The 115343-nt window shown below is 47.8% G+C and carries 106 protein-coding genes (2 of these 106 cut by a window edge); 82 read left to right on the top strand and 24 right to left on the bottom strand.

Annotated features, from left to right (window positions below; genetic code table 11):
• Both ACE04G_RS04415 and ACE04G_RS04420 read left to right on the top strand, forming a co-directional pair.
• A protein-coding gene (locus ACE04G_RS04415) for an LCP family protein (RefSeq protein WP_306299259.1) crosses the window boundary here: on the top strand, positions 1 to 620 show its 3' portion. Its footprint begins 424 nt before the window's first position; the window shows 620 of its 1044 coding nt (coding positions 425-1044); its start codon lies off the left edge, out of view; it ends in the stop codon at positions 618 to 620.
• A gap of 188 nt (positions 621 to 808) precedes the next feature.
• Positions 809 to 3397: a DUF2339 domain-containing protein gene (locus ACE04G_RS04420; protein ID WP_221819985.1), complete on the top strand. Its 2589-nt coding sequence runs from the start codon at positions 809 to 811 to the stop codon at positions 3395 to 3397.
• Between the two features lie 371 nt (positions 3398 to 3768).
• Here the strand turns inward: ACE04G_RS04420 and ACE04G_RS04425 are convergent, their stop codons facing one another.
• Positions 3769 to 3924: a hypothetical protein gene (locus ACE04G_RS04425; RefSeq protein ID WP_192135259.1), complete on the bottom strand. Its 156-nt coding sequence runs from the start codon at positions 3922 to 3924 to the stop codon at positions 3769 to 3771.
• 234 nt (positions 3925 to 4158) lie between these two features.
• Between ACE04G_RS04425 and ACE04G_RS04430 the strand changes: the two genes are divergently transcribed.
• Both ACE04G_RS04430 and ACE04G_RS04435 read left to right on the top strand, forming a co-directional pair.
• Complete coding sequence (locus ACE04G_RS04430; protein WP_221819982.1) at positions 4159 to 4830, top strand: FHA domain-containing protein; 672 nt, start codon at positions 4159 to 4161, stop codon at positions 4828 to 4830.
• 26 nt (positions 4831 to 4856) lie between these two features.
• Positions 4857 to 5435 carry a class I SAM-dependent methyltransferase gene (locus ACE04G_RS04435; RefSeq protein ID WP_221819973.1) on the top strand — a complete coding sequence of 193 codons (579 nt, stop codon included), beginning with the start codon at positions 4857 to 4859 and terminating at the stop codon, positions 5433 to 5435.
• Between the two features lie 229 nt (positions 5436 to 5664).
• On the opposite strand, the gene ACE04G_RS04440 is transcribed toward ACE04G_RS04435, so the two are convergent.
• Genes ACE04G_RS04440 through ACE04G_RS04450 form a run of 3 tightly spaced genes read right to left on the bottom strand, consistent with a single transcriptional unit; the run spans position 5665 to position 9490 of the window.
• Positions 5665 to 7971, bottom strand: coding sequence for a carbohydrate-binding domain-containing protein (locus ACE04G_RS04440; protein WP_449003662.1), 2307 nt, complete (start codon positions 7969 to 7971; stop codon positions 5665 to 5667).
• A gap of 27 nt (positions 7972 to 7998) precedes the next feature.
• A complete protein-coding gene (locus ACE04G_RS04445; RefSeq protein WP_221819971.1) occupies positions 7999 to 8679 on the bottom strand; it encodes a DUF4956 domain-containing protein in 681 nt (226 codons plus the stop codon).
• Positions 8672 to 9490, bottom strand: coding sequence for a polyphosphate polymerase domain-containing protein (locus ACE04G_RS04450; protein ID WP_221819970.1), 819 nt, complete (start codon positions 9488 to 9490; stop codon positions 8672 to 8674). Before ACE04G_RS04450 ends, ACE04G_RS04445 begins: the two co-directional genes overlap by 8 nt.
• Positions 9491 to 9744: 254 nt before the next feature.
• Between ACE04G_RS04450 and ACE04G_RS04455 the strand changes: the two genes are divergently transcribed.
• The 3 genes from ACE04G_RS04455 (at position 9745) to ACE04G_RS04465 (ending at position 12190) form a co-directional block, all read left to right on the top strand.
• On the top strand, positions 9745 to 10422 hold the full coding sequence (locus ACE04G_RS04455) for a response regulator transcription factor (protein ID WP_047841085.1): 678 nt from the start codon (positions 9745 to 9747) through the stop codon (positions 10420 to 10422).
• Positions 10422 to 11735, top strand: a complete 1314-nt coding sequence (locus ACE04G_RS04460) for a sensor histidine kinase (RefSeq protein WP_449003663.1) — start codon at positions 10422 to 10424, stop codon at positions 11733 to 11735. Before ACE04G_RS04455 ends, ACE04G_RS04460 begins: the two co-directional genes overlap by 1 nt.
• A 200-nt stretch (positions 11736 to 11935) precedes the next feature.
• Complete coding sequence (locus tag ACE04G_RS04465; protein ID WP_124116914.1) at positions 11936 to 12190, top strand: hypothetical protein; 255 nt, start codon at positions 11936 to 11938, stop codon at positions 12188 to 12190.
• Between the two features lie 459 nt (positions 12191 to 12649).
• On the opposite strand, the gene ACE04G_RS04470 is transcribed toward ACE04G_RS04465, so the two are convergent.
• On the bottom strand, positions 12650 to 13417 hold the full coding sequence (locus ACE04G_RS04470) for an SDR family NAD(P)-dependent oxidoreductase (protein WP_145324813.1): 768 nt from the start codon (positions 13415 to 13417) through the stop codon (positions 12650 to 12652).
• Between the two features lie 194 nt (positions 13418 to 13611).
• On the opposite strand from ACE04G_RS04470, the gene ACE04G_RS04475 reads away from it, so the two are divergent.
• On the top strand, positions 13612 to 14250 hold the full coding sequence (locus ACE04G_RS04475; protein WP_336763007.1) for a TetR/AcrR family transcriptional regulator: 639 nt from the start codon (positions 13612 to 13614) through the stop codon (positions 14248 to 14250).
• A 6-nt stretch (positions 14251 to 14256) separates the two neighbouring features.
• Here ACE04G_RS04475 and cobA read toward each other — a convergent pair whose 3' ends face one another.
• Genes cobA through nirB form a run of 4 tightly spaced genes read right to left on the bottom strand, consistent with a single transcriptional unit; the run spans position 14257 to position 18718 of the window.
• The gene (gene cobA, locus ACE04G_RS04480) at positions 14257 to 15027 is read right to left on the bottom strand and encodes a uroporphyrinogen-III C-methyltransferase (protein ID WP_449003664.1); all 771 of its coding nucleotides are present in this window, start codon (positions 15025 to 15027) and stop codon (positions 14257 to 14259) included.
• Positions 15024 to 15905, bottom strand: a complete 882-nt coding sequence (locus tag ACE04G_RS04485) for a formate/nitrite transporter family protein (RefSeq protein WP_449003665.1) — start codon at positions 15903 to 15905, stop codon at positions 15024 to 15026. The genes cobA and ACE04G_RS04485 overlap by 4 nt, the downstream gene beginning before the upstream one ends.
• 37 nt (positions 15906 to 15942) lie before the next feature.
• Positions 15943 to 16260: a nitrite reductase small subunit NirD gene (nirD, locus tag ACE04G_RS04490; RefSeq protein WP_074092734.1), complete on the bottom strand. Its 318-nt coding sequence runs from the start codon at positions 16258 to 16260 to the stop codon at positions 15943 to 15945.
• A gap of 16 nt (positions 16261 to 16276) precedes the next feature.
• Entirely contained in the window at positions 16277 to 18718 is a 2442-nt protein-coding gene (nirB, locus tag ACE04G_RS04495; protein WP_449003666.1) for a nitrite reductase large subunit NirB, read from the bottom strand.
• A 590-nt stretch (positions 18719 to 19308) separates the two neighbouring features.
• On the opposite strand from nirB, the gene ACE04G_RS04500 reads away from it, so the two are divergent.
• Together ACE04G_RS04500 and ACE04G_RS04505 are read left to right on the top strand one after the other, a co-directional pair.
• Entirely contained in the window at positions 19309 to 19902 is a 594-nt protein-coding gene (locus tag ACE04G_RS04500; RefSeq protein WP_339180530.1) for an ANTAR domain-containing response regulator, read from the top strand.
• A gap of 18 nt (positions 19903 to 19920) precedes the next feature.
• Positions 19921 to 20997 carry an anthranilate phosphoribosyltransferase gene (locus ACE04G_RS04505; RefSeq protein ID WP_449003667.1) on the top strand — a complete coding sequence of 359 codons (1077 nt, stop codon included), beginning with the start codon at positions 19921 to 19923 and terminating at the stop codon, positions 20995 to 20997.
• A gap of 41 nt (positions 20998 to 21038) precedes the next feature.
• Here the strand turns inward: ACE04G_RS04505 and ACE04G_RS04510 are convergent, their stop codons facing one another.
• A complete protein-coding gene (locus ACE04G_RS04510; protein ID WP_449003711.1) occupies positions 21039 to 21551 on the bottom strand; it encodes an acyl-CoA thioesterase in 513 nt (170 codons plus the stop codon).
• Positions 21552 to 21763: 212 nt separating this feature from the next.
• Complete coding sequence (locus ACE04G_RS04515) at positions 21764 to 22387, bottom strand: acetate uptake transporter (RefSeq protein WP_221819949.1); 624 nt, start codon at positions 22385 to 22387, stop codon at positions 21764 to 21766.
• 436 nt (positions 22388 to 22823) lie between these two features.
• Between ACE04G_RS04515 and ACE04G_RS04520 the strand changes: the two genes are divergently transcribed.
• Positions 22824 to 23000: an aspartyl-phosphate phosphatase Spo0E family protein gene (locus tag ACE04G_RS04520; protein WP_017691636.1), complete on the top strand. Its 177-nt coding sequence runs from the start codon at positions 22824 to 22826 to the stop codon at positions 22998 to 23000.
• 173 nt (positions 23001 to 23173) lie between these two features.
• Here the strand turns inward: ACE04G_RS04520 and ACE04G_RS04525 are convergent, their stop codons facing one another.
• A complete protein-coding gene (locus ACE04G_RS04525) occupies positions 23174 to 24103 on the bottom strand; it encodes a response regulator (protein WP_449003668.1) in 930 nt (309 codons plus the stop codon).
• Between the two features lie 327 nt (positions 24104 to 24430).
• On the opposite strand from ACE04G_RS04525, the gene ACE04G_RS04530 reads away from it, so the two are divergent.
• On the top strand, positions 24431 to 25867 hold the full coding sequence (locus tag ACE04G_RS04530; RefSeq protein WP_221819944.1) for an alanine/glycine:cation symporter family protein: 1437 nt from the start codon (positions 24431 to 24433) through the stop codon (positions 25865 to 25867).
• Between the two features lie 96 nt (positions 25868 to 25963).
• Here the strand turns inward: ACE04G_RS04530 and ACE04G_RS04535 are convergent, their stop codons facing one another.
• Positions 25964 to 26803: a methyl-accepting chemotaxis protein gene (locus ACE04G_RS04535; RefSeq protein ID WP_449003669.1), complete on the bottom strand. Its 840-nt coding sequence runs from the start codon at positions 26801 to 26803 to the stop codon at positions 25964 to 25966.
• 285 nt (positions 26804 to 27088) lie between these two features.
• Here ACE04G_RS04535 and ACE04G_RS04540 point away from each other — a divergent pair, with 285 nt between their 5' ends.
• On the top strand, positions 27089 to 27781 hold the full coding sequence (locus ACE04G_RS04540; RefSeq protein ID WP_339306172.1) for a Crp/Fnr family transcriptional regulator: 693 nt from the start codon (positions 27089 to 27091) through the stop codon (positions 27779 to 27781).
• Positions 27782 to 27917: 136 nt separating this feature from the next.
• On the opposite strand, the gene pepT is transcribed toward ACE04G_RS04540, so the two are convergent.
• Entirely contained in the window at positions 27918 to 29156 is a 1239-nt protein-coding gene (gene pepT, locus ACE04G_RS04545) for a peptidase T (RefSeq protein ID WP_221819932.1), read from the bottom strand.
• Positions 29157 to 29644: 488 nt separating this feature from the next.
• On the opposite strand from pepT, the gene ACE04G_RS04550 reads away from it, so the two are divergent.
• Entirely contained in the window at positions 29645 to 29836 is a 192-nt protein-coding gene (locus tag ACE04G_RS04550) for a tautomerase family protein (RefSeq protein ID WP_017691642.1), read from the top strand.
• A gap of 48 nt (positions 29837 to 29884) precedes the next feature.
• Positions 29885 to 30919: an NADH:flavin oxidoreductase/NADH oxidase gene (locus tag ACE04G_RS04555; RefSeq protein ID WP_339306168.1), complete on the top strand. Its 1035-nt coding sequence runs from the start codon at positions 29885 to 29887 to the stop codon at positions 30917 to 30919.
• Between the two features lie 265 nt (positions 30920 to 31184).
• Here the strand turns inward: ACE04G_RS04555 and ACE04G_RS04560 are convergent, their stop codons facing one another.
• On the bottom strand, positions 31185 to 31952 hold the full coding sequence (locus tag ACE04G_RS04560; protein WP_449003670.1) for a class I SAM-dependent methyltransferase: 768 nt from the start codon (positions 31950 to 31952) through the stop codon (positions 31185 to 31187).
• A gap of 233 nt (positions 31953 to 32185) precedes the next feature.
• Between ACE04G_RS04560 and ACE04G_RS04565 the strand changes: the two genes are divergently transcribed.
• The 9 genes from ACE04G_RS04565 to ACE04G_RS04605 all read left to right on the top strand — a co-directional run bounded on the left by ACE04G_RS04565 (position 32186) and on the right by ACE04G_RS04605 (position 44138).
• On the top strand, positions 32186 to 32614 hold the full coding sequence (locus tag ACE04G_RS04565; RefSeq protein ID WP_221819922.1) for an SRPBCC family protein: 429 nt from the start codon (positions 32186 to 32188) through the stop codon (positions 32612 to 32614).
• Positions 32615 to 32854: 240 nt separating this feature from the next.
• Positions 32855 to 35950 carry an ATP-binding protein gene (locus ACE04G_RS04570; protein ID WP_449003671.1) on the top strand — a complete coding sequence of 1032 codons (3096 nt, stop codon included), beginning with the start codon at positions 32855 to 32857 and terminating at the stop codon, positions 35948 to 35950.
• 99 nt (positions 35951 to 36049) lie between these two features.
• The gene (locus tag ACE04G_RS04575) at positions 36050 to 37213 is read left to right on the top strand and encodes a response regulator (RefSeq protein ID WP_339306164.1); all 1164 of its coding nucleotides are present in this window, start codon (positions 36050 to 36052) and stop codon (positions 37211 to 37213) included.
• 27 nt (positions 37214 to 37240) lie between these two features.
• A complete protein-coding gene (locus ACE04G_RS04580) occupies positions 37241 to 38587 on the top strand; it encodes a cryptochrome/photolyase family protein (RefSeq protein ID WP_339306161.1) in 1347 nt (448 codons plus the stop codon).
• 282 nt (positions 38588 to 38869) lie between these two features.
• Complete coding sequence (locus ACE04G_RS04585) at positions 38870 to 40045, top strand: acyltransferase (RefSeq protein ID WP_449003672.1); 1176 nt, start codon at positions 38870 to 38872, stop codon at positions 40043 to 40045.
• 186 nt (positions 40046 to 40231) lie between these two features.
• The gene (locus tag ACE04G_RS04590; RefSeq protein WP_179087885.1) at positions 40232 to 40381 is read left to right on the top strand and encodes a hypothetical protein; all 150 of its coding nucleotides are present in this window, start codon (positions 40232 to 40234) and stop codon (positions 40379 to 40381) included.
• Between the two features lie 1286 nt (positions 40382 to 41667).
• On the top strand, positions 41668 to 42069 hold the full coding sequence (locus ACE04G_RS04595; protein WP_047841083.1) for an HNH endonuclease: 402 nt from the start codon (positions 41668 to 41670) through the stop codon (positions 42067 to 42069).
• Between the two features lie 268 nt (positions 42070 to 42337).
• Complete coding sequence (locus ACE04G_RS04600; protein WP_074092721.1) at positions 42338 to 42997, top strand: TVP38/TMEM64 family protein; 660 nt, start codon at positions 42338 to 42340, stop codon at positions 42995 to 42997.
• Between the two features lie 61 nt (positions 42998 to 43058).
• Positions 43059 to 44138: a DUF1835 domain-containing protein gene (locus ACE04G_RS04605; protein ID WP_449003673.1), complete on the top strand. Its 1080-nt coding sequence runs from the start codon at positions 43059 to 43061 to the stop codon at positions 44136 to 44138.
• A 277-nt stretch (positions 44139 to 44415) separates the two neighbouring features.
• Here the strand turns inward: ACE04G_RS04605 and ACE04G_RS04610 are convergent, their stop codons facing one another.
• Positions 44416 to 44934, bottom strand: coding sequence for a cupin domain-containing protein (locus tag ACE04G_RS04610; protein ID WP_449003674.1), 519 nt, complete (start codon positions 44932 to 44934; stop codon positions 44416 to 44418).
• Between the two features lie 152 nt (positions 44935 to 45086).
• Here ACE04G_RS04610 and ACE04G_RS04615 point away from each other — a divergent pair, with 152 nt between their 5' ends.
• Positions 45087 to 46088 carry an NAD-dependent epimerase/dehydratase family protein gene (locus ACE04G_RS04615; protein WP_449003675.1) on the top strand — a complete coding sequence of 334 codons (1002 nt, stop codon included), beginning with the start codon at positions 45087 to 45089 and terminating at the stop codon, positions 46086 to 46088.
• Positions 46089 to 46254: 166 nt separating this feature from the next.
• Here the strand turns inward: ACE04G_RS04615 and ACE04G_RS04620 are convergent, their stop codons facing one another.
• Entirely contained in the window at positions 46255 to 46428 is a 174-nt protein-coding gene (locus ACE04G_RS04620) for a CsbD family protein (RefSeq protein ID WP_017691655.1), read from the bottom strand.
• A 685-nt stretch (positions 46429 to 47113) separates the two neighbouring features.
• Between ACE04G_RS04620 and ACE04G_RS04625 the strand changes: the two genes are divergently transcribed.
• The 10 genes from ACE04G_RS04625 to ACE04G_RS04670 all read left to right on the top strand — a co-directional run bounded on the left by ACE04G_RS04625 (position 47114) and on the right by ACE04G_RS04670 (position 58216).
• A complete protein-coding gene (locus ACE04G_RS04625) occupies positions 47114 to 47560 on the top strand; it encodes a DUF1641 domain-containing protein (RefSeq protein ID WP_017691658.1) in 447 nt (148 codons plus the stop codon).
• 24 nt (positions 47561 to 47584) lie between these two features.
• On the top strand, positions 47585 to 48766 hold the full coding sequence (locus ACE04G_RS04630; RefSeq protein ID WP_036606574.1) for an NAD(P)/FAD-dependent oxidoreductase: 1182 nt from the start codon (positions 47585 to 47587) through the stop codon (positions 48764 to 48766).
• 319 nt (positions 48767 to 49085) lie between these two features.
• Positions 49086 to 49730, top strand: a complete 645-nt coding sequence (locus ACE04G_RS04635; protein WP_449003676.1) for an SDR family oxidoreductase — start codon at positions 49086 to 49088, stop codon at positions 49728 to 49730.
• Positions 49731 to 49784: 54 nt separating this feature from the next.
• On the top strand, positions 49785 to 50540 hold the full coding sequence (locus tag ACE04G_RS04640; RefSeq protein ID WP_449003677.1) for a response regulator transcription factor: 756 nt from the start codon (positions 49785 to 49787) through the stop codon (positions 50538 to 50540).
• Positions 50537 to 51913 carry a sensor histidine kinase gene (locus ACE04G_RS04645; protein ID WP_221819894.1) on the top strand — a complete coding sequence of 459 codons (1377 nt, stop codon included), beginning with the start codon at positions 50537 to 50539 and terminating at the stop codon, positions 51911 to 51913. The genes ACE04G_RS04640 and ACE04G_RS04645 overlap by 4 nt, the downstream gene beginning before the upstream one ends.
• Positions 51914 to 51991: 78 nt before the next feature.
• Positions 51992 to 52792 carry a PepSY domain-containing protein gene (locus ACE04G_RS04650; RefSeq protein WP_449003678.1) on the top strand — a complete coding sequence of 267 codons (801 nt, stop codon included), beginning with the start codon at positions 51992 to 51994 and terminating at the stop codon, positions 52790 to 52792.
• Between the two features lie 241 nt (positions 52793 to 53033).
• Positions 53034 to 53657 (top strand): PepSY domain-containing protein, encoded by a 624-nt coding sequence (locus tag ACE04G_RS04655; RefSeq protein WP_449003679.1) that lies wholly within the window; start codon positions 53034 to 53036, stop codon positions 53655 to 53657.
• 361 nt (positions 53658 to 54018) lie between these two features.
• Positions 54019 to 55527, top strand: coding sequence for an RICIN domain-containing protein (locus ACE04G_RS04660; RefSeq protein WP_449003680.1), 1509 nt, complete (start codon positions 54019 to 54021; stop codon positions 55525 to 55527).
• 234 nt (positions 55528 to 55761) lie between these two features.
• Positions 55762 to 56547: an ABC transporter ATP-binding protein gene (locus ACE04G_RS04665; protein ID WP_047840868.1), complete on the top strand. Its 786-nt coding sequence runs from the start codon at positions 55762 to 55764 to the stop codon at positions 56545 to 56547.
• 1 nt (position 56548) lies between these two features.
• On the top strand, positions 56549 to 58216 hold the full coding sequence (locus ACE04G_RS04670; RefSeq protein WP_339180479.1) for a hypothetical protein: 1668 nt from the start codon (positions 56549 to 56551) through the stop codon (positions 58214 to 58216).
• 330 nt (positions 58217 to 58546) lie between these two features.
• On the opposite strand, the gene ACE04G_RS04675 is transcribed toward ACE04G_RS04670, so the two are convergent.
• Positions 58547 to 59761, bottom strand: a complete 1215-nt coding sequence (locus tag ACE04G_RS04675) for a Leu/Phe/Val dehydrogenase (protein WP_339180476.1) — start codon at positions 59759 to 59761, stop codon at positions 58547 to 58549.
• A gap of 346 nt (positions 59762 to 60107) precedes the next feature.
• Here ACE04G_RS04675 and ACE04G_RS04680 point away from each other — a divergent pair, with 346 nt between their 5' ends.
• The 3 genes from ACE04G_RS04680 to ACE04G_RS04690 all read left to right on the top strand — a co-directional run bounded on the left by ACE04G_RS04680 (position 60108) and on the right by ACE04G_RS04690 (position 63343).
• The gene (locus tag ACE04G_RS04680; RefSeq protein WP_036606590.1) at positions 60108 to 60623 is read left to right on the top strand and encodes a DUF2179 domain-containing protein; all 516 of its coding nucleotides are present in this window, start codon (positions 60108 to 60110) and stop codon (positions 60621 to 60623) included.
• Positions 60624 to 60903: 280 nt separating this feature from the next.
• On the top strand, positions 60904 to 62340 hold the full coding sequence (locus ACE04G_RS04685) for a pectate lyase family protein (protein WP_445253526.1): 1437 nt from the start codon (positions 60904 to 60906) through the stop codon (positions 62338 to 62340).
• Positions 62341 to 62974: 634 nt separating this feature from the next.
• On the top strand, positions 62975 to 63343 hold the full coding sequence (locus ACE04G_RS04690; RefSeq protein WP_449003681.1) for a hypothetical protein: 369 nt from the start codon (positions 62975 to 62977) through the stop codon (positions 63341 to 63343).
• Between the two features lie 75 nt (positions 63344 to 63418).
• Here the strand turns inward: ACE04G_RS04690 and ACE04G_RS04695 are convergent, their stop codons facing one another.
• The 3 genes from ACE04G_RS04695 to ACE04G_RS04705 all read right to left on the bottom strand — a co-directional run bounded on the left by ACE04G_RS04695 (position 63419) and on the right by ACE04G_RS04705 (position 67007).
• The gene (locus tag ACE04G_RS04695; RefSeq protein WP_449003682.1) at positions 63419 to 64495 is read right to left on the bottom strand and encodes a substrate-binding domain-containing protein; all 1077 of its coding nucleotides are present in this window, start codon (positions 64493 to 64495) and stop codon (positions 63419 to 63421) included.
• Between the two features lie 140 nt (positions 64496 to 64635).
• On the bottom strand, positions 64636 to 65820 hold the full coding sequence (locus ACE04G_RS04700; protein WP_449003683.1) for a glycoside hydrolase family 130 protein: 1185 nt from the start codon (positions 65818 to 65820) through the stop codon (positions 64636 to 64638).
• Complete coding sequence (locus ACE04G_RS04705) at positions 65817 to 67007, bottom strand: AGE family epimerase/isomerase (protein WP_449003684.1); 1191 nt, start codon at positions 67005 to 67007, stop codon at positions 65817 to 65819. Before ACE04G_RS04705 ends, ACE04G_RS04700 begins: the two co-directional genes overlap by 4 nt.
• A 452-nt stretch (positions 67008 to 67459) precedes the next feature.
• Here ACE04G_RS04705 and ACE04G_RS04710 point away from each other — a divergent pair, with 452 nt between their 5' ends.
• The 10 genes from ACE04G_RS04710 (at position 67460) to nikE (ending at position 78481) form a co-directional block, all read left to right on the top strand.
• A complete protein-coding gene (locus ACE04G_RS04710; protein WP_339306136.1) occupies positions 67460 to 68773 on the top strand; it encodes an ABC transporter substrate-binding protein in 1314 nt (437 codons plus the stop codon).
• A 196-nt stretch (positions 68774 to 68969) separates the two neighbouring features.
• Positions 68970 to 69857, top strand: a complete 888-nt coding sequence (locus tag ACE04G_RS04715; RefSeq protein ID WP_221819858.1) for a carbohydrate ABC transporter permease — start codon at positions 68970 to 68972, stop codon at positions 69855 to 69857.
• Positions 69854 to 70693, top strand: a complete 840-nt coding sequence (locus ACE04G_RS04720; protein WP_405131019.1) for a carbohydrate ABC transporter permease — start codon at positions 69854 to 69856, stop codon at positions 70691 to 70693. Before ACE04G_RS04715 ends, ACE04G_RS04720 begins: the two co-directional genes overlap by 4 nt.
• A 21-nt stretch (positions 70694 to 70714) precedes the next feature.
• On the top strand, positions 70715 to 71752 hold the full coding sequence (locus ACE04G_RS04725) for a glycoside hydrolase family 130 protein (RefSeq protein ID WP_237177916.1): 1038 nt from the start codon (positions 70715 to 70717) through the stop codon (positions 71750 to 71752).
• A gap of 200 nt (positions 71753 to 71952) precedes the next feature.
• On the top strand, positions 71953 to 72894 hold the full coding sequence (locus ACE04G_RS04730) for a glycoside hydrolase family 113 (RefSeq protein WP_449003685.1): 942 nt from the start codon (positions 71953 to 71955) through the stop codon (positions 72892 to 72894).
• A 296-nt stretch (positions 72895 to 73190) separates the two neighbouring features.
• On the top strand, positions 73191 to 74825 hold the full coding sequence (gene nikA / locus ACE04G_RS04735; protein WP_449003686.1) for a nickel ABC transporter substrate-binding protein: 1635 nt from the start codon (positions 73191 to 73193) through the stop codon (positions 74823 to 74825).
• Positions 74826 to 74901: 76 nt separating this feature from the next.
• Complete coding sequence (gene nikB, locus ACE04G_RS04740; protein WP_449003687.1) at positions 74902 to 75846, top strand: nickel ABC transporter permease subunit NikB; 945 nt, start codon at positions 74902 to 74904, stop codon at positions 75844 to 75846.
• Positions 75843 to 76673 carry a nickel ABC transporter permease subunit NikC gene (gene nikC / locus ACE04G_RS04745; protein WP_449003688.1) on the top strand — a complete coding sequence of 277 codons (831 nt, stop codon included), beginning with the start codon at positions 75843 to 75845 and terminating at the stop codon, positions 76671 to 76673. The genes nikB and nikC overlap by 4 nt, the downstream gene beginning before the upstream one ends.
• A gap of 38 nt (positions 76674 to 76711) precedes the next feature.
• Positions 76712 to 77518, top strand: coding sequence for an ABC transporter ATP-binding protein (locus ACE04G_RS04750; protein ID WP_449003712.1), 807 nt, complete (start codon positions 76712 to 76714; stop codon positions 77516 to 77518).
• Between the two features lie 162 nt (positions 77519 to 77680).
• Complete coding sequence (nikE, locus tag ACE04G_RS04755; RefSeq protein WP_449003689.1) at positions 77681 to 78481, top strand: nickel import ATP-binding protein NikE; 801 nt, start codon at positions 77681 to 77683, stop codon at positions 78479 to 78481.
• A 117-nt stretch (positions 78482 to 78598) separates the two neighbouring features.
• Here the strand turns inward: nikE and ACE04G_RS04760 are convergent, their stop codons facing one another.
• Positions 78599 to 79177 carry an NAD(P)H-dependent oxidoreductase gene (locus tag ACE04G_RS04760; RefSeq protein ID WP_449003690.1) on the bottom strand — a complete coding sequence of 193 codons (579 nt, stop codon included), beginning with the start codon at positions 79175 to 79177 and terminating at the stop codon, positions 78599 to 78601.
• A gap of 191 nt (positions 79178 to 79368) precedes the next feature.
• Positions 79369 to 79959, bottom strand: coding sequence for a TetR/AcrR family transcriptional regulator (locus ACE04G_RS04765; RefSeq protein WP_339180436.1), 591 nt, complete (start codon positions 79957 to 79959; stop codon positions 79369 to 79371).
• Positions 79960 to 80119: 160 nt separating this feature from the next.
• On the opposite strand from ACE04G_RS04765, the gene ACE04G_RS04770 reads away from it, so the two are divergent.
• From ACE04G_RS04770 to ACE04G_RS04825, 12 genes are all read left to right on the top strand, one after another.
• Positions 80120 to 81103 (top strand): phosphotransferase family protein, encoded by a 984-nt coding sequence (locus ACE04G_RS04770; RefSeq protein WP_449003691.1) that lies wholly within the window; start codon positions 80120 to 80122, stop codon positions 81101 to 81103.
• Between the two features lie 18 nt (positions 81104 to 81121).
• Entirely contained in the window at positions 81122 to 82120 is a 999-nt protein-coding gene (locus tag ACE04G_RS04775) for a glycosyltransferase (RefSeq protein WP_221819830.1), read from the top strand.
• A 53-nt stretch (positions 82121 to 82173) separates the two neighbouring features.
• The gene (locus tag ACE04G_RS04780; protein ID WP_237177906.1) at positions 82174 to 82458 is read left to right on the top strand and encodes a hypothetical protein; all 285 of its coding nucleotides are present in this window, start codon (positions 82174 to 82176) and stop codon (positions 82456 to 82458) included.
• A 114-nt stretch (positions 82459 to 82572) separates the two neighbouring features.
• Positions 82573 to 82734 (top strand): hypothetical protein, encoded by a 162-nt coding sequence (locus ACE04G_RS04785; protein ID WP_449003692.1) that lies wholly within the window; start codon positions 82573 to 82575, stop codon positions 82732 to 82734.
• A gap of 98 nt (positions 82735 to 82832) precedes the next feature.
• Complete coding sequence (gene abc-f, locus ACE04G_RS04790) at positions 82833 to 84914, top strand: ribosomal protection-like ABC-F family protein (RefSeq protein WP_449003693.1); 2082 nt, start codon at positions 82833 to 82835, stop codon at positions 84912 to 84914.
• 442 nt (positions 84915 to 85356) lie between these two features.
• Entirely contained in the window at positions 85357 to 85779 is a 423-nt protein-coding gene (locus ACE04G_RS04795) for a hypothetical protein (RefSeq protein ID WP_486094194.1), read from the top strand.
• Positions 85779 to 86063 carry a hypothetical protein gene (locus tag ACE04G_RS04800; RefSeq protein ID WP_036671603.1) on the top strand — a complete coding sequence of 95 codons (285 nt, stop codon included), beginning with the start codon at positions 85779 to 85781 and terminating at the stop codon, positions 86061 to 86063. Before ACE04G_RS04795 ends, ACE04G_RS04800 begins: the two co-directional genes overlap by 1 nt.
• Positions 86064 to 86067: 4 nt before the next feature.
• Entirely contained in the window at positions 86068 to 87468 is a 1401-nt protein-coding gene (locus tag ACE04G_RS04805; protein WP_449003695.1) for a glutathionylspermidine synthase family protein, read from the top strand.
• Positions 87450 to 87854: a DUF350 domain-containing protein gene (locus ACE04G_RS04810; protein WP_449003696.1), complete on the top strand. Its 405-nt coding sequence runs from the start codon at positions 87450 to 87452 to the stop codon at positions 87852 to 87854. The genes ACE04G_RS04805 and ACE04G_RS04810 overlap by 19 nt, the downstream gene beginning before the upstream one ends.
• Before the next feature lie 57 nt (positions 87855 to 87911).
• Positions 87912 to 88859 (top strand): nucleoside hydrolase, encoded by a 948-nt coding sequence (locus tag ACE04G_RS04815; RefSeq protein WP_449003697.1) that lies wholly within the window; start codon positions 87912 to 87914, stop codon positions 88857 to 88859.
• Positions 88860 to 89019: 160 nt separating this feature from the next.
• Entirely contained in the window at positions 89020 to 89349 is a 330-nt protein-coding gene (locus ACE04G_RS04820; RefSeq protein WP_017691704.1) for a PadR family transcriptional regulator, read from the top strand.
• 6 nt (positions 89350 to 89355) lie between these two features.
• Positions 89356 to 90333 carry a permease prefix domain 1-containing protein gene (locus ACE04G_RS04825; protein WP_449003698.1) on the top strand — a complete coding sequence of 326 codons (978 nt, stop codon included), beginning with the start codon at positions 89356 to 89358 and terminating at the stop codon, positions 90331 to 90333.
• Positions 90334 to 90402: 69 nt separating this feature from the next.
• On the opposite strand, the gene ACE04G_RS04830 is transcribed toward ACE04G_RS04825, so the two are convergent.
• The gene (locus tag ACE04G_RS04830; protein ID WP_486094196.1) at positions 90403 to 90882 is read right to left on the bottom strand and encodes a heme-degrading domain-containing protein; all 480 of its coding nucleotides are present in this window, start codon (positions 90880 to 90882) and stop codon (positions 90403 to 90405) included.
• 226 nt (positions 90883 to 91108) lie between these two features.
• Here ACE04G_RS04830 and lspA point away from each other — a divergent pair, with 226 nt between their 5' ends.
• From lspA to ACE04G_RS04940, 22 genes are all read left to right on the top strand, one after another.
• Positions 91109 to 91600 (top strand): signal peptidase II, encoded by a 492-nt coding sequence (lspA, locus tag ACE04G_RS04835; RefSeq protein WP_221819808.1) that lies wholly within the window; start codon positions 91109 to 91111, stop codon positions 91598 to 91600.
• Between the two features lie 309 nt (positions 91601 to 91909).
• Complete coding sequence (locus ACE04G_RS04840) at positions 91910 to 93100, top strand: ABC transporter substrate-binding protein (RefSeq protein WP_449003713.1); 1191 nt, start codon at positions 91910 to 91912, stop codon at positions 93098 to 93100.
• Between the two features lie 24 nt (positions 93101 to 93124).
• Positions 93125 to 93991 (top strand): carbohydrate ABC transporter permease, encoded by an 867-nt coding sequence (locus ACE04G_RS04845; RefSeq protein WP_036606633.1) that lies wholly within the window; start codon positions 93125 to 93127, stop codon positions 93989 to 93991.
• The gene (locus tag ACE04G_RS04850) at positions 93991 to 94818 is read left to right on the top strand and encodes a carbohydrate ABC transporter permease (RefSeq protein ID WP_339180415.1); all 828 of its coding nucleotides are present in this window, start codon (positions 93991 to 93993) and stop codon (positions 94816 to 94818) included. The genes ACE04G_RS04845 and ACE04G_RS04850 overlap by 1 nt, the downstream gene beginning before the upstream one ends.
• Before the next feature lie 559 nt (positions 94819 to 95377).
• Entirely contained in the window at positions 95378 to 97150 is a 1773-nt protein-coding gene (locus tag ACE04G_RS04855; RefSeq protein ID WP_449003700.1) for a cache domain-containing sensor histidine kinase, read from the top strand.
• A complete protein-coding gene (locus ACE04G_RS04860) occupies positions 97140 to 97934 on the top strand; it encodes a response regulator transcription factor (RefSeq protein ID WP_449003701.1) in 795 nt (264 codons plus the stop codon). Before ACE04G_RS04855 ends, ACE04G_RS04860 begins: the two co-directional genes overlap by 11 nt.
• A gap of 114 nt (positions 97935 to 98048) precedes the next feature.
• On the top strand, positions 98049 to 99368 hold the full coding sequence (locus ACE04G_RS04865) for an extracellular solute-binding protein (RefSeq protein ID WP_036671596.1): 1320 nt from the start codon (positions 98049 to 98051) through the stop codon (positions 99366 to 99368).
• 38 nt (positions 99369 to 99406) lie between these two features.
• A complete protein-coding gene (locus tag ACE04G_RS04870) occupies positions 99407 to 100288 on the top strand; it encodes a carbohydrate ABC transporter permease (RefSeq protein WP_036606643.1) in 882 nt (293 codons plus the stop codon).
• 216 nt (positions 100289 to 100504) lie between these two features.
• Entirely contained in the window at positions 100505 to 101368 is an 864-nt protein-coding gene (locus tag ACE04G_RS04875) for a carbohydrate ABC transporter permease (protein ID WP_211084711.1), read from the top strand.
• 236 nt (positions 101369 to 101604) lie between these two features.
• On the top strand, positions 101605 to 103014 hold the full coding sequence (locus tag ACE04G_RS04880; protein ID WP_221819799.1) for an MATE family efflux transporter: 1410 nt from the start codon (positions 101605 to 101607) through the stop codon (positions 103012 to 103014).
• 253 nt (positions 103015 to 103267) lie between these two features.
• Positions 103268 to 104146, top strand: a complete 879-nt coding sequence (locus tag ACE04G_RS04885; protein ID WP_449003714.1) for a helix-turn-helix transcriptional regulator — start codon at positions 103268 to 103270, stop codon at positions 104144 to 104146.
• A gap of 252 nt (positions 104147 to 104398) precedes the next feature.
• The gene (locus ACE04G_RS04890) at positions 104399 to 105109 is read left to right on the top strand and encodes a response regulator transcription factor (RefSeq protein WP_449003702.1); all 711 of its coding nucleotides are present in this window, start codon (positions 104399 to 104401) and stop codon (positions 105107 to 105109) included.
• The gene (locus ACE04G_RS04895; RefSeq protein WP_449003703.1) at positions 105106 to 106611 is read left to right on the top strand and encodes a sensor histidine kinase; all 1506 of its coding nucleotides are present in this window, start codon (positions 105106 to 105108) and stop codon (positions 106609 to 106611) included. Before ACE04G_RS04890 ends, ACE04G_RS04895 begins: the two co-directional genes overlap by 4 nt.
• A gap of 60 nt (positions 106612 to 106671) precedes the next feature.
• Positions 106672 to 107778, top strand: a complete 1107-nt coding sequence (locus tag ACE04G_RS04900) for a TolB family protein (RefSeq protein WP_449003704.1) — start codon at positions 106672 to 106674, stop codon at positions 107776 to 107778.
• Between the two features lie 239 nt (positions 107779 to 108017).
• Entirely contained in the window at positions 108018 to 108905 is an 888-nt protein-coding gene (gene trhO / locus ACE04G_RS04905; RefSeq protein WP_076216798.1) for an oxygen-dependent tRNA uridine(34) hydroxylase TrhO, read from the top strand.
• Positions 108906 to 108917: 12 nt separating this feature from the next.
• Positions 108918 to 109565, top strand: coding sequence for a helix-turn-helix transcriptional regulator (locus ACE04G_RS04910; RefSeq protein WP_221819786.1), 648 nt, complete (start codon positions 108918 to 108920; stop codon positions 109563 to 109565).
• A gap of 195 nt (positions 109566 to 109760) precedes the next feature.
• The gene (locus ACE04G_RS04915; protein WP_449003705.1) at positions 109761 to 110678 is read left to right on the top strand and encodes an Rpn family recombination-promoting nuclease/putative transposase; all 918 of its coding nucleotides are present in this window, start codon (positions 109761 to 109763) and stop codon (positions 110676 to 110678) included.
• 275 nt (positions 110679 to 110953) lie between these two features.
• Complete coding sequence (locus ACE04G_RS04920; RefSeq protein WP_486094202.1) at positions 110954 to 111097, top strand: hypothetical protein; 144 nt, start codon at positions 110954 to 110956, stop codon at positions 111095 to 111097.
• A gap of 338 nt (positions 111098 to 111435) precedes the next feature.
• On the top strand, positions 111436 to 112485 hold the full coding sequence (locus tag ACE04G_RS04925) for an ABC transporter substrate-binding protein (RefSeq protein ID WP_221819778.1): 1050 nt from the start codon (positions 111436 to 111438) through the stop codon (positions 112483 to 112485).
• Positions 112486 to 112756: 271 nt separating this feature from the next.
• Positions 112757 to 113617, top strand: a complete 861-nt coding sequence (locus ACE04G_RS04930) for an ABC transporter permease (RefSeq protein WP_397376247.1) — start codon at positions 112757 to 112759, stop codon at positions 113615 to 113617.
• Between the two features lie 2 nt (positions 113618 to 113619).
• Complete coding sequence (locus ACE04G_RS04935; protein ID WP_036606660.1) at positions 113620 to 114414, top strand: ABC transporter ATP-binding protein; 795 nt, start codon at positions 113620 to 113622, stop codon at positions 114412 to 114414.
• Between the two features lie 193 nt (positions 114415 to 114607).
• A protein-coding gene (locus ACE04G_RS04940) for a winged helix-turn-helix domain-containing protein (protein ID WP_221819770.1) crosses the window boundary here: on the top strand, positions 114608 to 115343 show its 5' portion. Its footprint extends 443 nt past the window's final position; only the first 736 of its 1179 coding nucleotides appear in the window; it begins with the start codon at positions 114608 to 114610; its stop codon lies off the right edge, out of view.

Here is a 115343-nt window from a genome sequence, read left to right on the forward strand (position 1 = left end):
ATGCCCATGGTGAAGCCAAGATGGCGATGGATACGGTGGAGAATTTGCTGGGGAACAAAGTGGATTTCTATGCCGCGATTAATTTTAACGGGCTCAAGGATATTGTTGATGCGGTTGGTGGTGTGGAACTGCCGATCAAAAAGAACATTGAGAACAAGCTCAAAATTCATGAGAAGCTGTTTGTTGAAGCGAATAAACCGATCTATAACGGCGAAGAAGCGCTTGGATATGTGCGTTACCGGGAAGATTCCGATTTCAATCGGACGATGCGTCACCGGATTTTCTTAAGCGCCTTCATGAATCGTGCGCTGGAAGTCAAAAATCTGACCAAGATCCCGGACGTAATCCAGATTGCCGGATCGAATTTTACAACTAACATGACCTCGGACTTTATCGTGAAATTTGCCGAGTCCTTATATATGAAAGATAGCATACCAACGATCAGCAATTATATGCTGAAGGGTGAGGGTGCAACGCGCAGTGGCACATGGTACTACGATCTGTCGGAGGACGATCTGCAATATGTGCGTGGCATGATCGCCAGTTGGCTGGACCCGGATGCGACTGAGATTATTGAACCCGAGTCAGCGGACCAATCAGAGACGAGTGATGCGGCATAAGCATCCATTCTTGTGCAAAGCTCATATGAATATAAGTCGGGAGAAGCAGTTGCTTCCCGGCTTTTTTGCGTTTGAGATCCTACGGATGAAATATTGAACAGATATATCTAATGTTTAAACCTCTTTTTATGGCATACATATAGTAAAATATAGGGAAAAGATTAAACATCAACCAACGGAGGAAGCTCATGAAGGAGTTTAAGGATCGGCTTCAACAGGTTCAGGAGCAGCAGAAACAGCTGGCGAAGGAGTATCATGCCTTGCTCCAGGAATACCAGTCCGATGACCTGATCGTTCAGAATGAACAGTTACAGGAACAGTATGAAGCCCATAAGCTCAAGCTGCACCAGCTTGAACTTCGCTCGCGCAAGATGGAAGAAGAGAATGCACGTCTTCGCATGGCGTTATCTGAACAGATGCTGGATGAGAAGCTGAATCTGATCCGGGTATCCCGGGAGAAGATGGAGACCTATTTTCAAGGGAAAACAGCAGTACATAATGATCGAATTGCATTCCATGAACATCGAACCAAATCCAATCTAAACGCGCTGTACAACCAGGCGGCACAGGAGTTGCAAGAGGATTCCGATGAGGTAAAGGAGAGGATTGCTTACCTTGCGGCAGAGGTGAATGAGCGTATTGAATCGCACAGACGAGCCGTACGGGATAGAGAAGAGGCTCTGCGTGGGCACATGGAACGTGGATATGAGCATATGGCGGAGGAAGGGTTGAGCGAAGAGACTATTCAACGCCGGATCAAGCAGAATCGCATGGAGATGAAGATTGGACTCAGCTGGATCAACAAAGTAGCCATCTTGCTCCTCATTCTGGGGGTTGGAGCAGCGTTCCAATATTCGTACTCGACCTGGTTTAATGACGAGATGAAGAGCGGAGCCTTTTTCCTGCTCGGTGCACTGATGCTCGCTGGAGGAGAGTGGCTGTTCCGCCGCAAAAGACAGACGTTTGCGATGGGGCTGCTCGGCGGTGGGATATCCGTGTTGTTCGGCTCTGTCTTCTATAGTTACTTTTTACTGCATATTATCGGGTTATATACGGGACTTGCCCTGTCTGTATTGGTATCGGCAATCTCCGTATTATTGTCCTTGAGATACCAGTCGAAGACCATCTGTTCACTAGGTTTGGTGGGTGGATATCTTCCGCTATTCTCCTACATGTTCTCGTTCGGACTCGAAGGTCCGGCTGTCTATGTAGCCATGATCTATCTGCTGCTCTTAAACGGCATTATTGTGTTCATTTCGTTTGGCAAACGGTGGCCAGTGGTGCACTATATCAGTTTCCTGTTCAACACACCATCCATGCTCATCCTATTATGGCTGTCGCCAAGTGAGAAGATTGGCATGTTGTATTCCATTGTGACGTTTGCATTATATCTAGGCATTACGCTGGCATATCCGTTCAAACACCGGATGAAGTTAACCTGGTGGGATTTCGCTCTACTCGCCATGAATACGAGCATTAGTTGTCTGATGTTATACGTATTATTTGATGTGGCGGGTTGGAATGATGCTCAGGGTTTACTGGCGTTGATCTTCTGCGTGGTGTATCTGGGCCTCGCACGATTCGTCCAGCGCCATATGGTTCAGGAGAAACAGACGATTCTGCTCTTTTATGTCACTTCCCTGACCTTTGCCATTCTAATTATTCCGTTCCAATTCGGGGCCAAGTGGTTATCGATGGGTTGGTTAATTGAAGGCGTTCTGCTGGTCACGCTAGGACATCTAAAACGGCTCAAATCGGTGGAACGTGCTGGATGGGGCATTGTGCTTCTATGTCTAATCACTTTTGTGTACTATGATCTGCTGGCGCTATTCTTCATCGGGGAACGTTCTTACTTTATGTTAAAATACTCCAGCATCACGCTGGGAACCTTACTTATTACACTTTATTATGCCTGGGCAGTCCACGGCAACTCATCTTCCAGGGAGAGATTCAATTACAGCGCGCTGGAGCTGGGTTTCCTGAACGGGTTCAAGTATGTAACACTTGCGAATCTGTGGTTATACGTGCTGTATGAGTCGAATGAATTGTATACCAGAGCTGTCGATGGGACGTTCCTGTTATACATGTTCTACAAGTTGCTCATGTTCGCAGCGCTCACCATTGCATTGGCCTATGGACTGAACAAGGTGAAGCTGCTGCGTGATCGATACGTGCAGGTGTATACCACCTTCTTGCATGCTATTGGCTGCTGTATTGCACTGGCCGTAACCTTAACCATGCCAGCGCTTCAGCCGGAAGTTCAGCAGCATACGGCGGCGGAGATTATTGGTTTGCTGGTGCTAATTATCTTTAACGTAGGGGTATTCTTTGCAGGAAGGGATCTGCTGATTGCAGGCATCCGCGGGCAGTTCAAGAGCATTGAATGGTACCCGGTTATCGCAGGGGTGTATCTGCTGGGTGTCATCACCGTCTTCCTGACGATTCAGTTCCAATGGGGCGATGTGGGGCTGATGTTCAGCCTGATCTATCTGCTGCTGGCGATTCTCTATATTGCCTATGGATTCCGTAGAAAATATGTCATGATTCGGCGTCTGGGCCTAGGACTAACGTTGTTCGCTACGGGGAAGATGGTGTTCTATGATGTGGGGATGCTCACCTCGGGCAGCAAAATCTTTGCCTATTTTAGCTTTGGCGTACTACTGCTTGGGATCTCTTACCTGTATCAGAAGGTGTCCAGCCGGATGGAGGAAGTACAGTCCAGAGTGGTAGCGAAGCCTGACGACGAGCCGAATGTGCCTGAGGAAGACCAAGACTAACTTGGATACGAACGATAGAAGTAGCATTTGCGATTATATGGGGAGGGATTCGAAGTGGGATTTGACCTGAAAATCATGCTTTGGCAACTGTTATGGCTTGGTGGCCCTGTAGCTCTTATCGTGTATGCGTGGAGGAAATTCGGCGTGAGAAAGAAGCGGCAATGACGTGAGTGCGGATGGTGGGAATGTCCGCTGTCCACTTCACTTCGCTCTGTGAAATAAGTCGTGTAATATAGATTTTCTGGATTAAAATGAGGCTCCGGGTTGCTGTTACCAGCAATCTGGGGCCTTATTGATATGAGTCTATGGCTTAGCCTAATATGACATTCGTGAAACGTTTTGCGCAGAGATCACGTTATAATAGAGTAGACTTAGGGTTGGATCTTCATTTGTAACCATGAGGTTTCGGCAGCTGAGGTGCCTTTCAGTGGTTCTCCGCCATCATCATTCATACGGGAGAGCACAGTTAATGTCATGGATAGGGCAAAGGCGAGTAACACGTATATGAAAATATTTTTTTTGTTCATAGGAAGGTACCTCTCTTGTTGAATGAGCTAAAAGTAGACATCCGGCCGTCATGAGAAAAAAAGCACAACGTCTGGTATAGTAGAGTGAGTAGAACCGAACATAAATCGTTCCTGTATACCACTATATTGAACTATAGCGGTGCAAACAATGGAACAAATCTGATGATTTTATCATTATTGTTATGAAATGTTTATAGAGATCGAGTGAGTGATCATTGAAGGTGGGAGAATAACATGCGGGAGACGGCAAAAATCGTCATTCGTACGCCAGGACAGGAAAGTGACGGCTCATTTGCTTATGTAAGCCAAGGTCGCTCCATTACGGTGGGACGTTACACAGGCGGAAGTGAATTGGACTTGTCTATCTATAATCAGATGATATCGAAGCGGCATTGCCGCATTCATTATGATGTACAGCAACAGCTATGGATTGAGGATCTGGATAGCAAAAATGGTACCGAACTGAATGGGCAGCGCCTCGTTCCCTATGAGAAATATCCGTTTAGCGAGGGCGATAGCCTGACGTTGGTCAACGGACTGATCCAGCTTCGCGCTGAAGGGGATCTTGGAGAGACGAGGGAATATCGGGTGTCGGATCTGCTGGGTGAGGGTGTACGCTTGCAGGATCACCTGCAAACCGTGCAGATCGGTGAAGTGGAGATTCCGCTGTCCAAGAAGGAGTATCAACTGTTCAAGCTGCTGTATAGTGAACTGGACCATTTTGTGACCCGAGAGCAGATTGTGGCTCAGGTGTGGCCGGAGCGGAGCATGCTGGAGAGTGAAGCGGTGGGGATCGACGAGATTAACTCGCTAATCTATCGGACGAATCGCAAGCTGGGTGTACATTTTACCATCAAGTCTGTATATAAAAAAGGTGTATATATGAAGTCTCATGTGCCGGAATGAATGAGTGATAACAAAGGGATGAGTTCATGTTCATCATTTACCTGATTCCATGGCTGATTGCCGTGGTGACATTGATCGGTGTCATATCGATCGTACTCGTGAGTTGGAAAAACGGGATTTCCCCGATGCCCACATCCAGTCGTGTCAGACAGGTGGTCATTCAAGAGGTAAACCGTATTCCCGGGTACGGGGATGTGCTTGAAGCAGGCTCCGGATGGGGCACATTGGGATTGGATGTTGTAAGACACTGCCCTGGTAAAAGGCTTACCGGGATTGAGAATTCGAGAATTCCCTTATGGTCTTCCCAACTGATTGCCTATTTCAGTGTTCGCTTACGTCGAGCCAAGGGAAAAAAGTACTCTCTCAAGGGCAGGCTGCGCTTCATGCGCGGGGATATCTACACCAGTTCCTATGAACATGCGGATTGTGTGATCTGTTATCTGTTTCCGGGTGCCATGACTAAGCTTCTGGACAAGTTCAGTCGAGAGCTTCCGCCGGGTGCCAAGGTGATTAGCGTCTGTTTTGCCCTGCCAGGAAAAGAACCACTACGTACTATTACATGCCGGGATGCCCTGCGTACCAAGGTATACGTGTATTCCTTTTAAAGAAAAGAACAGGAAAGTGATCACCAGGTTTACTCAGCTGGAGTGCTGTAAACCTTCTGCCATAACGTTAATGGATGAAAGAGTGCGCTTCATATCATAGTAATGCAGATACCACGTAAGAATGAGGATACGAAAAAGGCCCCGAACTCACTATGAAGTGATTCGGGGCCTTTTTGTCTCGCCTTTGAGTTGGGGCAAGAGATTGCTTGATTATTGTTTACCGCACGTATTATTTTGCAGAATCGGTAGTGCCTGTGCTGTCGGATGTTGTACCGGATTGGGATCTGTTTCTGCCGCCTCCGAAGCCACCTTGACCACGGCCTCCTCCTGGACCACCCATACCTGAATTGGCTGTAGTTACACCAGATTCATTGACCCAAGTTACATTGCTTGTCGATTGGAAGGCAACCACTTGAGTTCCACCGCTATACGTACCGTCTGTGTAGAGTCCATCTACCGCTTTACCTGTTGATGTACCACCGGAGTAGACCACGTAGGAACCATCTTTTGCAAGATCCGGTGAGCTGACAACCACGGTTTGATAATCTTTTGCCGGAGCGAATGTCAGAATGTTGTTGCCTTCGTTGTCTTGTACATGTACAAGTGTTCCAGCTTTTTGCGTTGCAGGGAATGTCATCACAATGGTGTTTTGCGTAGACGCATCGGATGTTCCTTGTGCCATACCAGAGCTTCCGGCAGCCACGAGGTATCCACCACTGATTTCAAAGGTGCCGTCATAATCCAGTGCTCCGTTGCCGCTATCCGTCGGTCCGTTCACAATAACCGTTCCACCAGTCATGTTAATGGAACCATTGGAATCCAGTCCGTCACCACCTGCGTTCACCGTGAGTGTACCGCCGTTAATGTGGAACTCGTTATTGCTCGCTGCCGCACCGCCCATACCGCCCGGTCCACGTCCTTGCTGAGTAGTAGCTGTACCTTGGGATGCCTGATCGGTAGTTGATGTTGTGCCCGTCGTTTCGGTTACAGAGATGTTGGAAGTCGTTGCGGCATCGGTTGCTGTAGTAGCGCTATCTGTACTTGCCGCTGTATTCGCAGCTGTTTCCGTCTCGCCACCTGCAGCATTTACGCCATCATCGGATGCTGTTACATCCACATCCCCATCGTTCAGGGTGATGACTGCCCCCTCAAGTCCTTCGTAGCTCTTCGCAATGGTGATGGTTCCACCGTTAATCGTAAGGGCCTGATCGGCATGGATGCCGTCATCACCGGATTCAATGCTGAATGTTCCATCGTTGATGGTTACGTTATTGTTGCTGTGCAGGGAATCATCCATGGAATCAATGGTATACGCACCGCCATTAATTGTAAGGTCTGTTCCTGCTTTGAGTGCTTTGGCACTTGTGGACTCCGTTGCTGTTGTAGCAGTGTCCGCATCAGCATTGTTATCCGTTGTTGCTGTTGCATTGGCAGAGTTGGATGCTGCTGCGTCATTCGTATTAGCACCTGCATTTGTACCGCTGTTATTAGGCATCTCTGGCATATCCGCAGGTGGTTCGCCATCTGGTGGTGTGCCCATATCTGTTGGTGGTGTGCCGCCGCCCCATCCACCGCCACCGCCGCCAAATGGACCTTCTTCAACTTTGGCTGGTGCATTGGCACTACCGCCGCCCGTTACAATGGTGTATGTGCCTCCATCCGCAACAAGTGCGGTTTCGGCTTGAATACCATCGTTGCCACTTTGAATATCGAAGGTACCTCCTGCGATAGCAACGTAACCTTTGGTGGTATCCGTGTCATTGGTCGATTTGATACCGTCGCCTTCGGCTTGAATGGTAATCGTACCCGCTTGAATAGCGACCATATCCTTACCTTTGATGCCGTCATCGGCTGCTTTGACACTGATGTTACCGCTAATGACTTTCAGATCATCCTTGCTCGTAATACCTTCATTATAGTTACCTGTGACGGTCAATTGACCTGCACCGTTGAACGTAAGATCCGCTTTGCTGAAGATCGCAGCATCCGGCTCATCTATCGTAGCATCGGCGTACACATACGTTTTACCATCGGAAATGGTATTCTTGGTTCCTTTTTCGAGCGTAATCACCGCTTTACCAGCCTTCTGAATGTAGATCGCTGCACTGTCGTTATCATGAATGGTTGCTCCGTTTAATACGAGATGTACAGTGCCCTTATCGGCAACGTTAACCATGATCTGGCCATCCGTTAGCTCACCGCTAAGTACATAAGTACCTGCTTCGGAGATGGTTACCGAACCATTCGCTGCTTTGGCACCCGAACCAGTCACCGTTGCAGTTGTGCCATTCAGTTTAATCGCTGTGGAATCCGCCTCACTCCAGATAATATTGGTATCGTCAGCATCCAGAGAGACCAGATCTGCATATTTTACTGAAGTTTGCTCGCTGACAGATACCGTTTTGGTTGTTCCTGTCGTTGACGTTGCGGCATTGGCCGTTGTGCTTGTCGTTGCTGGTGAACTGCATGCTGCGAGTAGACTGGTAATCATGGCGATGGACCAAAGTTTGCTGCCTGTTATCATGTTTTTCTTCATATTAGATCGTTCCCTTCGAATTAAAAATTAATATTCTGTTGTTGGACTCATGGTTAACGAGATATCCAGGTTGCCGTTCCGTGTGCGGATCGCATCGAGGAATTCCTTTTGGCTAACACTTTCGTGAATGGTTACACTGTAGACCAGCTCATACAGACTGCCGAGTTCAGTGGTTCTGATTTTCTTCAGATCAAAAGGTACATTGAATGTATGGAACACTTCATTAAGTGCTTCTTCATAACTCAAGTTTTCGGGGATGGTGACTTTCAGCGTTTTCAGCTGACTTTTCTTGCCGCCGAAGTTGAAGCGACTCAGGACAAACATCAGTACACACAGGATAATGGTGAACAGAACCGCGTATCCAAAAGCGCCTACACCGCAAGCAAGACCGGAAGCCATCGTGAACAATACGTAAGCAATGTCCTTTGGATCACCAGGGGCACTTCGGAATCGGATGATCGAGAAGGCACCTGCCAGGCTGAAAGCTCGTGCGATGTTGCTGCCGATGAGTAGGATGATAATAGCGACAATGACGGGCAGGACAACCATCGTTAAGGTGAAGCTCTGGGAGTATGTGTTTTGGTTAGTCTTCATGTAGGTGAGGCTGATGACCAATCCCAGAATGATGGCAAGACCAATAGTAATGACTGCGTTGTTAAACGTCAGGTTGGTATCGGTTAGGGCTGAACTGAACAGTGAATCAAGCATATAGGACACGCTCTCTTTCTATAATCGTTTTATCTTGTTCTATGGATGGGTTGAAATCGGTACCTGGTACAAGAATGCGCTCTGTCTGGTAATTCAGGTTGGTTGTTCTCACCAGGTGTCTGTACTCGTTACCGTATTTGGAGAATCCGGTGCGGTATAGACCATGCTCACAGAGCAGTTGCGACAGCCACAGCGGAACGGTTTTCTCGGCTTTTACTTCCATCAGCCATCGACCGTCCTTCACCAGCGGTTCGCCGTAATCTCCCTGTTCCAGCTTCAGATCGTATCTACGACTGCGGATGTTGGTATCAAAGGTAATGCGGAGATCCCGGCTGTTCTTGTCAAAGAGTGCTTTGCGCTCATACGCCAGATACACTTTCGGTTCCAGATCGTATACCCGGAGGAAATATTTGATCTCTTCGACAACCTGTTTGTTCATGTAATCCGCGAGCTCCGGTGCCTGTCCCGAACGAACGAATTCGTAAGCTTCATCCAACTTCAAGGCTGTTCTGCGTTTGTTCACCAGGCCAAATACTTTCTTTTTGATCTCCAGATACACTTTGGCATTCTCTTCAGGTATTCCATAAGCCCGCAGTCTCAGCTTCTCCTTGTATTTTGGTTTGGAGAGACTGGCGCGGATCAGCGAATCCTGCGGAGTGTCGAAGTACAGGTTACTGATGGAGTAGTACTCATGTTTCTTGTTGTAGGCATCCAGCTCCATGTATTTCAGCAGGTCATTGTAGAAATGTGCGTACTGCTCATCCGTCAGAAGGTACTTGCTCTCATATCGGTTGAATACTTCAATAGCCATGTGGGACTCATTCCTTTCGTTGGTGGGTTGTATGTTTTGTTGCATCGTGTATTGCTTCCATGTCTGTATCTTAGAGCCCCAACCTTGAATGAATCTTAAATGGTTTTACATTGCGTTAACATTTTTTTACCTTCCTATAATAGTGCGCATGCACAAAATGAATTAAGATTGATTCAAGGTTTGATTGATAGAATAGGCGATATCATACAAGGGTTCATGAAGACGAATAATTCAAGCAGAGGAATGAATAGATGATGAGAATATTAATTGCGGAAGATGAGGTTCATTTGGCAGAGGCTGTGTCGCAGATTTTGAAAAAAAACAACTACTCCGTGGACATGGTCCACGACGGCAGGTCAGGACTCGATTATGCGCAGAGCGGCATCTACGACCTGTTACTACTCGACATCATGATGCCGGAGATGGACGGGATCACCGTCCTGAAGAAACTTCGCAGTGAAGGCATTCATACGCCTGTCATTCTGCTTACTGCCAAGGGTGAACTATCGGACAAAGTCACAGGGCTCGATTATGGTGCCGATGATTATATCGCCAAGCCTTTTGCCACAGAGGAATTGTTAGCCCGGATTCGTGCAGCTTTACGGCGGAAGGGTGAAGTGGTTCCCGAGGATGGGCTGAAGTTTGGCGACATTGAGCTGAATACAACCCAGTTGAAGCTGAGCGTACAGGGTAAAGAGATCAAGTTGAATCTGAAGGAGAATGAACTGCTGGAGCTGTTGATTGCCCGCAAACAGGCGATTACCTCCAAAGAGCAGATTATTGAGAAGTTATGGGGATTTGATTCGGAAGTGGAGTATAACAATGTGGAGGTTTATATATCGTTTTTGCGCAAAAAATTAACCTTCCTGAACTCTGCTGTTCGCATTAACACGATTCGGGGTGTGGGGTATGTGCTTGAGGTGACGTCCTGATGTTCAAGAAACTCCGAAATCGATTCCTGATCGTGAATCTGTTGTCCATATCTATTATGATGCTGGTGGCATTTGCGACGATCTATACAATTACGTATCAGAATGTGCAACGTGAGACAAATATGGAGTTGTACAAGGTGTCCGATTTCTATCACAGTCCTTATAATTCATCCAAGATGCCGCGCGGGGAAGGACAGGGTTCCGGTACAGATTCGTTTCCCTCCGATGCCATGGGTGGTGATAATGGAGGCCCGGGAGGTGATCCCAACTCACCTCCGGCACGTTCCGTTTCGTTCATGATCAAGACGGATGACCAGTGGAAGATTACGGATACGCATTCCCGCTTTGATATGGAAGATACGTTCTACACCGCGGCGTTGCAAAAGGTTGACCAAGATAAAGTTGGTGATTCGGGACGGCAGACTGGACAATTTGCGCTGGACGGAACGGATTGGGCCTATGTGGTTGATCCGAGCGGTGATGGGCATATGATTGTCTTTATTGATGTGACCGCACAACAAGGCATTCTGACGAACCTGATCTATACATTTGCTGTTGTCGGACTGGTCATGCTGATTGTGATCTACTTCCTGAGTCGTTATTTTGCGAATCGCTCCATTGCACCAGTCAGAGAAGCGTTTGAGAAGCAAAAACAATTCATCGGTGATGCTTCACATGAGCTGAAGACACCGCTGGCGATCATCAATACCAATGCCGACGTGTTGCTCGCGAATCAGGAGGATACCATAACAAACCAGGCGAAGTGGCTGCACTATATCAAGTCGGAAACCGAGCGCATGACCGGACTTACGAATGATCTGCTCTATCTGACACAGATGGACGACTCGCGTTCCACGATGATTCATGCGAAGTTTAATATGAGCGATGCGGTGGAAAGTATTATTTTGCCGATGGAGGCCGTTATTTTTGAGAAAAACATCTCCCTCGATTACAATATTGAGCCGAATCTTACGGTTCATGGGAACAGTGAGCAGATCAAACAGGTCATTCTGATCTTGCTCGATAATGCTGTGAAGTATTCCGGTCCAAAAGGCGCCGTAAACGTCACCCTCCAGAAACAGAATAATGATGTCCTGCTGACCGTGTCCAACACTGGGGAAGGCATTGCGCCGGAACATCTGGATCGGATCTTCGATCGATTCTATCGCACCGATTCGTCAAGAGCACGCAAACATGGTGGGCATGGTCTGGGCCTGGCGATTGCTCGTTCCATTGTGGATCAGCACAAAGGAGAGCTGTACGCTCGAAGTGTAGTCGGAGAGGGTGCTACATTTTACGTGCGGTTGTCGTAAGGGAGGTGTGATGAGCCAGCGTATGAAAAAATGCTACCTACGTTTCGGCTCCACACTAATCCTTCGTTCCCTCTCTATAATTGTTCTTCAGGCATAAGTTCTGCCTGTAATGGGTTAACCTATGCTACAATGGCAACAGTATGTATGAATCAAGGAGATGACTGAACGTGGCAGAAGCAAACGCAATTAATGAACAAGAAATGATGCAATATATTGCAGATAAAACGAAGGCAAGCCAGGCGAATATCGCCCTTGTGCTGAAGCATGAGCAAGCGTACATCAACAAGGCGCATGAGAATGCCAAAGGTAACGATGTGGATATTGACGGCGATGATCTGGCTGACTATATCCTTAGTCGTAAAGATGTGAAGCTGGATGAGTTGACCGTGGAAAGCATCCTGGATGCTGAGATGGACTACTTGATGGACAAGGGTCACGCGGGATACGTCGATTAAGTTAAGTGTGGGCAAAATCTAACGAATCTCACACGCGCTATTCGGGCATTTCTCGCTCGATTGGGAATGTAACGAATCTAAGACACGTTATTCTATGGATTTTAGGACTTTCCCATGCAGTTAAAGCATTTCTGCGGAATTAGCGTGTCTGAGATTCGTTAGTTCGGGAAATAAGCGCTTTTAGCTGATATATGGTGCCCTAGGTTCGTTAGAGTGATCACAAGGTGCAACGAGGCGTTAAATGGCGTTTCAAAAGACATTTTCACAGATGCAGCCTTCTGCATGGCAAGTGTTGTACTGTAAAAAAGACCTCAACTCCACAAAACTGTGGTGTTGAGGTCTTTTTTAGATTGTAGCGACCAGGCGTTCCTTCGGGAATACCTGTCGGTATAACTTTTCTAAGGATGGACTTGAAGTTCTATCGACCCAATCTCTATCAATCCTACCGTTTGCAGCTTCTTATTGACCCATCATGCCGCCATCTACAGTGTAGAGGGAAGCTGTTACATAGGATGCTTCTTCGGACAACAGGAAGTTCATTACTGCAGCGACTTCTTCCGGTTCACCGTAACGACCCATTGGAATGCTGGACACCGTTGCTGATTGATAGTCTTCCACGTTACCGGAATTTGCTTCGATCTGGCGCATCATACGTGTGTTGATTGTGCCTGGCAATACAGCGTTAACCCGGATATTATAAGGTGCCAATTCATTTGCAGCGGTACGCGTGAGACCAACTACGGCATGTTTGGACATAATATATGGAGACACAGCAGGTGCACCCATCAGACCCGCGAGGGAAGAGGTATTTAGAATCGCACCCGATTTTTGTTTTTTCATCACTGGAATGACATTTTGCAGACCCAGGAATACCCCACGAATGTTGACGTTATATACCATATCCAGTGCTTCAACACTCAGGTCTTCGATCAGTCCTGTTGGACCTTCAATACCGGCATTGTTGGCAAAATAATCGATTCGGCCAAATGCATCCAATGCTTTTTGCACATAGTTTTTCACGTCTGCTTCTTGGGATACGTTCGCTTTTACGGCGATGACGTGCTCTTTGTCGAGGTTCAGATCAGTAATCGTCTGTTGGATGGCTTCTTCATTCAGGTCCACCAGAACCAAGTTGATTTTGCGCTCAGCAAGGCGGCGTGCCAATTCTTTACCAATGCCCCCGGCTGCTCCTGTAATAACGGCTGTATGTGTATAAGATGTACTCATGATTATCCGCTCCTTATTCATTATTGGCAGGTATTTCTCAAAAAAAGTTTCAACCTGTCGTCTATCTTTCCTGTCTCAATGTTAAGATATACATAGCAATGTGACAATAATCATTGACAGCGCATATGTCAGCTATCGGACATAGATGTAAGCGGTGTTCATTTATATTACAATAATGAACAAAGGAGGCGAGAATGTTGATCATTGAACATCCTCAGGACCGGAGAGCACGAAGAACGCAGGATGCGATCATCGCTGCGGCGGTTTCTTTGATATTGGAGAAGGGAGCAGACGCTTTAACCATTCGGGACATTACAGAGCGGGCGGATTACAACCGAGGAACCTTCTATTTACATTTTCCCGGCAAACCGGAGTTGTTGCAGTTCATACTGGATGATTTCATGCAGGGAGTGGGGCGAGCTTATGCAGAACCATACGCACAGCTCAAAGAAGTGGACATGACTGCATTGCTGCCATCCACGATGCCTGTATTCGAATATATTGAAGCCCATCAGGATATCTTTCGTGCATTAATAACGATGCATTCAGATATGGGTTCCCGGCTGTGCAATATGTTTAGAACGTATCTAACCGAAGATTTTGTATTGGTGACCGAGGATAGTGAGTGGACGATTAATTACGACATCATGTTAAGTTATCTGGTATCTGCAACGGTAGGTGTGATCATGCATTGGGCAGAGATTGGATTCAAGTATTCTGCGCATTATATGGGGGAGCAGCTTACGGCACTGATTAACATCAAACCGACCCGTCTGCTGATTGAACCAGGGCAGAAGGGTCGGACTATTCATGAGCGTATGCTGTTGGATTGAGTCAGATTATCCGGTCATGGAGGCGTTCGCGGCCTGTTGCATCTGAAGCAGCTGTTCGCGGATCAGGACAGACTCTCCGACCATAATTAATGCGGGATTATTCACTTTATGCGACTTGGCGAGGGAGTGGAGTTCGGCAAGTGTGCCGGTAATAATGCGTTCCTCCGAAGTGGTTCCCCGTTCGATTAAAGCTGCGGGGGTGGTTCCACTTTTGCCATGGTGAAGCAATTCATGTTGGATTTGGGGCAGTTGGCTAATACCCATGTAGATGACCAATGTATCTACACTATGGGCGAGCAGGTCCCAGCGGACCGAAGATACACTTCCATCACTGCCGGTTCCCGTGACACATGCGAAGGATGAAGCAACCCCGCGATGAGTTAACGGAATAAGGGATGAAGAGGATGTACCTACAGCTGAAGTGATGCCGGGAATGATCTCAAATGCAATCCCTGCTTCCGCCAGCACAAGCGCTTCTTCACCACCACGGCCAAAGATAAACGGATCGCCACCCTTGAGTCGTACGACTTGTTTGCCTTCCGCTGCATGGGCAGCCAGCATCCGTCCAATCATCTCCTGACTCATGGAATGAAGGCCTGGGGCCTTGCCGCAGTAGATGCGGAGTGCTCCTTCATGAGCCTCAGCGAGCAATTGATCATTCACAAGCCGATCATACATAATGACATCTGCGGACTGAATACGTTTCAGGGCTTTTACCGTAATCAGATCCGGATCTCCAGGACCAGCGCCAACAATACTAACCAGGCCCCGGCTCATGATCGTGTCCCCAATTTCGGTGTAGCATCAGAACTTGCCAATCCTGAACGACCACCCTGAATGGTTGCCAGTTTCGTCGATATCTTCACCGGATTTCCCCAGTGGTGGGCGGCATACAGACCGAGTCCAGTAAATACGGCTCCGCCTATGAGATTGCCAACCAATACCGGGATCTGATTCCATAGCCACCAGTCAGCAATACTGACCTGTGCGCCGAGCATCATGCCTGCCGGAATGACGAACATATTTACCACAGCGTGCTCAAATCCCTGAGCGAAAAATATGGTAATGGGCAGCCACATCGCTACGATTTTGCCCAGTGTGGAAGTGGAAGTCATCGCCATCACTGCCCCGAGTGTGACCATCCAGTTACATAGAATGGCTTTGATGGTGACCAGAACAATGCCAGCCCCACCCAAGTGCTGATACCCCAGTGTCTTGCCTTCACTGGTCTGGATCAGCGTTTGAATTAGAGGGTTGCTCATATCCGTACCCATCTTGGTAATGGTCAGGCCGTATAAGAGAGCATAGAAAGCACATCCGATCAGATGACCGGTAATCACCCAAAAATAATTTCGGAGCATCTCCATCCATGTTACTCTACGTTTCATCACTGCGAGTGGAAGCAACGCAAAGTTTCCTGTCACCAATTCAAGACCCAGTAGAATAATAATGGCGAATCCAGCCGGGAATATCAGTGCACCTGCCAAACCAACGGAAGTTTGAGATACAGCGGTATATGCCAGTGTCGTTGCAAAGGCAAGGATAGCCCCCGCCAGAAAACCGCGGATCAGCATCTGTACCCGGTTCATTCTGGCCTTGCTCTCACCAGCTTCGACCATCGATTGCAGCACTTCTGCAGGTTTAACAAAATCCATAGCGCACGCCTCCTTGATGTCAGGGTATCTCTAGCATTTAGCCCGCAATCGTGATGTAAATTTCTCCGCTGTTGCCATCCACTTCTGTTTTGTAGGTATTCAAGCAGCCTTCATCCGGCTCATGTACCTTACCGTTACGCAGATCAATCTTCCAATCATGCAAAGGACAATGAACAGCTGTCCCGCACACCATGCCTTCCGACAGCTTGCCGCCCTTGTGAGGGCAGCGATTCTCGACGGCGTGCAGACTTCCGTCGCTCAGTTTGAAGACGGCAATTTCGGTGTCCTGTATCAGGAATGTCCGTGCTCCCTTTTCATCAATATCCGCAAGGTGTCCAATCCGGAATTTGTTCATCGCTGTTCCTCCTCTTCTAGTGGGTTACCGGCTCGGCACCGGACAGTGGGGTGAAGTTTTTACGCAATTTCTCATCTTCAATGATTTCCTTCCAAGGATCAACCGTGTGACCCAGTGTAACTTCCAGACGTTCAACCAGAGCGAGACGTACATCCCGATCCGCCAATGCTTCCTTCACATGATCCAGACCAACCCGTTCAATCCATGCCGCTGTTCTCTCATTCCATTTTGCGTTCTCTCTATAGTACTGCAGGTAAGAGTAAGTCCACTCTTCCACTTCCGCATCGGTCTTCACCGTACAGAGCAACTCGGCTGCACGAACCTTGACTCCCGCGTTACCGCCAACATGAATCTCCCAAGCGCCATCAATGGCGACAACACCCAGATCTTTGATGGTCGCTTCAGCACAGTTCCGCGGACATCCCGAGACAGCGAGTTTCACTTTGGCTGGAGCTACCATCTTGTCGAGTTTTTTCTCCAGACGAATACCCATCTCAATGGAATCCTGTGTGCCGAATCGGCAGAACGTATTACCTACACAAGTCTTCACCGTACGAAGCGCTTTGCCATAACCAAAGCCGGAAGGCATATCGAGTTCCTCCCAGATCTTCGGCAGGTTCTCCTTCTGTACACCGAGCAGATCGAGTCGTTGTCCACCCGTGAATTTCACCAAAGGCACATCGTATTTCTCTGCAACAGTTGCAATTTTGATCAATTCCGCTGGAGAAGTAACACCACCATAGATCCGTGGAATAACGGAGTAGGTACCGTCCTTCTGGATGTTGGCATGATAGCGTTCATTGGTGAATTTGGATACACGCTCGTCTGTGTATTCAGCCGGCCAGATCATACCGAGATAATAGTTGAGGGAAGGACGGCACTTGGAGCAACCTTCCGGTTCATTCCACCCGAGAACATTCATGACTTCCTTCACGCTTTTGAGTCCCATCTCCTTGATCTGAGCAACAATCTCATCCCGATCATAGGACGTACAGCCACAGATGCCTTCTTTGGTCTGTTCGCCTACATTATCACCTGCGTAATACGTGAGCAGATTTTCGATAATCGGTTTGCATCCACCGCAAGAAGCGGAAGCTTTGGTACAGGACTTGATTGCACCCAGTGTATTACAGCCTTTATTCAGAACCGCGTCCCCGATGGAAGCTTTGGTAACACCGTTACAACCACAGACGATCTCGTCATCCGGCATACTCGCCATGCGTTCTGCGACAGATGGGCCCGAGGCCGAACCACCGGAAGGTACACCGAGCAAAATTTCTTTCTCCCGACCACTGATGTTCTCACCACTCTTAATGAGGGAAAATAGAGAAGCGCCATCTGTGGTATCCCCGAACAATACAGCTCCGATCAGCTGTCCGTCTTTGATCACCATCTTTTTGTACACACCATCGACGTCATCTTGAATACGAATGCTGCGAGTGTCTGCAGCGTCTTTGAATTGTCCGGCAGAGAATACGTCAACACCTGATACTTTCAGCTTGGTAGAAGTGACTGAACCTTCGTATCCTTCGGTTGCCGCGCCAGCCAGGCGTTTTGCGAGCACCATACCTTGTTCATATAATGGAGCTACCAGTCCGTAGGCAATACCGCGATGTTCTGCACATTCGCCAACGGCAGAGATGCCAGGGATGCTGGTATGCATATAATCATCTACAATGACTCCGCGATTCACATCGAGGCCGGTATTGCGAGCCAGTTCAATCTGCGGACGAATCCCGACAGCCATGACAACCAGATCCGCTTCAAGCACCGTTTGATCGGTGAAACGAATGGCTTTTACTCGATGTTTCCCTGTGATTTCTTCGGTATGTTTGTTCAAAAGGAACTTCATGCCCTGATCTTCAAGCTCACGCTGGAGCATCAGGCCTGCCGGCAAATCCAGGTTCCGGTCCATCAGATGGCCGTTAATATGGATAACCGTGACGTCCATGCCCAGATTAAGCAGTCCCCGCGCTGCTTCCAGTCCAAGCAATCCGCCTCCAATGACGGCAGCTTTACGATACTTTTGTGATGCTGCCATCATGGTCTCGCAGTCTTTAATATCGCGGAATCCGATCACGCCTTCCTTATTAGCGCCGGGAAGTGGCAGGATGAATGCCTGTGAACCTGTTGCCATAATCAGCTCATCATAGGTTGCACGTACACCATTTTGAGATACAACTTCTTTGCGCTCGGCATTGATCTGAACGACTGGGTCACCGGGGTATACCCGAATGCCGTTATCTTCGTACCAGCTCCACTCGTTGATTACGATATCTTCGATCGTTGTTCCGCCTGCCAGTACAGAAGATAGCATGATACGGTTGTAGTTGGGATGCGGCTCTGCGCCGAAGACTGTAATTTCATAAGCATGCGGAGCAAGCTTAAGGATATGTTCAATTGTGCGGATTCCCGCCATGCCATTACCGACCAGCACCAGTTTTTTCGTTGTACTCATTATGATTAGCCCCCTTAGGTCCATTCTGCAAACTGCCTCAAAACCTTGTCTCTAAAATCGAAAAAGCCTGTTATGCCTCGGAGGACTGCGCATATACATACGCATCCCTTGCTCCGAGATTGCAAAACAGGCTTCATTGCCATTTCAACCAGCTACGCCGTTGTAACTGTGATCGATTCAAATATGGAGTTGTTATGGCTTAACTATAAAAGATCGATCTAACCATGTCAAGATAGTTAACATAAAAAAGTATTTGAAATTTAAAGTTAATTATGTTTACATGAGTTTATTGGAATATCAATGGGACGACGACGTTTTACAGATATACCTTCATAAGAATGAAGGATTTAGATAAAATTAGTATACCGGTTATGAATAAAACTGTAGAAAAGGTGCCATGGTCACTGTTTCACCCTTTTTTAGTGCAGGATGGCGAGGCATGAAGTGCTTATTAACATGTTGAATTCAGAACGTATAATCGTGACTATTTGGTTTTTGTCAGGTAACATGACACATTTATTGCTTTCATGTATTAACGCCTTAAATGTTATGGACTCTGACTATACGTAATAGGGAGGGATTGATCCATCATGCGATCTTTATTGGTCATCCGTGTACAACCAACGATAGCTGCCTCATCCGATGCAATCCCTCTGACACCGGAGAGGCTGCTGGGAGCAAACGGGTACCATGTACAAGTGGCAGGCAGTGAAACGGAGGTGCTGAAGCTAGCTCGTGAGGCGGAAGCATCCATTTTACACCTATCCCTGACTGATGTGGAATACTGGGGGAACTGCCTGGGAAAGGGGAAGTCGGATTCACCACTGCTTTGGTGGTGCGCGCCAGACACAGCCTCTTCCTCCGCAGAGTCCTGCGAGGTCGAAACCTCATTTGATGGAATACTTACGCCATCCATGACCGGGCCCGAGATTCACTGGACTCTTCACTTTGCAGCCCGACGTTACATGGAACGCAAACAGTGGGAGCAGGAACGGAAGCAATTGCAATCCAGGCTGGAAGATCGGAAGTGGATTGATATGGCGAAGGCTATCCTCAGTGATCTGAAGCAGATCTCGGAGGCCGAAGCCTATGACCTGTTACGCAAAAAAGCGATGGATGAACGCAAACGGATGGTCGATGTAGCTACAGCAATTGTGAAGGCCCATCAACTGCTCCAGTCTTAATTGGAAGGAGGATTCTCCATGGATATGTCTCAGATACTCCGAGAGGTCGGACGTGGGAAACGAGGCTCGCGTGATCTGAATTATACAGAAGCACTGACCGTTGCAGAGAAAATCCTGAAACAGGAGGTTTCCCCTGCCCAGACGGCTGCGTTTCTTATGGCTGAACGTATGAAAATGGAAAACGTCGAGGAGCTGGAAGCTTTTGTTCATGCTTGTCGTAACAGTGCGGAACGTTTCACCACATTTCAGGATGGATTGGACTGTGCAGGTCCTTATGATGGACGGACAAAGTCGTTCATGGCCACGTTTCCGGTTGCGTTTGTACTCGCGGCGGCCGGGTTGCCGGTGACTTTGCACGGAAGTGATCCTTTACCACCCAAGTGGGGCGTCACGTTGTCGGTACTGTTGAAGGAAGTGGGTATTGATACACACAAGATGGATCGGGAAGATGCCCGGAGCGCTGCATTGCGTTCGGGTGTCATGTACGTGTCCTCCGAGGATTGGTGCGCACCTCTTCGCAAGCTTCGTCCGTTACGGGAAGAGCTGGGTTTTCGAACGGTGTTTAACACAGCAGAGAAACTGATTGATTATAACCATTCACCGTATTTGGTGTTTGGTGTGTTTCATAATACCTTTCTGGATCGGATTGCGAAGTTGCTCACCCGGTTTAACTATCGTCGTGCTTATGTTGTACAGGGGATGGAAGGTTCTGAGGATCTGTATATTGATCGCCCAACCCGCGTATACGCCGTGGAAGACGGTGATATGAAGCTGGAATTGGTTGATCCAGCAGCCTATGAACTGGATATGCCCGTGCCGGAGCTCGTCTGGACGGCTGCAAAGCAACTTGAAGTGGCGGAAAGTGTGTTAAGCGGTGAGGGTCATATTGCTTTTGTGAATCAGGTCTTGTTAAATGGAGGTTTTCGCTTGTACGTGGCGGGGCGTGTCAATTCCATCGAAGAGGGCATATACACTTGTCAGGGATTGCTGGAGAGTGGTGCAGCGTATCGCATCTATCAGCAGTGGTGTGTCTCCATGGGTGGCGAACTGCCGGATAACAGAGCGGTGTCCATCTATCCGGCATCGTCCAGATAATGTAATGCTGGTATTCAATCTTGTTATTGTTTAGCTTGTTTTTATTCCCAAGGATAAGTAACGGTCAGGAAGTCAGCGAATTTCTTGCTCTCTTGCCGCCGTTGTTTCCGCATGGCCGCACGATCCGGAGCGGTCTCGTATAATTTCTTTTCTTCTTCCGTCTCCGGAATAATGCGAGGCACGATCAGTTTGCGATTATTTTCGTCCAAGGCCACAAAGGTCAGAAATGCAGTTGCTGCAATTTTCTTCTCTCCGGTTTTCAGATCCTCTCGAATCACTTTCACAAAAATCTCCATGGAACTGCGTCCTGTCCAGGACGCGAACGATTCAAGCGTAACCGAATCCGTTGGGTTAATCGGGTACAGGAAATCCACCGAGTCAGTTGAGGCCGTTACGGTATTGACCCGGCATAGCTTGGAAGCGGCGATAGATGCAATATCATCGATGTAGGACATCAGCTTGCCACCGAATAGCGTATTATGATTGTTGACATCGGTTGGGAACACCCGTGCCGTCTTGAAACAACGTGTTTCGCGTACAGATTTTTTCTCCACCTGATCCATCTCCGTGGGTTTCGGTATCTCTCTCATGCTTTTTCCTCCTGACAGTATTGCTACTGTGACATTTCTTTTCAGGTGCTGCAGGGTCTTTTTATAATCTATTATTCCCTAGTATAGGTGTCGGTTAGATACATATTCAGATGAAGTCAGACTGCAAAAAAAACCGCCAGGCGCGGACCGGCGCGCTGGCGGTTAACTGCTGTATATTAAGCCTTAGGCTTGAAAATGCCGGACGGTTTGCCGATCGGCAAGAACGCATAACCGAAGTGAGCGTTCAGTACCGAAGCACCTGTACCATACAGGGACACAATTCCGATCGCCAGTTCAGCGTATGCTGCAATGGTGTGGAAAATGTGAGGAGCTACGCCGAAAGCGTCAAAGGTCAAGCCAAGGAACAGGAAGTCGATCAGAATGAAGATGATAAGCAACACTTTATTCGCTTCAATAGCACCAATCGTCATGAACAGGGTGAATACGAGGTATCCGGCAAAAGCAAATCCGAGCTGCTTGCCATCGGCCTGTTCAGCAAGCGTGGAGCCAAATACGCCCATTTTGATCATCCAGTTGGCCGCCATGGCAAACCAGAAGAATGCGTACGCGCCAAAAGCCGTTGTGCCAAAGGTATTGTTACGTTTGGAATCTTGAATACATGCGAATAGCTGGGCAAAGGCACCCAGGAAGATCGCCCAAGGAATAGCGTAGCTAAGTCCATCCGTAATGCCAAGCTTTTGGGAAGAAGCGACCAGGGTTACGATAGCCAACCCAAATAATCCCATTGCGCTGGGATCGGCGTTAACAATTTTGACTTTAGTCTGTGAATCGGTCTGCATGGTGATGATTAAGCCTCCAATAATATCAAATCAGGATCAATGGCCGTCGTTGGCCGTCCTCTAAATTACATCATTTGTATCCGCCGGGTCCGGACACACACATCGCCCTATTGTACCTGAATGACCCCATTATGGAAAGGGATTTTATTACCTTTTGAACCAATGTACTTTCTGTTTTTTCAATATACACATTTACGACACAATCCGTTCTGGCGGTGAACGATGAGGCCAGACGCTAGAATCTAACCCACGATAATACCACTAAAATTGCGTCATATCAGCCATTTTCGGATCAGCTCTTGTGTGATAAAATAATCTTTATCAAAATTTGGAGAAGAATACAAAACATCCTTGTCTCCTATGCCATATGTTAATCCAACTATAGATTGACAGGAAAAACTAAAATGGTTCACAGAATAAGGAGGTATCAGGGGTCATGGTTATGAGTTTGGATTTGAAAAATAAAATAGAGAAGGCCAGACATAACCTTCATATGCTGGTAGAGCATAACAAGGGTGGTCTTGGGCATCCCGATGTGATTCGGCAGTCTATGGCATTGGACGAATTGATTAATGAGTATAACCGAATTAGTCGAAACCATTCACGGGCCTGAACCCAAAGCGATTTTGATTTTATACACGGAACAAATCATATAGATTGTAACGCTTGATCGTACAGACGGGCATGAATATAGCCGGTATGGACAGCCTCAGTTGATGAGGCGGTATCCTACCGGCGTAATATTCATGCCCGTTTGTTTTGGCATTGTATCCATCATGCATCTGTTTAATGCAGCAATCGTTTGGCTTCCAAATATAGGACCTGCACGAACTTTTTTGTATTAATGCGTGTCTGGGACAAGGAAGGCTCCACATTGTTTTGCAGCTCCAGCATTTTCTTACGAATTTCGGTGAAATCGAAAAATTTGGATGCATAGTTCTCGAATTTGGGATGTGTATAATCGGTTAATCCCAGAGAAACCACATGGCTCAGAGTCTGGAAGATGGCTCTGCGAACACGTTGTTCCGATGCCTTGATCTCCTTGTTCACCTCTGCGAGAGAGGCGTCTTCTCCCAGTTTACGTATCGCTACATTCTGGAAGATGTCTTTGAGGGATGGGAACGTATAGGGGGACAGCTTATGCTCATCTGTCTCAACCTGCTCCAGATATTCCAGCATGTCCAGCAGATCCCTGCTGCCTGCTTCGCCGATCATGCCCATCTCGGACAGCAGGAAATGTCCTGCAGTCGTAATTGTTTTGTCCGGAACAGGAGCCGCAGCACGTTCGATAGAATTCAAACCGGACAATCCCTGCAATGTCCGCTGAATATCAGCGATGGATTGCTGCATCCGAAGCCTTTCGTTCACCAGCCGCAGAACAGATAGAATCTCTAACCGGTTAATCGGCTTCGTAATATAATATTCAATGCCTAGTGAATAGGCTTCTCCGATCATATTTTTCGACTCGATCTGGGAGATCATGACGATCTTGCCCTCGAACCTTCCTTCAAGCGCCCGCACAGTCTGGACCCCGTCTCGTTGTGGCATCAGCAGATCAATCAGCAGGATATCCACCTTATGCAGTTCCAACACTTCCGCGTGAATATGTGCTCCGTCCTCAGCTTCCCCGGCAATATCGCCAAGGCCTTCATCCTCAATAATATCCATCAACATGGAACGAACGCCAGGATCATCATCCACGATAAAATAACGCATGTCAGTCATTCCCTTTCTCTGCGAATGGTGTGATTGATAAATCTATGGTAAAGGGGGTTAACTCCGCCATGAACTCTCGTTCCAGTGTAATCGTTCCTTTCCTTCTTGCATAGAACCTGATATGTCAGGTTAAATGACAATGATTGGGCGATAAAGCCCATTTTTAAAATAAATGTAGGAATTGCATGTAGGTATTTGTCGATTTCCGTAGATGCCCTTGTAGTATAAGTAACATCCTGAAGTCTGGGGCTAGTGTTGTGCAGAATGGTACAAACTTTTCACGTGACCATCTCTGTGTTTGAAATACACCATAAAAGGGGCATACCGATGGAGCAAACAATACAAGATATTGTCGTCATTTTCAATGATTTTCTATGGTCCAAAGTGTTAATTATACTATTGGTAGTATGTGGTATATACTTCACCACCAAGACTCGATTCATGCAATTCCGCATGATTGGAGACATGGTGAAGGTGCTTCTAGAGCCGAAAAGCAAGGTACCAGGCAAAATTTCACCTTTTCAGGCGTTCTGTATTAGTATGGCGGCCCGTGTAGGTACGGGGAATATTACCGGTATTGCACTGGCGATCGCACTGGGTGGACCTGGGGCTATATTCTGGATGTGGATCATTGCAATTATCGGGTCAGCCTCCAGTTTTGTGGAGAGTACGTTGGCTCAGATCTATAAAGTGAAGGATAAGGGCGGATTCCGCGGGGGTCCGGCATATTATATGGAACGTGGGTTGGGCAAACGCTGGATGGGGATTTTATTTGCCATTCTCATCACACTTTCATTCGGTTTGGTTTTCAATGCGGTGCAGTCTAACACGATTACCGTTGCATTTGAGAACTCATTTGGCACGGATCGGTTAACGGTGGGTATCATTATGGCTGTGATATTTGCAGGAATTATCATGGGCGGTGTCAAGCGGATTGCAAAAGCATCGGAATACATCGTTGTTGTACTGGCCGTATTGTACATTGGGGTAGCGACTTTTGTGGTGCTGGCGAACATTACCCAGCTTCCGGCCATGATTGCCTTGATCGTCAAAAATGCCTTCGGCATCGAACAAGTGGCTGGAGGAACGTTAGGTGCTGCACTGATGAACGGTGTGAAACGCGGATTGTTCTCCAATGAGGCGGGCATGGGTAGCGCCCCGAATGCTGCTGCAACGGCGGATGCAACACATCCGGTGAAACAGGGACTTATTCAGGCGTTTGGCGTGCTGACAGATACGTTAGTGATATGTACAAGCACAGCCATGATTATTTTGCTATCCGGGGTATACAAAGGTTCCAATCTGGGTGGCATTGAGTTAACTCAGGCTGCATTAAGTGTACATATTGGTCCATGGGCATCAGGATTCCTGGCGGTTATGGTGTTCCTGTTTGCTTTCAGTACACTAATCGGAAATTATTACTATGGAGAAACCAACATTGAGTTTATCAAATCCAACAAAGTTTGGCTGTGGGTATACCGCATTTGCGTTATCGCGATGGTGGTGTTTGGTGCGGTAGCGAAAGTGCAGCTGGTATGGGATTTGGCTGATCTGTTCATGGGGCTCATGGTGGTGGTGAACCTGATTGCAATTCTGATGCTGTCCAAGGTGACTTTTGAAGCGTTGAAGGACTACAAGAAACAAAAGGCTGAAGGACGTGATCCCGTCTTTACGCGGGACCGCATTCATATTCCGGGTGAAGTGGAATGCTGGCAGTCGGAAGAAGAAGTTATAGGAGATAAATCAAAACATGTAGCCAATTAAGATTTTATCTGAACGTAGTTGGTTATATAAAATGGGCACAACAAACAACAGGACTTGGATTATCCATCATGGGCAACCCGAGTCCTGTTTGTTGCATTACTTTTTAACCGAATAGCTGATCAGTTGTTCGGACAGAACTTTCATTCGCTCCCCTGTTTCATTAAGCTGCTCAATCACATCCGTAAAGGAGGATACAAGCGTTGCTTGTTCCTGTGAAGAGGCTGCAATCTGGGAGACTTCAACTTCCATCTGTTTGATGACCTGTTGTACATCTCTCAGACTGGTATCGATATCACTTGTAGCTTGTTTGGCATCCACAGAGAGTTTGCGTACTTCGGAAGCAACCACACCGAAACCAGCACCAGCTTCGCCAACGCGAGCGGCTTCGATAGCGGCATTCAGGCCAAGCAAGTTGGTTTGCTCAGAGATTTCACGAATGAACCCGGCTACTTTGTTGATTTGGGAAGAGTTCTGAACAGCAAGTCTTGTGTTCTGCAAGATCTGCTCACTGGTTGCTTGCAATTCTTCGGCATGAGCAGCAACATGCTGCACCATATCAACGAGGTTACCATTGATGGTTTGATTTTCTTGTATAATATTCTCAAGTTGGTTCTGGTTAGATTGGTCGTAAGATACACAGAAAACAGCAACAACTTTCTGGTGATCATCAAAGATCGGAATGTTCAAAATATCCAGTTCGATACCATAAACGTCCTTGGAGAGAGTAGCGAGCGTAGCTTCTCTTCCGTTTTTTAAGATGGAAAAGTTTTGATACGATTCCAAGAGTGGCATTCCTTTTTCAAAACCAAGGTCAAACTTGTCAGTGGTAATAACCTCTAACACCTTTTCGTGATCATATACAGTTAAACTAGCTGGTTCTCTAAGGATCAGACTGATATAAGGCATTACTTTAAGCAGGGCATCTACAACGTTCATGGAAGAGGACCATCCTTTCAATATTTGAATGTATTATTTTTAACGATCTCTATGGAATGCTCTATCTTTCATCGGACGGTAATGGCCTTTCGTGAACGGCATTTTGCATGAAAGAATGAACATTTTATGATTAAATTTTAAAATATTTCCCAGTTGAAATGATTTACTGGATATAAGTGTTAGCTGTAACTATTTTTATATCAAGATATTTGTACGAATGTATATCAGTTATGGGACATATGTCCTTTTGCATGCGTTATATACGACAACGGAGGGGAAGTCGGAATGAAAGAAATTATGGACTTTGGACTTGTGCGGCAACTCGCCCGTGAGAACGGGTTGGATCAGGTGCTGGACAAGCCTGCACTTGCTGAGTTGCGACTACTTGAAGCTGCGAAGGGCGAGATGATATGTGCCAAAGGTGAGCGACCGGAGCGATTGTATTTTCTCGTGCAGGGCAAGCTCAAGATCTATACCACCCTGCCTAACGGGAAGTCTCTGTTGCTTCGTTTCAGTACACCCCTTGCGCTCGTGGGAGATTTGGAACTGATAAATGGCAAGGAGGCTATGAATACGGTAGAGTCTGTGAGCAGAAGCCTGCTGCTGGGTATCAGCTATCGCGCGCTCCAGAATACGTATGCAGAGAACCCTAGGTTTCTCCACTTTATGCTGAGTCAAGTTACGCATAAATTGTACACCTTTTCCAACCTGTCAAGTCTGAATATGTTATATCCGGTCGAAAGCCGATTTGCCAGCTATCTGTTGTCCACCATGGGCCAGGAGGAGTCCTCTTCAGAAGAGATCCAGACCTCCAAGCTCACCGAACTGGCAGATATGCTGGGCACCAGCTATAGACATCTTAATAGAGTCGTTCAAGATCTGTGTAATCGAGATATTATTCTCAAAGTGCAGCGAAAGCTAGTGATCTGTGATCTGGAACAGTTGCGTGTCATCGCGGGAGGCAATATATATGAGTGATGGCATTTTAAAATAAAGACCAAGCCTGTATATCTATGCGACATGACGCGACACATTAAATTACAATACGGTATAACAAAGAGCACCCTCCCGAATATACCGAGGGGTGCTCTTTTTGCTATACACTTCAAGTGGATTAGATATCTCCGCGTTGTTCGAACAATTGAGCGATCTCTACAATGACACGGGTGGCCTTCACCATATTGTCTACCGATACATACTCGAATTTGCCGTGGTAGTTCTCACCACCAGTGAAAATATTTGGTGTTGGCATGCCCATATAGGATAGCTGGGAACCATCTGTTCCTCCCCGGATGGGGCGAATAACAGGTTCGATGTCCAGTCGGGTCATGGCTTCATGGGCAATATCGACGATCTGGCGTACGGGTTCAATTTTCTCACGCATGTTATAGTACTGGTCATTCAATTCAACCGTGATGCTTTTCTCTCCATACTTGGTCTTCAGTTCGTTTGCGATATTCAATAGATTTGTTTTGCGCTCTTCAAACTTCTCTCGGTCGAAATCACGGATGATGTAGCTCATCTTTGTCAGCTCAACATCACCCTCCAGAGACAACAGATGGTAGAACCCATCATAACCGTCCGTGAATTCAGGAGCTTCCTCCACAGGCAGGCGTCGATTCAATTCCATCGCAATTTTCAGGGAGTTCACCATCTTATCCTTCGCAGTTCCAGGATGTACATTGGTGCCTCGTACGGTAATTTTGGCGGCAGCTGCGTTAAAGCTCTCGTATTCCAGCTCGCCAAGTGGTCCACCGTCGACCGTGTACGCATATTTGGCTCCAAAAGCAGCTACATCGAACTTGTGCGGTCCACGGCCAATCTCTTCATCGGGGGTAAAAGCAACCCGAATCTTACCGTGTTTCACTTCCGGGTGTTCAATCAGATAGGCCATCGCCGTCATGATCTCGGCAATGCCTGCTTTATTATCTGCACCAAGCAATGTTGTACCATCGGTTGTGATCAGGGTGTGGCCTTTATACTCGTGCAGTTCCGGAAAATCCTTGTTGGACAGTACTACATCCAGTTCCGAGTTCAGCACAATGTCAGCACCGTCATAGTTATCGATAACCTGTGGTTTGACATTTTTGCCAGTAAAGTCGGTCGCTGTATCGAGGTGAGCCAGGAAACCAATTACGGGAACATCCTTGTCGGTATTGGATGGCAGTGTAGCCATGACATAACCGTTCTCATCCATCGTCACATCTTGCAGACCAATGGAGTTACATTCTTCAACGAGCAGTTTGCCCAAGGCCAGTTGGCCGGGTGTGGAAGGGCATGTCTCGCTATTTTCATCGGATTGGGTATCCATCTGAACATAAGTACTCAGTCTTTGAATTAATATATCTTTCATCTATTATCGCTCCCTAGCTTGAGTAGTATATAAGTTGAGCTACTTATTTTACACTGATCCACTACGAGGCCAGAATAACCTTCTGATCGCTGTTATCCCCAGATTTTTTTGATCCACTTTTACAAAAGTAAAAATATGGGATAGCGTATGCTTTCGATGCAGCTTTCTTTCAGAAAACTTTTAGGCGAAGTGTATGCTTTCGAAGTAACTTTCTTGCAGAAAGCTTTTAGCTCCGCTTCTACAGGTTATTTCTGCCCTCTCCGTTATCGTGTAACCGTTAGTCACAACTTATGTAAATTGGGTATAGTAATTATTGTGGTTCTCTACGGTTATCATATCATGTTTTGTAGTCATTTCCAGAATGGGGCAGAACCGAAATATGAGGATTTCTAGGTATCAAAAAGGGTACTAGGTCACAAAAATGTACGTACTTGTATTTCTGTAACTGAGGTTCATAATAAATGATGAAGAAAGGATGAGTTCTAGACATGCCATTTATCACGGTTAAAGTACTGGAAGGCAAGTCGGTTGAGCAGAAACGTCAGTTGATTGAACGTATGACTCAGGTGGCTTGTGAGACACTGGATGTTGATCCGAGCAAAGTCTTTATCTTCATTGAGGATTTGGAGAAGGACAATTACGGCAAGAACGGAAAACTGTTTTCGGACTTAGACAAATAAGTAAGGCTTCATATATATCATGATCATGGAACAGGAGATGTAATATTAATGACTGAACAATTATTTTCCCCTTATCAATTCAAGAGTCTGCAATTAAATAACCGTGTCGTCATGGCACCCATGTGCCAATATTCCGTGACGGCGAAGGACGGCATTCCGAACGATTGGCATCAGGTTCACTATGTGAGCCGTGCGGTTGGAGGAACAGGACTGATTGTAATCGAGATGACCGATGTAGATCCGGATGGACGTATTACCGATAATGACTTGGGTATATGGTCAGATGAGCATGTGCCTGCCTTCACCAAACTTGTAGACGGAATCCATGCCTACGGCTCCAAAGTAGCTATTCAGATCGCACATGCAGGACGAAAAGCAGAGGATGCTCCGCAGCCGGTTGCCCCATCGGTAGTTACATTCCCGGGAGAAAAGTACAAGGAACCACGCGCGTTAAGTACCGAAGAGGTAGAAGCCATGGTGCAGAAGTTTGCAGACGGTGTTCGCCGCGCAGTACAGGCTGGCGTAGATACCATTGAACTGCACGGTGCACATGGATATCTGATCCACCAGTTCCATTCCCCGCTGATGAACCAACGTGAGGATGTATATGGGCAGGATCTGTCCCGTTTTGGCGTAGAAGTCATTCGTGCAGTGAAAAAAGAAATGCCAGCAGATATGCCGCTGATTTTGCGGATTTCAGCTGTAGAATACGCGGATGGTGGATACGACATCGACCACACCATCAATATCGCTCGTGCCTACCAAGATGCAGGCGTGGACATGTTCCATATCAGTTCAGGCGGCGAAGGACCTTCCGGTCAGCGGAAACCAGGGAACTATCCAGGGTATCAGGTACCATTTGCCCGTCGCTTCCGTGAAGAGCTGAACGTTCCTGTAATCGCAGTGGGTATGCTGGAGGATGCAGCATTGGCTCAGGCGGTGATTGGCAACGGCGATGCGGATCTGGTTGCTGTTGGCAGAGGTATGCTGCGTGACCCTTACTGGGCAAACCATGCTGCTCTGGAACTGGGCGTCAGCAAGGATCAAGCTGCGATTGCAGAGCAATATTCTCGTGGATACTAATTTGCTCTAAATTGTATTTACACTTGCCACTCCGATGACAGAATAACTTTCCGATCTGAGGATAAAGGCGAAGTGTATGCTTTCGATGTAGCTTTCTTGCAGAAAGCTTGTAGCTTAGCTTCTTCAAGTTATTTCTGTCCTCTTCGTTTTCGTGTAAATGTTATTGCAAATTTTATATAGTAAAAAAAGGCCACAGCATGGGTTAAACCTCATGCTGTGGCCTGATTTTGGATATTGAGAAGCATATCCATCCAATTACGGATGGCTACGCTCTTCGAGTCGCTTCATAGACGAATTTTTGATTCGACTGCGTGGGTGGTTGATCCGGGTTAAAGTCGGCGTACACTTTAATGTCAGAGAAACCAATGTGTTCGAGAATTAGGCGTAACTCTTCTATGCCGTACCAACGTAGGGTGAGTTGTTGCAGCTCCGTAGCAACAAGAGCACCCTGATGCCATTGTTCGTAGCGAATCAGACTTACCTTATATTGGTGTAGAAGGTTCACTTCAATGGTTTTCACTTCTACAGTGATCGTATCACCATCGGGTAATGAAACGGTTGATGTTTCTACAGAAGAGGGTTGTGTCACATCGGGCAGAAACAGATCAAACACGAGCTTGCCGCCAGGTTCCAAATGCTGAAATAGATTACGTAATACGTTAATCGACGCCTGTCTGTCTGGGATGAGGAGCAGAGAACCTCCGGGAATGATAATTGCCTCGTATCGATATGGAAGGTCAAGCTTCTCCAGATCGGCAACGAACAGCTCAGGCATGGGTAATGCCTGCTCCATACAACGAGAACGGCAGGAGTCAATCATATCCATTGAATAATCAATTCCATCCACCTTCAAGCCTGCTTCAAGCAAAGGAATGAGCACTCGGCCTGATCCCGACATGGCTTCAAGGATACGTCCTTTGCAGCGCTGAAGATAATGGCGATAGAATTCAATGTCTCCTCCCAAGGAGTGTCCCACAGGTTTTGTTAGATCATAAACGGTGGTGCATAATGGACCGTAATAACTGAATGACATAGTATAGGTGTCCCCCACATTTTGATATAATGAATTGCAAACGTGAAAGGGAACTCGTTAAGATTATCCCTTCCGGCAACGGTTGGAAATGGATTTTTCAGAGCAGACTATCATAGGATTCACGCACCTTTTATGGAATATGTTCCAATTATAGGGTGGGGATAAAGTGGAGGTCAACTTCTATTCGGGTAGTTATACGAAATGGAAATGAAATGTATAAGGAGGTGATTCGAATGGATTCATCATCAAGTTCATCAAGTGCACTGCCAGATATCCGGCAGGAACTGGTACTCCATGCACCTGTAGATAAGGTGTGGGAAAAGGTCTCGACCGAGCAGGGACTGAAAACCTGGTTCATGCCAGGCAATCTGGAACCCGTGGAAGGTCACGAGTTTATATTGGAAGCAGGCCCCTTCGGCCAATCACCATGTCAGGTGACGGAAGTTCATCCGCTGCACAAGCTGTCCTTCCGCTGGGGTAAGGACTGGACGTTGACGTTCCAACTGAATGAACAGCCCGAAGGTACGGATTTCACGCTGATTCACAGCGGTTGGGATGCGGATAAACTGACCGAGTTTGGACAGGCCCACGCTATCGTACGCGAACGTATGGAACAGGGATGGGCCGGAATCGTTCAGAAGCTTGCCCAAGTTGTTAAATAAATCTTCATTCAATCACCCCCAGGTCATTTCGCCCGTTCATTCCGGTGAAATTCGGCCTGGGGTTTCTTGGTGTACCAAGAGCTGGCGAAAACAGATAGAGATCCTTAAAATTATAAGGAAGTTGGCCGATTTTGATACGGAAACTATTTCCGTGAGCAGCAGAAACGTGTAACATGAATTATAGTGATAAATCGACAAAATTAGACGTCTCTCGCCATTGTGAATGGAAGGAATACATAGATGAGAAAACACTGGATTATGCTGACCATAAGTTTCATATGCATTGTCATTGTTCCGCTGGGTTGGATCGCTCAGACGTTAATTAGTGAGCGGAGTAACCCCCAGGCTGCAGATGGAAGAATTGACCTGACCCATTGGGACTTTGATCGCAAGGGTGCAGCGTCTCTAAAGGGTGTCTGGGATTTCTACCCTGGGCAGTTGCTGAGTCCGGCAGATATTGAAGCAAATGTATCCGGTCGCAAGCCTTTGCCGGCTTCGTCTGGCACTCAAGTTCCTGCCCGATGGAACAAATCTTTGGGGCAGGCGCATGGGTATGGAACCTATCATTTGCAAGTTCAGCTTACACCCCGGACGATGAAAAACGATTATGGTATACGCACGCAGAATATACGCATGGCCCACCGGGTATTTATCGATGGTAAAGAGATTGGTGGCAAAGGCCTGCCAGGAAAGACCAAGGCAACAGATATACAATTAAATCTGCCCTTTACAGGATTCACGTCCATTGAGGGCAGTACGGCTGACATTATCATTCAGGTATCAAATTATAGTTACTCGTCTGGGGGCATTGTAGCGCCTATTTTGTTTGGAGACGAGCATAGTATTCTGAAAAGTCAGCAACAAGGTTGGCTCAAGGATCTGATGGCCTTATTCGGTTTTATCTTGCCAGCCGCCTTTTTTCTACTTCTGTTCAGATTACGACGTACGGAGAAGGAGCTTCGTTTTCTCGGATTATTCAGCCTTTCTGGTGCGCTATACGCCCTGACACATGGGGAGAAGTTACTGGGTACGTTTGTACCGTTCCTGACCAATAATGAGATACTTCGGATTCAGCTCCTTAGTTCAGCCGCTGCCTATTACTTTTTGCTTCGGTATATGGATGCCCGTGTGCCAGGAGCAGTTCATCAGTGGTTTGTTCGTCTGGCTGTAGTGCTAATCGTTACCCAGACTATTGTGGGTCTTACGCTTCCTCCGACACTGTTCTCGTCTCTTGAGCTTCCCATGTTGCTGATCTCGCTTGTTGTCATGTTGTATACGCTGCGAGCCATGTTCTATTGGTTGAAAGGCCGGCCGAATGACAGCCACTTTGCACTGGTGAGTATGATGAGCATACTCATGGTTGTTGTGTTGTATACGCTTGGTGCGTTCACTACCCTAGACACAGCGTTCTTTGCGCTGATTGAACTTTTATTATTTGTATTTGCCCAGATGATAGTGACCGCAATCCGCTTTGCACAATCATTCCGAGACGTGGAAGCCCTGTCAGAGCGTTTGCTTGCCATCGACAGCCTGAAGGACGAGTTCATGGCGAACACGTCTCATGAGCTGCGAACGCCCCTCCATGGCATCATTAATATTGCGCAATCCATGCTGGAAGGGGCGGCCGGAGCAGTCACGCCCAAGCAAGCCAAAAATCTCTCCATGATTACTTCAACCGGCAAGCGCCTTTCACTGCTGGTTAACGATATTTTGGATTTTTCCAAATTAAAAAATAGTGAGATCGAGTTAAAACGGGTAGCTGTCGATCTGGAATCCGTTGCTCGTACTGTGGTTGAAGTCTCGGGTTTCACGTTTGAGGACAAGCCGGTTATATTGATTCAACAATGGCCCCAGTCGTTGCCGCTTGTTGAGGCAGATGAAGATCGCCTAAGGCAAGTTCTGTATAACTTGCTGGGTAACGCCTATAAGTACACTGAGCAGGGTGAGATTCGATTGTACGCCAGTGTGGAGGGGGATTGGGTGAAGGTATCGGTCGCGGATACAGGGGTAGGCATTACCTTGGACAAACAGGAGGATATCTTCCAGGCGTATGAGCAGAGTAACGGCACGATCGAGCGATTGAGCAATGGAACCGGACTGGGTCTGAGTATTACGCGAAAACTCGTTGAGCTTGGCGGTGGTGAGATCTGGGTTGAATCGGCGCCGGGGCAAGGTTCGACCTTTCATTTCACCCTGCCTGTTATGAAGTTGCCTATGTTGCAATCTCATTCGAAACCAGTTGCCGCCCGATATGTTGCTGCACAGGGGGCAGGGGCGAAGGAGCTTGTGACAAGAGAGTCAGATGAGCCGGATGATCTTCCGGAAGCGGAGCATACGATTCTGATTGTAGACGATGACCCCGTGAATCGACAGGTATTGCTTAACCTATTGTCGACAGAACGATATCGCGTGATTGCAGCGGACAGCGGGTCCACTGCATTGAAACTCCGTGAGGAGTTCCCGTCCATTGATCTTGTTATTACGGACTGGATGATGCCTAAGATGTCCGGGCTTGAGTTATGTCGCAAATTGCGCGAGCAGAGTTCCTTGTCGGAGTTACCGATTCTGATGCTGACCGCCCGCGGGTTGCCTGAGGATATCAAACACGGATTCCAGGCGGGAGCCAATGACTTCCTGAGCAAACCGGTGGATGCTGGTGAATTGCGTGCCCGGGTTCGGACGTTAATTGAGATGCGGAGTTCTGTGCAGGAGGCTATTCGGACCGAAATGGCCTTTTTGCAGGCCCAGATCAAGCCGCACTTTCTATATAATGCACTCAATGTTATTATCGCGACCTGTGCAGTGAATCCGGACAAAGCAACCGATCTGCTGATTGAATTGAGTCATTACCTGCGCGGAAGTTTTGACTTCCAGAACAGGGAGCAGCTTGTTCCTTTGACCAAAGAGTTGGAATTGGTGGAGTCTTACGTGCATCTGGAACAGGCCAGATTTGAGGAAAGACTCGTGGTCGAGTATGAGGTGGAACCAGACATACAGCTCTATCTGCCACCTCTCAGTATTCAGCCACTTGTGGAGAATGCCATTCGCCACGGCGTGATGGAGCGGGCAGCTGGTGGGACAGTTCATCTTAGGATTTTCCAAGAGAGTGAGCATGTAGTTGTACAGGTCCAGGATGATGGTGTTGGTATCCCTCCTGAGCGTATGGCTCAGGTCAAGTCTGGGCGCACCGAAGGTCCGGGAGGTGTCGGGCTGCAAAATATAAACCGTCGCCTGATGTCTCTATATGGTCAGGGACTGGAGATTCATAGCCATGTGGGTAAAGGCACGCAGATCCGATTCCGTATCCCTGTGCAAAAGGTGGATTATTCCAATTAATGTGCAGAGTGAAGCAATTATGGTTAACAGATTAATAAGCGGGTGCTGATAAAATCGGTATTCCTATTGAATCTTTCATGGCAGGAGGCTGAAAGAACGATGAGAGCCATTGTGATCGATGATGAGAAGCCAGCGCAGCTTCATCTGGAGCGACTACTACGAACGGACGGACGAATTACACCCGTGCAATGTTTTTCAACAGCTCGTGATGGTCTGCATTTTCTGGCAAAGGAACGTGTAGATGTTGTATTTTTGGACATTGGAATGCCGGAGATGAATGGCCTGGAAGCGGCTGAATATATACAGCAATTGGATCAGAGTATTCGTATCATCTTTGTTACGGCTTATGCGGACCATGCAGTGGAAGCATTTGAGCTGCATGCTCTGGATTATGTACTGAAACCGGTAAGCTCCGCCCGATTGGCCAAAACCATTGATCGAATTGCGGGCATAATGTTGCATACTTCCCAAGTTGCAGCCACCACCGAGGTACAGCAATCGGAACCTGTATCTGTGGAGTTGGATACTGAAGTTCCGGGGCTGCTTACGTTCAAACATCTGGATATCTACAGAAGCTTGGATCAGGGTGCCAAGAAACATAAGTGGCGCACAACCAAATCACAGGAATTGTTTGCTTTTTTGTTTCATCACAGGGAAGAATGGGTAAGCAAGGAGATTCTGCTGGATAAGCTATGGGGTGATGTTTCCCAGGAAAAGGGATTAACCCATCTACATACTTCCGTGTACCAGATTCGAAAGCTGCTTAAGGAATGGAACATGACAGGTAAGCTGGAGTACAATATGAACCGTTATCGTCTGTTATCTGGCAATCTGGTAAGTGATGTGGATCAATTTGAAAAAGCCATGGTCTACAACGTCATCACATCAGACAGTGTTGAAGACTTGAGGCATATGATTCCGCTTTATCGTGGCGATTATCTGGAAGAGCATGATTATCATTGGGCACAGGCCAAAGCAAGGGAACTCAGACGCAAGTATACAGCGCTGGTTATGGATATCGCGAGATGGGACATGGAGCATGGTCGTGGCAAGGTAGCGATTGAGCAATTAACGATATTGCAGGAACGGGAGCCTTATTCGGAAGAGATCTGTCGACTCATGATGGAAGTGTATGCGTCCATGGATGATCAGCAAGGCATACTTCGTTTATATCATTCATTTACATTGACATTAAATGAGGATCTGGGGTATCAGCCCGAGCCCGAAACAAGCAGGTTGTATCAGGACCTGACGGAGCAATAAACGTAAGTTCAGACAGGAGGGTGAGACATGAAGCTATTCATACACCGCAAAGACTTGCGTACGGATGATCTGGCCGCATTCGATTATTTGCGGGAACACCAAGAAGAGAGTGTGCATGTTCTCATCTATGATCCTTTCCTCCTGCGGCGAGGCCGAGAGAAGGAACACAGCGGTGTGAATTTCAGGCGGCATGCGGCGGAATTAGGCAGACAGTATCTTGAAGCCAAACGAAAACTGCATGTTGCTTACGGCAAACCGGCTGAAGTGGTAGATTTCATTCTGAACGAATTCAAAGGTGAGATTGACGAGATTGTGGTCCATCGGGACATGACGCCATATGCAATCGAGCGGGATAGGGCCATACGCATAGTCAGTGAGGCGCACGAGGTTTCGTTCACACAACTGACGGATCATCTGCTGATGGATCTGAATGGATTTGCCAACTTTACAGGCAAGTCGGAGCCATATAAGGTATTTGCGGCTTTCCATCGGCGGTGGGTGGAATTCATGAATGAACATCCCAACCCTCCTTCGGCAACAACGGTTGCAGCGTTGAAGGTGAGTGATCGTCAGATTGAATGGCCGGATGTAATGCAGGTACCTCCAGAGTTGCTGGAGGGCAGTGGTTCGAATGACGAGGACCCTCATCTGCTGTTGGATCAATTTTTATCGGATCGAATTGCTGAATACGGTGATCATCGGGATGAATATGAGGCTTACGAGCCGAGTCATCTCAGTTCTTACGTGGCTGTGGGGGCCGTATCCATTCGCAAGATGTATGATGCGGCGAGTCGCACCGCAGAAGCGGGGGAATGGATCAGGCAGTTGTGCTTCCGCGACTTCTATCTGTATCGAGCGGTCTATGAGAGTCACTATTTTACATATGAAAAGGTGTACGATCTCTCGACTCTCCATGATAATCACTTTGAACGGTGGTGCAAGGCGGAGACAGGCATTCCGATTATTGATGCAGCGATGACGGAACTGAATGAAACCGGACATATGCCCAACCGGCTGCGAATTCTCACGGCGATGTTTCTCACCAAAAACCTGCAATGCCCGTTCACCTTGGGTGAAGCCTATTTCAGGCGCAAGCTGAGTGATTATGATAACATTCAAAACCGTGGTAACTGGTTATGGTGTGCTTCGCTTGGTGAGAATGCGGCTCCGTATTTTCGGGTGAACAATCCAGTAACACAATCCGAGAAATATGATCCGCAAGGTGATTATATTCGCAAGTGGTTGCCTGAATTGAAGGATCTGCATAGCAAGGACATCCATCAGCCGCGCAAGGATGCCATCGTTGATCTGAAGGTATCGAGACAGGTAGCTATTGACGTGTATAAACAGATTCTGGCGAGTCGTTCGAAGTAGACTGAGTCAGGGGCGGGATGCATGCCCAAACCCAAATTTACCATTCTCATCCGTTTGATCCAATATTCATTTGGTTGAGAGCAGGATGTTCCACAGACCGCGTACTCGCGGTCTTTTTTACATATATAGACATGAAAATAGTGTGAAATGTGTTGAAAATTTAGGAATTGTTAAGAAAATGGACTATCCATCTTAAGCATTATGGCTTTTAATAGATAGAGAGCTTTATTGTATTAAGTCATATCTGACATATTGACGAACACATTAAGGAGAAACGTAAACATGAGTGAAACACTGAAAAGAGAGCGAATTCCAGAACTGAATCTGGTGCGTGCCATGGCAATTATCGGCGTACTGTGCGTGCATTCCACGTCCTATGCGACGGTGGACATGACGGGTTCAGGCTACTACTGGCTGTACAACTTTATTAATATCTTTATGAAATATGGTACGCCAACCTTTATTTTTATGAGCAGTTTTGTACTGTTCTATAACTATTATTCTCGTCCGTTGGATAAGAAACTCGTGAGTAACTTCTACAAGAAAAGATTTGTGTATATTTTGCTTCCGTATTTCCTGTTCTCATTAATGTATTTTGTGTTGCTGCATTTCACGCATTATCAGGGCCGACCTTTCGGCGAATCGGCAGTAAGTTTTATCACGAAATTGTTTACGGGCAAGGCCTATACACATCTGTACTTTGTGTTTATTAACATGCAATTTTATCTATTATTCCCATTGGTGTTATGGTTGCTTAAGAAATATCCTTCTGTGGTGAAATGGTCTGTTCCGATTGGACTATTGATTCAATGGGCATTCATCGTAAGTAATAAATATGGATTCCAGGTACCCAACAAGGGAAGCTGGGCGTTCTCGTACTTCTCCTATTTCATGCTGGGTGCTTTTATCGGGGTGTATTTCCCTAAAATCAAGCAATGGTTTGTCATCAGTCGGGCCAATGCCACCAAAGGACGCGTAGCTTCATGGATTCTGCTCTGGGCGGTATGGATCATTGCCGGACTTGGCCATGTGTATATCTATTATCTGCTGCGTCTGAAGATCGCAACGTACAACACACTGTGGTATGAATTCTTCTGGAATGTGCATACCTTTGCTTGTGCGCTGGTACTTATCCAGGTCGCTTATCTGCTCTATCGCAAAGGACCGTCACTGATCGTGAAGCCGCTAAACCGGCTTGGAGCCCTGTCGTTCGGGATCTACCTGATCCATCCCTTCTTCCTGCTGGTGTATCGTGAATTTCCACCGCAAACAGGTGTTTCCTGGTTAGTGCATCTGTGGTATGCCGGAGGATTCGGTGTAGCTCTGATCGCTTCGTGGGTTGTCGTTGGATTGACGGCAAGGTTTGTTCCATATGCATGGGTGATCTTTGGCAATCTGCCAAAACCGAAACCACGTCTCGCGCCACAACAGAACTCGGGACAATTGGACGTACGTTAAGATACATTTCCAATTAGAGGAATAGTAAACCGTTTCTTGGTCGACCTTAGGGGAGAGCGGGGAGCGGTTTTTTCGTCTATATAGATATGCTGGATGTGGGGAACGAGTGTTTCTTTTTCATGTATGAGGGGTAATCATAAGGCGGAACGATAATACATTATGGATAACAGGATTAAGGTGAATATAATGACAACATGCGAAAAATGCGGGAGACCGATGCAGGATATATTGGAATATGTGGAACACATTCTTCACGAATGCAGTGAACAGACACAGGAGTACAACTCAAAAGATTATCAGGCCTATGGCCATGAGGGTGTTCACGAGCAGATGTGATACAATAGAAAGAAACCGGATTCATACGGAACCGAGGTGACAACATGGAGACGGGTCCAGCCCCTTTCCGGCAAGGAAAGACGGAACAAGAAGCGCGACTGAGCAAAACGTGTATGTATTGCGGACAAAAGCGGCCAATGTCCGAATTCCGGCGCAGAACCGGAAAGCGGGCAGGTCCCGGAGCCAGGCGGGGAGCCTGCCGTAGCTGTCGCCAGCTTGGTGGACAGGCTGACCACGAGGCAGGTTCAAGTGTGAGCGGGCGAACGAATGAACGGATGGAGCGTCAACGGGATGGCTTGGAGACCCGTGAGGTTACTGACAGTCCGTCTGCCTCAGTGAGAAATGAGGCAGGTCGTACCTCCCATGGTATGGAGCAGGGATCTGCTACGTTGGCTGAGTCTGACAGAATTCTGGTGTCTCAACCATCAGTAGAATCGTCATCTTCGAATGACAATGAACATGCTGACTTGGTGACTTCCTCACCCTCTTCTTCGGGTATTCCGAAGAAGAGGAGAAGACGGAGGAAGAGCAAGCGATCAGAGAGCATAACGGGGAATGAGCTGAGAGAGACGAGTCTGGAGCAGGATGGTTTGGCAGGTGAGGTCTTGGTTGAGCCACAGCCAGGCGAGCACTGGCGTGGGGAAGAAGGGCATTCGCAGGGGCGTGCTTCTGCGAATGAGAAAGGCACTGCACAGCGGGCAAGCGCGCGAGCTGCCGCTGCAGTGCAGGCCGCCGAGCAAGCGGCGGCGGCCCACCAAGCTCTGCTGCCAGCTGAGCCGCAAGGCCCGGCAGCAGAGCCCATGGCTGCGGATCAACCGACCGCAGCCAAACGCAAGCGCAAGCGGCGCCGCAAGCGTGCTGCCGCGCTCGCGCCCGGCGCAGGGCAGGCCCGCAGCGTAGCTGCTGAGGCCCATGCGCCGGCACTGAGCGACCGTGGCGATGCCACCACGGTCGCTGCGCCTACGGCGGCGGAGGCAAAGCCTGCCGCCACCGGGCGCGAGCCCGGGCAAGCGCCGGGGGCTGCTGCGGAGGCAGGGCCTCCTGCGCCCGTGCGCCAGCCTGGCTCGCCAGGGTCCAAGCCGCGCCAGGCGCGCAAGGAGCGTGCGCCCAAGGCGAACGGCGAAGACGCTGCCCGCGGTGTATCTGGGCAGCGCCCCGCGCATGCCAGCCGAAGCCACGGGGCTGGCACGGATGGCCGTCCCCGCCGCCAGACCCCGTCGGCCCCGGTAGCCATCGACCCGGAAGATCCGGCTTCGCTCCGGACCAACCGGCAAGGAATGGTACGGATGCGAGGCAAGACCGACAAGGGCAGACGTTGGCATCAGGAAGTGGACATGGAGCTTGCGGTCACGCTGGTCAAGGAAAAAGCCGCTGTGGTGGTCAATCGGTACACGATTCGCCGATTGTTCAGCAACAAGGATTTCAAGCGGTATATTTTAACCCGGGATCACTACACCTGTTACTTCTGTGGATCGTATGGAGATACGATTGACCATCTGCTGCCGCGTGCCAAAGGTGGACATACCACCCCGCTCAACTGTGTCTGCGCCTGTAATCTGTGCAACCAGTCCAAAGCAGCGATGGATGCCGAAGAGTTCATGCGTTCCGGTATTCCCGAATGGAATGCTGCCCATCAGGCAGAGTTGATTGAACTGGCCATGCAGGAAGCGCAGCTGGAAGAAGGATAAATACCCCCGAAGAAGGATCGGGGTTTCGATATGAAAAGCACACCAAGACCACAGAGGTCGAGGTGTGCTTTTTTTGATTTAATTTTGATTGGGGTGGGAAGTGAGTTTGCCGTGCAATAATTTCTTCAAATTGACATCGGTGTTCATTGAAGATGTACGTTATACTGGGAGGGAGTTGCTAACGAAGCTTCATCATCCATAAGAATGATGAAATGTATAGTGAACATCAAGCCTGAGAACTTAGACTGTATAGATTGGATGGATGCAGATGACCCCGGCAGCATTGGACATTATGTCATATATTACGGAAGAAAATATTCGTTTCTGGCTGGAGAAGTTTCGCTCCCTGGGCCCGTTACCGGGAATTTTGCTTACGTTTATGAAATCATTTGTACCGCCGCTTCCAACGCTGTTGATTGTGGGCGTAAACGGTGCGGTATATGGTCTGTGGGCAGGATTTATATATTCATGGATCGGCATGGTGCTCGGTTGTACCGTTACATTCCTGATCGTACGGGAGATTGGGAAATCCGCTTTTGTAGAGCGATGGGCACGCAAACCTCGTGTACAACGCAGCATGGTATGGATTCGAAGGAATGCATTCAGTTATGTTTTTCTGCTGAGTATCTTCCCGGTAGGTCCGTTTGTCATTATTAACGTGGCGGCAGGTATCGCGCGAATGCGATTGTTATCCTTCCTGCTTGCGGTGGGCTGTGGTAAAGCGATCATGATCTTCTCTGTTACGTATATCGGTTCCAATGTGGAACAATTTCTGGAGCACCCTATACGCTGGGTAGGCGTATTGCTGTTTATTGCGGTATCCCTGTGGGCAAGCCGCAAACTGGAGCGACACTTTACCCGGTCATCGTCAGATGGTGAAGATCTACATGATCTGAATCAACCAACTGGCAAATCGATTTCTTCATAAAAAATGATCAGTACGCAGTATAGGATGTCAGTAATCCTGTTAGATCGAAGGAGGACCTAACATGAATGATAATATCTATGCATTCAGCCGAACGATAAATCGTATGAGTGAAGATGAACTTCGTTCAGTACTGCGTGTGCTCTATATGAAATCAGCTCACGTGGTCAAGCGGCAGGAAGAGCAAGGTGAAAAGGTGGATTTTGCGGAAGCGGTACAGTCACTGTTTCGAAATATGGATACCCCATTTGATCTGGGTCGTCTGGAACAACAAGCTCTCGCCGAGGTTGACAAGCCAAATGAAATTCATATTACGTTTGGAGAATCACCTCTGAGTAGTCTGAAAATGGGAATGAGTACATTACCTGATCAGGAAAAACGGAGTTATTTCTCTATAGATGATAATTATGCGGTAGGGCCATTAGGTGATCTCACCCGGCGTGCAGACTTGCAACGCAGGCATCTCTGGCTGACCGAACGAATGTGTCTCAATGACCGTGAGGCATATGGCATGCATGAACTGGAATCATTATTTGATCTCGAAGCCACAATACAGTCCTTTGATTCCAAGACGTCGATCATTATCTGGTATGCGAATAATGCACGGGAGAAGACGGGACTGCTTTACGCCATGTATCTATTGCGGAACAGCGAGAGCCCCATATATCTTATCGAAACGAGTGGCTTATATAAGCAATTATTTGATAGACCTGACGTTCAATACGATGTGCTCCACACAGGCGAGATTCTTCCGGAAAAGCTTTTGGCGATGTGGCACGTCTGCTCTGAGCAAGAGCCATTGTCCAAGCCAGAGCGCCGCCAACTGGAGCAGGATTGGCTGGAACTTTCGGTACAGCCTGGGCTATTACGTATGATGGAGAATGGCGTGATTCGGAGCTTAACTGAAGATGCGTTGGACGAGTACATTATGCAGAAGGTGAGGGAACTGACACCGAACTGGGAGCCAGGCAAGTATATCCGAGCAGCTCGTATTGTGGGTGAAGTGATTGGTACAAGTAGCCAGCATATAAGTGATGCGTTCGTGGAGTACCGTCTACGGCAACTGGTGCTGCAAGGCCAACTTGAAATGGATGGAAAGCCACTTGCAATGAGGTATTACAGTATTCGGCTTCCCGAGCGCTGAAAGGGACTAAGGCTGAAACGCACGGATAGAAAAACAAGCGACGAGATCACAAAGTTTGAAATAAGACGGAAGATTTGAGCAGTTCCTTGCGCTTACAGGAAGATGATCACGAAGTGTCTCCGTTACCAGCTGTTCAGATTTAACACTTAAATAGACTGTTCCACCGGTGAGTAACTCCTACATGTCCGGGGAACAGTCTGTTTTTTTCTCATTAGGTACTAAACCAGCTTCGCTTGTGCAATATCCAATAACATTCTTCTTTATGATCATCATTGTATTAAGATTTCTTCCCATCCCAGATTTCTAGTAACGGCCCCTGCTGCCCATAGACCGGATCGGTATCCGGGATCGGAACCTCTCGGATTTCCTGAAGAGCCTTGGCACGATCGTCTTCTTCACCTGTGCGTGTGTTGTAACTCATGCCGCCCGGATAAGCACCGGCAATACGAAAATCACTGCTGGACTCCAGACGTTTATGCCCTGTCCCAGCGGGAAGCACAACAACGTCGCCTGTTTGAAGGTAAACTTTCTGACCATGTTCTCCGCCTAAAATCAGTTGCACGAATCCACTCACCACAGCAAGTGCCTCATGAGCATTACTATGATAATGATGATAATTGAACACACCATTCAACCAGCTATTTCCCCATCCATTACGGTTCAGCAACGATTCTGCATGAAGAGCCTCTTCAGCCCATACGTTTTTATACAAAAGCACAGGCAGGGTCGGATGATTGGGAATTACACCGTCATCCTGAAGGAATAACGTCTCTATGTCCTTATTCCGTTCATTCATCTCACATCACCTCACTATAAATTACCCGATAACCTCAAGGACGAACAAAAAACAATTGTAAAATGATACAAAATGTATCATTTTAAGGTTATACTCAGTACATAAACTCTCTTCAATGCACTCGTTGTATAAATCGCAAGGGGGAATCGTGTGTGAACATTGTGATTACAGGGGCTTCTGGATTTGTGGGATTTAATCTTTCACAGTATTTGGCGCAAAAGGGGCATCGAATTACCCTTCTGGATCGGGATGATTATTGTCAGAGGCTTGTTCATATCTCACCTCTGCATGAGATGCCGCTCATCTGTTGTGACCTTACAGTGGACCGGATTCATCTACCTCCAGGAACAGATTACATCATCCATCTGGCAGCCATGCCACACGTGGATTATTCGTATCATCAGCCAGGGGAAGTTTTCCGCAATAATACACTTAGCACACAGGCTATCCTGCAATATGCTACGGAACATCACATTCCAGTCTTGCTGGCTTCATCCGTTGAAGTGTATGGCGGCGATTGGGGCAGAGTCTATCACGAATCAGATCCGTATGCACCCGTCTCTCCTTATTCTGCATCCAAGGTCGCCTGTGAGATGCTTGCTCACTCCTACGCTCAATGTTACCAGCTTCCAGTCAAACTCTTTCGTTTGACCAACCTCTATGGTCCATGGCAATTACCAGACCGTATTATTCCCCGAAATTTTGGTCGGATGTTGGACGGACTGCCTCTGGATATTCAGGGATCGGCAGTGCGTGATTTCTTGTATGTAGATGATGCCCTCCGGGCCATTGAACAGATTATGCTGAAAGGCAAAGACGGACAGGTCTACAACATATCAACAGGGCTTGGAACAACCATGCAGGAGATCGGGGAGATATTGAAACCAATGGATCGATCCGTAGCTGCTGTAGAGATTCGGGAGCAAGAACCAACCCAGTCCAGAGGGTCGAGTCTAGTCGTACATTCAGGCAGATTGCGAGCTGAATTGGGATGGCTACCGCAAACCACGTTGGAAAAGGGATTGGAAAAAACCTTCCGTTGGTATCGGGAACATCCCGAATGGGTCAGACAGTTCAGCCGTGAATACCATACAACAAGGGAAACGCGCAGTTTCATTATCGATATGGCAAGATACGCAGTTCCAGCAGTATAAAAAACACAAAAAAAGCCAGGGAAGGGTGTATTGAGTAACACCTTCCTTGGCTTTTTTGCGCCTCCGTCTCACATTCGGATAACTTCCGAACACGGACGGTCAGGCTATTTTAAAACGATCTATTGCACGAAATCTTCGTGCTTTCTGAGGTCTGCATCAAAAGGATCTAGTGATCTCTTTTAACGTCGGCAATTTTATCCTGTACGGCACCTTTGGCTTTGTCTTTTTTACCCTCAGCCTGAAGGGATCTGTTATTGGTTGCATTACCGATCTGATCCTTCACTTCGCCTTTGGCCTTGTTTACGCCTGCTTTGATTTTATCGCTAGTTGAATTACTCATATCGAACATCTCCTTCGTTTCTGGTGTAGTCCTTATTAACCGGGATGTCCGTATTCTAAACGCAATGGGTTTGTGCCAAGTTTTGCATTCGTGACGCAAGAGGTTCATACTTGAAATTGAAAAGATGTCTCAATAATGGAATAAGGCAGAGCCCAACGCTGCATAATAACGACAGTGACCAATTTCGTTGCATGATTATCTTGATATTGGAAAACAATTCCTGAGCATTTGGATAAACGAATCCTTCCTTGTGTACATATCGCACATCTGGTCATATGTGATCTTGTCTTAATACCACATGTGGTAGGAATACGGATCTTGGACAGGAGGATCGGCGGCGTTAGCTTGCCTTCATGGGTTGACAAAAAAATCGATTTTGTTACAATGTTCACAATATCTTCACAAGTGTAAAAAATTTCTTTTTCATGTTCATGTGTAAGAGGTGTAATATAAGGGTATAGAGTTCGGTTTCGGCCTGCTTGTCGTTTTGTGCGTCAACACATGTTGTCCGCAATAGATCCAAGATACAATGCATGATATGGGAGTGGCCCTGAGCTACGCTCATCCTATTGTGTGAAATTTGGTACATTTAAATGTATTCGATGTATTTTGTGGTTCGGCTCTGCTTGACAGGCATCATGAAAGTCGCGGACTTCTATCCCAAAGTAAAGGAGGACTTTCTCTTATGTCACAATCGCCTACTCAACAAGAGGTGCCAGTTACAGAAGGTGCCAACGTTTCCGAGCGCCAGTCCTTGGACGTTCTGGATCAACTGATGAAGCCTGAGGTACAGGAGTCTTTAACCGTTCTGGTGGAGAACCTGCCTAAATTGGCTGAAATGGTTACTGCTATGACAAAAGCTTATGACTTTGCACAAAGTGTAGCAACAGACAAAGTTCTGATCAGCGACACAATGAGCGCAATGGGCGAGTTCGCTAAGCCTGTTGTAGACAAAGCTAAAGGTGTAGCTTCTGCTGCCATCGAAGCCAATGACCGTGCGCAAACAGAGCAAACTTCAGTTGGCTTGTTCGCTATGCTGAAAATGCTTAAAGATCCAAACGTACAACAATCGCTTCGTTTTGCTCAATCTTTCTTGAGCATCTTGAACGAGCGTCAACAACCGAAACGTTAAGACTTAGAAGAACGGAGGATGGATATGTCGAAGCAAATTTTGATCTTGGGTGGAGGATACGGCGGTCTGTTGACTGCATTGACTGCGCGTCAATACTTGTCTCCGGAAGAAGCGACAATTACTGTCGTGAACCGTTACCCTACACACCAAATTATCACGGAACTGCACCGTCTTGCAGCGGGAAGCATTGCTGAACAAGCAGTTGCTCTTCCACTCGAAAAATTGCTGCGTGGCAAAAACGTGAACTTGAAAATCGATACGGTGGATACAATCAAGCCGGACGAGAAGAAAGTTCTGATGACCAGCGGCTCCACATACTCTTACGATGCACTTGTCGTTGCCTTGGGCAGCGAAACGGCATTCTTCGGAATTCCGGGATTGCAAGAGTACAGCTTCACGCTCAAATCGGTTAGCGATGCAAACCGTATTCGTGCACACGTTGAAGCACGTCTTGATGCTTACAAACAGTCCGGCAACAAAGCAGACGCTACGTTTGTTATTGGTGGCGGCGGCTTGACAGGTATTGAGCTTGTTGGCGAATTCGCTGACCTGCTTCCTGCAGTATGTCAAGAAAAAGGCATCGACTTCAAAGAAGTATCCCTGTACACAGTTGAAGCAGGTCCTTCCATCCTGGCAGGATTCCCGCCGGAGCTGGTTGAGCGTGCTAAATCAAGTCTTGAGAAACGTGGCGTTAACTTCATCGTTGGCGTAGCGATTACCGAGATGAAAGAAAACGAAGTTCTGCTGAAAGACGGCAGCTCCATCCCTACGAACACACTCGTATGGACAGGTGGCGTACAAGGCAACGCTGTTGTTGCTAACAGCGGAATTGAAGTGGATCGTGGCCGTGCGAAAGTTACGGAAGTTCTGCAATCTACTTCTCACAAAGACGTGTTTGTTGCTGGTGACAGCGCAGTGGTCTTCCCTAGCGAAGGCGCTCGCCCTTACCCTCCAACAGCACAATTGGCTTGGCAAATGGGTGAGACTATTGGTCACAACTTGGGCGTTATGTTCAAAGGTGGCGCAATGGAATCCTTCACACCAGTATTCTCCGGTACGCTGGGAAGTCTGGGTCGTAAAGATGCTGTCGGCATGATCGGTGGCAACCAGACTCGTCTGAAAGGTCTGCCTGCAACCATGATGAAAGAAGCAAGTAACATCCGTTACCTAGCTCATATTCACGGTTTGTTCGCACTGGCTTACTAATCTTAATGACATTCAAGGGCGCCCTTTTGGGCGTCCTTTTTGGTTGTCACGATTACAAAGAATAACAGATATTCAGATAGGAAAAGGTGCGGCTGAAGTGGTCGATGTGAGGTCGCGTATAAAGTACCTAGGGGATATGGCATATTAATGGGACAACGGAAGACTTCACATTTCATAGATGTACTGAACGGGCATGAACCTGGGAGGGGGCGCTTAGAAGCGCCGGCTTTCGTTTAAATTATAGGATGAGCATCTTTAAATAAAAGGAACGGGGAGCGCAACAACAAGCAGCCCGTTCAACTGAGAGGAGAAATGACGTATGAACGTTTTAGTTATAGGAGCAAATGGACAAATCGGTAAGTTTGTGGTGGAACAGCTGGTACAGGAAGGCAAACATACAGTAACGGCCATGATCCGCAAACCGGAGCAGGCGGATGCACTGAAGAAACTCGGTGCCGATGTGGTGATCGGTGATCTGGAGGGCAGTGTGGAGGACTTGGCTGAGGCAATGAAGGATCATAATGCCATTGTGTTTACGGCAGGTTCTGGCGGATCTACCGGTCAGGACAAAACGCTGCTTATTGATCTCGACGGTGCGGTGAAAACGATGGAAGCTGCAGAGCAGCAAGGAATCTCCAGATATGTTCTGGTCAGTGCGTATGGCGCAGATCAACGGGAGAAATGGTCAGAGTCCATTAAGCCTTATTACGTGGCGAAACATTATGCGGATCGTGCGTTGTTTGCAAGTGATCTGAATTACACGATTATTCGCCCAGGTGGTCTCAAGAATGAACCGGGCACAGGCAACATTGCGGTTGGAACGGATCTGGAGCCGGGAAGCATTTCGCGTGAAGATGTGGCCCGGGTAATCGTGGCTTCTTTGCAGGAAGAGAAAACGTACCGAATGGCCTTTGATCTGGTTGCCGGGGAGCATCCGGTTGAAGATGCCTTGGGCAAATTGTAGATGTTATTGTAAGATAACGGGAGAATGAAATGATGGGATGAGGGGGAGCGCTGCATGAACGAAGCCGTGCTGGTCATAGAGGATGAGCCCAAAATAGCACGTCTGCTGGAACTGGAACTACAGTATGAGGGATATCAGGTAGGCAAGGCTGGTAGTGGAACAGAAGGACTGGAGAAGTATGCAGAAGGACAGTGGGATCTGATTCTGCTGGATGTGATGTTGCCTGGTCTGAGTGGAATTGAAGTGCTGCGGCGAGTACGGGCCAAAGATGCAACGGTTCCGATCATTATGCTCACTGCCAAAGATTCTGTAGAAGACAAAGTATCCGGCCTGGATCTCGGAGCCAATGACTACATCACCAAGCCGTTCCAGATTGAAGAGCTGCTTGCCCGAGTTCGGGCTGCATTGCGGCTTAGTGCAGTGGCGTCTGTTGTTTCTTCCGCTCTTTCGTCTACACCTGCTGATCCGGGGAATGACTCTTCTGGGCATCAGGCTGAAGCTGAGGCAGGCTGGTTGACGGCTGCCGGGTTGAAACTGAATGAAGGAACGCGAGAGGTATCCCGGGATGGTGTGGCCATTGAGCTTACTCCACGTGAGTTCGACCTGCTCGTATATCTGCTGCAGAATCAACGTCAGGTGCTCAGTCGTGATCAGATTGTACAGGCCGTGTGGGGATACGATTATTATGGAGATACCAATGTGGTGGATGTGTACATCCGTTATGTGCGCAAAAAGGTGGATAACGGATTCACACCGCCCTTAATACATACCGTACGGGGCGTTGGATATGTCCTGAAGGAACAGTTATGAGCCTGCGCAGTAAAATCTACGGATATTCGTCTGTATTATTTGCTGTGCTGTTAATCGCGGTGAACCTGTCGGTCTACATCGTGTTTGAACGGATGTCGATTGATAACGAAGTTAATCGGGTGGAAGCGGAAGCGGAGTCTATTGTCAAAGGAGTGCGTCAGTCTGCCGGCTCCATTCCGCCGGATGACTTGTTACGGGCGTACGCGCCTGTGAACGGCATGCTTCGGATTGTTAATGAAGACGGCACCAGTTCCCCGGTGACAACAACAGCAGCTTCCGAGCAGCTGAGCAAGCTGCCCTATAAGTATGAAAGTGAGAAGAAATCGGAGTATACCCAAGTTGAACAGATTGGTTATGTGTGGGTATCAGTCCCGGTCATCTGGCCTGATGGCGAGGTGGTGAATGTGCAGGTCACCGAGAGTGTAGCAGAGACAGAGAATCGCCTATCTGTACTGCGAACCGTGCTTGTGGCGGTCACGATTATTGCTCTCATTCCGGCCATTATCTCCAGCCGGATTCTGGCGAATCGGATGACCAGACCGATTCAGCAGATGACACGTACAATGAGTGACATTCAGTCCAGCGGACAATTCAAGCGTCTTCCACTGGAGGAAGGGTCGAAGGATGAACTGAAAACAATGGGACAGACGTTTAACCGGATGATGGATCTGCTCGAATCCAACTTTGAACGACAGGAACGATTTGTATCCGATGCATCTCATGAGCTCAAAACTCCACTGACCATTATTGAGAGCTATGCCAGCCTGCTACAGCGGCGAGGAAAAGAGCGGCCCGAGGTATTTGATGAAGCGGTGGAAGCAATTCTGTCCGAATCGGTTCGTATGCGGGAGATGACCGAGCAACTGTTACTGCTCGCGAAGCAGCCAGAGCAGTGGAATGTACAGTTGGAGCGTGTGGATATCACAAGACTGGCTACAGACTCCACACGTGCGTTCCGCGAAGCCTATCACCGTGAAGTCCGGTGTGAAGATCCAGGTCCAATCTGGGCGATCAGCGATGAGAGCAAGCTGAAGCAGCTTTTGTTTATTTTGCTGGATAATGCCCGGAAGTATAGTGAAGATGCAATTGAAGTCAGGCTGGAAGCCAAGGGGCAAGAGTGCCGTATTCGGATTGTGGATACCGGGATTGGTATGCGGGAGGATGAGCTGGAGAAGGTATTTGACCGATTCTACCGGATTGATCCGGCCAGAACACGCAGCTTAGGCGCAAGCGGTTCAGGTCTGGGATTGTCACTTGCCAAAGAGCTTGCAGGAGCAGTTGGAGCACGGATCGAACTGACCAGCACCGAGGGTGAAGGCACCGAGGCTTCGATTATTTTGCCATTATCGGTTCAGAACGGGCCGCTCTCATGAAATTCTCATTCTTCTCTTATATACTGATAAGCATCAGATCAACTGGGGATGATAAGAGAGTGCATAGGGGGAAACGGGATGACAGAGCATGAGCAGCGACCACCGGAGATGAAACGGCATGAACAAGGGAACAGTGGATGGGCAAAATCGCGAAGGTCACTCTGGTGGGGTGCAGGGATTCTCGTTGTGCTGATTGTGGCAGTAGTTGCTTGGTGGAAGCCGTGGCAATCGACGGGTGCGGTACTTACGGCAGATGCGGCAGCACAATCGGTGCTTGATCAATATCCAGGTGAGATTGTGAATTCCACGTTGAAGGACGGGACGTATATCATGCAGCTCCGTTCGGAGACTGGCCTATATGATGTGCAAGTGGATGCCGTTACAGCTGCTGTGAATTCCATTAAACGGCTGGAGTCGAACCCGCAAGCGGAAGAGAAGACATTATGGAGCCGCGAGCAGATCAAGACGGCGTTGTTAAAACAACAAACAGATAACCAATTGGTCTCGCTTGAACTTGTGGAGCAGCAAGGCAGTCCGGTATACACCGCGGTAGTGAAGGCAAAGGATAACAGCCGTGAAGAACTCACGATTGATCCATACACGGGAGAGACGATATCTTCCAAAACAACAGCAGCCCCGACAACTGAACCAACCAAGGATGATCCCAAACCTCAGTTTCTGAGCGAAAAGCAAGCCAAGCAGAAGGCACTTGCGGAGGTTTCGGGGGAAGTGGACGACATCGAACTGCGTGGAACCAACAGTGGGAATCCGTATTATCTGGTTGAAATTGATCTGGCGGATGGCAGGGAAGCCATTGTGCAAGTGAATGCCATCTCGGGAGCGATTCGTTCGGTGACTTGGGATGAGGACGAGGATTAACATGTTGCAAGGAACACATTAAATATAGTTATAGTGTTAAACTGCTTAGAGAGATGATTCCTAGTTTAGGGGTCATCTTTTTCATTTAGTGTAGATTACATACGTATTGAATACCTGTTAAATGAGCATTCTCTTCATTTTCTCATCAAATTCTAATCTAACTCTCGCTGATCTCTCATTCCTGCAGGTTATTCTATAAATGTAGACGAGAACGAAAACAACAACGAGGAGATGAATGATGATGATGAACAAACATAAACTTTGGATTGGTAGCTTGTCAGCAGCAGTATTACTTGGTGGATCAGCCGTGGCGGCTAGCGGGAATGTGAACGGACAATCGGTGCAAACTACACCAACGTCAACGACACAATCCGTTACACAGAATCAGAACAGCACAGGCAAAATGCTGAATGCATCACAAGCGAAAGCGCTAGCGTTGAAAGCAGCCGATGGTAAAGTGGGTGACGTGGATCTGGAGCGCAGAAACGGCCAAACGTTCTATGAAATTGAGATCGACAGAAAAGGAAACAATGATGTTGTCGTTCGTCTGGATGCTTATACAGGCAAAATCCTTGCGGTCGTGAATGATGAAGACTACGATGATGATTATCAAGGTACTGTAACAGGCAACACATCGAACACCTCTGCTTCCAAGCAGGTCAAATTGACGGCATCCCAAGCTTCAAACATTGCATTGAAACAGGTGACAGGTGGTAAAGTAACCAAAGTCGAACTGGATCATGATGATGGTCGTTATGTGTATGAGATCGAGCTGAGAACCGCTCAAGGTGAAGCGGATGTAGATATCGATGCCAACACAGGCAAAGTGTTGTCGTTCGACCAGGATTTTGACGACGAAGATTAAGTAATAAGGGCGAGTACACGCCGATAAAACATCATATCATGTACCTGCCCACGAACAGCCACACACAGCCAGAGACAGTTACATCATGGAGGGCAGGGCAGGTATAGCAGAGGACGCTTCGGGGGAAGCGTCTTTTTGCTGTCTATGGAGAGAGCGGAGTATGAAATTGTACATGTTCAGCCGGATTGTTCACTATGCGAGCAGGGACGTGGCGCATACAATCAGAGTCAGGGAGGTGAATGCCTAGCCAGTCTTGCCAGGAATTCTAATGCTGAAATGCATCATCGATCGGAGGCAGATGAGACATATCGATTTTATTTAATGTAAGCGCTTCATAAAAAACATGGAGGTGCATTACGATATGGCTATGAACGATGGATGGTTGAAAAAGAATACACATTCACGTCGCTTTACCCGCCGCTTGAGTTATCTGCTTGCTTTACTGTTGGCGCTTCAATCCATAGGCATGCTGGTCGCACCCGGACCGAATGCGTCAGCTGCTCCGCTCAGTGTAACGAACGGGGTACAGTTCAAGGATACCAACGGCAATGTTGTTCATGCCCATGGGGGCGGGATGATCCAGGCAAACGGGTATTATTACTGGTTTGGGGAGAACCGCAATACGAATGGAACGTTCAAGGCGGTGTCTGTGTATCGTTCATCGGATCTGAGGAACTGGGAGTATCGCAATGATGTGCTCACCAGCAGCTCGGCAGCTGAGCTAAATATCTCCAACATCGAACGCCCGAAGGTCATCTACAACAGTGCTACCGGCAAATACGTGCTTTGGATGCACAAGGAGAATGGTCTGGATTATGGCGAGGCAAGAGTAGCTGTAGCTACTTCGAATACGGTTGATGGCAACTACACGTATGTGGGCAGTTATCGTCCGCTTGGCTATGACTCCAGAGATATGACGGTATACAACGATAACGGAACCGCTTATCTGATCTCTGCAACCCGAGTGAATGCTGATCTGAATATATATAAACTGACCCCGGATTTCCTGGGTGTGGAATCCCTGGTCACAACACTATGGCCCGGACAATATCGTGAAGCACCTGCCCTATTCAAAAAAGACGGTGTCTACTTCCTGATCACCTCGGGTGCAACTGGCTGGAATCCAAATCAGGCCAAATATGCGACAGCCTCCAGCATTACAGGCACATGGAGCGGCCTAAGCAATTTTGGAGACAGCACAACATATGGTTCTCAATCCACCTATGTTGTTCCTGTAGAAGGTTCACAGACCACATCTTATCTCTACATGGGTGATCGCTGGGCCGGTGCCTGGAGCGGACCCGTGCAGGATTCCAAGTATGTCTGGCTGCCACTCTCGTTCCCGAGCGCAACCAGTCTGGTGATGAACTGGGCCAGCAGTATTACGATAGATACAGCAACAGGGACCGTGACCGGAATTAGTACATCGGATGTATGGGACCCGAATGCTTCATATCAGCTGATTAGCCGTAAAAGCAATAAATTACTGAATGTCATTGGGGGTTCTTCCGCCAACGGTGCGGATCTGGAGCAGCGAGCAGATGGGGGGACGACAAGTCAACAGTGGCAGATTACCGATGCGGGTGGCGGTTATGTCAAAATCATCAACCGTTCCAGTGGCAAGCTAATTGGTGTGGAGAATGGTGCCACGACGGATGGGGCTGTCATTGAACAGTGGAATGATGGTGGCTGGGCCAGCCAGCAATGGCAGCTCGTCCATGTAGGTGGTGGTTATTATAAACTGAAAAACCGCAGTACAGGCAAGGTATTGGATATCTCCAGTCAATCTCTGGCAGATGGGGCTGCGGCCATCCAGTGGACGGATAATGGCGGCACGAATCAACATTTTCAGATTGTTAAGGTGCAGTAAGACGTTTTAAATATTATAAAATAAGGTTCAACATAAAGTGGAAGCCCTTGTCTCTTACCATAAGGTGAGACAGGGGCTTTGTGATGTATTCACGTATGTTACGTGATGCTTTTACTCGAAAGGAATATCCAGATGATGGCTGATATCGTGACCTATTTCCGATCATTACCATCCCAATCTGTGGTAAACTAGTAGAATTGTAGAAAAAGATAGAGACAGGAGCTGGATAACGAAGTGAGTGAACAACAAGTGCTATCAATTGAAAGCTTGCGTATGAGATACAACGGACGTTATGTGCTGAACGGCATCGATCTGGAAGTAAATCGCGGTGAGATGATTGGATATATTGGTCCAAACGGGGCTGGCAAAAGTACAACGGTTAAGATTTTACTCGGGCTGGTTGAAGGATATGTAGGCACGGTGCGAATCTTTGGTAAAGATATTGCGGATGGCGATGTAGAGTATAAACGCAGAATCGGCTATGTTCCGGAGGTGGCGGAATTGTACGAACAATTAACACCTGCGGAGTATCTGACTTTTACGGGAGAGTTATACGGTATGTCCTATGAAGATGCGGATTACAAGGCCAAGCTATTGATGGATTGTTTTGGACTGGAAAAATCATATCATTCCCGCATTGCCTCCTTTTCCAAAGGTATGCGTCAGAAAGTGCTGTTAATCTCTGCACTGCTGCACGACCCGGATCTGTTGTTCCTGGATGAACCGCTTAGCGGATTGGATGCCAATAGTGTGATGGTGGTCAAAGAGATTTTGTCACAATTGTCAGCCAAAGGCACAACCATCTTCTATTCGTCACACATCATGGATGTGGTGGAGAAGATCAGCAGTCGAATTGTACTGATCGCTGAAGGACGCGTAGTGGCAGACGGTACGTTCAAGCAGCTTCAACAGCAATCCATGGAAGGTACGCTGGAGGAAGTATTCAATCAATTGACAGGCTTCAATGAGCATAAAGCCATTGCGGAGCGTTTTGTATCAATTGTGCAGGAGGTGTACTGATATGGAGGAATCCTCTGACTTCCGCACGCTCAAGATTCTGGATCGCTTTCGTCCGCTCATCGCCAAAACAGGGGCGGATTATGATGTGCTGCGCCTGATTTTGCGAGTGAAGTTCCAGATGGATCAACGTAGAGTGCCTACCATTTTATCCAACAATTCAGGGAAAAAGGAGCGCAAGGAAGGTAATCAGTTTCTTCGATCCCTGTGGTTGTATGGATTAATGGGACTGATGATGGTTCCCTTCGTCGTCTGGGATACGGGGCATTTTATGCTTCAGATGGGTCTTGTATTTGGCATTTTAATGTTTATGATCATGACGTCCATGATCTCGGATTTTTCCTCCGTACTGCTGGACATTCGGGATCGCAATATCATCATGACGAAGCCCGTTAATGGGCGAACGGTAGGTATGGCCCGAGCCATCCACGCAGGCGTTTATCTACTATTGCTGACGGGTTCATTAACCGGTATACCGCTAATTGCCGCGTTGGTGACGCATGGGATCGGATTCTTTCTGATTTTCCTTGTAGAACTGATTCTGATCAATATGCTGATTCTGGTGACAACGTCTCTGATCTATCTGTTCATGATGAAGTTTCTGGATGGTGAGAAGCTGAAGGATATGATCAATATGGTGCAGATTCTGCTGTCCGTGGGGATTGCAATCGGTTATCAGCTGGTCATCCGTTCGTTCAGTATTATTGACTTTGGTATGGTATTTACCCCGGCATGGTGGCAGTTGCTGTTGCCTCCGTTATGGTATGCGGCCGCATATGAATGGTTATTTGCAGGGGGCGGGAATGTGTGGATCTATACGTTCACAGCACTGGCAGTCTTGGTTCCTGTGGTGAGTATGATCGTATATGTGAAGCTTATGCCTTCCTTTGAATTGTATTTGGAAAAAATGGCACATTCGGGTGAGTCCTCCGGACGCAGACGTGGACGATGGGATCGGTTGATCTCCAAGGTGGTCAGTCGTTCCAGAGAAGAGCAGGCTTGCTTCCGTCTGTCAGCCAGCATGATGCGTAATGAACGGGAATTCAAGCTTAAGGTGTATCCATCGCTTGGTTTATCATTTGTTTTACCTTATGTATTTTGGTTTACCGAATTGCAATCTTCTACCTGGGCGGAGTTTAGACAAAGCTCGTTTGTATACACCTTTTACATCGTGCTGATGCTGGTTGTAACGGTGGTGGTCATGCTGAAATTTTCAGGACAATACAAGGCATTCTGGACCTTTCGCGCTGCACCGATGGCAAATGATAGCGCGTTATATAAAGGCGCTCTGAAGGCGTTCTTGTGCAACATGTTCCTGCCTATATTTCTGGCAAATGCCATTCTGTTCACCTGGACATTTGGATTACGGATACTGCCGGATATTGCAATTATTATGCTTACAGCTACGGCGCTTGTCCCACTGGCAGGCAAATTGTTGCTGCGTAAGCCACCGTTCTCCCAATCCTTCAGTATGGCGCAGCAAAGTGATGGTTGGTATGTATTCGCCGCCCTTCCTGTACTTGCCATGTTATGGGGAGTCCATGTCTTTTTCCGCTCGGTATCGGGGGGCATCTGGATCTATGGCGCAATACTGATCGTAGCGAATGTATTGCTGTGGACGCTGCTGTTTCGAGAGAAGAAGACAGTGAAGAAGAGGTCGGTTGCAGTTTAAGGAGTAGTAGAGTAAGAGAGAGTAAGAGCGCTAAACGATAAGAGAGGGTAAAAGAGCTAACCTGGACACGGATGTCGGGGTTAGCTCTTTTTGATAGGTGATACTTCCCCATAGATACTATCCCAAAGAAACCTTCGCCGCAGCGCTAACGAACCTCAGGAACACTATTCTTCGGAAAAGTAGTTATTTAGCTTGAAAAAGGACCAAACTATGCACAATAACATGTCTGAGATTCGTTAGATATTAGGTTCGCGCTAAAAGGGGCAAATAGGGTGTAACAGATTCGTTAGAATGAAGTAAAGCAGTGGAGGTTCCCCAGGAGGGGGCACCCTATCTTGTGTGGCCTGCTCGGAGAATGGATTCCGCTAGCCGATCGGCTGCATCGGCTGTGGAGATCGCAGATTGCGTAGCTTCTGCGTATACCTTGCTCAGCGTGCCTGCAATCCCCGCCACCTTTTGGCGGATCAGGTCAGGCCCGGCGCCTTCCAGCTCGTAGGCGGTGGAGATGATTCCGCCTGCGTTGAGCACATAATCAGGCGCGTACAGGATACCGCGCGCCTGCATGCGGCCTGCAACCAGCTGTCGTTCACTCAGCTGGTTGTTGGCCGCCCCGGCAACGATGGAGCAGCGCAGCTCCTCCACCGTTGCCGGGGTCAGTACGCCCCCTAGGGCACAGGGGGCGAAGATCTTGCAGTCAGCGGCGTGGATATGGGCCGGATCGGCCGAGATGGCGCCGCTGAACTGCACAAGGGCACGTTGTACACGCTCCGGTACAACGTCTGCCACAATGAGCCGTGCCCCGGCTGCATGCAGGTAACGGCACAGGGCATACCCCACCTTGCCCAGTCCCTGGACGGCAACGGGAATGCCCTGCAAAGATGCAATGCCTTGTTGGCGCAGCGAGGTCACAATGCCGATGTGCACGCCGTAGGCGGTCATCTCGGCAGTGAAGTCATCCTGCGCCCCCAGCGAACCGGTGGTGTCCGTCACATGTGCGGTCTCCAGTCGGATCTGGTCCATGTCTGTCGCCGTGGTACCCAGATCAAGACCAGTCACGTATCGCCCGTTCAGCCGCTCCAGACAACGACCCAGTGCACGAAAGCGCTGCGCCCGCTTGGATGCGTCTGTATCCAGACTTTTATCTTGTGGATGTGTCATCTCATCAGCGACGACTTTCCGTTCAGCGGCAGCGCCCTTTTGCTGCTCTACTCCTAGATCTCCAGCGACCTGCTCAGCACTGTGAGATCCGCAACCATCCTCATCCGGTTTTGTATTCTTCGCTAAAGGCACATCCCATATGACCACTTTTCCACCACCATACGGCAATCCGGAGATTGCATTTTTGTACGTCATGCCTTTGGCAAGCTTCACAGCATCCCGAACAGCTTCTTCCTCGGACGCATACGTCCAGTAGCGGCATCCGCCCAGCGCAGGTCCAAGGACCGTGTTATGAATGGCAATGACCGCCCTCAATCCACTATCTGCATCATGGCAAAAAATGAGTTCCTCCATGCCTTCCCGCTCCATCTCCTGCCATAGCTGCATGACGGTACCCCCTTTTTGTTTTGACCCATCCATCCTGGTTCTGACCTGATATCCTGTGCCAGCGTGCTTGGCTTTATGATGATACAGCATATTCAAAGACCCCCGTTTTCGACCCCGGGACCTCCGCCGGGTTGATAATCGGTACAAACGGTTCTATAATGGCAGTTCCGGCATGCCAGAGAGCAGAAAATGCCTACGGATTTACATCCAACCGTTTAGAATGAGGGCATAACGTCCAATGATGGAGATAGAGCGAACATACAGGAAGCATAGATGATACGAAATCTTCGAGGATATGCAGCAAAGGGCCAATTCCATTGTGAAGGCCAGGAAAGAGGGATTGTGATTGTTTAAAATATTGGTATTTATCTTTTTGATCCAGATTGTGTACGTATCCGCTTATACACTCCGGATGATTCTGACACTCAAAGGACAGAAATATATCGCCGCACTGATCAGCATGGGTGAGATTGTGATCTATGTACTCGGTCTGAATCTGGTGCTCCAATACCTGACTCAGCCTTCGGCCCTGATTGTGTACGCGGTGGGTTATGGACTTGGGGTGTTGCTCGGTGCGTGGATTGAAGAGAAGATCGCGCTCGGTTACGTTACCGTTAAAGTCATCTGTAACCAGATGGGCAACAACGTCGCGAATGCCCTGCGAGATAAAGGATATGGTGTTACTGCATGGGTGGGCAGTGGACGTGATGGAGATCGGCTTGTGATGGAGATTCTGGCAAAACGTAAAAACCAGAAATTGCTCTACCAGACGATTCTCGATCTGGACCCCAAAGCATTTGTTATTACCGTGGAGCCCAAACAGTTCCATGGCGGCTTCTGGACACGTTCCATCAAAAAGTAAAATCGAGCAGGTCTGCAGCAGATGCAGTCCTGCTTTTTTAATTTCATCCCATCTGGAATGTTCTTGTACCACGATATATCCATGAAACCTTACTCCCCAAGTTAACTCTGTACGATTCAAGGTTGCTTACAGTACAAACCCTTACCATACCAGCCTTTTCCAACCATATGTGAGATAGGGATTATTGTTGTAATCGTTTACAAAATGTACATTGAGAACATGTCCTTCGTAACATGGCATGGCAGCGATGGGCGAATGTAATCATTATATTTCGGGAGGAATGGAATCGATGAAAATCAAATTTCGAAGCTTATGCAGCACAGCCTTGGCTCTAACGTTGGGGTTAACTTTATTGTCCGGCCCGGCAAGTGTGCAGGCAGCAGGCAACGCAGACTACAATCTCACAGGCTTCTCCCAAGGGAATACGGGCGGCGGCATTATTAACGAATCCAACACAGCCACGTATAAGAAAGTGTATAATGCGACCGATCTGGCATTGGCGCTGAAAAAGAACTCCGGTGTCAAAGTTGTTGAGATCATGAACGATCTGAATCTGGGATGGAATGAAATTCCGAGTGCAGCGCAGATTTCTCCTTTTGCCAAGCATAATGATGCGCTGACACATCCTGTATTAAAACAGACAGGTGTCAGCAAGCTCACGATTGACGGTTTCAATGGACTCACGATTTTCTCCGCTAACGGCTCCAAAATCAAACACGCTGCAATCAGCGTGAAACGAAGCTCAAATGTCATCATCCGTAACCTGGAATTCGATGAGTTATGGGAATGGGATGAATCCACCAAAGGTGATTACGACAAGAACGATTGGGATTACATCACCCTGGAGGAGAACAGCAACGTATGGATTGATCACTGCACATTTAATAAAGCCTATGACGGACTTGTCGATTCGAAAAAAGGAACCAGCGGCGTGACCATCTCCTGGTCCCTCTTCAAAGGGGATGACGGCAGCTCGAACAGCTGGGTTACCCAGCAGATTAACGAATTGGAAGCGAATAAGGCTTCCTATCCCATGTACAACTACCTTCGCAGCAGTGCTGTAGGTCTCAGCAAAGCCGATATTATTGCCATCTCGGGACCACAGAAGAAAGGACATCTGGTCGGTTCGACCAGCCTGGAATCAGCTAACGCCAACCTGTCCATGACACTGCACCATAATCTCTACAAAGATATTCAGGACCGGATGCCACGCCTGCGTGGAGGCAACGCACATGCATACAACATCGTGATGGATTCGACAGGGGCACGTGCCGCTAAAGCCAAAATTACAACGGCGATGGCAACAGCGATTGCGTCCAAAGGTTATAAGTTCGATATCATTGGCAATGGGGCAATCTCCACAGAGAGCGGAGCCGTATTAGTTGAGAAATCAGTCATCAAGGACGTGCTGTATCCTGTGCGCAACAATCAGACCGATCCGGCAGATCCAACCTATACCGGCAAAATCAGAGTGACCGATACTATGTATTCTTTGGATGGCAGCTCATTCCGTGGCAGCAGTGATACGTCTGGCAGTCCACTGGCGCCAATCCCGGCGGTGATAAAATCCTTCTCCTGGAATGGCTTCTCGTCACTGCCGTACAGCTATACTACGGATGATCCGTCCACTTTGAATGCACGCCTCACGGCTTCCAATGGCGCGGGTTCGGGTAAACTGACCTGGTCCAAGGATAATTGGTTGAAGACAAGTTATTGATATCAGAGTAACCTGTTGCTTTTACGTTCTTCAAATAAGGAAAAGAGTGCTCCTGCAGCTAAGATTGCCGGGAGTGCTCTTTTTATATAATTTAGCTCTATAAACAGTTTGGTGGCCTATAGAAGAATGATTTCTTGTAAAAGTGGACCATCTCCAGCTACAGCATGTGTTGGTCTCTCCGGTGATCGTTGTATATCAATATTCATCTTCATTACCCCAGTGAGTAATTTATGACAAATTAACCATTTATTCAAATTCATCTTGTAATTTTACTTACCGGTAAATATAATTTATTAGAATTGACCAATAAGGATGGTGAAGCAGTTTGGATGTATGGATATACTTCGCACTTACTCTTGTTTATTTGATACTTGTTATTCGGATGACCGTCGCGTTGACCCAGAGGAAGCAATGGCTTACGTATGCCAGTTTTCAGTTATTCGTAGCGTTCAGCTTAGCATATGATAATGGAATTATTGCTCTAGGTAATATAATCGGGGAAGGGGAACCGCTAATGGTTCTCAGTAGCCTTCGATTTTGGCTACATGCCTTTGCTACCCCTACCCTTATTCTTGCTAGCTACCATATATTGCGCAGCTCAGGTGCCAGGTTTGCAAATAGAAGAATAACGAGTGTGGTAGCATGGCTGATAACGCTGGGTCTGGTTATCTACCAGATTGTAGGCTTTACTTTATCCGAGGTTCAAAATCTCAAAGTTACAGAAGAGTATGGAGTACTGAGATATATGGCAGAAGGTCATGGAGGTCCGCCGATGATGGTGATCATCGTGGGGCTTGTACTCTTATTTGTTAGCCTGATCGTTCTTTTCAAACATAAATGGGTATGGCTGTTTGTTGGGACTGCATTATTGTTTGCAGGGCAGTTAATCTCCCTGCCAGTGGAAACCGGTACTTTAACCAATGTGTATGAGCTGATCCTCATCCTCTCGATTTGGAGAACGACTACATTTTTGAAGAATTCAACAGATCATCGCCGGCGTTAAGCTCCGCTGTATCAGAAAAGACTGGCCAGTAAGATAAAGGCCAGTCATCTGTGTTCGTTTATTTCATTTTTTAATTCAAATATCCATAATATCTGATGAGGCAGACGCAGCACTTACCGAGTCGCGATAGATGATGTTGCCTTTCACGTGTACACGACCGAAACTGCGGTTCGGGTTGTCGATCTTCTTGAGCATGGACTGAACTGCCGTGCGCGCCATTTGTTCCACATCCACTTCAACGGTCGTCAGCTTGGGATCGGAGAGCATCGCATAGATATCATTATCAAAACCAACAACAGAGCATTGGCCAGGCACCTGAATATCCATGGAAGTCAGTTTTTGAACGAGCAGATGAGCGACCTGATCACAGTTGCATACAAAAGCGGTTGGCAGCTGTTCCGGCAGATCAATCTCAATAAACGTACCCCGTTCATCCCGATCATTCAGAACCAGATCCGGATTCATTGGCAACCGATGTTCCAGCAAGGATTTGTAGTACCCAAGGAATCGGTCCTGGATGCTGCTCGTGGAATACAGGTTCCCTACATAAGCAATGTTACGGTGGCCTTGCTGAACCAGATAGTTCGTCAGCTCATAGGCAGCGTAAAAGTTATCGGTAACGACAGAATCGATGTCCGAATGTTCATCGTAGAAGTCGAGAAACATTTTGGGAACCTCCATCGATCGCACCAGTTCAATATACTCTTTGCTGATCTGTCCGAGCACGATGAAACCATCGACCTTGTTGTCGCTGTACAGCTTGGGCAGTGTTAATTCCTCCTCATCCTCCACATTCAGAATGTGCAGAATGCCGTAGTAGCCCTGTTCCTCCAGATGTTTGGTGATGCGCTGGAACACGCGTACATAGAACGACTGCGTAGGCCCGGTAAAACGCTCCGGGATAATTACGCCAATATTATGGGTTAAGCCTTCCTTCATCGAACGGGCAGCGGCATTATACCGATAGCCCATTTCAACAGCAAGCACTTTAATTTTTTCCTTTAATTCGCCACTCACGCCATCTTTATCATTCAATGCTTTCGAGACGGTCACACTGCTGACCCCGAGCCTGTCGGCGATATCCCGCATGGTGATATTATTCTTCAGTATGGTCGCCTCCTTCAAGCCGGTATAGGCACAATGTGCTGTCATTATGATGAGTGCTTTCTCCACACATAATAACAATCCATATCAGTATACATCGTTACCAACTTGGAATAAAGCAATTCCGGCTGTTGTTTCGCTAATTTTCAGCACATTGCAGGTTTCCCTGAGAGGACGCTCTACCGATGTTATGTCAATTGTTTCTGTAAAAGCTTCTCATTCTGTTCTATCAGCTGAACCCGCTGGCTGGCACAATCCAGTGAACGATATGGATCAGCCGGTGTATTGAACGTATAATCGACTAGTTTTTCCAGCGTGGTTGTTGCCACATGACAGCGGGTATCACTGGATGCGTAATAGATAAAGACCTCGTCATTTTCGTTGACTACAGCACCATTGCAGAAAATAACATTGGATACATCGCCTACACGCTCGTCGTCATAAGGGGCAATGAAGTGGCCGCCCGGCTTGGCAATAATACGTGCCGGATCATTCAGATCCGTAGCGAAGGTGTATAACACATAACGCAGGCCGGCTGCGGTGTTCCGAACCCCGTGAGCAATGTGAATCCAGCCACGATCCGTCTTGAGCGGAGCAGGGCCCTGTCCGTTTTTGACCTCATATACCGTATGATATTGCCGTTCGTCGATAATTGTCTCTTCATGAATGACAGGGTTCAAGATATCCTCACACAGACCAAAGGCGATTCCGCCGCCGCTGCCTGTGGAGATGAATCCGTCCTGTGGGCGGGTGTAGAAGGCATACTTTCCATCCACGAATTCCGGGTGCAATACGACATTACGCTGTTGAGGGGAATTCGTTGTGATGTTGGGCAACCGTTCCCAGCTTGTAAGATCCCGTGTACGAACCAGTCCTGCCTGTGCCACTGCGCTGGATGTATCAAATGCAGGAGCCTCCGGGTCTTTGCGTTCCGAGCAATAGATGCCATAGATCCAACCATCCTCATGCTGAACAAGGCGCATATCATATTGATTGGTTTCATCCGCATCAATATCTTCCCAGACCAATGGTTTACCCGTGAAACGGAACCCGTCGATTCCATTGTCACTCTCGGCGAGCGCAAAGATTGATTTGCGATCCAATCCTTCGGTACGAATAACCATGACGTATTTGCCATTGAAATAGATGGCTCCTGGATTAAGCGTTGCGTTAATGCCCAGGCGTTCCATGAAATGCGGGTTCGTTGTCTCATCCAGATCGAATCTCCAATGCAGCGGTACATGATGGCGAGTGATTACCGGATATTGGTACCGATCATATATGCCGTTGTAGAAGGAAGAATTGATCTCATTGGGGCGAGTAAGCAGCTGCTCCTGTTTCTCCAGTAACTCCTTGTATTTCGGGTGTATCATTCTGATCCCATCCTCTCGATTAGTTCAATACAGAATCTGCTATTGTGATACGGGCATTTCCACGGTCCGGCAATTTCGCTCTGATCCGGTGTTCCGTTCCCATCAACTGACCAGTACCATTCCCCACCAGCGCGCTGATCAATGATGTTTTCTTTTGTATAGGTCCACAAGCGCTCCACTCTCTCCAGAAACAGCGGATCACCTGTACGCTGATATGCATTATAGAAACCGACCATCGCCTCGGCTTGAACCCACCAAATTCGCTTCTCATCGATATGTTCACCTTCTTGTTCATTTAACAGGGAACCATCCACATTCACGGCTACATTGGAGATGTTATAGGCAATATCTGTTACCATCGCCGCATACTCCGGATGTTGTTCCAGCCTCAGCACTTTTAACGTTTCGTCGATCAGCCAGCTGGCTTCAATGTCATGTCCAAACGAGCGCAGGTCAATGAGGGATTCCCACTGTTTATTGAAAAATACCCCGAGAAACTTGGTGTCTTGGTCATACACCCGTTCATATAGAATCCCGAGCAGGCGTTCCAGCGCCGCCTTCACTTGTTGATCCGGCCACACGCGATAGAGTGTGGTGTAGGCCTCCAGCACATGGATATGCGTATTCATTGTGTAATCCGCAATAACCCCATTTTCGCTCAGCATTTCATTGGGCTGTTCCTTCCATGTGCGATCAAATTGTTCCTTGTACGCAGGTAGTTCGGCATCCAGACCTTTGTCCTCGATTAGAGCGAAAAGCGTTTTCGCAAGTTCCAATGCAGAAGCATCCCCGGTAGCACGATAGTATTCACTGAGTGAATACACACCGAATGATTGCGTATACACATGTTTGCTCGTATCCAATGCTTCCCCTGTGTAATCTACCATCCAGTACATACCGCCATATTCGGTATCCATCACATGGTCAGCGAGAAAACGGTATGCATGTTCAGCGTACTCGCGCCATCTTTCGTTTCCGGTAACCCGATACGCTGCTGCAAAAGACCAGAGTTGTCGTGCCGTTGCGATTCCGCCTTTGGGTGCCTGTTGATTCACCTGAAGATCATTGCCAACCCAGCCGTAGAATCCACCGTGGGTTGTATCTTTAAGGGTGGACCAGAAGGGTAAAATTTGCTTTTCCCAATGTTCCTTCATCTCAGATTGGAGTTGGGTTTTTTTGGTATTCATAAGTGAGCGCTCCTTCAACGTGTTACATAAATCTTAATATATAAATTGACTAAAGAATATTTACACTGGCCACTCCGATGACAGAATAACCTTCCGATCGCTGTTATCCCCAGATTTTTTTTGATTCCCTTTTTCAAAGGTGAAATTCCGGTGATAGCGTATGCTTCCGATGTAGCTTTCTTTCAGAAAGCTTTTAGGCGAACGCTCCGCTTTTTCAGGTTCTTTCTGTCCTCTACGTTTCGTGTAAATGTTTAATTAATATATATAGTTAAGTTAACGGTAACTTTATTAAACAATATTAGTGCCCTGAAAAACAGATGTCAACGAATTACTTCGCAATTTCTCTTGTTAAGTTATAAATAATTTAATTGACAGGTAAGCGTTACCATAATAGAATTCATTTTGTAACCTTAACGATAACCTAAATTTACTTAAGAGAGGGGTCGAAACAATTGAGAAAAAACAAAGGTTGGATGATGTTGCTGACGATGCTGCTCATCACTTCGCTACTTGCTGCATGTTCATCCGGAGGTGGATCTTCGCAGGCAGGGGAGGAGATCAGTACAGATCCGGCAGATATCAAAGGTGAAATAACCGTTCTGACGCAACGGACAGATATTGTGGATACCGTGTTCAAAGACTACGCAGCAGAATTCAACAAGGAATATCCCGATGTCAAAGTTAACTTTCAGGCTCTGGCCGACTACGAAGGACAAGTGAAGATCCGTATGAGCACCAAGGATTATGGTGATGTACTGATGATCCCGACCAGTGTTCCGATCGCAGATATCCCGGACTTTTTCGAGCCGCTCGGCACATACGATGAATTGAAAGACAAATACACCGCTATTGAAGAACGCATGGTGGATGGTCAGGTGTACGGTATCCCTACCGTGATCACGTTCTCCGGAATCATTTATAACAAACAGGTCTTCAAAGACGCTGGCATTATGGAAATTCCCAAAACACCGGAGCAATTCCAGGCTGCGCTTCAACTGGTCAAAGACAATACAGATGCGGTTCCACTCTACACCAACTATGCATCCGGCTGGGCTCTCACCCAATGGGAATCGGATCTGCCAACCGTGGCAGGCAGTGTGGATTACGTTAACGTGGACCAACCGAATACAGATGAGAACTTTGTGCCTGGTCAGCCGCACTATGAACTATATAAAGTGCTCTATGATGCAGCCAAGAACGGTCTAATCGAGAAAGACCCAACAACAACCGACTGGGAAAGCTCCAAGGCTGATCTTGCCAAAGGCAAAATTGCTACGATGGCACTGGGCTCTTGGGCGATTACACAGATCCAAGGGATGACGGATACACCGGACAATATTGGATTCTTACCTTTCCCAACTAATGCAAGTGAGGTTGTGGTTCCGCTCTCCGCTGACTATAACATCGGCATGAACGTGAACAGTGAGAACAAACCTGCTGCCAAAGCCTGGATTGACTGGTTCCTGGCGAAATCGAACTACGCAGTTGAACAGGGCGGCGGTATGGATGCAGACAAGAATGCTGAATTGCCACCGATTTTGGATCAATATAAAGATGTGAAATTCTCCACGCTTACACCTGCCAAAGGTGGTCAAGAAGGGCTGGTTGACAAGATTGATAACGAAGGCGAAATCGGTCTCTGGCAGCCTGACTTCAAGAAACGCATTATCGAAGCAGGTATTGGGAACCGCAAGGAATCGTATGACGACATCATGAAAGATCTGAACGACAAGTGGGTAAAAGCAAGAGCAGAACTCACGAAATAATTGGATTAACGTAAGTGGATCTGGTGATGAATGGACTGCGGGGATATAGGAATCCATATATGAATGGAGCATGGAGCATCTGGTACTCGGAAGCATGATGCCAGATGCTCTTCCTCGGCAGTTGTTCCTCCAGAATTCCATTGGACGGGAGTCTTTCGATATATAGGCGGGAGAACCGCTTGGAGGTGTGGAGAGCATGAAGTACTTAAAACTTTCGAATTGGGGCTACTCAGCGCAACGCATATTTATCATTTGTGCCTTCTCAATTATTCCGCTGGCGTTGCTGTTCACGTTTGCATACTTACCGGTCATCAACATGTTCAAATACAGTTTCACCGATTGGAACGGATACAGTAAAAGGTTTGATTATGTTGGGTTTGAGAACTATACGCGCATATTCAGTGATCCCGAATACTTCAAAGTATTTATTGTCAGCTTGTATTACTTCGTGGCTACGTTCTTACAGATGGGCTTGGCGCTTTACTTTGCCACGATTTTGAGTTTCAAAGTTCGAGGCAAAAACTTCTTCAAAGGCATACTGTTTTTCCCTTATTTGCTGAATGGGGTAGCCATCGGTTTTATCTTTCTCTTTTTCTTCAAACCGGACGGTACACTCGATATGCTCATGCAGGCTGTCGGGCTGGGACAATACACGCAGCTCTGGCTCGGTAATCCCAATATTATTAACGTGTCACTCGCAGGTGCCTCGGTATGGAGATACATGGGCTTCAACTTTATCATTTTCCTGGGTGCAATCTCCTCCATTCCGAAGGATGTGTATGAAGCATCCGATATTGATGGTGCCAATCGCTGGCAGCAATTCCGCCACATCATCCTGCCAAGCATTACACGCATCCTGCAGCTCAACCTGATCTTGGCGATTAGCGGCGCAATTAGTGCGTTCGATATTCCATATATCATGACTGATGGTTCCAACGGCAGTATGACATTTGTAATCCAGACGGTTCATTTGGCGTTTAAATATGGCAAGCTGGGACTGGCATCCGCCATGGCTGTGGTGCTGCTCTTGATCGTTATTCTCGTTACGCTCGTTCAGCGCGTCACCATGAAAGGGGAGGAATGAATGTGAACCAATTCAAATACACCCTTGCGAGCGTGGTTAAATATGCTTCCCTGGTGCTTGCGGCGTTTATCGCGCTGTTACCCATCGTGGTCATCCTGTTTGCATCTCTCAAAACCAATGCGGAATACGCTACCAGCAGTCCGCTTGCCCCGCCAGCCAACTGGCTGAACTTTGCGAATTATACGAAGGCTTTTGTGGATGGCAACATGCTGGTCGGTTTCAAAAATACAATTATTATCCTGATCATCTCCATTATAGGTGCAACGTTAACGGGTTCCATGATCGCGTATGTACTGGATCGTTTCAAATTCAAAGGTAAGAAAATCATGGTCGCGGCATTCCTGCTAGCTACGCTGATTCCAAGTGTTACGACGCAGGTCGCCACATTCCAGATCATTAACGCCCTCGACCTGTTCAACACGCGCTGGGCAGCCATCGTGATGTACCTGGGTACAGATATCATCGCGGTTTATATTTTCCTGCAATTCCTGGGTTCCATCTCAAGTGCACTGGATGAATCCGCCATGCTGGACGGCGCTTCGTACTTTACGATCTACTGGAAAATCATTCTGCCACTGCTGAAACCGGCCATTGTAACGGTCATTATCGTGAAGGGTGTGAACATCTATAACGACTTCTACACACCGTTCCTCTACATGCCAAAGGCCGATCTACAGGTCATATCCACCGCCTTGTTCAAATTCAAGGGGCCGTTCGGATCGCAGTGGGAAGTCATCAGTGCCGGCATCATGATCGCCATTATTCCAACCATGATCATTTTCCTGCTGCTACAGAAGTACATCTACAACGGCTTCGCGCAAGGCTCAGTTAAATAAAAACCGAAGGGAGAAATGAAAATGTCAGTTGCTGAAACGAAAAACGTACACATTGTTGGGGATGCTTTGCCGAATATGCCGTGGGAAGCCAAACCGGAGGGAACGGAAGGCCCGGTATGGAGACACTCGGCGAACCCGGTGGTTCCGCGTAACCCGGTCAAAGGCATTGCCCGCATTTTCAACAGTGCTGTTGTACCGTATGAAGGGAAATTCATTGGGGTATTCCGCGCCGAAACCGTTAATGGCCGTCCGCACCTGCACATGGGGGCAAGTGAGGACGGTTTGGAGTGGACGATTGAAGAAGAGCGTATTGCATTTGTAGATGAAAATGGTGATCCATTTATGCCGAACTATGCGTACGATCCACGTTTGGTCAAAGTCGAAGATACGTATTACATCATCTGGTGTACAGACTTCTACGGCGCAGCACTGGGCCTGGCCAAAACAGATGACTTCAAAACATTTGTCCGCCTCGAAAATCCAATGCTGCCGTTCAACCGTAATGGCGTGTTGTTTCCACGCAAAATCAACGACAACTATGTAATGTTGTCCAGACCAAGTGACAGTGGACATACGCCATTCGGAGACATTTTCCTGAGCGAAAGCCCGGATCTTGTGTATTGGGGCAAGCACCGTCATGTGATGAGCAAAGGCGGCCAAGGCTGGTGGCAATCGGTTAAAATTGGCGGCGGTCCTGCTCCGATTGAAACGTCCGAAGGCTGGCTGATGTTCTACCACGGCGTCACGGGAACCTGTAACGGATTGGTATATAGCATGGGTGCGGTCATTCTGGATCTGGATGAGCCTTCCAAAGTGAAATATCGTTCCTCCAACTTTGTGCTGACACCGGAAAAATGGTATGAAGAACAAGGTTTCGTTGATAACGTCATCTTCCCATGTGCAACGTTGCATGATGCTGATACCGGACGTATCGCCATCTATTACGGCGCTGCCGACACGTATGTGGGTGTGGCGTATACGACCATCGAAGAGATCGTGAACTATGTGATCGAGACGGATGAAGTCATCGCCGGTGACCACGAGGAAGGCAAGCTGTAATCGAAGTGAAACAAATTTTGGGAAAGCTGAAATTTACACAATAACGGAGAGTGCAGAACCAATCTGAAGAAGCGAAGTGGTCGCATTTATCCCCGAATTTCTCCCTTGTATAAAAGGGATTGACAGAAATCTGGGGATAACGGCGATCGGAAGATGGTACTGCAATCGTAGTGAAAGTGTATACATTGGGAGCAATGCATATGGAGTATATCAAGGGATTTACATTTGGCTGGATGAGTGGCAGGGGCGACTTCCGCAAGCCGGAGGCCAAAGAATCCTTGCGCCTGATGGCAGAACGTACAGGCAGTTCACATGTTATTTTTGCACTGGCGGCACATCAGGATCATCCGCAGGCGGTAGAGGTCAAGTATCGGGGTGAACATCTGGTCGAGGATGATGAACTGATCGACATGATTCGTTATGCCCGTACACTCGGGCTGCGTGTCATTCTGAAACCAACCGTTAACTGCACCGATGGCACATGGCGTGCACATATTAACTTTTTTGATATCGATGTGCCGTGTGAGCCAAAGTGGAAGGATTGGTTCCGCAGCTACACGGCATTTCAGAAGCATTATGCAGCGATTGCAGAGCAGGAAAAGTGTGAGATGTTCATTGTAGGCTGTGAGATGGTGCAATCCGAGCGTCGGGATCAGGAGTGGCGCGAGGTGATCGCCGGTGTGCGCGAAGTGTACACGGGACTGGTGTCATACAACACGGACAAATATCAGGAAGGCCATGTGAAGTGGTGGGATGCGGTGGACGTGATCTCCTCCAGTGGTTACTATCCCATCGGAGATTGGGAGGCACAGCTGGATCGAATCGAGCAGGCGATTGCTCCTTATGGCAAACCCTTTTTCTTCGCGGAAGCTGGTTGTCCCAGCCGCAGCGGATCAGCCTACGTACCAAACGATAGGGGACTGGAAGGCGAAGTGAATACGGAGGAACAAGAGCGTTTCTATGAGGCGATGTTCCGGCATGTCAGTCAGCGTGATTGGGTACGCGGATTCGGTCTGTGGGATTGGAGCGCACATCTGCACGCGGAGAAGGATGCGCTGGCCGATGACGGATATGGAGTTTACGGCAAGCCAGCGGAACAGGTGATTCGTCGGTTCTATGAGGGCATCGCTGTAGAAGTTTAAAACGGGAACAAGAAGGCGCATATGAAGATGGTTTTCAGTGATATATCTCCATATGTACTTTCGTGACTTCCGTGCTGTGAGCAAGGAATAACAGATTATGGTGAAGCTTATTTTTGCAGTTGTGATTCATATTCAGGTCAAGAAGCCTTTCCTCCCACAGGAAAGGCTTTTTTTGCTATTTTAGTAACAACACATACCATGTCGAATTTTGTTGACAAAAGGAGGGCTCCTGCCTATTCTTAATGGATGAATATGATAATCATTATCATAAAATAGAGAAAAGGGGTTCAACATCCATGTCTGTACAACATCGCAAATCTTCGGCCCTCACGCTGGCAACTATGCTCTTGTTGTTATTCGTTATTGTGGGTTGCAGCAATACAGGAAGTGGAGATGAATCCTCATCTGCTGCTTCGGATCAAACATCTACGAAGTCGATTACGATGTCATGGCCACGTGATATCGGTACAATGAATCCGCACACGTACAATCCTTCGCAATTATTTGCCCAATCCATGCTCTATGAGCCGCTGATCAGTTACCAGAAGGACGGAAAACTGGAACCTGCCCTGGCAGAATCATGGACCATCTCCGATGACGGCAAAGTATATACATTCAAGCTTCGCCAAGGTGTGAAATTCTCAGATGGTACGCCATTTAATGCTGAGATTGTGAAAAAGAATTTTGACGCTGTAATGAAAAATAAAGACACACATAGCTGGCTGGGCATTGTAGGTGTGCTCGACAAGACGGAGGTTGTGGACGATCAGACTTTCCGCATGACACTCACAGAGCCGTATTATCCTGTTCTTCAGGACTTGTCGGTGGTTCGTCCTTTCCGCTTCCTGGGTGAAGCCGGATTCCCGGATGACGGAGATACTTCCCAAGGCATCAAAGAGCCGGTGGGTACTGGCCCGTGGATGCTGGCTGATTACAAGCAGGACGAATATGCTGTTTTCAAACGCAACCCGAATTATTGGGGAACCGCACCGAAGGTGGATCAGATTACGGTTAAGATCATCCCTGATGCAGAAACCCGCGTGCTTGCTTTTGAAAAAGGTGATCTCGACCTGATCTATGGTGAAGGTATGATCAGTCTGGATGCGTTCCAACAGCTTCGTGACAACGATAAATATGTGAGTCAGCTGTCTGATCCGGTAGGTACGCGAGATCTGCTGCTGAATTCCTCCAATCCGAAGCTGTCTGATCTCAGAGTACGGATGGCGCTCCAGCAAGGATTTAACAAAAAAGCGATGGTGGAAGGCATCACTCTGGGTCTGGAAGAACCGGCAGATACGGCACTATCCAAGAACTACCCATACACCAATGTTGACCTGAAACCGATCGAATATAACGTTGAACAATCCAAAGCTTTATTGGATGAAGCGGGTTGGAAGATGCCTGCAAATGGTAGCGTTCGTGAGAAAGACGGCCAACAGCTTGAATTCGAAATGATTTTTGACAAGACGGACCCGATTCAGAAAGCGATGGCTGAGACCATTCAGGCGGAATGGAGCGAGCTTGGGGTTAAGGTAAACCTCACTGGGCTGGAACTGACGGTACAGATCAAACGGTTGAAAGCCAATGATTTCGACCTGTATTTCTGGTATAACTATGGTGCTCCGTATGATCCACATTCCTTCATTAACGTTGTAGCGAGCCCAGGATTTGGTATCTCTGAGACGCTCAGTGCCTTGCCGATGAAAAAGGAACTGGACGAGCAGGTACATGCCGCACTATCATCAACAGATGAGACGAAACGTCAGGAGCTGTATGGCTCCATCCTGACAACACTTCAGGAACAATCGGCGATTGTCCCCATCTCGTATGTTAAGAAAACGGCGGTATATCAGAAGGAAATCTCCAACTTTATTTTCCCGGCGAACCGTGATGAAAATCCGTTTGTAGGCATTGAGTTGGGCAATCAATAAGTAGTAAATACTTTAATTTCGGAAATGGTAAGGCCTTGGAAAGGTCATGTAGCTTGATAAAAGGGAGGAACGTTTGGTGATCAGTTATATCGGTAAACGAATGATCGCGATCATTCCTATTGTTTTTATCGCTACACTCGTTACCTTTGGGCTTATTCATATATCGCCGGTTGATCCGGCCGAGGCTTATCTGACAGCCGCTCATATCTATCCAACACCGGAGCTGCTTGCGCAAAAACGGCATGAGTTCGGTCTGGATCAGCCTTTATTAACCCAGTATGTGCATACGATTCAGAAGATTGCCAAGCTCGACTTTGGCACCTCATATCTCACCAACAAACCCGTATGGGATGAAGTGAAACTAAGGCTTCCCGCTACGGCTGAACTAGCCTTCTGGAGTATGTTGTTATCCGCTTTGGTGAGTATTCCATTGGGAATACTGGCCGCGGTGTATAAGAATAGCTGGATTGACATGGTCAGCCGTGCGATTTCCTATTTTGGAGCATCTATTCCGCAATTCTGGCTCGGTTACCTGCTGATCTTCTTTTTCTCAGTGAAGCTGGACTGGCTGCCTGTGGAGGGGCGTGGATCGTGGGAGAATCTGGTTCTGCCTACGGTAACACTATCCATGATCCTGATTGCGGTCTACACCCGATTGTTGCGTTCCAGTGTACTGGAACAATTGCAGGAGACATATGTACAGTATGCGAGAACACGCGGGATTCGCGAAAGAGTGATTATGCTCAAGCATGTCCTGAAAATCGCCATATCGCCCCTCATTACGGGGATGGGGATGAGTATGGGCAAGCTGCTCACAGGCACCATTATTGTGGAGCAAGTGTTTTCCTGGCCTGGGTTCGGGCGTTATTTTGTCGATGCGATATTTAACCGGGATATTCCCGTTATTCAATGTTATGTCTTCCTGGCGGCATGCCTGTTCATCGTATGCAATCTGCTCGTTGATCTGGTGCAGCTCGTTATGGACCCACGGATTTCAGCGAAAGGACGGGCAGAACATTGATAAACAAATGGCGTGCGGTATTTAAAGGACAGAGAGCCATCCAGATCTGCTCGGTGATCATCTTGCTTTTCTTCGTGATCGCGTTATTAGCCCCATGGATTGCTCCTCATGATCCGGTGAAGGTAAACCTGTTGCAGAAGCTGGCGAGTCCATCGCCTGAGCATTGGCTGGGAACGGATCATCTGGGACGCGACAATCTCACCAGGCTGATGTATGGAGCACGGGTGTCGCTCGGATTTGCTACCCTGATCTTTCTGTCTTCTTTGCTCATAGGTGTCATTGTGGGTTCAATCTCCGGTTACCTTGGTGGCTGGGTGGACAGTCTGCTGATGCGCTTGTGTGAAGGCATTATGGCGTTTCCGAATCTGGTGCTGGTGCTGGGTATTGTAGGGATCTTTGGTCCAGGTCTGATGCAGGTGCTTCTAGCCCTCATGATGGTACAGTGGGTGTATTATGCACGTATCTGCCGGAACATGGTCGTAAGTCTGAAGGAACGGAATTTTATCGCAGCGGCGCGGATTAGCGGCTCTTCTTCGTGGACGATTATTCGGAAACATATCATCCCCAACGTGCAGCGTCCGATTGTTGTGATGGGCACGCTGGAGATGGGATGGGCGATTATGGATATATCGGCACTTTCATTCTTGGGGCTTGGCATCCAACCACCGAATGCAGAATGGGGCGCCATGATCCATGAAGGAACAGGTTACATTCGCAGTCATCCGGAGTTGATGATCTACCCGGGTGCATTAATTCTGCTGGTAGTTATTACGTTCAACATCATGGGAGAAGCGTTATCCGAGCGTTATGGCATTGCAAAAAGGTAGTGGTTAGGAACCGAAGGCATATGGAGGTGAACGTAACGATGGATGATGCAGCGAAGGTGCTCGAAGTTCGTGGTCTGCAAGTGAATCTTAGAACAGCGGAGGGTTCAGTCCCGTTACTGGAGCCCATTGATTTTGAATTAAAAAAAGGTCTTGTCTTCGGCTTGGTTGGCGAGAGTGGTAGCGGTAAGACCGTTACGTGTAACGCCTTGCTCCATCTGCTTGATCCGCGCAGGATGGAAGTGTCGGGCAGCATCCGCCTGAATGGACGGGAGCTTGGCTCGTTGTCAGGTGAGGAGATGCGGCGCATCCGGGGCAAGGACATCGGATTTATTATGCAGAATCCGATGAATGCTTTTACCCCCGTGTACACGATTGGATCTCAGTTCATTGAAACTTTGCGTACGCATTCGGGAATGTCCAAAGTAGCGGCCCGAGAGCGGGCTATTGCTGCGTTGGCAGATATGAACCTGCCCGAACCAGCTAAACTGATGAAGCGATATCCCTTCCAACTGAGTGGCGGTATGTTGCAGCGAGTGATGATCGCCATATCGATGTGCTTGCGACCAGCCCTGGTCATTGCTGATGAACCAACGACGGCACTGGATGTCGTGAATCAGTTCAAGGTGCTTCAGGAATTGGAGCGGCTACGTACGGAGTATGGCACATCCATCTTGCTCATCTCCCACGATCTGGGCGTGATCTCGCAAATGGCGGATGAAGTCGCGGTTATGCAGAAAGGGCGGATTGTGGAGCAGGCGGATGTCTACCAACTGTTCGATCATCCGCAGCATGAGTATACCCGGATGTTGTTAAATGCCAGACCCAGTGTGTCTTTGGGACGATAAACGAATGACAGACGAGTCGAATCGTTCAGTGAGTGTATGTGTAGAGCGGATATGAACTGTATTTTGAGTGGGTAGTCGTAGAGGTGGAATGGACATGGTAATGTGTAATTTCGGCTTCTTCTGAGATTGCTTCTGCCAAGTACAAGAGAGGAGGATGACCTGATGCTTCAGGTACGTGAAGTAAGCCATAGCTATGGCAAACGTAATTGGCTGGATCGTTCAGGAGCGCGTCCTCCTGTGCTGGCAGATATCTCGCTTACGATTGAAAAGGGTGTTTGTCTGGGACTGCTGGGTACGAGTGGGGCAGGTAAAAGTACCTTGGGTAAAATCATTCTTGGTCTGGAGAAGCCCAGCCAGGGTCAGGTTTTATTTCAAGGCCAGGATATCTACCGATCCAGCAAACCCGTGCTTAAGGGATTACGACGTGATCTGCAGGTCGTTTTCCAGGACTGTTATTCGGCTGTGAATCCACTCATGACTGCTGCGCAGATCATTGGGGAGCCGCTGGATAATTACGAGCGATTGTCCGCAAAAGAACAACTTCGTGTGGTCGGACAACTGCTTGAGCAGGTTGGACTTACACCTGAGGATGGGAGCAAGCTCCCGCAACAGTTCAGCGGTGGGCAATTACAGCGAGTTAACATCGCAAGAGCTATCGCGCTCAAGCCGAAGTTAATCGTACTGGACGAATCGATCAGCAGCCTGGACATGGTGCACCAGACGCAAATCCTATCCTTATTGGCGGAGCTCAGAACGTCGTATGGGTTGTCTTACCTCTTTATCACACATGATATTCGGGCGGCCATGACGATCTGCGACCGCATTGCCGTGATGGATCAGGGCAGGATTGTCTATAGCGGTGATGCGGGGGATTCGGTAATGCAGTCGGATCATCCGGCAGTCCAGCAGCTGGTTACAGCTATTTTGCCTGAGCATCCGTCGGGTCGTATTTCATTTGGGTAAATAATGTGCGCAAGGTTCGTTAGACTATAATAAACGCAACAAAGGGGTGTCCCGTCTTGAACATGACGTAGGGGACATCCCTTTTTTGTTTAGAATTAGGCAATTTTATCTTCTGTCTTACCCCATCTTCCGCCCAAGCTGCTCAATCTTATCAAGCCAATTTTTTCTTTGTTCATCCGACTTCTTACCAACTTGATCTACAGTTGTTATCCGCACAGGTTTGATGCCGGTGAGTCCAAATGTGGAGATTTTCATCATTTTATGTGCAGGTTCACCTTGGAACCATTTGAAGTACCAGCTCGGACCATCCATCGTGGTGATCATGCGGGCGGTGCGGCCTTTGAGCAGCTGATCCGGGAAAGGTTTTCCTTTTTGATACTTGAAGGCGTAACCTGGCATGAAGATTCGGTCAATGAAACCTTTCAGTAGGGCAGGCGGTCCTCCCCACCATATTGGGAACACCCATACGAGATGCTCGGCCCACTTGATTGCTTCTTGAGCTTGTAGCAAATCCGGTTCAAGGGGAAGTTTATTACGATATCCTCCCTCCAGATTCATGTTAAACGCCAACTCGTTCAGGGTGATCATGCGGACGTCAGCACCAGCCTGCACCGCACCTTTGTGGTACGCCTCGGCGATTGCGCCGTTATAACTGGGGGAGACGGGATTACCTTGAATAATTAATATTTTTTTCATGGAAGATGACACATCCTGACTATTTTAGTTAATGAACACTAACCTCATGTGCAAAAAGAAAAGGTCACGTATGACCCGATAATCCATCTGGTATATCCTGATGGTATGTTGACGATTCTCTTTTTATAACGTGTAGCCCCAAAACCTTACTTGGTGTTCTGCGAGGTCAGAATGGCTACCACTCTCCCTCGCTACTCTTGGGGTACCTGCCCCAACATTGATGCAAGTCGGTGAACCGTTTCCCCCGTATAAGGTACCAATAGCTCCGGTAGTTCACCTTGCATACTGGAGACCGCCATGCGTGTAATTGCACCGATAATCAGCACGGCAGTGAGCCTCGAATCCTGCTGAGGCAGTTCACCCCGCATCATTCCCTGATCGATCAGATCCATTAACGCATCCAATGGCTGACGGTAATCTTCGCTGCTTCCAGCTTCAATGAATATTTCATGATTCTGTGAAATCAGCAGCAGTCCGTAGGGATCTTCATCATGCAGATGGAGAACCTCGGTAACCAGTTGCTTGAAGCGATCCAGTACGGGACCTTCCTGTCGAACATACCCGTCAATTAGTGCAGTATAGTCGACACAGTATTGGGTGAAGGCTTCCAGGGCAACGGCATCCTTGTTTTTAAAATGTTTGTAGATCGCCGCATCGGTTACTCCGGCGGCATCACCGATCTCTTTGACGGATATGCCGTCAACGCCTTTGGTTGCGAACAAGCGCATCGCCGCTTGTAGGATATCTTTCTTTTTGCTATCCACATGAGATTTGTTCTTCATGATTTTATAGTAAGTGATTACTAACTAAAATGCAACAAGCACTTTTGAAACTCTAAATTGAGACGCTGAATAAGCGCTTACGACCAAAGCTTGCAGGCTTGTGAACGGCAACGTATGATGGATAGAAATCATAATCGGAGCAGCAGGGAGAACGAAACGGATGGTGGGTAGCGTGAACGAAGAGATGGATGCATACAGCTGGGTGACACCTAAAGGAATGCTGAATGATCACTATATAACAAGCCGTGAACCGTTGTATAAAGGAATGAACGGACGATATGTGGAGCGATTCACTGTTTCTACCGGTGAAAGTTATATTTTCAAACCGCTGACGAATCCTGCACAGCATGGACGGGAACGATGGATGTACGAGCGTGTGATGTCTGGCTTACCACCGATCTATCCGCAGCTCATTGCAGCGTCGGACCCTGCCATTACACCGGCACAGAGTTGGATGATCTACGAGGATCTGGGGCAACTGGTGCATGATTCACAAGAAGCGACGATGCTCGGCGCAGCTGTACATATGGCAACGTGGCATGCGTTGTCTGTCACGGATTGGGGTGAACTGCCTCGCGTGGGCCAGAAACCGTCTATTCACACAATGCTGGATGAGTTACAAATGCACAGACAATCTACGGATGAACTGTTATCCAGGCTGGATATGCAGCTGTCCGAACCCGATTGGAATAAGATCACGAGGTTGATCCTCACGGCAGAGGAAGAACTTCCAACTGTTCTGTGTCACGGAGATTTGCATCCCGGTAATCTGGCGGATGTGGACGGCAGACTGGTCGTCTTGGACTGGGAGCATGCCCATCTGAATACGCCGCTGTGGGATGTAGTTCATCTGGTGGATCTCTCGCATCCGCTATTTCCCAGAACGGTTACGCCGGACCTGCGAGAGCGGGTTATGGATGTTTATTTGGACAAACTGGGGAGCTTGGGCGTACAGATTGAACGGGTTCCTTTTGGAGAATGGTACGACGCCTATGCTATTGTATTCTCGCTCTGGATGCTGCGTTTGATTGACGGTGATCTGAGGAGTGAGGAATGTGTGTGGCCGAAGGAACAGTTAAGTAACCAGTGGTATGAGACAGCAGCGACGCTGGAACAATGCATGAAGCACATGCGTGAGGAATAGAAATGAGGGGTGAGAAGCTTGCGTAAAGTCGGACTTGTTATGCGTAAAATTCAATTCACGGAAGCACAGGGGCCACGCGTATTTGCGGATCGGCTGAAGCAGATTGGTCTGGAACTGGGCGTGGATATTGTGTTCATCTCGCCGGAGCGTCATGTCAGCGGATACGACTGGTTGCCGGGTTATGAGCATGAGAAGGGTGACCTGGTGAACTACGATATCGTGCTGGATCAGATTCATAGTCAAAATATAGAGCATGTTATCTACACCGTATCCGGGTTTACATTTTTGAAGATGTTCTTACCGAAAAGCGTATTGTTTCCGCACAGTTTCCCCGATCCCGCGCTGACGGGATATGAGATGATGAAGCCATTTTATACGATGGTGGATAAAGCGATTGTGCAGACCGAGTTTTTGAAAACAGAACTGGGCCGCAATTTCGGTGTACATGACGTGAACGTCATCCCGATTGGCTTTAGCGAAGAGTTGGCGAACCGGCACTATGATCCGAGTCAGGTTGTGCATAATCGGGTGCTCTGGATCGGTCGGGATGAGGCGAACCGTCGCCCGGATCTAGTTCTGGAATATGCTCGGCAGAACCCGGACAAGGAAGTATATATGGTGTTTGGTGGTGTACGCTATAAGGAAACCATGAAGAAGTACGACATTCCTTCCAACGTGAAGCTGAAGTTTGCGCTCACGCAGGATGAGATATTTACGTTGATGAACTCATCCAAGGTGTATTGGAACTGTTCAGCCTTTGATACATTTGCGATGCCGTTGACGGAAGCGATGGCGATGGGCAAAATGGTCGTGAAGCCGGAGCATGCCTGCTACGGTCACATTCGATCCACGCATGCCTTTGCAGGCAACGAGGATAACTGGTTTGAACTGGTGAACATGGCTGCGGCTGCGCCGCGCAGTGTGTCAGAAGACAACCGGGAGTATGCTTTTGGTGCTTTTTCGCGCACGAAGATGAAAGAAGGGTACCGGAACTTTTTCTCAAATTGGTTGAAGTAACGTAAGGTCTGTAACAAAGGGCTTGATCCATCCAGCGACAGGAGGGGAACCTTATGGAAGTACTGATCTTGTGGACATTGGGAATGTGGGCGGTGCAGCTGCTGATTGAATGGCTTATCTACCGGTTGCAAGGACGACGAATGACGTGGGTACAATATATATTGCCATGTGTGGCCTTGCTTGGCGGTGCCGTTGTAATCATGATCAGCATCGATATTGGCGGGTGGAATGGCATCGGATATGCCCTGCTCGGCGCATCACTGGGTACCTCGGGAATGTTAACACTCATTACGGTGGCGATCAGGGATGTAATGCTTCGGCGACAGGGCAGGAATTAAGCGTAAAAATGAAACCACTATACAGTAAGATTTGAATTGGGCGATGGGCTGGTTGCAGGGACACAGCCTTCTGTGATATATTGACATTAATTATGACAAGGGAGGTGAAGACAGGTGAATCACGAGATGCTTAACAACCGTATTAGCCAGCTACCGATTGCTATGGCTGGCATTGTTCATACTTTTCTGATCAACGGGAGAAGTCTGTCCAATTTTGAATATACGGAAGTTAACATTTGCGAGAAGATGCCTGCCTTGACCTCATTCGGACGATAAGCGATATTGCTTGAATTCTGAAGGGCCGCGGAGCTAACCTCCTGCGGCTCTTTTTGTGTTGCGGTCAGGATCTTCCATACCATAGGAGGAACCTTATTATGATAATGATTAGCGCGCAACAACTGACTCAATACCACGGAGCACATCTGGTGCTGGACGGCATTACGTTTGAAATTATGGAAGGTGACAAGGTCGCCCTGATTGGCCGCAACGGAAGCGGCAAGACCACACTTATGCGCCTGATGGCAAGACTGAACAAGCCGGATGAAGGGCAATTGATGATCAAGAAAGATACACGAATGGGATATGTGGCTCAGGTTCCAGAAGGATTGGATGACCATACCGTACTGGATGTACTGAGTCTTGGACTCAAGGAGCTTATGATATGTCGCACGCAAATGAAGGAAATGGAGCAACAGATGTCCGATCCGGCATGTGCAGCAGACCCTAATCAATTGGAGCGCCTGCTGAAACGCTACGCGGCACTGCAAGACCAGTTCGAGCGTGAGGGTGGATACGAAATGGATGCCCGGATCGATCAGGTGGCGGACGGTTTGGATATCGCCAAGGCACACTATGGTTGGCGCTTCGGTTCCCTGTCCGGTGGGGAGCAGACTCGGGTAGTGTTGGCTTCACAGCTAATCGTAAGGCCCGATCTGTTATTGCTGGATGAGCCGACGAACCATCTCGATCTGGAGCGGGTCGAGTGGCTGGAAGGATTTTTACGAGAATATCCCGGCACCATTGTCCTGATCTCGCATGATCGTTATTTTCTGGATCGGGTCGTGAATCGAACACTGGAGCTGGAGGATGGAGAAGCGGAAACGTCTGCTGGCGGTTATACGGAATATATGAAAGTGAAGGAACAACGGCTGTTGCAGCAATTCGAAGAGTTCAAGGAGCAGCAGAAGGTTATCAAGAAAATGAAAGAAACGATCCGCCAGTTAGAGGAGTGGGGCCGAGTTGGTGGGAATGAAAAGTTCTTCAGACGGGCGGCTTCTATGCGTAAAGCCATCGAGCGGATGGAACAGGTGAAGCGTCCTGTACTGGAGCGCCGCAATGCCGAATTCGATGTGCGCCCTACGGATCGAACGGGTAAACGGGTAGCAGTATTGGAACAGGTCGAGAAGAGTTATGGCGAGCGTGAAATCCTGCGCGGAATCTCGGGTCTGCTGGAGTATGGGGATAAAATTGCACTCATTGGCCGGAATGGTTCTGGCAAGACGACCCTGTTCAAGCTGTTGCTTGGTGACGAGCAACCCAATGCGGGCAAGCTGGAGTGGGGGGCACGTGTGGATGTGGGGTATCTGGCTCAACAGGAGGAACCCACGAATCCAAAACTGAACGTACTTGAATACTTCCGTCTGGAAGCGGGTGTGGAGGAAGGCGAGGCTCGCGGGATTCTGGCCCGATATCTGTTCTATGGAGCGGATGTATTCCGCTCTGTCGGGCAATTATCTGGCGGGGAATGGACGCGCCTGCGGCTGGCTCTGCTGGTGCAACGCAAACCCAATGTACTGCTGCTCGATGAGCCGACCAACCATCTGGATATCGCATCCAGAGAAGCGCTGGAAGAATCCTTGGTTGATTTTGAAGGAACCGTACTTGCCATCTCGCATGATCGGTACTTCGTCAATCGCCTCGCCTCCCGTGTCTGGGAACTGGAGGACGGACAGATGACCTCTTATCTGGGAGACTATGAGGCGTATCGTGAGAAGAAGCTTGATATGCAAGCTCGTGCGGCGGCGACAACTCAGGCTACAGCAGGAGTGGGAGTTTCCTCTCGTGGGAATGCCAAGTCAGAGTTGAAGTCAGGTTTAACGTCTGCGCCCGGCGGGACTGCCAGATCAGGGAAGAAACCAGAAGCAACATCGACAATGAACGGTTCCGCTGTTGCGGCTACCGATGGAAGTCGTGGTCATGAAGTTTCCACAGGATCAAGCAAGGCATTGACTCCTTCGGCAGCAACTGCATCGAATCATAGAAGTAGCAACGGCAATATACTGTCTGCGGAGAAGCTGGAGAAGACCCTGGCTCGTCTTGAGGCAGAGATTCAGGCTTTGGATCAACAGTTGGAAACGGTACAGAATAATCCGCTTGAACTGGAACAAATCTGGAATGACCGGGAGCAATTGTCCACTGAATACAATGATGTATTGGCCCAGTGGGCTGAGTTATAAGTCAGAATAGTATGAGCATAAGATTAAACAAGTGCGGTCGGAGAGTTTTCTCCGGCCTTTTTGAACTGGATTGCGTACCAAAACAAAAGTAGAAAACAGTATGTTATTTCCTGCTTCGTTAATCGGAGAACGAAGGTAGCCAACATGTTCTTTATTACATGTCATGGTGAATAGAATCAATTTCATAACTCATTAAAAATGGAGTTTTGCAACTAGACATAGACAAATTAAACCATTTTGATCTATGTCTATCCTTGATTTGAAGCAGCTAAAGGTAATATGAAATTGATTCACTTGTGTAACTTTTTTCCTTCTGATGCGTTAAATACGTTTGTATGAATTGAAACGGCTCACCTAAGAGCTCGCAAAAAGGGAGGTTATCGGTATCTATTATTCATTGACGTATCGGAGTTGGTCGGATGATCGACAGGCGGAAACGGGAGTGCTGGAACAGACTTCAGTCACACGAGATGAACTGTTCATGCGCAAACTGGTGGATGCCACCTTGGTGAAAAACAAACTCTGGGCGCATCTGTCCAATGAATGCCAGGATGGGCGGGAACATGCAGTATATGTAACGGCGTATGAGCAACAGATGCCGGATGAGTACGGTGCAGCTATTGCGGATGCTGCGCTGGCGATGTGCAAAATGTCTTCCATGTACAGCGTAGAGTATATGCTCTGGAATGGAAGTTCATTTCAGGAGTTGGAACTCACAGTATCCTCCACCTATACAATGGAGCTTGCCGAGCAACTGCTGGACCATTACATGGTCCGCGGTGGCAAGACGTATGAGTTCCTGTATTCCGTGCTGGATGCGGATCGCAAGAAAGTGTTGTTTTATATGAAAGAGGTGGATCTGTAATGAGTGACCAAGAGCGGGGGCAAGCATCCAAACCCGGATCAAAAGCGAAGCTGGTTGCTTTCTCCCTGATGCTGGCGGTTCCTGCCGTGTTATCCGGTTGTGGCAGCAACAATGATGAATGTGACCCGGAGTATGATACCGGATGTGAATATGATTCCAGCAGTGGGCACTATTACTACGGTGGGTCGTCGTATCGAAGCAATAAGGACAGTAACAGCTCCTATAGCAAATCCAAGTCCAAATCAAGCGGCTTCGGTAGCTTCTTCCGCAGCTCGGGAGGATAACCGGATGAGGCAAGTGGTTCAACTGCCGTTAAGTCACGAAGAGGTATTTCAGGGCGAAACGGAACAACAGATTCCATACCATCGAATGTACGGGAAGCAATATTGTGTGCCTGCATTAACGGTTTATTCTCCCTCGGAGGTACAGGAGCTGCGTATTGCAGCCGAGGCGGTAGACAGCATTTACTGTAAAGTGATGCGATTTATCCAGCAATACATGCCGGATTCTTTTTTGGAGCATCAGCTGGGTATCCATCCGGGGCTTATTCCGGCAGCACGTATGGAGATGGTGACTGGAGGCATTACCCGTCAGGACTGGATTATTGGAGAAGCTGGGCCGAAGTGTATTGAAAATAATACGGACACTCCTACGGGTATACCGGAGGCTGCTGCATTGGAAAATATCCTGGTCGGTCTTGCTGAGGATGCTGCTCTCACTGCACCATCTGCCGAGATGGATACACGTATTCGGGAGTGTTTCAGGATATGGCTCGAATTCTACGCAAACCAAGGATTGCAGGGTCCGGTGACATTCACTTCTTTTGGCGAACATGTCGAAGATCGTACAAATACGGAATACCTGATGAAACGCTGTCAGGAAGCGGGATACGAAGTCTTCTATGCTCCACTGGATGAACTGGAGATTGTTCCGGGGGAGGCGCTTTACCATAAGGGTCGGGAGATTAACCTACTGTATCGCCTTTATCCACTGGAGTATCTGATCGATGATCGGGATGAGACGACAGGGGTGGAGATTGGAGCTGCGCTGCTTGAACTTGTACGTGAGGGACGACTGGGCCTGATGAATCCGGTTCAGCATGTACTGATGCAGAGTAAAGGCTTCATGGCGGCAATCTGGTCGCTCTACGAGCGGAACGAGCAAACCCCGGAATATTGCGGGTTTACCCTCTTTGATGAAGTGGAAATGGACGTGATTTCCCGATATCTGCTGCCCACCTATTTTTCGGCAGAGCCTTTCGAGCTGAATGCCATATCATATGTAGCCAAAAGCTACTGGGGACGCGAAGGCAGAGGAACTCTTTTGCTGGATGGAGGAACGGACAATGCCTTTGGAAAGCAGGAGATGGAGCATCCTCTTAACGAGGCGCTGGAATCCAATCTTGCATCTGGGGCAACAGACGAGGATGAAGAGATCACAGCTTATTACGAAAATCAGCCCAAAATCTATCAGCAGCTGGTTCCGATGGAACAGGTTGTGATCGAGACGGAAGCTGGAGCGTACAGCGGCTATCTGCTTACAGGGGTGTTTGTTATCGGTGGGCGTTTGGCTGGGTTGCTACCACGGATCGGGGAGAAAGTAACTGGAGATATGGCCTATTATTGCGCGGCTACAGTTCGTGAACGGATGAATGATGAGGAGGAGAAGGAATGGAGAACTTGGGATTGAACTTGCTGAATGTTGCGGTGGGTGTAGGCATTCTGCTGGTGGTATTGGTGTGTGGATATTTCGCTTTTAGCAAATTGACCCGGTATAACGATAGTGAGGAAATCGCCAAAGGTAACGAGGCGGCAGGCATGTATATGGGCAGCAAATTGCTGGGACTGTGTATTATCGTAGGCATGGTGTCTTTCTCGACGCATTCGTGGCTGGATATGCTGCTGTGGTCGGCACTTGGAATTATTGTGTTGTGCCTGGTCTATATTATATTTGATTTCCTTACGCCTAAAATGCGAGTATGCGAAGAAATCGCACGAGGCAATATGGCAGTAGCACAGCTGCTGCGTTCGATTATCATCGGCGTTTCCATCGTCATCGGTACGTTTTTGATGTAAAATAAGACATAGTGTTTTATAGAGTTTACTATCAATGGGAAGAAGGAGCGCGGCATCATGAGAAGAGTCATCATCGATACAGATACAGCAGGAGACGATACGATTGCGATCCTGACGGCATTGCATAACTTTCAGGTGGAGGGCATTACCATTACGGGCGGTAACGTACAATTCGACCAGGAGGTTGAAAATGCCCTGTACACGGTACAGGTTGCTGGACATGGCGGCAAGGTGCCTGTGTATAAAGGTTGCGAGCGTCCGTTAATGGCCTACGGTAAAGCTCAGCACCGCACAGTGGAAGATGTGCATGGCGATGACGGCATGGGCGGCGCGCATTTCCCGAAGGCAGATCAACGTCCCGAGAGCGGGCACGCGGTTGATTTTATCATTGAGAAGGTGCATGCATATCCAGGTGAAATTGAACTTCTGGCGATTGCCCCGCTGACTAATATTGCGATGGCAATTCAGAAAGACCCCACGATTATTCCGGAGATTGCTCACCTGTACATCATGGGCGGAACGAATAATGCACTGGGCAATATCACACCGGCAGCGGAGTATAACTTCTACGTGGACCCGGAAGCAGCGAAAATTGTACTGCATGCAGGCATTCCGATTACGATGGTTGGCTGGGAGATGTGCACGCAATATTCAGTGATGGACGATGACGATCATGCAGAGATTGCGGCTCTGGGTACATCCGGTGCCGATTTCTTCACCGCTATCAACAAAGTGGTTATGCAGTTCAACAAGTCGGTACATAAGCTGAATGGCACCACTCATCCCGATACGTTGCTGATGGCTGTTGCGGCAGATGAATCCATCATGACCAAGTCGGGTCAATATTATGTGGATGTGGAAGCGGCAGGAGAGCTGACACGTGGATACAGTGTGGTTGATATCAACGGACGTTTTGGCAAAGAGCCCAATGTACGCGTCTGTGAAGCCATTGATCGGCCCAAATTCAAATCCATGCTGCTGGACGTTCTCTCAGCGATCCAGTAAACGCAGGAATGTAACTACAGGAAAAAGAAGAAAATCTGTGCCTATCCCAGGTACGGATTTTTTATTGTCCATTTTTGGCATAACTACTTCACCTGTCGTAGTAAAATGTGCTATACTTCAACTACTACGACAGATGAAGTAATGAGGAGGAGTATCTTTTGTGATCAGCAGTGACGTTATACGTGGCTACAATGATACGCTGATCCTCTACATGCTGCTCGAAGGGGAGTCGTACGGCTACGAGATTTCCAAGAACATCAGGCAGCTGACAGAGGAAAAGTACGTCATGAAGGAGACGACATTATACTCGGCCTTCACCCGATTGGAGAAGAACGGTTATATTGAATCGTTTTACCTGGATGAGAATAGTTTGGGAAAGCGTCGTACCTATTACCGGATTACGCCGCCCGGCCTCGACTATTACAGAGAAAAGTGTGAGGAATGGAAGGTTACGCAAGAGGTTGTTAATCTATTTATCAGGGAGTTGTGACGGAACATGGAGACAATTATGGTGTATCTGGAGAACATGTTTGCGGGTCTACCGAAGACACCCGAGGTGGAGCATCTGAAGCAGGAGCTCCTTTCGGGGATGGAAGATAAGTACCTAGAGTTGAAGCGGGAAGGCAAGTCGGAGAATGAAGCCATCGGTATTGTGATCTCAGAATTCGGTAATATCGAGGAGCTAACTGCAGAACTCGGTATTCAACCAGTCAGTGCGGAAGAGGCAGTACCTGTGCTGACGGAAGAAGAAGCCTACGCATATACCAATGCAAAAAGAAATGCCGGATTTTGGATCGGGCTGGGTGTTTTATTGTGCGCGTCGGGTGTGGCGTTTCTGATTTTCATGGATACTTTATTTGAGAACTATGCGACTTCAGCTGCAAACCGTTCGGTGGAAACGGGGGCTGTACTGGGCCTGATCGGCATGTTCGTGCTGATTGCGATTGCGGTAGGCATGTTCATTCACAGTGGCATGAAGCTTGAACGCTTCAGTCATATGGAGAAGGGCATCCAGCTTCCTTATACACTTAAAATGAGTATTCAGCATAGTCGGGAGAGCTTCGCTCTGACTTATCGTATAGCCATCATTACGGGTGTTTGCCTGTGCATTCTGTCTCCTGTGTTTATTTTCGCAGCGTCCTCTATCAATAATAACTACGCCTCTTATGGTGTATCTGCCTTTATGGTTATGGCTGGGGTAGGAGCATTCCTGTTTGTATATTACGGTAATATTCAGGGGGCTTACACGAACTTGCTGGAGAAGCACCAGTTGACGGTAGAGAAGAAGCAAGAAGTGAAAATTGTGAGAGCCGTGGAAGCGATTGTATGGCCGCTGGCGACAGCCATCTTCTTGTTCACAGGCTTTGTATATCAACGGTGGGATATCAATTGGGCCATATTCCCGATTACAGGCATTCTCTCCGGCAGCTTGAGCAATGTGTACCATATTATGAAAAGCAAAAATCCGTCCTGAGCACTGCTTTAGCTAGTAAAGCCCACTTGATCTATATTGATCAGGTGGGCTTTTTTTGCTCCATTTAATCTAGTTTTGCTGCAACAAAAACGAGCGAATGCCTGTCGTGACCAGATCATGGTCTTCCTCATCAGGCAAACCCGATACCGTAATGGTGCCGACCTGTCCCTCATTTTTCAGAATCAGTGGGAAAGCGCCACCAGCCAGAACATAGTCCGATGAAGGCAGATTGAAGTCTTGCTCAAGTGTCTGGTTTTCGCTTCTTAACCGCAGGGCAGTATGCCAAGAGCTGGAGGAGAAATGATTCACCACGTTGTTTTTACGTCGAATCCAGTCTTCGTTGTCGGGATGAGTGCCTTCCATCGCATGCAAAAAGAGACGATGTCCCTTCAGGGTAATGTCGATGGTCACGGCTTGGGAACGACGCTTCGCTTCCTCGACCAGATGCAGGCCAAGTCCAAGCGCCATTTCAGAATCAAATGTGCTGAATACCAAGTCCTTTTCTTCCTGTTGCATTTCCTTTAATTTCTCTGTCATGGTTAGGTTCAAATTGCAGGCAGCCCCTTTACATATATGATTGATGTCTACATTCGACATGGATTGGTGTAGTCCCTTCTCGATGCAGTCTGAACGATGTTAGTGGACATTACTTGCGTGGTTAAAGGCCGTTCATTTGGAGACCATACATCGGCTGTGTTAAAGTGAAGGGAACCTAATATACATAACTCTTAAAGTTAAAATAAGTTATTGCTACGTAGGCAGGAGGAGAGGCACGATGCTGTTTTATTTTGTAGCACTGCTGGTAACTTTGGTTGATCAGGGAACCAAGATTGCAGTGAGGATGTATATGGAAGTTGGCGACGTCATGAGACTGGGTAACTCCGGCATGCAGTTACAGCATTACGAGAACAGTGGAATGGCGGGCAGCATGTTTCAGGGAAATGCGCGTCTGTTCGGTGTAATTGCTGTTCTGTTCATAGCGGGCATGCTGTATTACCGGAGTAAAGGTGAGATTCGCGGTTTCTGGATGCAAGCTGGCGCGGGTTTTATGGTCGGTGGGGCTTTAGGAAATGCGATCGATCGATTTATCTATGCCCGGGTAACGGATTTCCTCGTGTTTCCGTCAGGACGCGGGATTTTGAATCTCGCTGATGTCGCAATTAACATCGGTGTGGTCATGATCATCATCGGCATGTTGATTCGAGCATTTCAGAGTTATCGGGCCAAGCGTTTACGTAATGCTTTGCCGAAGGTTGAGCGTTCGTAACATGCAATAAAGGCTTTCGGTGGTTATACACGTAAGCTGAAAAAATGAGGGACATTGGATATCATCCAGTGTCCTTTTTGTTATGCCCCATTCAGGTCATGGGAAGAACTGCCTTGATTCATTTTTATCGAAACCGTTTTAGAAATAATAAAGACCTATATCATCCATTTAGATCGAAATTAGTTTGGAAGGATTAACCAAATGGTTATTTCACCATCTGAATGGGTAAATTCTTACGTATAAAGCTGAGGGAGGTACAACATGAGAACAACGCTTACCAAGGCTCTCGGGACAATGTTGCTGTGTGGAATGATGGCTGTACTTTTATCTTCCTGTACCAGTGGAGATAGCGCGAATGGCAAAGTGCAGATTGAATTTTTCCAGAACAAGCCTGAAGCCAAAACAACCTTTGATGAATTGATCAAAACGTTTAATGCGGAGCATGACGATATTCAGGTGACACAGGTGAATCCACCCGATGCGGAGACGGTATTGAAGACGCGTGTTGTCAAAAACGATATCCCGGATATCATGGCCATGGGGGCAACGGATACGTATTCGATCCTGGCTCAGAGTGATATTTTCACTGATCTGACGGACAGCTCATTACTCCAGACGATTGATCCGAACTACATACAGATGCTGAAGGATCTCACAGGCATGGACGAAGTGACAGGTATTCCTTACGCGACTAATGCAAACGGCATTATGTACAACAAAACGTTGTTTAAGGACATGGGATTGGACGTGCCCAAGACGTGGGATGAACTCATTGCAACCGCCCAAAAGATTAAGGATGCAGGTGAGATTCCATTTTACTTCACATACAAGGATGACTGGCAGACGAGCCTGCCGTTCAATGCACTAGCATCCAATCTGGTTGGTATTGATTTCTACCAAGAGCGACGCGATAACAAAGTGACGTTTAAGGAGAAGTACCGCGAGGTAGCTGAGAAGCAACTGGAACTCATGAAGTATGGTCACGGCGATAACTTTGGTAAAGCCTATTCGGACGGTAACCGTGCTTTTGCTAACGGTGAAGCCTTCATGTACATCCAGGGAACCTGGGCCATCTCGGAGATTCGCAAAGCGAACCCAAATGTCGACATTGGTTTCTTCCCATTCCCTACGGGCAACGATGCAAGTGAGATCAAGCTGGTGAACGGAATCGACTCCCTGTTTACCATTGCGGCGGACACACCTAATCGCGAGCAGGCAGAGACGTTTATTGCGTTTCTGTTAGATCCTGAAAATATCGGAAGATACATTGACGAACAGACGCTGTTCTCTGCGGTCGAAGATGTGAAGCAGGATGATCCGGCGGTACAGGAATTGATGCCATATATCGAGCAGGGCAAGGTTATTGACTTTCCCGATCACTATATTCCGGCTGCCGTGCAGCTGAATTCCATCGTACAGTCCTTTTTGCAGAACCAAAACATCGACAACTACCTAGATACACTCGACAAAGAATGGGACAAGGTTGCCAATCGGCGCTAAGCCTTGTCTGAAGGAGGATGGAGTATGAACAAGCGTATCGCACCTTATTACTGGATGACGGTTCCGGCGGTTGTATTGTTTTTTGTATTTATGACCCTGCCGGCCCTCCAGGGCATCTATTATTCATTTACGAATTATAACGGATTCGGGAAAGAGTATGATTTTGTTGGCTTCAAAAACTATTTCAACTTGTTCCAGGACGACAATGTAGGCAACGCCTACTGGTTTACGTTCAAGTTCGCGATCGTTGTGACGATCCTGACCAATATTCTGAGCCTGCTCATTGCACTTGGGCTGAATGCCAAGATCAAGTTCCGTAACTTTTTCCGCGGCATCTACTTCCTGCCCAATATTCTGAGTGTACTGATCGTAGGTTACATATTTAACTATCTGTTCTCCAACGTATTCCCGATCTGGGGACAAAATCTGGGCATCAATGCGCTATCCACCAACATTCTCGGTAGCGAGAGTCTGGCTTGGATCGGTATCGTCATTGTTGCAGTATGGCAATCGGTGGCCCTGAATACGATTCTGTATTTGGCTGGTCTGCAAACGATACCAACGACACTGTACGAGGCATCCAACCTCGACGGTGCAGGCAAATGGCGTGAATTCTGGAGCATTACTTTCCCGCTTATTGCCCCGTTTTTCACCATTAATATGGTGCTGGCCATGAAAAACTCACTTATGGTCTTCGACCAAATCGTAGCCTTGACCAACGGTGGTCCCGGGCGGGCGACACAGTCCATCTCCCATCTGATCTACACCGGTGGATTTGAAGGCGGCGAATATGCGTATCAATCTGCGAACTCGGTTATTTACTTCATCGTAATTGCGGTGATTTCAATTCTGCAAATCCGGTTCCTGCAAAGAAGGGAGATGGATCTGTAATGAGAAGCCGTACACGAATCAATTGGCTCGTTATGCTGCTCGTGGTGCTGGGTACCCTGTTTATCCTGTTCCCATTGTATATGACCGTTACAATAGCTTTGAAAAATCCGGAACAGATGGCCCAATCGGTCTTTGCCATTCCGACGACACTTCACTGGGAGAATTTCGCGAGGGCCATCGACATGACAAACTTCTTCCAGTCGTTCCGTAACAGTGCGATCGTTACCGCATCCACCGTGCTTTTGACGTTGCTTAGTAACTCGATGGTAGCCTATGCGATTGCGCGGAATATGGAGAAACGCAAGTTTTTCAAAGGGCTCTATTATTACTTCGTCAGCGCGATGTTCATTCCATTCCCAATCATCATGCTGCCGATTGTTAAGCTGACCGCATCGCTGGAAATGACAAATCTGGTAGGTCTGATCCTGCTGCACACGGTATATGGCCTGGCATTTAACGTATTTGTGTACGTGGGATACATCCGGTCCATTCCGGTAGCGCTGGAGGAGGCGGCTTTTGTAGATGGAGCGACGACGTGGGGCACGTTCTGGAGAATCATTTTCCCGCTCATGGCGCCCATCAGTGCCACGGTTGGTATTCTGACTTGCCTGTCCACGTACAACGACTTCTTGCTGCCACTCATTATTATCAGTGATCCGGGACAATACACGCTGCCGCTGGTACAGTATGTATTCCAAGGACAGTTCAATACCGAGTTTAACCTTGCGTTTGCATCCTACCTGCTCGCGTTGCTGCCGATGATTATCATCTACCTGTTTGCGCAGAAGTGGATCATCAACGGGGTTACCCAAGGGTCTGTGAAATAACTGAAGATTGGCCAAAGAAAAGAATATGTGTGAAGAGATATGAACAAAGAGAGGCGGACTTTAAAAGTTCCCTCTCTTTTTTTGATCCTTGTTATTTAACGTTTGGGAACGCTTCGGAGGATTGATTAACCTGTAAAACTATGCTATTTTTTAGTCGTTAGTTTAATCGGTAAACAAAGACTAGAAGAGAAAAAGATTAAGGTTCAATTATGCAAGCGCTTTAACTATATAAATGAACTAAACATTTACACGAGAACGGAGAGGGCAGAAATAACCTGAAAAAGCGGAGCTAATAGCTTTCTGAAAGAAAGCTGCATCGGAAGCATATGCTTCGCCTTTATCACCGGATTTTCCCCTTTAAAAAGGGAATCAAAAAATCTGGGGATAACAGTGATTGGAAGGTTATTCTATCATCGTAGTGGCTAGTGTAAATATTCTTTCGTTCATTTTATATAGGGGAACTGAATACGTAGATAAATCCGGCATCGTTTGTACCCAGTCTTCAAGAGAACACAGGCGTAAGATGGTGGGTTCTTTTACATGCCAAAAAGAGAGGAGAATGGGGAAGTTGCATGGGAAAAAAGGACATTTTAACTCACTTCGCAATCAGATTTTCATTGGTTTTGTTATGGTGATGCTTGTTGTTCTATTGCTCGCAGGCATATCGGCCTATGATCGGGTAGCTGCCCTGCTGAAAAGCAATGCGGAGAAACATATTCACCAAACCGCCGTCCAGGCCAGTGGCAGATTGGATGCAATCATTGCACAAGTGAATTCGCTGACTGCCCAGGTGGCGGATGATGCATATGTGCAACGTCTGCTCAGCGATGAGAAGCAGGGCAACCCGGCTACCTTTAACCAGCGCCAAGCTCTCTTGCAGATTGCAGGAAGTTATCAGTCTTTCATTAATGGCGCGCAGAGTATGGAGATATACACCACGGGTTATAACCGCATCTTTCCGATGGATGACCGATCCCTCGATCTCAGAGTGGAGCGCAACTGGATCAGCCTGGCCGATGAAGGAAAAGGCAGACTGGTATGGGCAGGCGCTGACCCAGAAGATCCGGGTGTGCTCCTGGCTATTCGGCGGATTAACCTGCTGGATCATTCTTTCGAACATGGAGGTTATGTGGTGGTGCGGATGCAACGCAGTTTTTTTCAACTCAATGATTCGAATGGGACAGATGGTTCGCAGGACTCTATCATGCTCTTGGATGGGGCAGGCGAAGTGGTGACTTCCGATCTGGAGATTAATCTCGATCCCAAAGCCTTATTGGACAGCGGATCAGTCGTGCAGAACGGGGAGGAATCCTATATCGTCGTCCGGCAAAAATCGGAGTTAACGGGATGGACACTTGCTGTCCTGACCCCGATGCGGGAGACAACGGAAGGTGTATCCATCCTGAGAACGGCGCTGCTCGTCTCGGGAATGATTGGTGTTGTTCTGTTCCTTATCATGTCTTTCTTTCTGTCCACAATGATCACACGTCCGCTCATACGTCTGATGCGGGCCATGCGCAGTGCACAGCCGGGAGCGATGAAGCCCAATCTGATGGTCAGCTCTACGATGGAGATCAATGAACTCAACGAGGTTTATAATCAGATGGTCTACAGGCAGAACGAATTAACCCGTGTGGTTCATGAGAAGGAAGTCATGCAGTCCCAGGCTGAGCTGAAGGCGTTGCAGTCCCAGATTAATCCCCATTTTCTATTCAACACACTGGAGGCATTCTATTGGTCCCTTGAGGAAAAGGGAGACGAGGAGATGGCACGTATGGTTGTGGCGATGTCCCGATTATTTCGCTACATCATCTCCAGTTCGCAACAGGATGAATGGGTTACGATTGCCGACGAGCTGGAACACGCCGAGCGTTATCTTCAAATTATGCAGATGCGGTTGGGAGAGAGAATGCAATGGGAGATTCAGCTGAGTGATACGGTGCGTAAGGTCGCAATACCGAAACTTCTTATACAGCCTTTGGTCGAAAATGCGATTCTTCATGGGATTGAAAGTAAACTGGGACCGGGAAAGATAAGCGTCCATGTGGATGCTTCGACCGAGAAGAATCTGGTTCGCATTGAGGTTCGGGATGATGGTCCCGGTATGGATGAATTACAGTTACAATCTGTCATTCATGCTTTACATGGCGGACCGGCTGTGTCCAAGAAGGGGACAGGTGTAGGTCTAATCAACGTACATCGACGACTGAAGCTTTACTTTGGCAGCCAACTTGGCGAACGTTGTAAGCTCTCCATAACAAGTAAGGTTGGGCAAGGAACTGTCATTTGCTTTGAGATTCCCATGGGAACGGAGGGTGCATATGATTCATGACAAAACGATTCTTATCGTGGATGATGAGCCGCGTACAAGAGAGGGTATTCGCAAAACACTGGAAGGATGGTCGGCAGGACGAAATCACATTCAGACTGCAGAAAGTGGCGTCGAGGCAGTGGAATGGCTCAAGAAAAAGTCGGCAGATCTGTTAATAACGGATGTTCGCATGCCGGAATTCTCTGGCTTGTCTCTGATTGAAGCCATTCAACATTTTTCGAACAAGCCTGTTGTCCTGATTATGTCGGGACATGCCGATTTTCAATACGCCCAGCAGGCCATTAAGTTGGGTGTTGTGGAGTATATGTTGAAACCGATTGATAAGGAACAATTGCTGCTGACCGTCGAAAAAGCCCTAAAGTTCAGCGAACAACAGCGACGTATTCAAACGATGCAAGAAATGGTTGACCCCAAGCTGCTGGATGTTAAGGAGCGAGGGGAACAGAGGCTCAATAGCCAGATCAGTGAAGCTTTGACCTATGTGGATGCTCATCTGGGTGAACATGTGACCATGCGAGAAATCGCTGATTTACTCCATCTCAACTCCAGTTACTTCAGCGTATTGTTCAAGGAACAGATCGGCATCAATTTTAGTGAATACCTTACTCGCAAACGCATTCAGCGCGCGAAGGAGTTGCTTGTGCAGACAACGATGCCAATCTCAGAGATTGCGGAACAGGTGGGTTATCAGACGGATAAGTATTTTATCACGGTATTTAAAAGCCTTGAGGGGCTAAGTCCAAGCAAATATCGGCATTCCCTATCTGAACGAGATAACAAATAACCTCAAAAAAGTGGAGTTTTTCCAAATTGTTCTGGTCTTATAGAGGCAATAGGCCCGTGCTACAATTTGGTTAAAGCGGTTACATTAACCGAAAAAACCAAGGGGGTTGGAATAATGAGCAAAAAGACGATGGCCATTCTTCTGTCATGGACGCTGGTTCTCGCCGTAATTTTATCCGGATGTAACAGTTCAAGTTCGGATGAAGAGGGTGAAACAGGCAGTAACGGCACAGATGGGAAAGTAACCCTCAAGTTTATGCACCTCTGGCCAGCAGGCAGCTCCGCACAGCAAAACAAACTAGTCAACGATATCATCAAGCAGTATCAAACGGATCATCCGAATGTAACCATTAAGCAGGAAGTGCTGGAGAATGAACAATATAAGAACAAATTGAAAATCCTGTCGGCATCCAATGAACTTCCCGATGTGGGTGTAACTTGGGCTGCTGGATTTCTGGAGCCTTATGTGAAGGGGAACCTGTTCGCACCGGTCGATGATCTTCTGAGCGACTCGCTGGGCGAGAAATTCATAGCCGGAACAACAGAAGCTTATGCCATAGACGGCAAAACATATGCGTTACCAATCGAGTTGAATATCTCCCCCATTTATTATAACAAAGCCATTTTTGCAAAATATAACTTGCAGCCGCCAGCAACGTACGATGAATTCCTGAGTGTGCTGAAGACACTGACAGAGAACGGTGAGGTGCCGATCGCACTCGGTAATAAAGACCGCTGGACTGGCTCACTCTGGTATATGTATCTGGCGAATCGGTTAGGTGGAGATGCACTGGAAAAGGCCATCAATGGCTCCGGCAAGTTTGACGATCCTGCGCTGACTCAAGCTGCTGCCGAGGTGCAAAAGCTGGTGGATATGAATGCCTTCAACAAAGGCTTCAACGGGTTGTCCAACGATGAGGGCAAATCCGAATTCATGAACGAAAAAGCTGCCATGTACCTGATGGGCACCTGGGAACTGCCAAACTTCACGACTAACCCGGATATCCCGCAGGAATTCAAGGACAAGATCGGATTTTTCAAATTCCCAACGATGGAAGATGGCAAGAGTGATATTAACAGCTGGGTAGGTGGTCCAGGCGTAGGGCTGTTCGTGGCCCAGAACTCCAAAGTGAAGGAAGAAGCGCAGAAGTTTGTGCAATACTTTGTGGAAAAATGGGGTGAAAGTTCGGTAACTGAAGCAGGCGTCATCCCGGCAACCAAAGTGGATACGGCGGCAGTACAGCTGCCACAGCTTTACATTGACCTGCTCAACGAATTGAATCAGGCCAGCAGCCTTACGCTCTTTGCAGACGTACAGATGAAACCGGCAGCCGCTCAGGCCCATCTTGACATGATTCAGGCATTGTTTGGCAAAGCGGTAACACCAGAGGATTTTGTGAAGAATCATCAGGCTGCAATTGATAAAGGCAATTGACGTACACACGTTTGAACGCTTGAAGGGAGGATAATGTGATGGACAAAGTCATGTCCAACCGTCTCGTTGCTGCGTTGTACGTGCTTCCTGCACTGCTTCTGCTGCTGGTCTTGGTTTACATCCCGATCGTACTCACCGGGTATTATGGGTTGATGCAATGGGACGGGATCGGTGCAATGACCTTTATTGGATTGGATAATTACGCCAGACTGCTTCAAGACGGAACATTCTGGCAGAGTGCGAACCATACTTTTTTGCTTGCTTTGTTCTCTGCGCTGAGTCTGATCGGTTATCTGATGATTGCTTTGGTGCTGTCAGGCAAGATCAAGGGTGCCAATCTGTTCCGCAAAATATATTTGATCCCGATGCTGCTGTCTTCGGTCGCGATCGCCCAGTTATGGCTGAAGATCTATCATCCCAGCAATGGTGTACTGAACACCTTTCTGGAAGCGATCGGCTTCAGCAATCCGCCAGCCTGGCTGGCGGAGCCATCCCTGGTGCTGTATGCACTGTTCGTACCGATTCTATGGCAGTATGCAGGCTTCTATATTTTGATCTATTATGCGGCCCTCAAAAATATTCCGGAATCTCTGGTGGAAGCAGCCCGGATTGATGGGGCAAGCCCTTGGCAGATCGCTTTTCGAATCAAGCTGCCGCTAATTACTGAAGTCATCAAGGTGACCGTTGTACTGGCTGTGGTGGGCTCGCTCAAGTATTTTGACCTCATCTACGTCATGACCGATGGCGGACCGAATGGCTCCAGCGAAGTGATGGCCTCCTATATGTATCGTCAGGCGTTCCGTAGCTTCGACTTTGGTTACGGCAGTGCTGTAGGTTTCTTCCTGCTCTTGATCTGTCTGCTGGTTACCTGGCTGCTTCGAAAAGCGACAGCATCCAAAGATACGATCCAGTATTCCTGACGCTAGTTCGTGTCTGAAAACTCGCTGAAGTGCATCTTTTACCGCCTTTTCGCCCCCTGCTGCGTCACTTTCCCTTGACGTGCCCCGGCACGCCTGCGGAAAATTTCCTTGCTTGGAACGAAAAATCGGCAAAATCTGCCACCTTCGGAGTTTCCAGACACGCCCTAGTGAAATGAAAGGAGGTCCATCCCGGTGAAGACGGATACGGCTGTTAGATTGCCAACTTACCCGGGGACAAGTCGAGGTTCGGCATGGTTAAGGAGATTCGGATATGTTCTGCTGTATTTCCTCTTGTCCCTGGTAGCTTTGCTGCAAATTTTACCCTTGGTATGGCTGCTGTTGTTCTCGCTTAAAAATAATCAGGAAGTATTCGACATGGCGCCTTTTTCCCTTCCTGCTACTCCGCGTTGGGAAAACTATGTCAAGGTATGGACAGAGGGAAATATCAGCTTGTACTTCTTCAACAGTGTATGGATTACGGTGGTCTCGGTGGTGGTTACCGTGCTGTTTGCCAGTCTGGTGACCTTCGCCATTACACGTATGCGCTGGAAGGGTCGTTCGCTGGTGCTGGGACTATTCATGGTGGGTCTGATGATCCCTGTACACTCCACATTGATTCCGCTGTTCAGCTTGTTCCTGAAGCTTCATCTCACAGATCATCCTTTGTCAGTCATCCTGTCTTATATTGCCTTTAATATGCCAATTACCATTATGATTTTACTCGGATTCTACTACGCGCTTCCCCGAGAAGTGGAAGAAGCCGCAGTGATGGATGGTTGCTCCGTGCATCGGATTTTCTTTCGGATTGTGCTGCCGATGACGTCTTCGGTCATTTCCACAACGGCGATCATTAACATGATCTATAACTGGAATGAATTCATCTTTGTTAATACGTTCATCAGTACAGATTCGTACAAAACCCTGACTGTTGGTGTACAGAACTTTATCGGTCAATACACAACGGATTGGGGAGCCATTGGTGCAACGCTGATGATTAGTATTATGCCAATCCTGATTGCTTTTCTTATCTTGAGTAACCGAATCGTGGAGGGAATTGCTGCGGGTTCTGTTAAAGGTTAAAAGGCTGAGGGTTTAAGGTCCTTCCATTACTTGCTCAAAAGCGAGTTGGGAAGGACCTTTTTTGTCTTCTAAAACCTCTGGCAGGCGTACGGAAGATGGGCTATATGAAAGCAATGAAAATACCTATTTATGGAATTACAAAAAACTTTCAACTATTTTCGCAAAACTGCTGCATTTTCAAACCACCTGTGCTAACATACCCTAAGAATTAAAGCCCACATGGGAAAGGTGAGAAAATGACAGCAATATCCTCAACCAAAGAGTCCCTTCGTTCTGATGCCAAGGATCTGAATCTGATTCGACTGACATGGCCTATTTTCCTGGAACTCTTCTTATTTATGTTGATGGGGAGCGTGGATACGCTCATGCTCAGCTCAGTGTCCGATAATGCGGTCTCCGGCGTTGGAGCAGCCAATCAGATTATTTCTATCGCTATCCTTGTATTGGAAGTCATTGGACATGGTGCTGCGATTGTAGTCGCACAATATATCGGATCCAAAAAGTTAAGTGAAGCAGCACAAGTTACGGGTAATGCGATCACACTGAATCTTATCGTAGGTCTGGTCCTGAGCGGAATCTTCCTTCTGTTCGGAGGACATTTGTTATCACTCCTGAACATTCAAGGCGAAATTTATGATTTTGCCCGTTCGTATATAAATATCGTTGGTGGCGGGATCTTCCTCCAGGCGCTCATTAATGCGCTGGCTGCGACGATTCGTACACATGGTTACACCAAAGAAACGATGTATGTTGCTGTATTCATGAACGTGATTCACGTTGTTGGTAACTATGCATTGATCTTTGGACACTTCGGCCTGCCGAAGCTTGGGGTGGAAGGGGCAGCGATCTCCACGGTGGGAAGCCGGTTTATCTGCCTGCTGATCTTCTTCTGGTTGTTGTATCGTGTGAGCGAGGTACGGGTGGATTTCGAATACTACATCAAGTTGTCCAAACATTTTATTGGCAAAATTCTGCGGATTGGCATTCCGTCTGCGATGGAATCCATGGTATATCATTCCTGCCAGCTCGTGTTCACGCTGTATGTGACCTATCTGGGCGCAGAAGCTATGGCAACCAAACAGTATGCAGGTAATATCTCCAGCTATATCTACTTGTTCAGCATGGCGATTGGTATGGGGACATCGATCATTGTAGGCCGGCTTGTGGGTGCGCGGCGCAAAGACGATGCGTACAAACGTGTTTTTGACAGTGTAAAATGGGCCCTTCTGGCCACGGTTATCATTGATGTAATCATTATTCTGTTCCGTGTGCCGTTGATGAGCATATTTACGGATAATCCGGAAATTATCAAGCTGGGTGCTCAAGTGATTCTACTCAGTCTTTTGCTCGAAACGGGGCGTACTTGCAATATTGTGATCATTGGTTCACTGCGTGCGGCAGGGGATGCAAAGTTCCCGGTATACATGGGTCTGATTTCCATGGTTTGCATGAGTCTGCCACTGGGATACCTGCTCATATTCAAGCTTCATCTGGGGCTCGCGGGTGTGTGGCTTGCCATTGCGGCGGATGAGTGGACCCGCGCGGTCATTATGTACTTCCGCTGGAAGAGTAGAGCTTGGGAGAAACATGAACTGGTGGAGCATGATGACGAAGAGGTTGGTACACAGCCGGTACCGGCTGTCTGACGAAGAATGTTGTGCAAAGATATAAATGAACCTGTTGTAGATCAATGAAGTGGCTCTAGAGTAGCCACAGGGCAGCAGTTTCCCAGAAGAGTCAATTACGGAAAGGATTCCATCCGTGATTGGCTCTTTTTGCATCTCCGGCAGAGGTAAGCAGAAATAAAGATAGCAAAAATGATCAAAACGGCGGTTACATCATTCACGTATAGTAAGGATATGGAAGGGGGCTTTACCTCAGTTGAGCCGTTATCGTGCAATGATTCAGCAAAGTTTGTTCTATATTGAGACTCATCTGCATGAGCAGATTGGACTGGAAGAAGTGGCATCCGTGGCGTTGTTGTCGCCATATCACTACCATCGAATTTTCCGTAATGAGGTGGGCATGACCGTGGTGGATTATATCCGCAATCGCCGGATGAGTCTGGCGTCCACGACCCTCCGATCGACGGATGCGGGCATTTTGGACATCGCTCTGGCATGTGGTTTTGAGAGTCAGGAAGCCTTCACCCGCGCATTCCGCAAATTATATGGCATGCCACCAGGACGTTTTCGCAAATTGTTTGATCTGAAATTATTCGAAGGAAGAACCAGAGGAGGAGAATTACAGATGAATCAGACGTCAACAATTACAGGTTGGATGTTAACGGGAAGTCACCCGCAAAATTATGAGATGGGCATTGATCCAGCCGAAGTGCATCAGGGGAAAGCATCTGGATATTTGAAGGCCGTTACGCCGATGGAGCCTAACGAGTTCGCAACAATGATGCAACAGTTCAGAGCGGATAAGTATGTGGGCAAGCGGATGAAATTATCGGGATTCGTGAAGACCGAGCGTGTGGATGCTTTTTGTGGATTATGGATGCGTGTGGATAATAACGTCCATGATGTACTCCAATTTGATAATATGCATGATCGGCCAATTACGGGTACGCAGCCATGGAATCAGTATAGTATTGTGCTTGATGTTCCGGAGGGCAGCGCGGTCATTTCATTCGGGGTTATTTTGAACGGTAAAGGAAAAGTGTGGGTCGACAGCTTCCGCTTCGAGGAGGTTGATCTGAACACACCGCTGACACATATGGAGACAGAGTACGAGATGTCGGACGAGCCGCTCAATCTGTCATTTGAGGAGTAAATCTAGAGGGGGGCCCCAAACGGCTGACTTAAACAGTAACATGAATTAGGAATCTATAGATCAAGGGCTGATCCAATCACGGGTTGGCTCTTTTTGTTACCTTTAGGGTATAAAGAAAGTAGACCCAAGTCCAAGCTGAGAGAATGCAAGCTTTTCATACAAATTGCAAACTCATCCATAGCTAATTAGCACGGACCTTGCTAACATAGACCCATAAACTAACTCATGACATAGATAAAGAGGATGAATCCCATGAATAAAAAAGTGCTCGTGGTAGATGACGAATCAAGTATCGTCAGTGCCATTGCTTACGCGCTGCGGCGCGAAGGATATGAAGTAGAGACTGCGAGTGATGGCGAAGAGGCCTTGGTCAAGGTCGCATCGTTTCACCCACAGGTCATGATTCTGGACGTGATGATGCCCAGGCTTGATGGATACGGCGTATGCCGCAGGCTGGAGGACCGCGAGGATATCGGCATTATTTTGCTGACTGTCAAAAATGATATCGTGGACAAAATCGTTGGCCTGGAAATGGGTGCCGATGATTACATGACCAAACCATTCGAGATCCGTGAACTGCTCGCAAGGGTGAAAGCGCTCATGCGCCGTGTCGAGAAAAGCAGTCCACCACCTGACGATTCGAAGAATCAGGCCATCGTGAATGGCACACTGCGTATTCATGTTGCTCACCGCACAGTGACCGTGAATGAGGAAAAGCTGGATCTGACACCAAAAGAGTTCGACCTGCTGACCATTCTCATGTCCAATCCCGAGCGTGTGTACACACGAGATGATCTGCTGGATCGGGTCTGGGGCATGGAATATGCAGGTGGCACACGGACCGTGGACATTCACATTCAGCGTTTGCGCAAAAAAATCGGAGATACGGATCAGCAAAAATTGCAGACCGTATATGGGATTGGCTACAAAGCATCTGCACCTGATACAGGCGGGGTTGTATGAGAGTCAGCATCAAGCTGAAGTTCAGTGTTTTTCTGGCAGCCTTGCTTATCCTGACCGTGGTGGTGCTTAGTTCACTGGTCCTGCGCGGTATTGAACGCAATCAGCAGTCACAGATTGAAGGTATTCTATCACAGCAGACACGGCTGGTGAATCTGAATGTGCGACAGTCCTACTACACCGAGTCCGTTCATCTCGATCAGGACGTTTTTTTACAGCGAAATGGCCGCAGGCTAGCACAGGAACTGGCCAACTCTACCGGATTGCCAATAGCACTCTATAACATGACAGGTCAGCAGGTGGGAGCATCCTTCGCCTCCGGTGAGAGTGAACTCGTTCAGGAAACGTTAGACTATGCACTGCAAAATAAAATTGCCTATCATGAACAAGGGGACACCCTGCTCTACGCTGCACCATTGGACGGTCCGGATGGGCAGATGGGTGCCGTGTGGATACAGTATCCGGTCCAGAGTTACCAAGATTTTTATGCCCGTATCCTTCAACTATTTATGTGGGCAGGGATTGGAGTTGTGGCGCTGAGCTTCATTCTGGGGTATCTGTTCTACAATCGGTTTGCTGTCGCGATTACCCGGCTGAAAAAGTCTGCAGATTCCATTCGCGAAGGGAACTACATTACGGAGTCTCCTTTAAAGCGCAAGGATGAGTTGGGCGAGCTGGGGCAGGGCATCTATTATATGAGTACATCCATTCAGCAAAATATCACAGCCATGCATGCGGAGCAGCAGAAGCTGCAACTGGCGATTGAGAAACTTCAGGCGCTGGAAAAGCAGCAGAAACAATATATCGGTAACATCAGCCATGAGTTCAAGACACCGCTGACATCGATCAAAGCTTATGTGGACCTATTGGACATGTATAAGGACGATCCGCAACTTCTGGATGATGCCACGAGTAACATTGGCAAAGAAACGGAGCGGCTGTACGAGATGGTGGAGAAAGTACTCCATTTATCTGCTCTGGAGAAGTATGACTTCGAGAACCAGGCCGAAGATGTAGAGGTCAGTGCTCTACTGGAGGATGCCTGTGGCCGGATGCGTGGGAAAGCGGAGAAGTTTGCGCTGAACATGGAACTGGATCTTGAACCGGCGGTGATCCGTAGCGACCGGGAGAGTCTTATGCATATTTTCATCAACATGCTGGATAATGCCATCAAATATAACGTTCCGGATGGTGTGATCCGGGTGAAGAGCGAACTACGGATGCAGGAGCGTCAAGCGATCATTCGCATCTACAACTCGGGTACGTCGATTCCGGCAGAGGCGCGGGAGAAGATTTTTGAACCCTTTTACACCGTGAACAAAGACAGAGCCAGAAAAACCGGCGGAACCGGACTGGGACTATCTCTCGTGAAGCAGTTTGTTGAAAAACAGGGCGGTACAATTACCCTGCTGCCGGGTGATCCAGAAGATGGGGAAGGTGTGACATTCCAGCTCATGTTCCCTTTGGTTGATTCAAGTTTACAAGTTCGAAACAAGTCTGAATAACTTTGGAAGTATGCGATGTGTATGCTTGGTCTATAGCAAGAGAAACCAGGGGGGACCATCATGAATTGGAAACAAGCAGCTTTGGGCACGTTTGGAGCCATTGCCCTGTTAACGACAGCGGCATGCGGAGGAACAACGGAGCCGGGGGGCAACGCACAAGGTGGGAAAACGGGCACGGATATTACGGTAAAAGATAATACCAACACGTCCGTGTACCAGAGCTTCAAGCTGGAGAAAATTGATAAGCTGCCGAATATGCGCGGGATTACATGGCTTAGTGACGATTGGATTGTATCCGATAAGGAGAACAAATCCTTGAAACCCGTCACGGTTGAAGGCCAGGAAAGATACCCGCATAACTTATATATGTATGATCTGACGAAAGGCAAAGACACGCCACTCAAGGAAAGTGAAGCCAGTCTGGGTGCACCGCTAGTGTCACCGGATGGTCAGTACCTATTCTACCGGGAGCCGGAGGAGAATACGGGCAAAGGTTACTTCCTGAACCTGCATAACGGGGAGACAACCCCTGCTGGTAAGGAGGATGGATTTATCCAAGAGGGCGCATGGCTGGATAATGAACATGTCGTTTTCCCTAATATGAAGGGTGATCTGATCTCGGCAAGTGTGGACGGTACAACAAAGGTACTGGTGGAAACAGGTAATTTCAATGTACGGAGTATCAAGGTGTCAGGCGATATGCTCTATTATATTACGGGCGAAGATGGCCAGTTGAATGCATACGATGCGAAGACGGGTGACGTGAAACAGGTACTGAAAAGTGTGGAGTGGGTCATCCCTTCTAATGATGGAACAAGACTTGCGATTGTGAAAAGAACAGCGGATACCAAACGGGCGCTGGTGCTCACCGATCTGGAAGGCAATGAGAAGGCCACGCTCGCCAGAGGCACGCAAATCTTTGGCACAAGCTGGTCGGGTGATGATACCAAGATTGCATACACCATTAATTCCGAGAATGATAATGAGAAAGGGCTGTTTGTCTCCAATACGGAGTCGGCAGAACAGTTCCAGATCTCGGCGGATATGGACAACGCTTCTGACCCACTCGCCTGGAGTCCGAAAGGCAATAAAATCCTGTTATCGCAGGCGGTATTGGAGAATGAATCGTATCACTTTGTAACCTCGGTCATTACGATCTCAGAATAGGATGATTGTTGCAGACAGATATGTTCCATATCTTTCATCCCTTTCTATACATTTATATTGACTAAGCTGTTCCGCTTCCGATAAACTAGAATGCAGGAATAAAAGTCGAATGTAAGGCAGCAGTTCGAGACGATGTTTCGGGCGGCTGTTTATTTTCTTTTTAACAGTAAGGGTGCAACGTAGTCGTCTTGCCGGATGATCCGGCTAATAACAACATGGAATAGGAACAGGTGATATACATGTGTAACAGCGCGTACCGCGTGCTTTTATATTATAAGTTCGTGAAGATTGAAGACCCTGAGACGTTTACACAAGAGCATCTGCAATACTGTAAGGACCTTGGTGTGAAAGGCCGTATTCTGATCGCATCCGAAGGCATTAACGGTACGGTATCCGGAACGCCAGAACAGACGGAACAGTACATGAAAGATATGCTGGCTAATCCGCTGTTCAGCGACATGGTGTTCAAGATTGATGATGTGGAAGAGCATGCGTTCAAAAAAATCTTTGTTCGTCACAAAGCAGAGCTGGTTACGTTCCGCGTGGACGAAGACCTTGATCCAAATGTGATTAGCGGCAAACGCCTCTCACCGAAAGAGTTCCATGAACATCTGCAACGTGATGATGTCATCGTTATCGATGGTCGCAATGATTATGAATACGAAATTGGTCACTTCCGCGGGGCCATTCGTCCAGATGTCGAGTCGTTCCGTGAGTTTCCGGAGTGGATTCGGGAGAACCTGGGTGACATGAAGGACAAAACAATTATTACTTATTGCACTGGCGGCATTCGCTGCGAGAAGCTGACTGGGTTCATGATCAATGAAGGATTCCAGGACGTGGCTCAATTGGACGGCGGTATTGTCACGTACGGTAAAGATCCGGAAGTACAAGGCCATCTGTTCGATGGCAAGTGTTACGTATTTGACGAGCGAATCTCTGTACCGATTAACCGGACAGACGAGGATATTGTCATTGCCAGCTGTTATCACTGTGGAACGACACATGACCGATATATTAATTGTCCAACCTGCAACCTGCAGCATGTAAGCTGTGAGGATTGCGAAGAGACGCATAACCGCTTTTGCTCGGATGCCTGCCGGGAGGCAGCACCGGTACACGCATAAGCAGGAGAGCAGGTGCTGATCGTGAAGCGCGAAGAGGAACGAACGACGCGTGAACGGATTTTGTTCATGCTGAAGCAGCAAGGCACATTGACCGCGAGGGAAATGACAGCTGATCTGGGCCTGACCGGCATGGCCATTCGCCGTCATCTGACGGCACTGGAGCAGGACGGATGGATTGAGGTTAGGGAGGCCCGGGCTACGGCCGGACGCCCGTCCTCGGTGTACCAATTGACGGTACGCGGGGACAGCTTTTTTCCAAAATCATATTCCTCCCTTACGCTGGAACTGCTTGAAGAATTGTCTGATTCAGCCGGGAGCGGTGTGGTAGATGCATTGTTCGAGAGTCGCCGGGACAAACTGCTTCGCAGCGGATTGCCACAGATGGAGGGCCAGGATCTGGCCGGACGGGTGGAGGAACTCGCGCGAATCCAGAATACCAACGGATATATGGCGGATGCGTCCAGAGAAGACGATGGAACCTACGTCATTACGGAAATGAACTGCCCGATTGTGCAAGTCGCGAGTGTCTACAAGCAGGCTTGCCGCTGTGAGTTGGAACTGTTTCGCTCGCTACTTCAAGCTGAGGTAGAGCGTACCGAATGTTACGCCGATGGCGGCAAAAGGTGCAAGTATGAGATTCGCGAAGCGTCGGGGAATTAACTGGTTTGTACAAAGAGATTGTTTCGATTCGTCGAAATAGTCTCTTTTTCTGGTAATGAATTACGTATAAACGCTATTTACGTATGGCGATGCGTGTTATAATGGAGCTAACATCCAGTGCATGTTCGCATCCTTATATCTGCTGATACTTCAGCAGATATATCCTGTCCATTTTGCGCGTAGGAGTGAATAATAATGACAGAGTTGCTTGATCCCAAGAACGATTATGTGTTCAAACGAATCTTTGGAAGTGAAGAGAATAAGGATGTTCTTTTGGCTTTTCTGAATCATACCTTCAAAAATGCAGGTGAATCTTTACTGACCGAGATTGTGTTAATCAACCCTTATCTGGACAAGGATACACCGAGAGATAAACAGTCCATACTGGACATACGGGCCAAAACAGATCAAGGTGAGCTAATTAATGTTGAAATGCAGTTGTTTAATCAGTATGATTTAGAGAAGAGGACTTTGTTCTATTGGGGTAAACAATATTCCGGACAATTACTTGAAGGACAGAGATATAGTCAACTCAAAAAATGCGTAGCGATCAACATTGTTAATTTCAAAATGCTCGCTAATGATCAGTACCACAACGTATTTCATTTAAGAGAAGACCAAACTGATATTCCGTTGACGGATGTTATAGAGATTCATTTTATGGAAATACCAAAGCTCAATGATGAAAATATTCAAATAAAGGATGGATTGGTACGTTGGCTGTTATTTCTGAAAGGAATGACTAAATCAAGCTGGGAGGCGTTAATGATGCACGAACCCGAACCGGCTTTGAAAAAAGCCATGAGTGTATTGGAGTTTCTGAGCCAGGATGAGCAAGCACGTCAACGATATATCGACCGTCAGAAATTTCTATGGGACGAAGCTTCCATGATTGAGGGCGCACGAGAAGAGGGTCTCAAGAAAGGCATGGAGGAAGGAATTCAAAAAGGAATCGAAGAAGGGATCAAAGAAGGGATCAAAGAAGGTGAAGCTGAGAGCAAGCGAAAAATCGCAATGAATATGCTCACTTTAGGTCTTGATCAGGCTACAATTATTAAGGCTACCGGACTAACTTCATCTGAATTAGAGGAACTGCAAAAAGAAAAGGAATAAGCACTCTGGAGCTATCCTTTGATTGATATAAGGCGACCATACCCAAAGTACATTGGGAGGGATGCCTCTTTTTTTTTGAAAATTTTAAATATGAAAAATCTCATGATGAAGCACAATACTTGTCTGGAGCGGAGAAAGCTGCCGTGATTGCCCAGTTATCAATTACCCATGAAGCAGCAACTATGTCACGGTAATCCCAACCCGGGTAACATACTCCTTCGAGAGCATGATACCTTTATTCCAGCATTCGCATCTTTATGGAGGAGTATGAGAAGTTGTCCGGTATTGGCTATGCAGATATCGAACCTTGGATTGCGCCTGTTGTAGCACGAAAATTGATCGCGGATGCCATATCGGAAGCGGAGAAAACAATACTTGTGGACGAGATTAGAAGAAGACTTCATACTCCACTTTCATGAGTAGGACCTTATTTTGTTTTACCCATGGCGACCATCTACAGAACAATGTGGGTGGTTTTTATGTTTTATGTAATGTTTTCTATCACAACCATACGATGAAAGTAAATTGGAAGCGGTTCAACCATTGACGGATATCGGGACGCCCCTTAATATTAGGGGAACAATAAAACACCAACACGGGTCATGGACTTCAGTCGCATGAGAAAAGTCTATATTTGTCTGCTTTTGTCGATCAAAGCAACAATGCGTTGAAGCGTTTGTTTTGTCCCGCCCTATCGTGTCAATGGAATCTCGATAAGGGTAACCACATTTTATAAGATGGAGAGGGGTTCTCACACATGAAAAAGAAATTTTGGATGTCACTGATGATGGTTGCTTCAATGATCGTTGCAGCAGGTTGCGGAAATAACAGCGGTACAGGCTCGGAATCCGAAGGATCAGGGACTACAACAGGTGGAGGCAGCGAGGAAAAATCATACCAGATTGCCATCTCGCAGATTGTTGAACATCCATCCCTGGATGCTACACGTGAAGGTTTCATCGCGGCCCTGAAGGATGCGGGTATTGAAGAGAACAAGAACCTCAAAATCGATTACAATAATGCGCAAGGTGATTCGACGAACAACCTGTCCATTGCACAGAAAATCTCGGGTGATTCCAAAAATGATCTCGTACTCGGCATCGCAACACCATCTGCGCTGGCTCTGGCTCAACAAGTGAAGGACAAGCCATTGTTGTTCGCAGCAGTAACAGACCCACTGGGTGCCAAACTGGTGACCGATATGGACAAGCCGGGCGGTAATGTTACAGGTGCATCGGATACGAATCCGGAGGCTATCGTACAATTGGCTGACTTTATCGCCAAAAATCTGCCGGATGTGAAAACGGTAGGCTTGGTCATTAACGAAGGCGAACCAAATGCGGTGGTTATGGCAGATAACGCTGAAAAAGCGCTGGCAACACATAATATCAAGCTGGTGAAAGCACCAGTTACGAATACATCTGAAGTAAAACAGGCAACGGACTCTCTGGTTGGCAAAGTAGATGCCTTCTACATTACACTTGATAATTCTGTCGTGAGTGCGGTTGATACGATCATCCAAACGGCAAACAGTAATAAAATTCCGTTCTTCTCCAGTGATCGGGATACCGTTGAAAAAGGAGCTTTCGCAACCGTTGGCTTCAAATATTATGACCATGGTTATCAGGTGGGTGAGATGGCTGCGGACATTCTGAAAAATGGTACAAAACCTGGTGATATGAAAGTCACCGTTCCGGACAAACTGGATCTGATCCTGAACCTGAAAGCGGCTGAAGCCCAAGGTATCACGGTTACGGATGAGATGAAAGCGGAAGTTAAAGACCAGGAAAACAACATTATTCAATAGAATCAATTCATAATACCTTTAGTTACTTCAATCAAGGGTAGATATAGATCAAAACGATTCAATTTGTCTATATCTAGTTACAGAAACAATAATTTAATGAATTATGAGATTGATTCAATAATCTGACCGGAGTGTAATCCGACAGTATGGATGCGAGGCGGACGTGCAACGGGTTCGCCTCATTCTTTTCGATAGACAGGGAGGAAGTAGTGTGAGTATAAGCTGGAATTCAATTGAAGGGGCGATCGAGCTGGGGCTTTTATATGCACTGATGGCACTTGGTGTATATATTACGTTCCGCGTACTCGATTTTCCTGACCTTACCGTAGACGGAAGTTTTACAACAGGAGGCGCAATCGCGGCGGTTATGATCTCCAATGACTTCTCTCCTTGGCTCGCCTGTTTGGCGGCAATGGCTGGCGGCATGGTGGCTGGGGCTTGTACAGGTCTGCTTCATACCAAAGGAAAAATCAACGGATTATTATCCGGGATTTTGATGATGATCGCGCTCTACTCCATTAATATGCGTATCCTTGGTGCACCGAATAAATCCATTATGGGTATGGATAATCCATTCTCAGGTGAGCATGTCATGGTGCTAATTATCATCGTTGTGCTGGTGTTTAAAATCATGCTCGATCTGTTCATGAAAACAGATGTTGGACTGGCCCTTCGTGCGACAGGTGATAACAAACGCATGATTCGCAGCTTTGGTGCAAACACGGATGTGACTACGATTGTAGGAGTCAGCTTATCCAATGGGTTGGTTGCCCTGTCTGGTGCATTCATTGCACAGCAATCAGGCTTTGCGGACATTACGATGGGCATTGGCATGATCGTTATCGGACTGGCTTCCGTGATTATCGGTGAAGCTATTCTTGGAGCAAGAACGGTATTCTGGGCTACACTTGCAGCGATCGTTGGTTCAATCATTTATCGGATTGTGGTCGCGCTTGCCCTTCAAGTGGAATGGTTTGATACATCTGATCTGAAGTTGATCACCGCTGTAATTGTCATTATTGCATTGGTATTCCCTACTATGCAGCGCTCCATGAAGCAGCGTAGTCTAGCTCGCAAACGAACGGAAGAGTTGATGCGATCCGGTGGTCAACAGGCGAAGGGAGGTATGTGATCATGCTGGAGATTACGCAAGTAACCAAGCTGTTCAATCCAGGCACAACGGACGAGAAGACCGCGCTGGTTGGTGTGAATCTGACGATGAATCCGGGAGACTTTGTGACGGTGATTGGCAGTAACGGAGCGGGTAAATCCACGCTGATGAACATCATTTCGGGTGTGATGAAGCCGGATATGGGTGATGTGCTGATCAATGACCGCTCCATTAAAAACCTGCCGGAGCATAAACGCAGTAGCTGGATTGGTCGGGTGTTTCAGGACCCAATGGCAGGAACAGCACCACATATGTCCATTGAAGAAAATATGGCGATGGCATATAAACGTGGCAAAGGACGCGGACTGGGCTTCGGAGTTACCCGTGCCAGACGGGAGATTTTCAACACCCAACTGGAGAAGCTGGGAATTGGACTGGAGAAGCGTCCGAATGCAAAAGTGGGTCTCTTGTCTGGCGGGGAGCGGCAGGCACTCAGCCTGTTAATGGCTACGTTTACCCAGCCACAAATTCTGCTATTGGATGAACATACGGCGGCCCTTGACCCTTCACGTGCTGAACTGATCACGGAACTAACGGAGACACTTGTGCGAGAGATGAGATTGACTACTTTGATGGTAACGCACAATATGGAGCAGGCCATTCGTCTGGGTAACCGTCTGATCATGATGGACAAAGGCCGAATTATTCTGGATGTCAGCGAAGAGCGGAAGCGTACGTTGACTGTACCTGAATTGCTTGGTGAATTCGAACGGATTAGCGGCAAAAAAATGGCAGATGATCGTGTCGTGCTGGGGTAAGGCAAGGGAACACTTGTTGGAAGAACAGATATACTTACCGTAATCCACAATCTAAGCCATCTATAAATTAGACCATAAAAACCTTTTGCGTTCTCGCAAAGGGTTTTTATGGTATGTTGAACACGTTGAAGAAAGTGGAATGAATCTATACGATTTCGGATTAGCGAATTATACATAATAGGAGGAACCAGGCATGTCTTTGCAATTGGATGAAGGAACATATACGGTCACGCGGCGTACAGAGTCCATTCGCCTGCTCGCCAAGGAATTTGCACTACTGCATTTTCTGTATGAAAACAAGGAAAAAGCCTTCACTCGCAGCCAATTGCTGGATCGGGTATGGCCGCTTGAATATCCGGTTGAACGCACCGTGGACGATCATATCTATCGCCTGCGCAAGAAACTGAAGCACTGGAACGAGATCAGTCTGGATACGGTAAGGGGATACGGTTATCGGCTTGCTGTGCAAGAGAACAAGTCCGTTCTACCTCCTAGCCCTTCTGTTCAGGACCCAGAAATGCAGGATGCCATTCATAATTTACTTCGTAAATATCACGTGTTTGGGCAGGGAAACGCCATACAGACCCTGGTTCAACAGCAGGAAGCACTCGGCATTCAGATTGCCCCTTATTATCAGTTGTATATCCGTTTTATACAGGGAGATCTGGAATGGTTGATTACAACAAAGGAAATTCCCTTTGAGGAGCGACTATATTGGCTACTGATTTTCGTGCACCCCCTGATCGAGCCAGCGGATAGTATTCAGTTGTATGAACAAGCGCTGAATTCATCGGCATTATCTGTCGATCAGCTTCGCGAACTCCGCATTCTGAACATCATCGAAGTCTATGTAGAGGTGGGCCAATATCAACGTGCCAAAGAGCAACTGGAAGAAACATATCGTGTAATAGAGACAGACGAACTCAAGA

The organism is Paenibacillus sp. AGC31, from assembly GCF_057334655.1.

What these genes read in the sequence shown, in the direction of transcription:
- ACE04G_RS04805 (WP_449003695.1), top strand. Translation starts at nt 86,068, where the DNA reads ATGAGGCAAGTGGTTCAACTGCCGTTAAGTCACGAAGAGGTATTTCAG.
- ACE04G_RS04685 (WP_445253526.1), top strand. Translation starts at nt 60,904, where the DNA reads ATGGAATCGATGAAAATCAAATTTCGAAGCTTATGCAGCACAGCCTTG.
- ACE04G_RS04655 (WP_449003679.1), top strand. Translation starts at nt 53,034, where the DNA reads ATGATGAACAAACATAAACTTTGGATTGGTAGCTTGTCAGCAGCAGTA.
- ACE04G_RS04465 (WP_124116914.1), top strand. Translation starts at nt 11,936, where the DNA reads ATGATGCAATATATTGCAGATAAAACGAAGGCAAGCCAGGCGAATATC.
- ACE04G_RS04605 (WP_449003673.1), top strand. Translation starts at nt 43,059, where the DNA reads ATGAATGATAATATCTATGCATTCAGCCGAACGATAAATCGTATGAGT.
- ACE04G_RS04930 (WP_397376247.1), top strand. Translation starts at nt 112,757, where the DNA reads ATGGCACTTGGTGTATATATTACGTTCCGCGTACTCGATTTTCCTGAC.
- ACE04G_RS04780 (WP_237177906.1), top strand. Translation starts at nt 82,174, where the DNA reads ATGGAAGTACTGATCTTGTGGACATTGGGAATGTGGGCGGTGCAGCTG.
- ACE04G_RS04660 (WP_449003680.1), top strand. Translation starts at nt 54,019, where the DNA reads ATGGCTATGAACGATGGATGGTTGAAAAAGAATACACATTCACGTCGC.
- ACE04G_RS04815 (WP_449003697.1), top strand. Translation starts at nt 87,912, where the DNA reads ATGAGAAGAGTCATCATCGATACAGATACAGCAGGAGACGATACGATT.
- ACE04G_RS04765 (WP_339180436.1), bottom strand. Translation starts at nt 79,959, where the DNA reads ATGAAGAACAAATCTCATGTGGATAGCAAAAAGAAAGATATCCTACAA.
- ACE04G_RS04435 (WP_221819973.1), top strand. Translation starts at nt 4,857, where the DNA reads ATGTTCATCATTTACCTGATTCCATGGCTGATTGCCGTGGTGACATTG.
- ACE04G_RS04845 (WP_036606633.1), top strand. Translation starts at nt 93,125, where the DNA reads ATGAACAAGCGTATCGCACCTTATTACTGGATGACGGTTCCGGCGGTT.
- ACE04G_RS04750 (WP_449003712.1), top strand. Translation starts at nt 76,712, where the DNA reads ATGGATGATGCAGCGAAGGTGCTCGAAGTTCGTGGTCTGCAAGTGAAT.
- ACE04G_RS04760 (WP_449003690.1), bottom strand. Translation starts at nt 79,177, where the DNA reads ATGAAAAAAATATTAATTATTCAAGGTAATCCCGTCTCCCCCAGTTAT.
- ACE04G_RS04580 (WP_339306161.1), top strand. Translation starts at nt 37,241, where the DNA reads ATGAAGCTATTCATACACCGCAAAGACTTGCGTACGGATGATCTGGCC.
- ACE04G_RS04645 (WP_221819894.1), top strand. Translation starts at nt 50,537, where the DNA reads ATGAGCCTGCGCAGTAAAATCTACGGATATTCGTCTGTATTATTTGCT.
- ACE04G_RS04620 (WP_017691655.1), bottom strand. Translation starts at nt 46,428, where the DNA reads ATGAGTAATTCAACTAGCGATAAAATCAAAGCAGGCGTAAACAAGGCC.
- ACE04G_RS04650 (WP_449003678.1), top strand. Translation starts at nt 51,992, where the DNA reads ATGACAGAGCATGAGCAGCGACCACCGGAGATGAAACGGCATGAACAA.
- lspA (WP_221819808.1), top strand. Translation starts at nt 91,109, where the DNA reads ATGCTGTTTTATTTTGTAGCACTGCTGGTAACTTTGGTTGATCAGGGA.
- ACE04G_RS04915 (WP_449003705.1), top strand. Translation starts at nt 109,761, where the DNA reads ATGACAGAGTTGCTTGATCCCAAGAACGATTATGTGTTCAAACGAATC.
- cobA (WP_449003664.1), bottom strand. Translation starts at nt 15,027, where the DNA reads ATGAGCCGGGGCCTGGTTAGTATTGTTGGCGCTGGTCCTGGAGATCCG.
- ACE04G_RS04470 (WP_145324813.1), bottom strand. Translation starts at nt 13,417, where the DNA reads ATGAGTACATCTTATACACATACAGCCGTTATTACAGGAGCAGCCGGG.
- ACE04G_RS04600 (WP_074092721.1), top strand. Translation starts at nt 42,338, where the DNA reads ATGACCCCGGCAGCATTGGACATTATGTCATATATTACGGAAGAAAAT.
- ACE04G_RS04630 (WP_036606574.1), top strand. Translation starts at nt 47,585, where the DNA reads ATGTCGAAGCAAATTTTGATCTTGGGTGGAGGATACGGCGGTCTGTTG.
- ACE04G_RS04895 (WP_449003703.1), top strand. Translation starts at nt 105,106, where the DNA reads ATGAGAGTCAGCATCAAGCTGAAGTTCAGTGTTTTTCTGGCAGCCTTG.
- ACE04G_RS04885 (WP_449003714.1), top strand. Translation starts at nt 103,268, where the DNA reads ATGATTCAGCAAAGTTTGTTCTATATTGAGACTCATCTGCATGAGCAG.
- ACE04G_RS04855 (WP_449003700.1), top strand. Translation starts at nt 95,378, where the DNA reads ATGGGGAAGTTGCATGGGAAAAAAGGACATTTTAACTCACTTCGCAAT.
- ACE04G_RS04475 (WP_336763007.1), top strand. Translation starts at nt 13,612, where the DNA reads ATGTTGATCATTGAACATCCTCAGGACCGGAGAGCACGAAGAACGCAG.
- ACE04G_RS04500 (WP_339180530.1), top strand. Translation starts at nt 19,309, where the DNA reads ATGCGATCTTTATTGGTCATCCGTGTACAACCAACGATAGCTGCCTCA.
- abc-f (WP_449003693.1), top strand. Translation starts at nt 82,833, where the DNA reads ATGATAATGATTAGCGCGCAACAACTGACTCAATACCACGGAGCACAT.
- ACE04G_RS04540 (WP_339306172.1), top strand. Translation starts at nt 27,089, where the DNA reads ATGAAAGAAATTATGGACTTTGGACTTGTGCGGCAACTCGCCCGTGAG.
- ACE04G_RS04575 (WP_339306164.1), top strand. Translation starts at nt 36,050, where the DNA reads ATGAGAGCCATTGTGATCGATGATGAGAAGCCAGCGCAGCTTCATCTG.
- trhO (WP_076216798.1), top strand. Translation starts at nt 108,018, where the DNA reads ATGTGTAACAGCGCGTACCGCGTGCTTTTATATTATAAGTTCGTGAAG.
- ACE04G_RS04925 (WP_221819778.1), top strand. Translation starts at nt 111,436, where the DNA reads ATGAAAAAGAAATTTTGGATGTCACTGATGATGGTTGCTTCAATGATC.
- ACE04G_RS04485 (WP_449003665.1), bottom strand. Translation starts at nt 15,905, where the DNA reads ATGGATTTTGTTAAACCTGCAGAAGTGCTGCAATCGATGGTCGAAGCT.
- ACE04G_RS04700 (WP_449003683.1), bottom strand. Translation starts at nt 65,820, where the DNA reads ATGATACACCCGAAATACAAGGAGTTACTGGAGAAACAGGAGCAGCTG.
- ACE04G_RS04595 (WP_047841083.1), top strand. Translation starts at nt 41,668, where the DNA reads ATGCGAGGCAAGACCGACAAGGGCAGACGTTGGCATCAGGAAGTGGAC.
- ACE04G_RS04810 (WP_449003696.1), top strand. Translation starts at nt 87,450, where the DNA reads ATGGAGAACTTGGGATTGAACTTGCTGAATGTTGCGGTGGGTGTAGGC.
- ACE04G_RS04870 (WP_036606643.1), top strand. Translation starts at nt 99,407, where the DNA reads ATGGACAAAGTCATGTCCAACCGTCTCGTTGCTGCGTTGTACGTGCTT.
- ACE04G_RS04800 (WP_036671603.1), top strand. Translation starts at nt 85,779, where the DNA reads ATGAGTGACCAAGAGCGGGGGCAAGCATCCAAACCCGGATCAAAAGCG.
- ACE04G_RS04850 (WP_339180415.1), top strand. Translation starts at nt 93,991, where the DNA reads ATGAGAAGCCGTACACGAATCAATTGGCTCGTTATGCTGCTCGTGGTG.
- ACE04G_RS04440 (WP_449003662.1), bottom strand. Translation starts at nt 7,971, where the DNA reads ATGAAGAAAAACATGATAACAGGCAGCAAACTTTGGTCCATCGCCATG.
- ACE04G_RS04610 (WP_449003674.1), bottom strand. Translation starts at nt 44,934, where the DNA reads ATGAATGAACGGAATAAGGACATAGAGACGTTATTCCTTCAGGATGAC.
- nikE (WP_449003689.1), top strand. Translation starts at nt 77,681, where the DNA reads ATGCTTCAGGTACGTGAAGTAAGCCATAGCTATGGCAAACGTAATTGG.
- ACE04G_RS04900 (WP_449003704.1), top strand. Translation starts at nt 106,672, where the DNA reads ATGAATTGGAAACAAGCAGCTTTGGGCACGTTTGGAGCCATTGCCCTG.
- ACE04G_RS04725 (WP_237177916.1), top strand. Translation starts at nt 70,715, where the DNA reads ATGTCAGTTGCTGAAACGAAAAACGTACACATTGTTGGGGATGCTTTG.
- ACE04G_RS04425 (WP_192135259.1), bottom strand. Translation starts at nt 3,924, where the DNA reads ATGAACAAAAAAAATATTTTCATATACGTGTTACTCGCCTTTGCCCTA.
- ACE04G_RS04640 (WP_449003677.1), top strand. Translation starts at nt 49,785, where the DNA reads ATGAACGAAGCCGTGCTGGTCATAGAGGATGAGCCCAAAATAGCACGT.
- ACE04G_RS04695 (WP_449003682.1), bottom strand. Translation starts at nt 64,495, where the DNA reads ATGACAGCACATTGTGCCTATACCGGCTTGAAGGAGGCGACCATACTG.
- ACE04G_RS04560 (WP_449003670.1), bottom strand. Translation starts at nt 31,952, where the DNA reads ATGTCATTCAGTTATTACGGTCCATTATGCACCACCGTTTATGATCTA.
- ACE04G_RS04585 (WP_449003672.1), top strand. Translation starts at nt 38,870, where the DNA reads ATGAGTGAAACACTGAAAAGAGAGCGAATTCCAGAACTGAATCTGGTG.
- ACE04G_RS04460 (WP_449003663.1), top strand. Translation starts at nt 10,422, where the DNA reads ATGTTCAAGAAACTCCGAAATCGATTCCTGATCGTGAATCTGTTGTCC.
- ACE04G_RS04525 (WP_449003668.1), bottom strand. Translation starts at nt 24,103, where the DNA reads ATGCGTTATTTTATCGTGGATGATGATCCTGGCGTTCGTTCCATGTTG.
- ACE04G_RS04450 (WP_221819970.1), bottom strand. Translation starts at nt 9,490, where the DNA reads ATGGCTATTGAAGTATTCAACCGATATGAGAGCAAGTACCTTCTGACG.
- ACE04G_RS04675 (WP_339180476.1), bottom strand. Translation starts at nt 59,761, where the DNA reads ATGCAGCTATGGCAGGAGATGGAGCGGGAAGGCATGGAGGAACTCATT.
- ACE04G_RS04840 (WP_449003713.1), top strand. Translation starts at nt 91,910, where the DNA reads ATGATGGCTGTACTTTTATCTTCCTGTACCAGTGGAGATAGCGCGAAT.
- nirD (WP_074092734.1), bottom strand. Translation starts at nt 16,260, where the DNA reads ATGAACAAATTCCGGATTGGACACCTTGCGGATATTGATGAAAAGGGA.
- ACE04G_RS04720 (WP_405131019.1), top strand. Translation starts at nt 69,854, where the DNA reads ATGAATGTGAACCAATTCAAATACACCCTTGCGAGCGTGGTTAAATAT.
- ACE04G_RS04865 (WP_036671596.1), top strand. Translation starts at nt 98,049, where the DNA reads ATGAGCAAAAAGACGATGGCCATTCTTCTGTCATGGACGCTGGTTCTC.
- nirB (WP_449003666.1), bottom strand. Translation starts at nt 18,718, where the DNA reads ATGAGTACAACGAAAAAACTGGTGCTGGTCGGTAATGGCATGGCGGGA.
- ACE04G_RS04455 (WP_047841085.1), top strand. Translation starts at nt 9,745, where the DNA reads ATGAGAATATTAATTGCGGAAGATGAGGTTCATTTGGCAGAGGCTGTG.
- ACE04G_RS04635 (WP_449003676.1), top strand. Translation starts at nt 49,086, where the DNA reads ATGAACGTTTTAGTTATAGGAGCAAATGGACAAATCGGTAAGTTTGTG.
- ACE04G_RS04625 (WP_017691658.1), top strand. Translation starts at nt 47,114, where the DNA reads ATGTCACAATCGCCTACTCAACAAGAGGTGCCAGTTACAGAAGGTGCC.
- ACE04G_RS04535 (WP_449003669.1), bottom strand. Translation starts at nt 26,803, where the DNA reads ATGAACGTTGTAGATGCCCTGCTTAAAGTAATGCCTTATATCAGTCTG.
- ACE04G_RS04705 (WP_449003684.1), bottom strand. Translation starts at nt 67,007, where the DNA reads ATGAATACCAAAAAAACCCAACTCCAATCTGAGATGAAGGAACATTGG.
- ACE04G_RS04770 (WP_449003691.1), top strand. Translation starts at nt 80,120, where the DNA reads ATGGTGGGTAGCGTGAACGAAGAGATGGATGCATACAGCTGGGTGACA.
- ACE04G_RS04730 (WP_449003685.1), top strand. Translation starts at nt 71,953, where the DNA reads ATGGAGTATATCAAGGGATTTACATTTGGCTGGATGAGTGGCAGGGGC.
- ACE04G_RS04590 (WP_179087885.1), top strand. Translation starts at nt 40,232, where the DNA reads ATGACAACATGCGAAAAATGCGGGAGACCGATGCAGGATATATTGGAA.
- ACE04G_RS04505 (WP_449003667.1), top strand. Translation starts at nt 19,921, where the DNA reads ATGGATATGTCTCAGATACTCCGAGAGGTCGGACGTGGGAAACGAGGC.
- ACE04G_RS04570 (WP_449003671.1), top strand. Translation starts at nt 32,855, where the DNA reads ATGAGAAAACACTGGATTATGCTGACCATAAGTTTCATATGCATTGTC.
- ACE04G_RS04420 (WP_221819985.1), top strand. Translation starts at nt 809, where the DNA reads ATGAAGGAGTTTAAGGATCGGCTTCAACAGGTTCAGGAGCAGCAGAAA.
- ACE04G_RS04935 (WP_036606660.1), top strand. Translation starts at nt 113,620, where the DNA reads ATGCTGGAGATTACGCAAGTAACCAAGCTGTTCAATCCAGGCACAACG.
- ACE04G_RS04860 (WP_449003701.1), top strand. Translation starts at nt 97,140, where the DNA reads ATGATTCATGACAAAACGATTCTTATCGTGGATGATGAGCCGCGTACA.
- ACE04G_RS04550 (WP_017691642.1), top strand. Translation starts at nt 29,645, where the DNA reads ATGCCATTTATCACGGTTAAAGTACTGGAAGGCAAGTCGGTTGAGCAG.
- ACE04G_RS04890 (WP_449003702.1), top strand. Translation starts at nt 104,399, where the DNA reads ATGAATAAAAAAGTGCTCGTGGTAGATGACGAATCAAGTATCGTCAGT.
- ACE04G_RS04530 (WP_221819944.1), top strand. Translation starts at nt 24,431, where the DNA reads ATGGAGCAAACAATACAAGATATTGTCGTCATTTTCAATGATTTTCTA.
- ACE04G_RS04430 (WP_221819982.1), top strand. Translation starts at nt 4,159, where the DNA reads ATGCGGGAGACGGCAAAAATCGTCATTCGTACGCCAGGACAGGAAAGT.
- ACE04G_RS04880 (WP_221819799.1), top strand. Translation starts at nt 101,605, where the DNA reads ATGACAGCAATATCCTCAACCAAAGAGTCCCTTCGTTCTGATGCCAAG.
- ACE04G_RS04445 (WP_221819971.1), bottom strand. Translation starts at nt 8,679, where the DNA reads ATGCTTGATTCACTGTTCAGTTCAGCCCTAACCGATACCAACCTGACG.
- ACE04G_RS04515 (WP_221819949.1), bottom strand. Translation starts at nt 22,387, where the DNA reads ATGCAGACCGATTCACAGACTAAAGTCAAAATTGTTAACGCCGATCCC.
- ACE04G_RS04825 (WP_449003698.1), top strand. Translation starts at nt 89,356, where the DNA reads ATGGAGACAATTATGGTGTATCTGGAGAACATGTTTGCGGGTCTACCG.
- ACE04G_RS04555 (WP_339306168.1), top strand. Translation starts at nt 29,885, where the DNA reads ATGACTGAACAATTATTTTCCCCTTATCAATTCAAGAGTCTGCAATTA.
- ACE04G_RS04520 (WP_017691636.1), top strand. Translation starts at nt 22,824, where the DNA reads ATGGTTATGAGTTTGGATTTGAAAAATAAAATAGAGAAGGCCAGACAT.
- ACE04G_RS04715 (WP_221819858.1), top strand. Translation starts at nt 68,970, where the DNA reads ATGAAGTACTTAAAACTTTCGAATTGGGGCTACTCAGCGCAACGCATA.
- nikA (WP_449003686.1), top strand. Translation starts at nt 73,191, where the DNA reads ATGTCTGTACAACATCGCAAATCTTCGGCCCTCACGCTGGCAACTATG.
- pepT (WP_221819932.1), bottom strand. Translation starts at nt 29,156, where the DNA reads ATGAAAGATATATTAATTCAAAGACTGAGTACTTATGTTCAGATGGAT.
- ACE04G_RS04565 (WP_221819922.1), top strand. Translation starts at nt 32,186, where the DNA reads ATGGATTCATCATCAAGTTCATCAAGTGCACTGCCAGATATCCGGCAG.
- ACE04G_RS04670 (WP_339180479.1), top strand. Translation starts at nt 56,549, where the DNA reads ATGGAGGAATCCTCTGACTTCCGCACGCTCAAGATTCTGGATCGCTTT.